103 protein-coding genes and 9 pseudogenes (2 of these 112 only partly in view) are annotated in these 115,343 nt (G+C 39.3%); 83 read left to right on the plus strand and 29 right to left on the minus strand.

Going from position 1 to position 115,343, the window contains the following annotated elements:
- From gyrA to UB51_RS06000, 3 genes are all read left to right on the plus strand, one after another.
- Positions 1-161: the 3' end of a DNA gyrase subunit A gene (gyrA, locus tag UB51_RS05990; protein ID WP_044876525.1), read on the plus strand. Its footprint begins 2,272 nt before the window's first position; only the last 161 of its 2,433 coding nucleotides appear in the window; the start codon falls outside the window, past its left edge; its stop codon occupies positions 159-161.
- A gap of 201 nt (positions 162-362) precedes the next feature.
- Positions 363-773 carry a MarR family winged helix-turn-helix transcriptional regulator gene (locus tag UB51_RS05995; protein WP_044876526.1) on the plus strand — a complete coding sequence of 137 codons (411 nt, stop codon included), beginning with the start codon at positions 363-365 and terminating at the stop codon, positions 771-773.
- A 91-nt stretch (positions 774-864) separates the two neighbouring features.
- Positions 865-2,085, plus strand: coding sequence for an MFS transporter (locus tag UB51_RS06000; RefSeq protein WP_044876527.1), 1,221 nt, complete (start codon positions 865-867; stop codon positions 2,083-2,085).
- Between the two features lie 130 nt (positions 2,086-2,215).
- On the opposite strand, the gene UB51_RS06005 is transcribed toward UB51_RS06000, so the two are convergent.
- Positions 2,216-2,401 (minus strand): hypothetical protein, encoded by a 186-nt coding sequence (locus tag UB51_RS06005; protein WP_044876528.1) that lies wholly within the window; start codon positions 2,399-2,401, stop codon positions 2,216-2,218.
- A gap of 245 nt (positions 2,402-2,646) precedes the next feature.
- Between UB51_RS06005 and UB51_RS06010 the strand changes: the two genes are divergently transcribed.
- The 4 genes from UB51_RS06010 (at position 2,647) to UB51_RS06025 (ending at position 6,363) form a co-directional block, all read left to right on the plus strand.
- Entirely contained in the window at positions 2,647-3,207 is a 561-nt protein-coding gene (locus UB51_RS06010) for an RNA polymerase sigma factor (protein WP_234405553.1), read from the plus strand.
- On the plus strand, positions 3,161-4,828 hold the full coding sequence (locus UB51_RS06015; protein WP_044876529.1) for a DUF4179 domain-containing protein: 1,668 nt from the start codon (positions 3,161-3,163) through the stop codon (positions 4,826-4,828). Before UB51_RS06010 ends, UB51_RS06015 begins: the two co-directional genes overlap by 47 nt.
- A gap of 434 nt (positions 4,829-5,262) precedes the next feature.
- On the plus strand, positions 5,263-6,003 hold the full coding sequence (locus UB51_RS06020) for a hypothetical protein (RefSeq protein ID WP_044876530.1): 741 nt from the start codon (positions 5,263-5,265) through the stop codon (positions 6,001-6,003).
- Between the two features lie 165 nt (positions 6,004-6,168).
- Positions 6,169-6,363 carry a hypothetical protein gene (locus tag UB51_RS06025; RefSeq protein ID WP_044876531.1) on the plus strand — a complete coding sequence of 65 codons (195 nt, stop codon included), beginning with the start codon at positions 6,169-6,171 and terminating at the stop codon, positions 6,361-6,363.
- Positions 6,364-6,497: 134 nt separating this feature from the next.
- Here the strand turns inward: UB51_RS06025 and UB51_RS06030 are convergent, their stop codons facing one another.
- The 3 genes from UB51_RS06030 to UB51_RS06040 form a co-directional block, all read right to left on the minus strand.
- Positions 6,498-7,211 (minus strand): RluA family pseudouridine synthase, encoded by a 714-nt coding sequence (locus UB51_RS06030; RefSeq protein ID WP_044876532.1) that lies wholly within the window; start codon positions 7,209-7,211, stop codon positions 6,498-6,500.
- Positions 7,212-7,216: 5 nt separating this feature from the next.
- A complete protein-coding gene (locus UB51_RS06035) occupies positions 7,217-8,080 on the minus strand; it encodes a class I SAM-dependent methyltransferase (protein WP_044876533.1) in 864 nt (287 codons plus the stop codon).
- 265 nt (positions 8,081-8,345) lie between these two features.
- The gene (locus UB51_RS06040) at positions 8,346-9,206 is read right to left on the minus strand and encodes a GNAT family N-acetyltransferase (RefSeq protein ID WP_044876534.1); all 861 of its coding nucleotides are present in this window, start codon (positions 9,204-9,206) and stop codon (positions 8,346-8,348) included.
- Between the two features lie 564 nt (positions 9,207-9,770).
- Here UB51_RS06040 and UB51_RS06045 point away from each other — a divergent pair.
- The 4 genes and pseudogenes from UB51_RS06045 to UB51_RS06060 all read left to right on the plus strand — a co-directional run bounded on the left by UB51_RS06045 (position 9,771) and on the right by UB51_RS06060 (position 13,144).
- Positions 9,771-10,685, plus strand: coding sequence for an ABC transporter ATP-binding protein (locus UB51_RS06045; RefSeq protein WP_044876535.1), 915 nt, complete (start codon positions 9,771-9,773; stop codon positions 10,683-10,685).
- Positions 10,682-11,395, plus strand: a complete 714-nt coding sequence (locus UB51_RS06050; RefSeq protein WP_044876536.1) for an ABC transporter permease — start codon at positions 10,682-10,684, stop codon at positions 11,393-11,395. The genes UB51_RS06045 and UB51_RS06050 overlap by 4 nt, the downstream gene beginning before the upstream one ends.
- 1 nt (position 11,396) lies before the next feature.
- On the plus strand, positions 11,397-12,134 hold the full coding sequence (locus tag UB51_RS06055) for an ABC transporter permease (protein ID WP_044876537.1): 738 nt from the start codon (positions 11,397-11,399) through the stop codon (positions 12,132-12,134).
- A gap of 22 nt (positions 12,135-12,156) precedes the next feature.
- A pseudogene (locus UB51_RS06060) lies at positions 12,157-13,144 on the plus strand (alpha/beta fold hydrolase).
- Positions 13,145-13,323: 179 nt separating this feature from the next.
- On the opposite strand, the gene UB51_RS26875 reads toward UB51_RS06060, so the two are convergent.
- Positions 13,324-13,476, minus strand: coding sequence for a DUF1540 domain-containing protein (locus tag UB51_RS26875; protein ID WP_082063047.1), 153 nt, complete (start codon positions 13,474-13,476; stop codon positions 13,324-13,326).
- A gap of 395 nt (positions 13,477-13,871) precedes the next feature.
- Here UB51_RS26875 and UB51_RS26880 point away from each other — a divergent pair, with 395 nt between their 5' ends.
- From UB51_RS26880 to UB51_RS06120, 12 genes and pseudogenes are all read left to right on the plus strand, one after another.
- Positions 13,872-15,005: a polysaccharide deacetylase family protein gene (locus UB51_RS26880; protein WP_044876538.1), complete on the plus strand. Its 1,134-nt coding sequence runs from the start codon at positions 13,872-13,874 to the stop codon at positions 15,003-15,005.
- Positions 15,006-15,306: 301 nt separating this feature from the next.
- A complete protein-coding gene (locus UB51_RS06070; protein ID WP_044876539.1) occupies positions 15,307-15,852 on the plus strand; it encodes a 50S ribosomal protein L25 in 546 nt (181 codons plus the stop codon).
- A 468-nt stretch (positions 15,853-16,320) separates the two neighbouring features.
- Entirely contained in the window at positions 16,321-17,259 is a 939-nt protein-coding gene (locus UB51_RS06075) for an SDR family NAD(P)-dependent oxidoreductase (protein WP_044876540.1), read from the plus strand.
- A 373-nt stretch (positions 17,260-17,632) separates the two neighbouring features.
- On the plus strand, positions 17,633-19,480 hold the full coding sequence (locus UB51_RS06080; RefSeq protein WP_044876541.1) for an AAA family ATPase: 1,848 nt from the start codon (positions 17,633-17,635) through the stop codon (positions 19,478-19,480).
- Between the two features lie 4 nt (positions 19,481-19,484).
- Positions 19,485-21,461: a UvrD-helicase domain-containing protein gene (locus tag UB51_RS06085; RefSeq protein WP_044876542.1), complete on the plus strand. Its 1,977-nt coding sequence runs from the start codon at positions 19,485-19,487 to the stop codon at positions 21,459-21,461.
- A gap of 51 nt (positions 21,462-21,512) precedes the next feature.
- Positions 21,513-22,028 (plus strand): hypothetical protein, encoded by a 516-nt coding sequence (locus UB51_RS06090; RefSeq protein WP_044876543.1) that lies wholly within the window; start codon positions 21,513-21,515, stop codon positions 22,026-22,028.
- A gap of 20 nt (positions 22,029-22,048) precedes the next feature.
- On the plus strand, positions 22,049-23,224 hold the full coding sequence (locus UB51_RS06095; protein ID WP_044876544.1) for an AAA family ATPase: 1,176 nt from the start codon (positions 22,049-22,051) through the stop codon (positions 23,222-23,224).
- Complete coding sequence (locus UB51_RS06100; protein ID WP_044876545.1) at positions 23,208-23,960, plus strand: HNH endonuclease family protein; 753 nt, start codon at positions 23,208-23,210, stop codon at positions 23,958-23,960. The genes UB51_RS06095 and UB51_RS06100 overlap by 17 nt, the downstream gene beginning before the upstream one ends.
- Positions 23,961-24,811: 851 nt before the next feature.
- Positions 24,812-25,369, plus strand: coding sequence for a helix-turn-helix transcriptional regulator (locus UB51_RS06105; protein ID WP_144406964.1), 558 nt, complete (start codon positions 24,812-24,814; stop codon positions 25,367-25,369).
- Positions 25,366-26,346 carry a BtrH N-terminal domain-containing protein gene (locus UB51_RS06110; protein ID WP_044876547.1) on the plus strand — a complete coding sequence of 327 codons (981 nt, stop codon included), beginning with the start codon at positions 25,366-25,368 and terminating at the stop codon, positions 26,344-26,346. Before UB51_RS06105 ends, UB51_RS06110 begins: the two co-directional genes overlap by 4 nt.
- A gap of 114 nt (positions 26,347-26,460) precedes the next feature.
- Positions 26,461-26,601, plus strand: a pseudogene (locus tag UB51_RS27595) (DUF4180 domain-containing protein); the annotation flags it as partial.
- Positions 26,602-26,660: 59 nt separating this feature from the next.
- A complete protein-coding gene (locus UB51_RS06120) occupies positions 26,661-27,305 on the plus strand; it encodes a formylglycine-generating enzyme family protein (protein WP_199925023.1) in 645 nt (214 codons plus the stop codon).
- Positions 27,306-27,592: 287 nt separating this feature from the next.
- Here the strand turns inward: UB51_RS06120 and UB51_RS06125 are convergent, their stop codons facing one another.
- Complete coding sequence (locus tag UB51_RS06125; RefSeq protein WP_044876549.1) at positions 27,593-28,480, minus strand: LysR family transcriptional regulator; 888 nt, start codon at positions 28,478-28,480, stop codon at positions 27,593-27,595.
- A gap of 110 nt (positions 28,481-28,590) precedes the next feature.
- On the opposite strand from UB51_RS06125, the gene UB51_RS06130 reads away from it, so the two are divergent.
- The 5 genes from UB51_RS06130 (at position 28,591) to UB51_RS26245 (ending at position 31,228) form a co-directional block, all read left to right on the plus strand.
- Entirely contained in the window at positions 28,591-29,007 is a 417-nt protein-coding gene (locus UB51_RS06130; protein ID WP_044876550.1) for a tautomerase family protein, read from the plus strand.
- The gene (locus UB51_RS06135) at positions 29,004-29,339 is read left to right on the plus strand and encodes a carboxymuconolactone decarboxylase family protein (RefSeq protein WP_044876551.1); all 336 of its coding nucleotides are present in this window, start codon (positions 29,004-29,006) and stop codon (positions 29,337-29,339) included. Before UB51_RS06130 ends, UB51_RS06135 begins: the two co-directional genes overlap by 4 nt.
- Before the next feature lie 260 nt (positions 29,340-29,599).
- Positions 29,600-30,097, plus strand: coding sequence for a VanZ family protein (locus UB51_RS06145; protein ID WP_052675766.1), 498 nt, complete (start codon positions 29,600-29,602; stop codon positions 30,095-30,097).
- Positions 30,094-30,519 carry a hypothetical protein gene (locus UB51_RS26240; RefSeq protein WP_052675767.1) on the plus strand — a complete coding sequence of 142 codons (426 nt, stop codon included), beginning with the start codon at positions 30,094-30,096 and terminating at the stop codon, positions 30,517-30,519. Before UB51_RS06145 ends, UB51_RS26240 begins: the two co-directional genes overlap by 4 nt.
- Positions 30,520-30,787: 268 nt before the next feature.
- A complete protein-coding gene (locus UB51_RS26245) occupies positions 30,788-31,228 on the plus strand; it encodes a hypothetical protein (protein ID WP_052675768.1) in 441 nt (146 codons plus the stop codon).
- Positions 31,229-31,803: 575 nt separating this feature from the next.
- Here UB51_RS26245 and UB51_RS06155 read toward each other — a convergent pair.
- From UB51_RS06155 to UB51_RS06165, 3 genes are all read right to left on the minus strand, one after another.
- Positions 31,804-33,006 carry an MFS transporter gene (locus UB51_RS06155; protein WP_044876552.1) on the minus strand — a complete coding sequence of 401 codons (1,203 nt, stop codon included), beginning with the start codon at positions 33,004-33,006 and terminating at the stop codon, positions 31,804-31,806.
- A gap of 25 nt (positions 33,007-33,031) precedes the next feature.
- Positions 33,032-33,613: a TetR/AcrR family transcriptional regulator gene (locus UB51_RS06160; protein ID WP_044876553.1), complete on the minus strand. Its 582-nt coding sequence runs from the start codon at positions 33,611-33,613 to the stop codon at positions 33,032-33,034.
- Between the two features lie 311 nt (positions 33,614-33,924).
- Complete coding sequence (locus UB51_RS06165) at positions 33,925-34,683, minus strand: MBL fold metallo-hydrolase (RefSeq protein WP_044876554.1); 759 nt, start codon at positions 34,681-34,683, stop codon at positions 33,925-33,927.
- A 117-nt stretch (positions 34,684-34,800) separates the two neighbouring features.
- On the opposite strand from UB51_RS06165, the gene UB51_RS27600 reads away from it, so the two are divergent.
- The 8 genes from UB51_RS27600 to UB51_RS06200 all read left to right on the plus strand — a co-directional run bounded on the left by UB51_RS27600 (position 34,801) and on the right by UB51_RS06200 (position 42,552).
- Positions 34,801-34,938 (plus strand): helix-turn-helix domain-containing protein, encoded by a 138-nt coding sequence (locus UB51_RS27600; protein WP_144406965.1) that lies wholly within the window; start codon positions 34,801-34,803, stop codon positions 34,936-34,938.
- Positions 34,939-35,287: 349 nt separating this feature from the next.
- Positions 35,288-36,256, plus strand: a complete 969-nt coding sequence (locus UB51_RS06170; RefSeq protein ID WP_044876555.1) for a LacI family DNA-binding transcriptional regulator — start codon at positions 35,288-35,290, stop codon at positions 36,254-36,256.
- A 158-nt stretch (positions 36,257-36,414) separates the two neighbouring features.
- A complete protein-coding gene (locus UB51_RS06175) occupies positions 36,415-37,686 on the plus strand; it encodes an extracellular solute-binding protein (RefSeq protein ID WP_044876556.1) in 1,272 nt (423 codons plus the stop codon).
- A gap of 189 nt (positions 37,687-37,875) precedes the next feature.
- Positions 37,876-38,751, plus strand: a complete 876-nt coding sequence (locus UB51_RS06180) for a carbohydrate ABC transporter permease (protein ID WP_044876557.1) — start codon at positions 37,876-37,878, stop codon at positions 38,749-38,751.
- A complete protein-coding gene (locus UB51_RS06185) occupies positions 38,751-39,587 on the plus strand; it encodes a carbohydrate ABC transporter permease (RefSeq protein WP_044876558.1) in 837 nt (278 codons plus the stop codon). Before UB51_RS06180 ends, UB51_RS06185 begins: the two co-directional genes overlap by 1 nt.
- 42 nt (positions 39,588-39,629) lie before the next feature.
- Positions 39,630-39,950: a ChbG/HpnK family deacetylase gene (locus tag UB51_RS06190; protein ID WP_052675769.1), complete on the plus strand. Its 321-nt coding sequence runs from the start codon at positions 39,630-39,632 to the stop codon at positions 39,948-39,950.
- A 61-nt stretch (positions 39,951-40,011) separates the two neighbouring features.
- Positions 40,012-40,239: a hypothetical protein gene (locus tag UB51_RS06195; protein WP_044876559.1), complete on the plus strand. Its 228-nt coding sequence runs from the start codon at positions 40,012-40,014 to the stop codon at positions 40,237-40,239.
- A gap of 24 nt (positions 40,240-40,263) precedes the next feature.
- The gene (locus UB51_RS06200; RefSeq protein ID WP_044876560.1) at positions 40,264-42,552 is read left to right on the plus strand and encodes a glycoside hydrolase family 65 protein; all 2,289 of its coding nucleotides are present in this window, start codon (positions 40,264-40,266) and stop codon (positions 42,550-42,552) included.
- A 364-nt stretch (positions 42,553-42,916) separates the two neighbouring features.
- Here UB51_RS06200 and UB51_RS06205 read toward each other — a convergent pair whose 3' ends face one another.
- Together UB51_RS06205 and UB51_RS06210 are read right to left on the minus strand one after the other, a co-directional pair.
- Positions 42,917-43,927 (minus strand): YeiH family protein, encoded by a 1,011-nt coding sequence (locus UB51_RS06205; protein ID WP_044876561.1) that lies wholly within the window; start codon positions 43,925-43,927, stop codon positions 42,917-42,919.
- Between the two features lie 114 nt (positions 43,928-44,041).
- Positions 44,042-44,245: a hypothetical protein gene (locus UB51_RS06210; RefSeq protein WP_044876562.1), complete on the minus strand. Its 204-nt coding sequence runs from the start codon at positions 44,243-44,245 to the stop codon at positions 44,042-44,044.
- Between the two features lie 167 nt (positions 44,246-44,412).
- Between UB51_RS06210 and UB51_RS06215 the strand changes: the two are divergent.
- Together UB51_RS06215 and UB51_RS06220 are read left to right on the plus strand one after the other, a co-directional pair.
- Positions 44,413-44,790: pseudogene (locus UB51_RS06215) on the plus strand (putative immunity protein); the annotation flags it as partial.
- Between the two features lie 159 nt (positions 44,791-44,949).
- Entirely contained in the window at positions 44,950-46,335 is a 1,386-nt protein-coding gene (locus UB51_RS06220) for a TraB/GumN family protein (RefSeq protein WP_044876564.1), read from the plus strand.
- 156 nt (positions 46,336-46,491) lie between these two features.
- Here the strand turns inward: UB51_RS06220 and mnhG are convergent, their stop codons facing one another.
- The 7 genes from mnhG to UB51_RS06255 are packed head-to-tail and all read right to left on the minus strand — an operon-like array spanning position 46,492 to position 52,266.
- On the minus strand, positions 46,492-46,863 hold the full coding sequence (gene mnhG / locus UB51_RS06225; RefSeq protein ID WP_044876565.1) for a monovalent cation/H(+) antiporter subunit G: 372 nt from the start codon (positions 46,861-46,863) through the stop codon (positions 46,492-46,494).
- A complete protein-coding gene (locus UB51_RS06230; RefSeq protein WP_044876566.1) occupies positions 46,841-47,125 on the minus strand; it encodes a Na(+)/H(+) antiporter subunit F1 in 285 nt (94 codons plus the stop codon). Before UB51_RS06230 ends, mnhG begins: the two co-directional genes overlap by 23 nt.
- The gene (locus UB51_RS06235; RefSeq protein ID WP_234405554.1) at positions 47,125-47,610 is read right to left on the minus strand and encodes a Na+/H+ antiporter subunit E; all 486 of its coding nucleotides are present in this window, start codon (positions 47,608-47,610) and stop codon (positions 47,125-47,127) included. Before UB51_RS06235 ends, UB51_RS06230 begins: the two co-directional genes overlap by 1 nt.
- 25 nt (positions 47,611-47,635) lie before the next feature.
- Positions 47,636-49,120, minus strand: a complete 1,485-nt coding sequence (locus UB51_RS06240; protein WP_044876567.1) for a Na+/H+ antiporter subunit D — start codon at positions 49,118-49,120, stop codon at positions 47,636-47,638.
- A complete protein-coding gene (locus UB51_RS06245) occupies positions 49,113-49,451 on the minus strand; it encodes a Na(+)/H(+) antiporter subunit C (protein ID WP_044876568.1) in 339 nt (112 codons plus the stop codon). Before UB51_RS06245 ends, UB51_RS06240 begins: the two co-directional genes overlap by 8 nt.
- A complete protein-coding gene (locus tag UB51_RS06250; protein WP_044876569.1) occupies positions 49,451-49,876 on the minus strand; it encodes a Na(+)/H(+) antiporter subunit B in 426 nt (141 codons plus the stop codon). Before UB51_RS06250 ends, UB51_RS06245 begins: the two co-directional genes overlap by 1 nt.
- A complete protein-coding gene (locus UB51_RS06255) occupies positions 49,873-52,266 on the minus strand; it encodes a Na+/H+ antiporter subunit A (protein ID WP_044876570.1) in 2,394 nt (797 codons plus the stop codon). Before UB51_RS06255 ends, UB51_RS06250 begins: the two co-directional genes overlap by 4 nt.
- Before the next feature lie 148 nt (positions 52,267-52,414).
- Here UB51_RS06255 and UB51_RS06260 point away from each other — a divergent pair, with 148 nt between their 5' ends.
- The 10 genes from UB51_RS06260 (at position 52,415) to UB51_RS06310 (ending at position 60,131) form a co-directional block, all read left to right on the plus strand.
- On the plus strand, positions 52,415-53,068 hold the full coding sequence (locus tag UB51_RS06260) for a universal stress protein (RefSeq protein ID WP_445322355.1): 654 nt from the start codon (positions 52,415-52,417) through the stop codon (positions 53,066-53,068).
- Positions 53,069-53,343: 275 nt separating this feature from the next.
- On the plus strand, positions 53,344-54,006 hold the full coding sequence (locus UB51_RS06265; RefSeq protein WP_044876572.1) for a TetR/AcrR family transcriptional regulator: 663 nt from the start codon (positions 53,344-53,346) through the stop codon (positions 54,004-54,006).
- A 133-nt stretch (positions 54,007-54,139) separates the two neighbouring features.
- Positions 54,140-54,934: a DUF4097 family beta strand repeat-containing protein gene (locus UB51_RS06270; protein WP_044876573.1), complete on the plus strand. Its 795-nt coding sequence runs from the start codon at positions 54,140-54,142 to the stop codon at positions 54,932-54,934.
- A 50-nt stretch (positions 54,935-54,984) separates the two neighbouring features.
- Positions 54,985-55,656: a polysaccharide deacetylase family protein gene (locus UB51_RS26250; RefSeq protein ID WP_052675771.1), complete on the plus strand. Its 672-nt coding sequence runs from the start codon at positions 54,985-54,987 to the stop codon at positions 55,654-55,656.
- 366 nt (positions 55,657-56,022) lie between these two features.
- Positions 56,023-56,322 carry a hypothetical protein gene (locus UB51_RS06285; protein ID WP_044876575.1) on the plus strand — a complete coding sequence of 100 codons (300 nt, stop codon included), beginning with the start codon at positions 56,023-56,025 and terminating at the stop codon, positions 56,320-56,322.
- 312 nt (positions 56,323-56,634) lie between these two features.
- Complete coding sequence (locus UB51_RS06290; RefSeq protein ID WP_234405555.1) at positions 56,635-57,066, plus strand: GntR family transcriptional regulator; 432 nt, start codon at positions 56,635-56,637, stop codon at positions 57,064-57,066.
- Positions 57,059-57,748, plus strand: coding sequence for an ABC transporter ATP-binding protein (locus tag UB51_RS06295; RefSeq protein ID WP_044876576.1), 690 nt, complete (start codon positions 57,059-57,061; stop codon positions 57,746-57,748). The genes UB51_RS06290 and UB51_RS06295 overlap by 8 nt, the downstream gene beginning before the upstream one ends.
- Positions 57,745-58,572, plus strand: a complete 828-nt coding sequence (locus UB51_RS06300; RefSeq protein ID WP_052675772.1) for a hypothetical protein — start codon at positions 57,745-57,747, stop codon at positions 58,570-58,572. Before UB51_RS06295 ends, UB51_RS06300 begins: the two co-directional genes overlap by 4 nt.
- Before the next feature lie 8 nt (positions 58,573-58,580).
- Positions 58,581-59,810, plus strand: a complete 1,230-nt coding sequence (locus UB51_RS06305; RefSeq protein ID WP_144406966.1) for a hypothetical protein — start codon at positions 58,581-58,583, stop codon at positions 59,808-59,810.
- Positions 59,811-59,873: 63 nt separating this feature from the next.
- Positions 59,874-60,131 carry a hypothetical protein gene (locus tag UB51_RS06310; RefSeq protein WP_044876578.1) on the plus strand — a complete coding sequence of 86 codons (258 nt, stop codon included), beginning with the start codon at positions 59,874-59,876 and terminating at the stop codon, positions 60,129-60,131.
- Positions 60,132-60,372: 241 nt separating this feature from the next.
- On the opposite strand, the gene UB51_RS06315 is transcribed toward UB51_RS06310, so the two are convergent.
- From UB51_RS06315 to UB51_RS06325, 3 genes are all read right to left on the minus strand, one after another.
- The gene (locus tag UB51_RS06315) at positions 60,373-61,296 is read right to left on the minus strand and encodes a DMT family transporter (protein WP_044876579.1); all 924 of its coding nucleotides are present in this window, start codon (positions 61,294-61,296) and stop codon (positions 60,373-60,375) included.
- Positions 61,296-62,147: an AraC family ligand binding domain-containing protein gene (locus tag UB51_RS06320; RefSeq protein ID WP_044876580.1), complete on the minus strand. Its 852-nt coding sequence runs from the start codon at positions 62,145-62,147 to the stop codon at positions 61,296-61,298. The genes UB51_RS06315 and UB51_RS06320 overlap by 1 nt, the downstream gene beginning before the upstream one ends.
- Positions 62,148-62,296: 149 nt before the next feature.
- A complete protein-coding gene (locus UB51_RS06325; RefSeq protein WP_044876581.1) occupies positions 62,297-63,196 on the minus strand; it encodes a LysR family transcriptional regulator in 900 nt (299 codons plus the stop codon).
- A gap of 200 nt (positions 63,197-63,396) precedes the next feature.
- On the opposite strand from UB51_RS06325, the gene UB51_RS06330 reads away from it, so the two are divergent.
- The gene (locus UB51_RS06330) at positions 63,397-64,437 is read left to right on the plus strand and encodes a YeiH family protein (RefSeq protein ID WP_044876582.1); all 1,041 of its coding nucleotides are present in this window, start codon (positions 63,397-63,399) and stop codon (positions 64,435-64,437) included.
- On the opposite strand, the gene UB51_RS06335 is transcribed toward UB51_RS06330, so the two are convergent.
- On the minus strand, positions 64,434-64,832 hold the full coding sequence (locus UB51_RS06335; protein ID WP_044876583.1) for a hypothetical protein: 399 nt from the start codon (positions 64,830-64,832) through the stop codon (positions 64,434-64,436). The two genes, UB51_RS06330 and UB51_RS06335, sit on opposite strands and share 4 nt — an antisense overlap.
- 112 nt (positions 64,833-64,944) lie before the next feature.
- Between UB51_RS06335 and hcp the strand changes: the two genes are divergently transcribed.
- From hcp to UB51_RS28155, 5 genes are all read left to right on the plus strand, one after another.
- Positions 64,945-66,237, plus strand: a complete 1,293-nt coding sequence (gene hcp, locus UB51_RS06340; protein ID WP_044876584.1) for a hydroxylamine reductase — start codon at positions 64,945-64,947, stop codon at positions 66,235-66,237.
- Positions 66,238-66,508: 271 nt separating this feature from the next.
- Positions 66,509-67,426 (plus strand): hypothetical protein, encoded by a 918-nt coding sequence (locus UB51_RS06345; RefSeq protein ID WP_044876585.1) that lies wholly within the window; start codon positions 66,509-66,511, stop codon positions 67,424-67,426.
- A gap of 399 nt (positions 67,427-67,825) precedes the next feature.
- Positions 67,826-68,650, plus strand: a complete 825-nt coding sequence (locus UB51_RS06350; RefSeq protein ID WP_044876586.1) for a MerR family transcriptional regulator — start codon at positions 67,826-67,828, stop codon at positions 68,648-68,650.
- Between the two features lie 65 nt (positions 68,651-68,715).
- The gene (locus UB51_RS06355; RefSeq protein WP_044876587.1) at positions 68,716-69,741 is read left to right on the plus strand and encodes a serine hydrolase domain-containing protein; all 1,026 of its coding nucleotides are present in this window, start codon (positions 68,716-68,718) and stop codon (positions 69,739-69,741) included.
- 86 nt (positions 69,742-69,827) lie between these two features.
- Positions 69,828-69,980, plus strand: coding sequence for a hypothetical protein (locus UB51_RS28155; RefSeq protein ID WP_160297228.1), 153 nt, complete (start codon positions 69,828-69,830; stop codon positions 69,978-69,980).
- Between the two features lie 212 nt (positions 69,981-70,192).
- On the opposite strand, the gene UB51_RS06360 is transcribed toward UB51_RS28155, so the two are convergent.
- Both UB51_RS06360 and UB51_RS06365 read right to left on the minus strand, forming a co-directional pair.
- On the minus strand, positions 70,193-71,584 hold the full coding sequence (locus tag UB51_RS06360; protein WP_044876588.1) for a sensor histidine kinase: 1,392 nt from the start codon (positions 71,582-71,584) through the stop codon (positions 70,193-70,195).
- Between the two features lie 2 nt (positions 71,585-71,586).
- Entirely contained in the window at positions 71,587-72,297 is a 711-nt protein-coding gene (locus UB51_RS06365; RefSeq protein ID WP_044876589.1) for a response regulator transcription factor, read from the minus strand.
- A gap of 175 nt (positions 72,298-72,472) precedes the next feature.
- Here UB51_RS06365 and UB51_RS06370 point away from each other — a divergent pair, with 175 nt between their 5' ends.
- The 4 genes and pseudogenes from UB51_RS06370 to UB51_RS26890 all read left to right on the plus strand — a co-directional run bounded on the left by UB51_RS06370 (position 72,473) and on the right by UB51_RS26890 (position 75,055).
- The gene (locus UB51_RS06370) at positions 72,473-73,384 is read left to right on the plus strand and encodes an ABC transporter ATP-binding protein (RefSeq protein ID WP_044876590.1); all 912 of its coding nucleotides are present in this window, start codon (positions 72,473-72,475) and stop codon (positions 73,382-73,384) included.
- The gene (locus tag UB51_RS06375) at positions 73,384-74,133 is read left to right on the plus strand and encodes an ABC transporter permease (RefSeq protein WP_044876591.1); all 750 of its coding nucleotides are present in this window, start codon (positions 73,384-73,386) and stop codon (positions 74,131-74,133) included. The genes UB51_RS06370 and UB51_RS06375 overlap by 1 nt, the downstream gene beginning before the upstream one ends.
- Positions 74,134-74,182: 49 nt before the next feature.
- Positions 74,183-74,914: an ABC transporter permease gene (locus tag UB51_RS06380; protein ID WP_044876592.1), complete on the plus strand. Its 732-nt coding sequence runs from the start codon at positions 74,183-74,185 to the stop codon at positions 74,912-74,914.
- Between the two features lie 11 nt (positions 74,915-74,925).
- Positions 74,926-75,055 (plus strand): annotated as a pseudogene (locus UB51_RS26890) (DUF255 domain-containing protein).
- A 179-nt stretch (positions 75,056-75,234) separates the two neighbouring features.
- Here the strand turns inward: UB51_RS26890 and UB51_RS28160 are convergent.
- Entirely contained in the window at positions 75,235-75,408 is a 174-nt protein-coding gene (locus tag UB51_RS28160) for a hypothetical protein (protein ID WP_160297229.1), read from the minus strand.
- Between the two features lie 227 nt (positions 75,409-75,635).
- Between UB51_RS28160 and UB51_RS06385 the strand changes: the two genes are divergently transcribed.
- From UB51_RS06385 to UB51_RS06420, 8 genes are all read left to right on the plus strand, one after another.
- Positions 75,636-77,006, plus strand: a complete 1,371-nt coding sequence (locus UB51_RS06385; protein ID WP_044876593.1) for a recombinase family protein — start codon at positions 75,636-75,638, stop codon at positions 77,004-77,006.
- 198 nt (positions 77,007-77,204) lie between these two features.
- Entirely contained in the window at positions 77,205-80,090 is a 2,886-nt protein-coding gene (locus UB51_RS06390; protein ID WP_052675773.1) for a TrlF family AAA-like ATPase, read from the plus strand.
- 332 nt (positions 80,091-80,422) lie between these two features.
- On the plus strand, positions 80,423-81,268 hold the full coding sequence (locus tag UB51_RS06395) for a hypothetical protein (RefSeq protein WP_044876594.1): 846 nt from the start codon (positions 80,423-80,425) through the stop codon (positions 81,266-81,268).
- 166 nt (positions 81,269-81,434) lie between these two features.
- Positions 81,435-81,698 (plus strand): hypothetical protein, encoded by a 264-nt coding sequence (locus tag UB51_RS06400; protein WP_044876595.1) that lies wholly within the window; start codon positions 81,435-81,437, stop codon positions 81,696-81,698.
- A gap of 76 nt (positions 81,699-81,774) precedes the next feature.
- On the plus strand, positions 81,775-82,677 hold the full coding sequence (locus UB51_RS06405) for a cupredoxin domain-containing protein (RefSeq protein ID WP_044876596.1): 903 nt from the start codon (positions 81,775-81,777) through the stop codon (positions 82,675-82,677).
- A gap of 398 nt (positions 82,678-83,075) precedes the next feature.
- Complete coding sequence (locus tag UB51_RS06410) at positions 83,076-84,317, plus strand: HEPN/Toprim-associated domain-containing protein (protein WP_044876597.1); 1,242 nt, start codon at positions 83,076-83,078, stop codon at positions 84,315-84,317.
- Positions 84,318-84,446: 129 nt separating this feature from the next.
- Complete coding sequence (locus UB51_RS06415) at positions 84,447-85,496, plus strand: hypothetical protein (protein WP_044876598.1); 1,050 nt, start codon at positions 84,447-84,449, stop codon at positions 85,494-85,496.
- Between the two features lie 602 nt (positions 85,497-86,098).
- Positions 86,099-89,275 carry a tetratricopeptide repeat protein gene (locus UB51_RS06420; RefSeq protein WP_044876599.1) on the plus strand — a complete coding sequence of 1,059 codons (3,177 nt, stop codon included), beginning with the start codon at positions 86,099-86,101 and terminating at the stop codon, positions 89,273-89,275.
- A 595-nt stretch (positions 89,276-89,870) separates the two neighbouring features.
- Here the strand turns inward: UB51_RS06420 and UB51_RS06425 are convergent.
- The gene (locus UB51_RS06425) at positions 89,871-90,596 is read right to left on the minus strand and encodes a Crp/Fnr family transcriptional regulator (protein ID WP_044876600.1); all 726 of its coding nucleotides are present in this window, start codon (positions 90,594-90,596) and stop codon (positions 89,871-89,873) included.
- 164 nt (positions 90,597-90,760) lie between these two features.
- Here UB51_RS06425 and UB51_RS06430 point away from each other — a divergent pair, with 164 nt between their 5' ends.
- The 8 genes and pseudogenes from UB51_RS06430 (at position 90,761) to UB51_RS06460 (ending at position 100,509) form a co-directional block, all read left to right on the plus strand.
- Complete coding sequence (locus UB51_RS06430; protein ID WP_052676107.1) at positions 90,761-92,563, plus strand: flavocytochrome c; 1,803 nt, start codon at positions 90,761-90,763, stop codon at positions 92,561-92,563.
- 350 nt (positions 92,564-92,913) lie between these two features.
- Entirely contained in the window at positions 92,914-93,768 is an 855-nt protein-coding gene (gene licT, locus UB51_RS06435) for a BglG family transcription antiterminator LicT (RefSeq protein ID WP_044876601.1), read from the plus strand.
- 194 nt (positions 93,769-93,962) lie between these two features.
- A complete protein-coding gene (locus tag UB51_RS06440; RefSeq protein WP_044876602.1) occupies positions 93,963-95,858 on the plus strand; it encodes a beta-glucoside-specific PTS transporter subunit IIABC in 1,896 nt (631 codons plus the stop codon).
- A gap of 26 nt (positions 95,859-95,884) precedes the next feature.
- Positions 95,885-97,294 carry a glycoside hydrolase family 1 protein gene (locus tag UB51_RS06445; RefSeq protein WP_044876603.1) on the plus strand — a complete coding sequence of 470 codons (1,410 nt, stop codon included), beginning with the start codon at positions 95,885-95,887 and terminating at the stop codon, positions 97,292-97,294.
- Positions 97,295-97,958: 664 nt separating this feature from the next.
- Positions 97,959-98,144: pseudogene (locus UB51_RS26895) on the plus strand (hypothetical protein); the annotation flags it as partial.
- Between the two features lie 326 nt (positions 98,145-98,470).
- Positions 98,471-98,695, plus strand: a pseudogene (gene ureC / locus UB51_RS06455) (urease subunit alpha); the annotation flags it as partial.
- Positions 98,696-98,928: 233 nt separating this feature from the next.
- A pseudogene (locus tag UB51_RS29570) lies at positions 98,929-99,069 on the plus strand (DUF255 domain-containing protein); the annotation flags it as partial.
- Positions 99,070-100,050: 981 nt separating this feature from the next.
- Positions 100,051-100,509, plus strand: coding sequence for an OsmC family protein (locus UB51_RS06460; protein WP_044879930.1), 459 nt, complete (start codon positions 100,051-100,053; stop codon positions 100,507-100,509).
- An 88-nt stretch (positions 100,510-100,597) separates the two neighbouring features.
- On the opposite strand, the pseudogene UB51_RS06465 reads toward UB51_RS06460, so the two are convergent.
- A pseudogene (locus tag UB51_RS06465) lies at positions 100,598-101,270 on the minus strand (IS256 family transposase).
- 316 nt (positions 101,271-101,586) lie between these two features.
- Here UB51_RS06465 and UB51_RS06470 point away from each other — a divergent pair.
- Complete coding sequence (locus UB51_RS06470; protein WP_044876606.1) at positions 101,587-102,537, plus strand: helix-turn-helix domain-containing protein; 951 nt, start codon at positions 101,587-101,589, stop codon at positions 102,535-102,537.
- On the plus strand, positions 102,534-103,535 hold the full coding sequence (locus UB51_RS06475) for an ABC transporter substrate-binding protein (RefSeq protein ID WP_044876607.1): 1,002 nt from the start codon (positions 102,534-102,536) through the stop codon (positions 103,533-103,535). The genes UB51_RS06470 and UB51_RS06475 overlap by 4 nt, the downstream gene beginning before the upstream one ends.
- Before the next feature lie 1,095 nt (positions 103,536-104,630).
- On the opposite strand, the pseudogene UB51_RS06485 reads toward UB51_RS06475, so the two are convergent.
- Positions 104,631-105,819: pseudogene (locus UB51_RS06485) on the minus strand (IS256 family transposase).
- 617 nt (positions 105,820-106,436) lie between these two features.
- Between UB51_RS06485 and UB51_RS06495 the strand changes: the two are divergent.
- From UB51_RS06495 to UB51_RS06505, 3 genes are all read left to right on the plus strand, one after another.
- On the plus strand, positions 106,437-107,930 hold the full coding sequence (locus UB51_RS06495) for a serine hydrolase domain-containing protein (RefSeq protein ID WP_044876611.1): 1,494 nt from the start codon (positions 106,437-106,439) through the stop codon (positions 107,928-107,930).
- Positions 107,931-108,412: 482 nt separating this feature from the next.
- Positions 108,413-108,967: a DUF4240 domain-containing protein gene (locus UB51_RS06500; protein ID WP_044876612.1), complete on the plus strand. Its 555-nt coding sequence runs from the start codon at positions 108,413-108,415 to the stop codon at positions 108,965-108,967.
- A gap of 498 nt (positions 108,968-109,465) precedes the next feature.
- Positions 109,466-109,909: a hypothetical protein gene (locus UB51_RS06505; RefSeq protein WP_234405557.1), complete on the plus strand. Its 444-nt coding sequence runs from the start codon at positions 109,466-109,468 to the stop codon at positions 109,907-109,909.
- A 420-nt stretch (positions 109,910-110,329) separates the two neighbouring features.
- On the opposite strand, the gene UB51_RS06510 is transcribed toward UB51_RS06505, so the two are convergent.
- Complete coding sequence (locus UB51_RS06510) at positions 110,330-110,647, minus strand: hypothetical protein (RefSeq protein WP_044876614.1); 318 nt, start codon at positions 110,645-110,647, stop codon at positions 110,330-110,332.
- 300 nt (positions 110,648-110,947) lie between these two features.
- On the opposite strand from UB51_RS06510, the gene UB51_RS29575 reads away from it, so the two are divergent.
- The 4 genes from UB51_RS29575 to UB51_RS06525 all read left to right on the plus strand — a co-directional run.
- On the plus strand, positions 110,948-111,163 hold the full coding sequence (locus tag UB51_RS29575; RefSeq protein ID WP_160297230.1) for an HXXEE domain-containing protein: 216 nt from the start codon (positions 110,948-110,950) through the stop codon (positions 111,161-111,163).
- A gap of 221 nt (positions 111,164-111,384) precedes the next feature.
- The gene (locus UB51_RS06515; RefSeq protein WP_160297231.1) at positions 111,385-112,998 is read left to right on the plus strand and encodes a helix-turn-helix domain-containing protein; all 1,614 of its coding nucleotides are present in this window, start codon (positions 111,385-111,387) and stop codon (positions 112,996-112,998) included.
- 114 nt (positions 112,999-113,112) lie between these two features.
- Entirely contained in the window at positions 113,113-114,168 is a 1,056-nt protein-coding gene (locus tag UB51_RS06520; RefSeq protein ID WP_052675774.1) for an ABC transporter substrate-binding protein, read from the plus strand.
- Positions 114,169-115,314: 1,146 nt separating this feature from the next.
- Positions 115,315-115,343 carry the beginning of a non-ribosomal peptide synthetase gene (locus UB51_RS06525; protein WP_052675775.1) on the plus strand. It continues 5,290 nt past the right edge of the window, so the window shows 29 of its 5,319 coding nt (coding positions 1-29); its start codon is at positions 115,315-115,317; the stop codon falls past the right edge of the window.

Genomic DNA, 115,343 nt, shown 5'->3' on the forward strand with positions numbered 1-115,343 from the left:
TCTATTGTAAGGATGCCCTGCAGATTGTTGCAGTTAGTGTAGTAGGGAATATGTACACTTTCTCTTCCGAACAATCACCGATCTCTGATCGCAAATCAGTAGGTAAACAGTTGATTCAACTGGATAAGAATGATGCGGTTTCAGATTTATTTATAATGTGATCTTAAGTGCAGTTCATTGATATAACAAGGGCATCCGGCTGGTTAACAGTAAGGATGCCTTGTTTGTGAATTGGGATTATTATACTTTAATATAAGTATTTTTATGATCTAGGAAGGAAATGGAACAAAAATCGCGAAAATTTAATGTTATGAACTACTACCGTTAATAATCAAATAAGATGGAGAAAGGTAGGAATACAGTTGCAAACTTCTGATTTCGCGAAATTATGGTCCAAACTAAGCAAAGATTATAAATTGCATATGGAGAGCGAGTTAGCACCTGTACTAACGGAATCTCAACTTATTGTACTCGAAGTTATTGTGGAACATGGGACAATGAAGCCATCAGATCTGATCCCCTATTTAACAACTAGCCCAGCAGCAGTAACGATGCTTATAGATCGGATGGAGAAGAATGGATTGCTGGAGCGAGAGCGGGACAGACACGATCGTCGGATAGTCTGGATAAATATCTCAGACAAAGGCAAGCAGGAAGCAGAACGAGGTAGTCAAATTCGTGACGCTTTTCTTTCAACGGTGTTAAATCGAATTTCATCTCATAATCAACAGTTGCTGATCTATCTTCTTGGCAAAATAACAGCCACCCCTTAAATACGATAAACTTGAATAGCTACAGCGAATGAGTCTATAAACTTAGGGGAAATATAGAAACATAGTGAGGACAGAAAAGGAAGTCATACATATGAACAAAATGGAAATGCTTCGTCATCCCAAACAACGTAAATTACTGTTCGGAGTGGGCCTTAGCTGGCTATTCGACGCGATGGATGTAGGTATCATTTCATTTATCGTTGCGGCTCTTCGAGAGGAATGGACCCTAACGGCTGGTCAGGTTGGATTTCTTACAAGCATAAGCTCCTTGGGTATGGTTCTTGGCGCTGCATTGGCGGGAGTCATGGCGGATCGTTATGGACGTAAAGCTATTTTATTGTGGACGTTATTAATATTCTCAATTGCGAGTGGGTTATCTGCTTTAGCTACAGGCTTTGGTGTGCTGTGTTTACTTCGCTTTATATCAGGCATTGGACTCGGAGGCGAGCTACCCGTAGCTTCGACACTTGTATCTGAATCCATGCCTGCCAAAGATCGTGGACGAGCTGTAGTGCTTCTTGAGAGTTTTTGGGCAGTAGGTTGGATCTGTGCTGCACTTATTGCCTATTTTATTATTCCCAAATATGGTTGGCAAGCGGCTTTCGTCATTGGGGCTCTTCCTGCGATATACGCTCTTTATCTAAGACGTGCGATTGAAGATCCTCCACGTTTTATCAAACAAAAGGGTATACACAAAGCTACTTTTCGGGAAAAAGTAGTACAGGTATGGTCGCATGAGTATCGCAGGTCCACGATCATGCTGTGGATCTTATGGTTCACCGTCGTATTCTCTTATTATGGGATGTTCTTATGGTTACCAACGGTTATGACCATGAAAGGATTTAGTTTGATCAAGAGTTTTGAATATGTGTTGATTATGACGTTAGCTCAATTACCGGGATATTTCACAGCGGCATATTTCATTGAGAAATTTGGACGGAAATTCGTCCTCGTGACGTATTTGGTGATGACGGCTCTAAGTGCAGCATGGTTTGGATACTCAACATCTGTAGGTATGTTGATTACGTCGGGCATTTTCTTATCCTTTTTTAACTTAGGAGCTTGGGGTGGACTGTATGCCTATAGTCCTGAGTTATATCCTACAAAGGTTCGAACGACAGGAGTAGGACTTGCTACGGCAATGGGGCGTGTGGGTGGCGTTATTGCACCACTGCTAGTAGGATTATTAGTTTCTAGAGGGACGGGGATCAATGTTATCTTTATGATGTTCTTCGTGATCATTCTTATCGGAGCTTCTGCTGTGTTCTTCCTAGGTAAAGAGACAAAGGGAATGGAACTGGTGGATGATTAGTCGCTAGAGAAGCGGGAAATCAATTGATACTAAAAACATAGAGAGCAAATGAAAACCTGTTCATAAATGAACAGGTTGGTTTTGTGTCGTATGTCCGTTCAAGGAGAAGGGAGTTATAATACCTTATCGTTTAGAGTGAATCTTCTTCAGAGTCTTCTTCCTCATCTTCATCATCGAGAGCTTCCTCATCCGCTTCATCTTCCTCGTATTCTTCTTCAGCTGCTGCTGTTTCTTCCGTAGCTTCTGCAATCGGATCGTTTAACTCAGATGCTTCTACTTCATCTTCTAGAACGATTTCATTTTCTAATTCGCTCATATTAATCCCTCCGTTTATACACTTAGTTCACCTAAGCGCAGTTCAAATATATCATTCCACTATTGAAAAAAGTTGTCATTTCAAGCAGGGAATTTATAATAATTTTCCGCTAAATTTTGATGATTTATTACTAATATCTATTGATTATTAGCTCATAGTAGTCAGTTTTTGTAGGCTTATAGAATGAACCTTTTTCTGTGGTTATTTGTTTATGATATATATCTAACTTGAAGGGGGGGAGACGTTTGACAGATCAGGAATTGTTTCAAATGTACAACAAAGATGTGTATAAAACCTGTTATTACATGCTACACAATGCCTCTGATGCAGAAGATGTGTGCCACGATGTATTTATCACCGTATTTAGGCAGGATTGGCGGCGAATCGAATATATCAAAACGTGGTTAATGAGAGTAACCGCTAATCAGTGCCTGAATCATTTGAAGAGAAATCGTAGTTTGAAAATGAAGGAGCAAATGAATCAACAGCTCTCGCATGGATCTTTTGGTAAATCTATTGATTCGGTCATAGAAGAACGTGAAACAGCCGAGGAATGGAGCGGGTTTATGAGCCAACTGCCGCATAAGATTCGGGTAGTGATATCCTTAAGATTTGTGAATGATTCGAGCTTATCTGAGATATCGGAAATTTTGCAAATACCCTTAGGTACAGTTAAATCAAGGCTGCACAAGGGCATTAAATTGATGAGAAAAATATTGGATGAGCATGGTTATGAAGAGCCTAGGGAGGAGAAAATGGATGGAAAACGTAGAGAAAATACTCTCGTATCACTTAAACGAGGATAAAGAACTAAGATACCCTGATTTCGATGCCATGTGGGGTAATATACAGAATGATAGATATCATTCGGAAGGTGACGCAGTAAGGGCAACACAACTACGGACTAGGTTTAAATTTCGGAAAGCCGTCATTACCACATCTGTAGCCGTTCTTATTCTAGCAACTCCCGTATATGCTGCATTACATGTAGAATGGAGCGAAATTCTATCAGGTAGAAGTGGCGTTCAGTCAGCATTGAAGCAAGGTTTAGGTCAGGTTCTTGAGAAGTCAGTAACGCATGATGGGGTTATATTGACGCTGCATACGGCCATTGTGGATGATAACCGGACGGTCATTTTGTATAGTTTAGATTTAGGAGATGATCCCAGTAAGCTATGGCAATTCTCTAATATGACTTTACAAGATGAGAAGGGAGTAGTAATCGAAGGGCGTTATAGTAGTCAAAAATGGGATGAACAGAATAAACGATTTACAGGTTATTTTGAAACGGAATGGACGCCTGATGGAGAAGAAGCTAGAGTACAGTTTACAGCCAGCAATTTACAATTTCTTTCAAATGTAGAACGAGACATTTTGTTTAATCCACTTGATGACAGCGTTCAAACGTTTGATATCAAGCAGGATGGAATAGAAAAGGTTAGCGTTCAATCATTCGTCCAAGACAAGAACACAGCGATGATTTCTTCATCCGTTACGTACAATCAATCTGAAGTGAAGGCTTGGGCATATCCATGGATTGAGGTAAAGAAAGGTGATAAAACAATCTATGACCTAGGGGACGGAGTGTACGGTACTCCAGGAGAACAGGGTGAGTATGTAAGTCAGCAGTTTTATCGTCTGAGTGATTTGAAGAAGGAAGCTATAACTTACCAATTGGATTACACTCGCGAGGAAAAACGATTAAATAAACAATGGAATTTCGATCTTGTGCTGAATAAAACTCAAATGTTAACAGGAACTTTCAAACGAAATATCGATATACCCCTTAATTATGGCGTGAAGGGTGCAGTTCTTAAGGAAATGGTGGTCACACCAACCCAAGTCAATATTAAGGTAAGCCACAAGGATAAATACTTACGTCTTCCATATGCGAAATATGCTCTTGATGTAAATGGTACGCTACTTGATGGAGGTGTATGGTTCGATAGTAGTGATGAGGGTACGCAACCGAATGAAACGTCATTCCGCTTTGAATTACCTTCTGAGGTACGAATTACGGAGGATACCCCTGTAACATGGGTACAGAGGTATGAGGTTATTACACATTCTGGTGGGACAGATCCAATCCAGTTGCAGGATATTAAAGAAGAGAAAAAATCCACAGTGACTAAAGTGGACGGATACGCTGTGAAATGGACGTATTATACAAAGGACGGTAATCTTTATGTGGAAAGTGAAAGTTCAGATCGGAACTTCGGAGGAGTTAATCAGACTTATAGATTAGTAGAGGGAAAGAGGAATTATGGTAAGCCATTGACTGCTAATTTCTCGGGAGATGGTAAGAACAAATCCATTGATATATATAAGGACTTTGAGGGAATCGATGCTGAGGTATATATTTGGAAGTATGATATTGAAGATCCAAATAAGGTAGAGAAGATAGAAATTTTGCCGAGATTGAAATAAATATAATGAATAGTTAAACCATATTATGGGCATTTATTCTTAACTTATGAGCTGAAGAAGGCTTAACAAGTTAAGAATGAATAGTCCATGTTTTTTTGAAATATGGTTCAGGTAAAGGTTGTTGTTGATATTTCTATAATAAAGGGACTCTAATGAGAGTCTCTTATTATTTATAATTTGCTATATAACTATTTAGTGAAATATTATTGTTAGCACTCCTTTTTCGGACAAGCAACAGTTATATTAACTCTGGTATATACTTACAATAAAGTAAGTCATATCTGGCATGGGTCTGCGGTACTAACTGAACCATATTTCTATGAGAAACGGTTACCGTCCTTTTAAAGACCGCGAAGTCATTTCTATTTGTAGATGAAACATTTAACCAATAGGAACGTTATATAAGAAAGGGTTAAAAAGGGGGATTTTTCCTTATGTTTAAAAATAGAAGTAATTATACCAATCAAGAACCATTGTATATTAATCCAACAGCTTCTAAATTACCATGGATTTATAGCAGACGTGCACTGATCATTTCAGTTGTTCTTTTTATACTTATCATAACACTTAGCTTTCGATTTCCAGGTTCTTCATCCATTATTGAACGTATTTTTGCAGCAATAGGTCTGCCAGTGACTTCTCAAAGTTACGGTAGTGGCCTTCATTATGCGAACCTAGTCGTTCTTGCTCTATTCATCGTTTTGTTGTTTACGGCTAATTATGCACTTCAACGTGGGCGGACATGGATTGTCATTATTTTATTAATTACATTAGGCACTGTACCCAACTGGCTTACAACGAATTATCAGCGTTACTTGGCATCGGGCATATATGCTGTAGAAGTGGATCAGAATGAATCTAGATGTTTTTATACGATTGACCAAGGGGAATTTACAGGTCATTGTCAATTAACGCTTATTAACAATAATAACTCGACCGTTGAAGTCCAGCCTCTGCTCGAGATTCCGAGGCATCGTACAACATCGAAGAACACTCTACCTGATATTAAGTTGAAGCCAGTAACGCTGCAGGCAGGAGAAACAAAGGTATATAGGACAGAATCTGGGCATGCTTTGATCGAGAATTACATTGATCAGGGCCCCGAGGAAGGTTGGCTTGAGGTTAAGCTAAGCAATGGCAAGTATGATCGGAGATTGAAAACAAAAGTGTATTAAATAGCAAGAAAGAGGGGCCATATTTTTATAGGGAAAATTAAATGTATTAACGAAACAGTTCCCCTATCCGTAGAAGGTTATGCTAATATAAATCCATGGTTCAAGATGTTACATGGGAACAGGGGATCATAGGATATTTTACATGATGAATAGAAGGGTGATACCGTGCAAACGTTAAATGACGTCATTTTTGACATGGATGTATATGATGAGTTGGGTTGGGAGCTAGAGAATGTTAAAATAATGAAACTTAACGGATTAGAGGTCTCACGTAAATTTCTGAATTTTGTTCTGCAAAAGGGTGATCGTGTGGAGATCGAAACGGTGAATGGGAAAGTCTATATGGAGGAAGTTAACTAAGGTATGAAAGAGTATACTTAATCTAATAGAAGAGCGATTTTTGAAAAAAAACGGTAGGCCAAGGTTTGATTATCCTTTGCCTACCGTTTTAATGTTATGATCCAAGGCTGATTTCTTAAACGTAATTTGGATTATTACCGTTTAAATTGCTCCTGCGGCCACAAGTCCCAAGGATATTGGTTGGGTGGAGATGAGATGAGCTTAACCTCTTCTTTGGTGACAGGATGAGAGAACCCTACGAATACAGACCATAGAGCAATTTGCTGGCCTATTTTGTTTACGGCGCTACCGTATTTCTGATCGCCATATAGTGGGCAGCCAATATGACTGAACTGAACTCTAATTTGATGTGATCTGCCTGTCAGCAGTTCAACTTCAATGAGACTTAAGCGGTCTGTCGTCCCTAATACTTTATAATCTAGAATCGCATCTTTACCACCAGCGGTCCCCTTAGGGACAACAGTTACGGTGTTGGTGCTTCCATCTTTTAGCAAAGTATCGGTTAACCTTCCCTGATTGGATGGTAATTTCCCATGTACTACAGCGACATACACTTTGCGAAAATGATGACTACGAACTGCCTCTGATAAGCGGGAAGCGGCTTTGGAAGTTTTGGCAAAGATCATAGCACCACCAACAGGGCGATCGAGTCTATGCACTAATCCCATGTATACATTACCCGGCTTGTTGTATCTGTCTTTAATATCCTGTTTGAGAATACTGAGCATATCTGGATCACCAGAAGAATCTTCTTGAGTCGGTACGTTGACAGGCTTGACCACGCCAAGTAGGTGATTATCTTCATACAGAATAGAAATTCCTGATTCAGCTGTTTCTCCATTATTCATAATCTTTAAGCCTCCCAGCGGCCCAATATACCGCAAGGTAAAGTGAGTTTAGAAGTGGTGATGGGTAACCCAATCTCACCGGATGAGATTTTACCACCGTACTTACGTGATACTGTCATGGATAGCATATTATTCAGCACAGTAGGGGAAATACCCGTTGTATATGAATTAATAAGCATAAAGAGCGGTTTATCAGACATAATTTCCATACAGCTCTCCAAGAAAGGATACAAGCTTGTCTCCAGCTTCCACATTTCTCCACCAGGTCCACGACCATAGGAAGGAGGGTCCATAATTATAGCATCGTATTTATTACCACGGCGTTGCTCACGTTGTACGAACTTAAATACATCGTCAGTTATAAAACGTACAGGCTTATTTGTAAGACCAGAAAGCTGCAAATTGTCTTTCGCCCACTGTACCATACCTTTTGCCGCATCGACATGCACGACTTCTGCGCCTGCATAAGCAGCAGCTACAGTGGCACCGCCTGTGTATGCGAATAGGTTCAATACTTTAATGGGACGTCCAGCATCGGCAATTTTATCCATCATCCAACGCCAGTTGATAGCTTGTTCTGGAAACAGTCCTGTGTGTTTAAAGTTGGTAGGACGTATATGGAATTTTAACTTATCATAAGAGATACTCCAACGTTCTGGAATGGGCTTCTTCATATCCCATTGACCGCCACCGGCAGCGCTACGGGTATAATGTCCATGAATCTTACGCCAAGTATCTGTCTCGTTCTCCAGCGGCCAAATAATTTGTGGATCAGGTCTGCGAAGGATAACGTCGCCCCATCTTTCCAGCTTATCTCCATCTCCTGTATCAATTAACTCATAATCTTGCCAATCTTGTGCTACATACATATCAACAATCCATCCTTCTTATACAGTCTAATTTCGTTTAGCTTATATTGTACATCATTTGCCAGGGTTAATGCATCCTATACAGGCACAGAAGGCTCAAACAATTAAATTTCTCTAATGAATTTAGATATTAATGCGTTATAAATGACTGAAGGAAAATTCAATTATGTTACTAATGAAATCGTTAGAATGTAACAAGTTAACCCTCACTTCTACTATTGTAGTGTTAGTAAGGGTTCTGTACATCATATGGAGTCAAGGTTGGTCAACCCGTATATAAATAGTAATCTTGCTTCTCTTGAATGATAAAGCCACACGACTCATATAAATGGAGAGCATTCGGATTATGTACAGCAACTTCCAGCCAAAGTGAATTGTCATCACTTCTTTGCCGCTCAATCACTTGACGTAGTGCTCTGCGACCAATACCTTGACCGCGAACTGTCGCATCTACGGTAAAAGCATTAATCCATGTGATTGAGTCTATCGGAGATACCCTGATTTTACCTACAGTGAGGCTATTAAACTCAATCATAAAGTCATTCTGGATACTATCTTCTGTCAATGGAAGGTACAGATCTTGCGTATCTTCAAGACTCATGTTAAATCCGTCTAGATCGAGTCTTATGAGTTGTGGAACATCTTGTAAAGTAGCCTTTCTAATAGAGACCTGTACATCTTGAGAAATGCTTTCGTCCGGAAGAAGGGGATTATCCATGCCAACTTGTTCATCCCATTTCATCTGGTATTCAGAGTTTTCATATTTGCACGGGATACTCTTTAAGAACATCTCCCCCGATAATGAATTTGCAGGTGTATTTAGTAATAGTAAAGAGTATCCATCAAGCTGAATTTGGTGTATCGCTTGTGTCCAAAGGGAAGTGAATATCCCTTGGCGGCGATAATTTTGGTGAACCATACCACAGATTTCAACTTGGCTGCCCCATCTGTATACTCCTAAAAATCCGATGAGCATGTTGTCGTGGTTATAATGTAAATAATCCTGCTTTTCATCAGCATTTCGATGACTTAACATCTCCCAGTTCAACTTTAGAGATAACCCATCCGCTTGTTCACAATGTTGCTGTAAAGATTGAATTTGTTGAAGCTGTTGTTCATTAAGCAACCCTATTCCTCCTTAAATTAGTGCCTCTCCCATGAGAAGCAGATTATTGAATTGATGTTGAGTGATCAAATTGTACTATTTCATAGTCGTAAAATCCAGATTGATTTAGATAAATACCAATACATAATCATGTCGAGTGGAGCATATAGATGTTATGGGGAACGTCCGTGACGCTGGGAGAGGGAAACCGTCCGATAGAGCCATCCTTAGATTGATGGAGGCGGACGGATATGACGATTGAACAGCTTATTTCACTGCTCGTACTTATTGTTATGATTATTGAGTTAGCCGTAAGAAAAGGAAAATCGTAAGACAGAAGCACTAGAACAAAGTCGATGACAGCCCATATCACTTCAATTCACTATTGATTTTTAATATGTGAATTGAAGTGATTTTGGTTTTGAGTTTCTATGGAGCTGGAATAGGATGTCATCAGTTGAAGAGGGGACACGGGTGCAGGTATATCTGAGAAATCTAGAAATCTAGAAATTTAAACGAAACTTAAACAAAAGCCATCTTTCTTCTTAACCCTGGGTAGTTATGATAAGTATCGAGGTGATCAGATTGAGTGAATTTATTATAACTACCCACGATTTGTCTAAACGTTACGGATCAAGAAAGGTAGTTGAGAAAGTTAATTTAGAGATTAATAAGGGAGATATTTATGGTTTCTTAGGGCCAAACGGAGCAGGGAAAACGACGACTATTCGGATGTTGCTTGGTCTAATTAAGCCTTCAAGTGGTTCTGTACATATGTTTGAGAAGAATCTTAAACAGGAAAAAATGGCCATTCTTCGTAAAGTAGGCTCACTGGTGGAATACCCTTCGTATTATGGTCATTTAACAGCTTATGAGAATCTTGAAGTTATCAGGCGCATATTGGAGGTTCCTAAATCACGAATTGATGAAGTTCTATCTATCGTTCGGCTTACTAAAGATGCAAGAAGATCTGTTAAAGGTTATTCACTTGGCATGAAACAGCGACTCGGAATAGCAGCTGCTTTGCTTGGGCAGCCAGAGCTGCTTATTCTGGATGAGCCGACCAATGGACTTGATCCTTCAGGAATATTAGAGATTCGGGAACTTATTAAGAAAATGCCACAGGAGGAGGGGATCACGGTGCTTGTATCAAGTCACTTACTGAGTGAAGTCGAGCAGATGGCGAACCGAGTCGGAATTATTCAAGAGGGGAATATGTTATTTCAAAATTCGATAGAAGTCCTTCGTCAACGTGCCAAAAGCAAAATCCGCATGGTCGTGACAGAACCTGAGATTGCATTACGTACTGTAGCGGCAGTCGGTTGTTATGCGAAGTTAAAAGAGTCCGCTCTAATATTTGAAGGTATTTCAGATGAGAAAATAGCAAGAACGATTGAAGCACTCGTTAACAATCAGCATGATATATATAGAGTAGAAGAGATCACAACCTCCTTAGAGGACATTTTCTTAGAACTGATCGGGGAGGGGCAGAGCTTATGATGGCGCAAGTTCTGGCTTCAGATTTTTCAAAGATTCGTAGAACGGCCATTTGGTTCCTCGTTTTCTTGGGGCCTGTGGGGGTGATTGCATTGCAGGCTGTTAATTTTGGGCTACGGTATGATTATTTAACGGACTTGTATGCTGCTGACTTATGGGCTGGCGTATTAATGAATGTACAGTTTTTAGTGACGCCGACCATCATCCTTGGTATTACAATCATTACGTCAATGATCGCGAGTATAGAGCATCAAATGAATTCATGGAAGCAGCTATTGGCACTACCTATTACAAAATCCAGTGTTTTTACAGCTAAATTTGCGTTAAGTGTTATTTTATTATTAATATCTTGCACTTTACTTGCTCTGGGAACTGCTGGACTTGGAGTGGCGTTGAAATGTGGCTCGGATATTCCGGTTCTTGAGCTAATTAAACAAAGTTTTTATCCATTGTTTACATTTTTACCTGTATTAGCGTTACAACTGTGGTTAGCAATTACGCTGCGAAATCAAGCTATTCCACTTACGATTGGAATCATAGGTACGATTCTCTCTTTGTATGCGTTCAGTTTATCTCAATGGATCGTTTCCAAATGGCCCTTACTTGTGAATGAGACTAATGTACGAGAGTACTCTGTACTTGCAGGTATTGTTGTGGGCTTATGTATTTTTAGTATGGGATTATTTGATTTCTTAAGACGGGATGTGAATTAGCATGAAAACCTTGATTAATATATTGGGTTCTGAGTGGTTAAAGGTGCGTAAATCCAATATATGGTTGCTCGTTTTCGTTAGTCCCATTCTGTCATCGCTATTAGGATTTTTTACGATTAAAGAAGAAGGATATGATTATAATTGGATCATGTTACTTTCTACGATGGTACTTTTACATGCGTTGTTATTTTTGCCACTGTTGACAGGGGTGTTTGGGGCTTTTGTATGTCGTTATGAGCATGGGAATGGAGGGTGGAAACAGCTGCTTGCACTGCCAATGCCACGTACAACGCTTTATATGGCTAAGTTCATTATCGTGGTGATCTTACTGGCGGTGACCCAAATTCTATTTATGACTGGAGTGCTTAGCGTTGGTTGTATAAGTGGGATCAAAGAATCCATCCCGTGGAGCGTGATCGTGCGTAGTATTTATGGGGGCTGGATTGCAGCGTTACCTCTAGCAGCACTTCAATTATTGGTTTCAGTTGCTTGGTCAAGCTTTGCGGCACCACTTGCACTCAATGTCATTCTAACACTTCCGAACATGTTAGTTGTTAATTCAGAGAAATTCGGGCCTTTTTATCCGTGGGCGCAGCCCGTACTTTCTATGATTCCAAAGTCACAAGAAAGCTTGGGCGCATATCATGTATCTTTTGACACATTGCTTTACGTCATTCTAGGAAGCTTTATTATCTTCTTAAGTTCAGGGTTGGTTTATTTCCAAAGAAAAGAAATATAAGAAATTAAGGCAGGAGAAGTCTGTGAGAAAAATATGTAAAGTATTAAAGAATATATTTGTTACGTTCATTGCTATTATTTTATTTGTATCAGTATCTGTTTTTATTTACCATAATTATCAATTAAGCAAGGAATCAGCATTAATTAATAGTGAAGGAACATTAGTTGATTTTAATAACAAAAAAAATTAATGTATATAATGAAGGTAACGGTGAGGGTAGGTATGTATTTATGTCTGGCTCTGGGATAGCTGCTCCTGTTTATGAAATGAAAGGACTATATAGCAAGTTTTCAAAAGAAAATAAGGTTGCTGTAATTGAAAGAGCAGGATATGGATACAGTGATGTTTTTAACGATAACAGAGATATTGATAAGATATTAGAACAAACTAGAGAAGCGCTTATTCAAAGTGGGAATAAACCACCATATATATTAGTTCCACACTCATTATCAGGGTTAGAAGCTATTTACTGGGCACAAAAATACCCAAATGAAGTGAAGGCAATCATTGCTTTAGATATTGGTTTACCTCAAGAGTATGTGACTTATAAAATGGACTTAATTGATTCATTAACAATAAGAGGAATGAGTATTTTAACTAAAATTGGTTTTCATCGACTAGTTCCTTCTGCTACTTATGATCCTGAAGTGATTAAGCAATCCTTTTTAACTAAGCATGAAAAAGAAATTTTTAAAGCAATATCGTATAAACAGGTTTTTAATGATGATATGGAGCAAGAGAAGTTACAGAATTATGATAATGCTAAAAAATCAGTTGATCTATCAATACCCAAAGAAACACCAATCTTATTTCTGTCTGCGTATACTGATCAAAATGAAAACTCGGAATTTACAAAAGAAAAAAATATAAAATATGAGAAGTTTTCAGAACAATTATTAATATCAGAAGTGAAAAAAGTTAAAGGGAAGCATTCTATTTATTTATATGCTCCTGATGAGATATATAATCTTGCCATGAATTTTATTAATGAAAAAGTTGAAAATAAATAGTTGGGTACTTTCAACCATAGAGGATACAGGTGTTTTATTGTATAGTTTTTCACTTCAAGAACAGATTTTGCTGTTGAGCATATAAAAACAATCAAAAAATGCTTGATAAAGATTATCATTCTTGGTAGAATATAAAAAGAAAGAAGAAACCAGTTGAGGTTTCTCCTGTTTTACAGCCATTATTTTGTTTCAAAAGTTTTACAGTCCGTTTCAGCAGAAGTGTGAGCTTCTTTTACATTGTTACTAACAATATAAATGGATGTTGCACTGCATCTGTTTTCATTAGCCCAGTGACGGCATGAATTAACTTCGCATAGTACATCTTTTGCCATTATATTTCACCTCCTTTGAGAGTGTGACACAAATAATGTATCTGCTAATACAAGTTGGAGCTTGTATCGGTAGATGGTTTCCCCTTATAAATAAGGGGTTATTTGTATTTTGTTCAGATGAACATATCTAGCTTAACTTAATTGTTCTTTTTTTGCAATATTTGAGCTATCGTTGTCCATATATGACTTTGACGAACATATGCTGAGAATCATTTCATATTATCGATTAAGTGAATTGATTGTTACTAATCGGTTACGTTTTTGTTCTCCGTCTATGAAAAGTATCTAGTATGATTATTGATATAGTTAAGGTGTTCATTTTATTTTATATAGAGAAGGAGGCTCGAGCTTCAAGATTGATAGACAAAATACACAATTCAAGGAGTCTTAAGTAAATGTTATCATACAAAAAAATGTCGGTTCTTATTCTATTTATATGTTGTTTATTCATCTCTAACACCGCTCAGGCAACTGGAAGTCAAGAATATAAGCTAGGTATCAACGATAAAATGTCAAAAGTCACTGTGTATTTAGATAAAGGGGTATCCTATGTTTCTGTTCGTGATTTTGCGGACTCTATGAAACTAACAATGAGAGGTTCGGCAGAACAAATCGTACTGAGCAATGAAAAAACATCTGTAACATTGTTAAAAACTAAAAATAAGGCAGTGACTACGGATGGACGTGGACATTCAATACAGTTCATAGAGAGACAAGATAAGATGATGATTCCTTTGCGGTTCTTAGCAGAGCGTTTCTCATATACGATGTCGTTTCAATCAGAGAGTCACTTGTTCAGAGTAACGGACAAATCTGCTAAATTAAGTAATAAACAATTTATAGATTTGTATAAAGATACTTTGAAGCAACAACAGCCTTCGACAGTAGTGAAGAAGAATGGTAATAAAGGGAACAAGAAGGTTATTTATCTAACTTTTGATGATGGACCTACAGCCACTTCTACTCCATTACTTAATATTTTGTCCAAATATGATGCGAAAGCCACTTTTTTCATGGTGGGTCCTAACATAACGAAGTACCCTCAAGTTGTAAAACGTATGGTTAAGGAAGGTCACGGTCTTGGGTTACATAGTATGACTCATGTTCAAAGTAAATTTTACAAATCGCCATCCAGTGCTTTACAAGAAATGAATCAGACGAACGAGAATCTATTTAAAGTGACTAAACTTAAAACGAGTCTGATCCGAACTCCCTATGGAAGTAAGCCCTATTTTGGAAAAAGCTATAGAGATGTTGTGTTATCTCAAGGCTACCATTTGTGGGATTGGAATGTAGATTCTGAAGACTGGAAATATAAATATGACAGTCAGAAGATTTACAATAGTGTTCTGAAACAAGTGAATAAAGTTCACAAGGAAAAGGTTACACCGATTATTTTGATGCACGATCAAAAAGCAACGCTCAAAGTACTTCCGCAAATATTGGAGAAGCTCAAGAAGGACGGTTATGAGTTTAAAGCGATTACGAAAGATATGACACCTGCGAATTTCTGGAATGATAAGCGTTAAATTGTGGAAGGGGCTGACCCTAGCGATAGCTTCATTGGAGATCTCATGTAGATCTGAAAGGCCCTGTTCGACAAGGTAATGTTTCTATGATATGGTATAAGGAAACCTAAAGGCATTCCACTCTTTCGAGTGGGGTGCCTTACTGTATATGTATAGGTTTTTTACATTAAATGTCTTATAGCTTAGTTGAAAAGACGTGGAGGTAGTGATGCTATGTTTCTCTCAGTATCCCTGGTCGGGGAAATATCCAGCGACTAATAATAGAGCGCAAAGATCATATATGAAGAGGAGCGAATAGATCATGACAACATTATTTCAAGCAGAGGAACGCACACATCTAAATACATCCGGGCTTCGGAACCTACGTAAAGGAGGACGTCTTCCTGGCGTTGTCTTCGGTAGAAATACGAAGAATGAGATGATTCATATTTCAACAATAGAGTTTCAGAAATGGTTAAAGCGTGGTGCAGTTGGTTTTATCGAGTTACAGCTTGAAGGAAAAGAATCTTTATCCGTATTATTGGAGGAACTACAGCATGATCCAGTAACACGGAATTTGTTGCATGTTGATTTCCAACAAGTACAACCCAACGAAATCATACGCACAAAGCTAGCGTTGAAGATCACGGGCACACCAATTGGTACAAAGCAAGGCGGAGTCGTACAAATTCAGAGCGAGTTCGTTGAAGTAGAGGCCTTGCCGAGATATTTGCCGAATGCGATAGAGTTTGATATCGGTGGTATGAACATCGGGGAATCATTGCTTGTAAGTGACTTGGATTTGCCAGCAGAAGTGACGGTCATTTCTGGAGGGAATGAGCTTCTCCTATCCGTCGTAAAGCCTTAACACAACAGATGTGAGCAATTATAAATGAATTTAGAATACACTTAGAGGAATGCCATGGCTGCGACTAACTTGCAGCCATGGCATTTTTGTTCAAATAAGGTATTTTTATTAGAGGGCCTGAACAGGAATACGATAACTGAAGTAATTCTCCCCTTTTCTTTCAAGATAGATATGGGTATAGGGCACTCTTGATATATTGCTAGGTTCCACCATAATCATAGATACAAACGATAGTCGTACGAATGAACGGATATGGCTTAAACTAAGTGATTTTATGCTAAAATAGTATTAAAAATTAAAATTTTCCAGTCCAATAATTTCGCCAATGGAATGCTGTAGGGACGATTTTGACGAGAAAAAGATGATTCTCTTTAAATAGCACGGGCATGGATATTGTTGCTGCTCCTCAAAAACGTAGGGTGGGGAATAGGGAAGAATAAATATAGGATGAAAAACAGGAGGTTCCATATGATTGATAAGATCGTTATTGTTACAGGAGCAAATTCGGGGATAGGTAAAGCAGCAACTCTAAGATTTGCGACCGAAGGATATCGTGTTATCATGGCTTCCCGTAACATGGAAACTAGTAAAGTAGTACAAAAAGAAATCACAGAAGTTTCAAACAACACTAATGTAGATCTGATGGAGCTTGATGTTTCTTCTTTTGATTCTATTCGTACATTCTGCTCAGATGTTAAAGCCAAATACCCTCGTGTGGACATCTTAATACATAATGCCGCTTACTTAAATCATGGCGAAAAAGAATATAAACTTAGCCCGGAACATATCGAATTGTCATTTGCTACGAATACATTTGGCCCTTTTTTAATGACTCATTTATTAGCAGATCATCTTGAAAAATCGCAAGATCCGAGAATCCTTAACGCTTGCACGACAAATATCAAAAATTTCTTCGATCCGAAAAGGAACATCGACTTCGATAATTTGTGTGGTGAATTCCGGAATATACGACGTTATAGCGCATATAAGATGTACGGTGACTCGAAAATGGCGTTATTGATCTTAACCTTCAAGATGGCAGAACAATTTAAAAGCCGGGGGATTAAAGTTAATGCTCTTCAGATAAACCGTGTGAAACTATCAAAAGAAACGATTAATAAACTAAGCTCTGTTTGGAAAGTACTTGCATGGACTCAAAATCTGACTAATCCTTTACCATCTGGCATGGCAGATAACTATTTTAATATTTGCACTTTGGATGAATTCAGCAATGTTACAGGTCAGTTAATTAACCATAAGAGAGAGTTTATTCAGCCATCCACAAGCGAAAAAGGCATTGCACAATTGAAGAACATATTCGGTTCGGGAAGTTATCCCAAATACGCGAGCGATAGTCAAAATGCTGAAAAAATATGGAATTTGAGCACCAAGCTAACTAAACACTAGCTATTTATGCGAATGTGCTTGGAGCAATAAGCATTACATGGGGAGTTAGCTCAGTTGGGAGTACGTAGTGGTTGGTTACACTACCCAAAACAGCAATATTCGTTCATAAAATACTCCCCCTATTTTAAAATTGTAAACACATGCAAACGCCGGACGTGATTAAACGTGTCCGGCGTTTGCATGTGTTAGCCTCTCGCAAGGACTATCTATCATGTATAGGTCTCAGGGATATAATATAGATTTCATTTTTTTGATCTTACGGATATCAATAGGGTGATAGTCTTATCTTTATAGTTCATAAAAAGGAAAATCAAGGAAGGTGTCGAATTTTAAGTAATAACGCACATGAATTTTCTGCTGAGGGGAGTCCATTATGTATCTATCAGAAGTGAGAATTACAAACTTTAGAAAATTTGGTCAAGGAACTGACGGAGAACCTGGATTGGCTCTTAGCCTGAATAAAGGTTTAAATGTTTTTATTGGTGAGAATGATGCTGGTAAAACTACAGTGATTGATGCCATAAAGTTCGTGTTGTTGACTCAAAGTAGAGAGTATTCCAGATTGGAAAAAGAAGATTTTCACGGTACATCAAGTGAAATGAAGATTGAGTGTATTTTTAAAGGTTTTACTATAAATCAGGCAAAGGATTTTTTGGAATGGATCGCAATTGATTTAGATAGAGAATACACTCTTCGCGTTTTTTTAAGCGCCAAAAGAGATGTTAAAGGGAAAATACTAATTGATGATATACGTGCAGGAAATGATAATGAGGGGCAGATTTTACATAGCAAGGCGCGTGACTTACTTAGAGCTATTTATCTTAAGCCTCTAAGAGATGCTGAAAATGAGCTTGCCGCTAGAAGGAATTCAAGATTGTCTCAAATTTTTCTTTCGCATCCAGAATTCTCGGTGGGGGATGAACATAGATTAGTTGGGATTATCAAGGATGCTAATCAGCAAATTAAAGAGTACTTCGATTATGACGATGTGACTAGTGAAGAAAAAAAGATATTGAAATCACTTAACACATTTTTAATGAAATTCTCTGATAATAAAAATTTGTTGAAGTCAAATATAGAGTTAGCCGCAGTTAACCTTAAAATGATACTAGAAAAGATTGATCTTTTACTAGTCAATACGAAATCTGGCTTAGGTTCACTTAATCAATTATATATAGCAGCAGAGTTATTACTATTACAGATCGAAAAGACGGAAGGCATCAACATTGCTTTGATTGAAGAAATAGAAGCACATTTACATCCGCAGGCTCAGATAAGGGTCATTGATTACTTGCAAGAATTAAGCGAGGATAGTAAGTCTCCTATGCAGATACTCCTGACAACACACAGTGTTACATTGGCTTCAAGTATAAAGTTGAATAACTTGATCATTTTTACTGAAGACAAAGCTTACTCTCTAGCTGAGGGTAATACCAAACTACATAGAGGAGACTATAGATTTTTAGAGAGATTCTTAGACTCCACTAAAGCAAATTTGTTTTTTGCAAAGGGTATCATTATTGTCGAAGGAGACGCAGAGAATTTATTACTCCCAACTTTGGCTGATAAACTTGGAAAATCCTTTACTAAAAATGGAGTTTCAATAGTTAATGTAGGAAGTACCGCAATGCTAAGATATTCAAAAATATTTGTGAGAGAATCTGACCCTCAAATGGTTCTACCTGTTGCAATTATTACTGATTGTGATGAGAAGGTCTCTAGGGTCGATAAAGATTCCGATACTATTATTATGCTTTCGGATAGAAATCCGAAAGTAACAAAAAATGTTAGAGAAATAAAATATAGTGATGGCAATGTTAAAGCTTATGTTTCTAATGAGTGGACTCTTGAATTTGACGTAGCTTGTAGTTATTTAAAAAAAGAGTTGTTTGCAGCTATTCTAATGGCAAAAGATTATATCAATCAAGATAAAGCCTTAACAGAAGAAAGAAAAACAAAAAAGATCAAAGATTCAAGTGATTATATTACAGAAGCTGAAAAAAAGATAAGTGAATGGAATTTTGATGATTCGTTTGAACTGGCTTCAAATATTGTTAGAGATGTAGTGCTAAAGAAAAATATTTCAAAAGCTGTAGTAGCTCAATGTTTTTCTGAAATCTTAAAAGAACGTATTTTCACAACTGAGGACATTCGAGTTATTAGAAGTGACATCTATCTAAAGTATTTAATTGATGCTATTGATTACGTGACAGGAGTTTAGGGGAATGTATAAGTTAAGTGTAACAGATGAAGACATTGAATACGCAGCGAGAGTTCTGAATTTACCGAGTGGTTTTGATGTGCCAAGAGTTAATGCTATAAAATGCATGGAGAGTAGAGATATAGTCGCTTGTCCAGGTAGTGGAAAAACAACAGTCTTACTCGCTAAGTTAATTATTTTGGCAAGGCATGTACCCTTACAAAATAATAAAGGGATATGTATTATTACTCATACTAACGTAGCAATTGATGAAATAAAAGAGAGGTTAGGCGACAAAGCCAGTGAACTGCTCTCATATCCTAATTTTGTTGGAACATTGCATTCATTTATCAGCAAGTTTATAGCCAATCCCGCATTTGTTAATTTTTATTCTTCAAGAATATCAAGGGTATTTGAAGGTGAAGATTACAAATCTCGACTATTAAGAAAATTTAAATCTTTGTATCCTCCATTTTCGGGAAGTAAACTGGATAGATTTCTATACGGAAAGTTAAATCAAAAGTTAAAAGATTCAAAGGATAACATTGCTATATTAAAGGCTAAAGAAGATTTACTCCTGTCACTGGAACTTCATTATATTGATAACATTATTTACCAAGTATCATTCAACAAAAAAACTAGCGCAATAAAAAATCCAAATACTGAATCCTACAAAGAGTATGTAAGATTAATAGATGAACTTCTGAATGAAGGAGTATCCTCTTATAATGATCTACAAGGACTCGCACTGAAGTATGCAATTGAATTTGAAAAGGAATTGTCAAGGATCTTTTCGGAACGGTTCTCATTTGTTTTTGTAGATGAAATGCAAGATACTAGTTCTCTTCAATTGGAGATATTAAATAAGGTTTTTGATAAGCAGAAAGTTGTTTTTCAATGTTTTGGCGATCCTCAGCAAACAATTTATGAATCTGAAGACAAGGGATGTTCATGGCAACCAAGGGAGCCTCTGTTCATTAAAAATAGTAATCGAATGAGTAAAAGTATAGCAAAAGTTGCAGATGTCGTAGCTCTGCAACCTTATGATATGCAGGGGAGAGAAGAACAAAGAGCTGACTTGCATTCACCAGTGATTATTACATATAAAGATGATGATGTATCACATGTTCTTGAGACTTTCGCCAAGCTAATCATTAAGTATCAACTGAATGAACGGGATTCTTCAACATTTAAAGCTGTTGGTATGGTTAAAGCGAGGAATGAAGGATTATCAATCACCAGTTATTTCCCTGAATTTGATAAGCAAGATGTTAAAAAGAAAGTTAATAAAGATTTTTCTGAACTTCAAAGTTATTTGGTAAAGCTTGAAAAGGAAGTAGTTAACAGAGAAGGTGTTAAGGCTTACTACCATCGATTTATTCTAGCAATCCTAAGATATCTAAGGATTAGAGATATCAGGACTAATGAAGGTAGATTTTTTTCGAACGTCTCTTTTCTGAAATATTTACGTGAAGAAGATGAGAGGTTGTATAAAGCAATCCACAAATACTTTGCAAGAATAGTGCTGAAAATAGAGGAAGGAAAATCTGTACTAATAAGCTTTAAGTATATTATAGCTTTAATAGTAAATCGATTGTTTAATCATGAGGTTGACCTTCGGAATGATCAATTTATAGAAGGAACTGCTAGCTCCCCAACTTTAGTCGTTGGAGAGACTAAAGAGAACGTATACACCTTTAATAACTTAAGTATTGAGATAGACAGTGTACATGGAGTTAAAGGGCAAACTCATACAGCTACGTTATATTTGGAAACCTTTTATTTCTCAAAAACGAATGAAAGTATCATTGAATATTTAACTGGAGGGCAGAAATCAAACATAGAAGTACATTTAGAAAAACACATACGAGTTGCGTATGTTGCTATGACGAGACCCACTGATTTACTATGCATTGTACTTAATGAAACAGTTTATTTAGAAAACAAAGAACAGTTAAAAAGATTGGGTTGGGAACATCAAATGGATGTGCTACAGGAGTGAAACGAAATAACTAAAGATAGTGGGGGTATAGAGTGACTTATTGGAATCAGAATGGGTATTCCTCATAGAGGTTGGAAATCCATTGAAATGATAGATCTAGGCGAAGGTCTGGAGGGATTAGACGCTGACGAACGAAAAGATTATTATGAAACTTGTCAGATGTGCAGCCAGGAAGGGATACGTTTTGTACACGTAATGGAGCATCCAAATTTTTCTGACCAACTTCGAGTTGGATACAAATGCGCCGAACGAATGGAAGAGGACTATATTAATCCAAAGAAACGCGAATCAGAGCTTCGTAATAAATACAATCGCCGTCATAACTTTTTAAAGAAAGAATGGAGTAGAAATAGCAAAGGAAATTATTGTTTGAAATATAGGGGCTATTATATAACCATTATGCCAAGTAAGTACAAAACAGATGAGTATGGGGTCATATTTCAAAAGAAAGCTATTTGGGATTATAAGGGGCGGAAAACTAAATCACTGTTTGACGCACAGTTAGTTGCATTTAATTTAATTTATGAATGTATCATGGAATGTAGAAATGATATTATTAAGTACTAGCATTACAGAGGAGGTCTACAGTGTTAAAAATCGAAAATCTGTATATACAAAATATTAATAGTCTTGATAGGGTTGATATTAAATTTAATAAAGGGTTTAACATTATATGTGGTCAAAATGGAACGGGAAAAACTACAATTTTGAATTGCATTTTAGCTTCGTTTAGAAGAAAAAAATTAGGGATATTAAATGTGAATACGATGGGAAATCACGGTTTTTGGGAGATCGATTACTATAATAACGATAGATTAAATAGTAGAGTTCATTATATCCATAATGATGACGATTTAAATTATTCTCAACATATTAAGGGTGATAAGTTAATCAGTTCCAACTATATAATTAGTTTCTCAGTAAATAATAGACACATGAATGCTCAGAACTTTGGAGTCAATTCTTTGAAGCAATGGTTGTACAAAAATTACTATCGTTCAGATTTAACAGATTCTAAAGAAAATAATTTTTCTCTCGTAAAAGAATGCTTCAGTATGATCGATCCAAATATAGTATTTCACAAAATTGAAGAAGTTATAGATGAAAGAAAGTTAATGAAGAATCAATACAGAGTAGATGTTAGCCATTCAATTGAATTGTTTGTGCGAAATCACAGAGGAATTATTAAAATTGATCAGATGTCATCAGGCTATCAATCCGTTTTGGTGATACTTCTAAGTTTGGTCAGGAAAATTGAATCCTTGGATCGATTCGGTGTTAGTGTTTACAATTTTGAAGGAATTCTCTTAATTGATGAAATAGATTTATATCTTCATCCTGAATGGCAAAAAAAACTTATTGAGATAATAAGATGGCTACTTCCTAATGCTCAAATAATTACAACAACACATAGTCCCCATGTTATACAATCAGCAAAACCAGGTGAAATTATTCCTTTAGGCATTGATAAGTATGGAGAAGTTTATATCCGAGATTTGCCCGATAGTAGCGAATTTGGGTATCAAGGATGGACTATTGAAGAGATTCTTATGGATGTAATGGGATTGAAGGAAACAAGATCAGACGAGTATAAAAAGGCTATAAAAGAATTTGATAAAGCTATGGATAATGAAGATAGTAACAGAACGGTGAAGTCTTATAGAAGATTAGAAAATATGTTACATCCCAATAATCCATCACTAAAAATACTTAGATTACAGATAGCTTCAATTGGGGGATTAGAAAATGATACGGATAAATAGGCTATCGTGTCCTCCCGAACTTACTGACGACAAAAAGAGAGAACTAACTCAGAAGTTTATAACGGAAAAACATAGCGTATGGGCAATTACTTATATAAAAGATGCATTGTTTAAAATGTCAAATGGTAAGTGCTGTTTTTGTGAATGCAAGCTAGGCGAAGAAGGAAAGTATATGCACGTTGAACATTTTCATCACAAAGATAGTTATCCTACTGAAGTTGTTGAGTGGAAAAATCTTCTTCCTTGTTGTGTGAGATGTAATTCTAATAAAGGCACTCATGATACAGTTATCGAGCCTATAATAAATGTTACATTAACTGATCCAAGGGATCATCTTATAATTGATAACTATCGTTTTAGAGCTAAGAACAACAGTCAGTTAGGGAGGACAACTATTGAAGTGATTTTTCTGAATGATTCTGATCAATTAGTTAATCCACGTTTTGACATTGGGAATAAAGCTAAAGAATCTCTGGAACTAATTCTTGATAAAGCTCAGGAATATAAAAATGGAATTAGTACTTCAACAAGAAGAAAAAATATTATTATAAATGGTCTTAAAAGTTTACTGAAAGAAGCTCATCCTGATTCTCAATTTAGTGCCATTGTAGCGACAGTAGTTTTAAAAGATATTAATTATACTGAATTAAAAGAAATTCTCAATTCATTGAATTTATGGGATGAAGAATTACAACGGATTGAGTTTGAAGTTTTAAATACTAGTTTTTATAGTTAATGCTATCTGGTCACAATATTGGTCACACTTTTTCTTTTCTGAGCGCCACCGAACACTTGAATGTAAACACATAAAACTCCAAAAGGCCTTGTTCCACAAGGATTTCCTTAACGTACAGAACCCTATCGCTTCACTGGCAACGATGAGATCAGGGGTTCGATCCTCCTATTGTCCACCAACACCTTAAGTCCAAACGGCAGTGATGCCGTTTTTTTGTATTTACTTTAGTCGTTACACTCTAGACATGTGGAGTGCTGTGTATTGGCAGTGAGAAAGTAGTGATCTGAAGCCATATTTACCTAAGTCGATAACTAATATGATTATAACAAAGTCCACCTGTGTTCAAACGGTACAATTCATATGTTAGAGGTCAGGAGTCAAATCACTCCCGACCTGCTAGGTTCACCTTAATTAAATCTTTCCATGGAAAGATTTCTTTTTCTGCTGTAGATTCAACATATCAATAAAGCGATGATAATCGATTAGATCATATCTATCGACTAGATTAATTTGCCCCTAATAATTCACGAATTTATGAAACTGGCTCGACTTTATCCGGCTGGGTTCTTCTTTTGACCTGAACAATGATTGGATCATCAGAAATTAAATTTAACCTAATAAAATTATATAATTTAACATTTTGAGGGTGAAAGTATACTATTTCATTGTTTAATCTCTCCGGATTAGTTTCCCCTAGTTTGCTACGAAATGTTTCGCATCGCTGATGAGGGCATGCTCTCTCTCTTTGCCAAGTCAAAATTATTCAAAAAGAAATCCTGCTTTACCCTTTATTACACTACTGTTATATTATATTAGTGAAATATAACGATGAGAATGGAAGGATGGTACTTGTGAAACAACTTTCCAACGTGGAATTGGTGCTACTACAAATCATCGCGGAGTCTAAACAAACGTCTGGGTATGAAATTAATAAGCTGATAGAGAAGAGAGGATACAGGGAATGGGCTAAAATTGGCACTACTTCCATCTACGCTGGCTTGCAGAAGCTGAAGGAGAAGCGGCTGATTCAATCAGAAAGCCCCACCGATAAATTCGGTAAAGGTCCCTTGCCAGTCAAATTTGCGATCACGGAAAACGGAAAACAATTGCTGCGCATTGAAATCATTGATTGCTTATCTTCCACACGGGAGAGGGACAACCGGTTCGATCTCGGAATTGCAGCTTTACCTTTAATTCACAAAGAGGAGGCTATAGAAGCATTAAAGAAACGGGATGAATTTTTGCGAGAAACGTCGCTGCATATCAGAGGGCAATATGAAGCTCAAGGAGGAGAGAAGTTGCCGCTGCACGTTTGGGCTTTGTTTCTTCACCCGATAAGTCTCATTGAAACAGAACTGCAATTTATCGCTGAGTTGATAAGCAAGTTGGAAGGAGGAGCCACTCGATGATCATAGAACGTTTTATTCCATTCACGGGGGAGCATTGTGAGACGACGGCCATGGGCAATCTGCTTTCCCATGCAGACATTCGGTTGTCTGAACCGATTTTGTTCGGAATCGGAGAAGGTTTGGGGTTTATTTACTGGGATATGAAAGGGATGGATTTTCCGTTTATCGGAGGTAGGATTAAGCCGGATGAACTGACAGCCCGGATTGCGTCCCGTCTAAACCTGACCCTCACGATAAAGGAAACCGCCTCTGTGACGAAAGCGTGGAACAATATCAAAGTAAACATTGATCGCGGTGTTCCCATAGGATTAAAATTAGATTGTTATCACTTGGATTATTTCACTAACAAAATTCATTTTGCAGCACATTATGTTGCCATGTACGGATACGATGACGAATACGCTTATATGATGGATACATCCCAACAGGGAGGCGTGGTCAAGACACGCTTGGAGACGTTGGCGCTGGCTAGAAATGAAAAGGGATCCATGAGTTCCAAAAATCTCTCCTTCGCGATCGAAAAAACAACCGATTTCCCGCCACTGGCTTCTGTCATTCGAGCGTCCATTTCAAGCAACGCCTATCATTATTTGAATCCGCCGATCCGCAATATTGGATTAAAAGGGATCGAAAAAATGAGCGCCGAAATACTCAAGTGGCCTTCCCGAAGCCAAAACATGGCCCATGATTTATGTTTGACAGCATTACTCATGGAAAAAGGGGGGACGGGTGGTGCGTTTTTTCGCAATTTATACAGGGACTTTCTCAAGGAAAGCATGGAAATATGCGGCGATTCAAAAATGGAGCGAGCCTACTTATCGTTCATAGAAATTGCTTCACTATGGAACGAAGTTTCTATTTGTATAGACAAAGCGGGAAGGACGGGACATATGGACGATCTAAAACAAGCATCCGAACTTTTGCTGCATATCGCCCGGAAAGAAAAAGAAGCGATGGAACTTTTATTGGGGCTTTGAAGCAGTTGCTTGTTATTGAACCTTCTGGGACCAGCAGACGTTGAACGTGGCAGGCCGATCTATACACACATAAGGGTAGTGAAAGCGACTCATGTGGGAGAGCACATCGCTGGCAAGGTTGAAATTATTGGAAATTTTTCCGCGTATTCAAGTCAAAGCTTTCAAGATTTCATCTATGAATGTAACAGCGGAAACGATATCTTTTTCTTGCCGACCGAACAACAAGCGATGGAAAAATTAAGCATGTTGAAGTAGAAGATGGAATGGGAGGAAGATAGGTGTCAAAAGTACGGCGTAGTCATGCTGAGTATCCAATGGTGAAAATTCCTGCAGGTGAAATTGAATTAAGGGACGATCGAATACAGACTACATGGACGGTTGAGGTGAATTCTTTTGTGCTTGCACCGGTTCCTGTTACGAAGGCGTTATATTACTCGATCGTGCAAAAGACAGTTGGATCTAATGACGAACCTCAGGTTCCGGTTGTGGATGTATCATGGAATGATGCTATTCTCTTTTGTAATTTGCTTTCTCAGCACTCGAGTCTTAAGGAATATTACTTGGTAAGTGATAATGGTGAGAGTGTCGTCTGTAACTGGGAGGCGGATGGTTATCGTCTTCCTACAGAAGCGGAATGGCAGTATGCGTGTAAAGCAGGAACGGTTGGCTATCGGTACGGCGAGCTTGATGAAATAGCTTGGTATCATGAAAACTCTGAGGGCATGGTACATGAGGTAGGTAAAAAGCTGCCGAATGCGTGGGGACTCTATGATATGTTAGGAAATGTTTGGGAGTGGTGTTGGGATTTATACGATGTGAAAGTATATGATTCCTACAGAATTTTCCGCGGTGGTAGCTGGGCGGAAGAGGCTAGGGGCTGTGGGGCGACGTGCCGCCGCCGGAGTCACCCTACGTTTCGAATTGATGATCTCGGCTTTCGTCTTGCTAGGTCCCTGTAAGGTGGCGAAAAAAGGCAAGAGTGGCGAAGATCTTTAGGTTCTAGTACAACTCCGTATTATGTGTATAAACAGGGGATGTATTCTTGGTAATTGGGTAGTGCAATCGATAGGTGTGGGAGAGCGCTTGCATGGCATGCAAGAGGTCAGCGGTTCGATCCCACTAGTCTCCACCAAATAAAACAAATTAACCACGTCCTCTGAACGTGGTTTTCTGTTTTATTTGGTGGTAAGCCCCACACAGAATCAAATATACCCGCTGAGATGCCTGCGTGGATTGCTATCTCCGTTTAGTTTTTTCTTCTATTATGACTGATTTCCTCTTTTATATATTGCATCAAAAGATTTTTGGATGAGGAAACATACTCGTCGTTACGTGATTGCAGCAGGCCGACCGGGATGAAGAAATCCTTCAGTTCAACGCGGATACTCACGACGTTCGGCGGTAACGGCGTAGAATTGAGAACGGCTCCTACAGAAGGAATTCGTTGGACGAACCCGGGAATGGCCGAGATCTGGCTCACCGTATACAGAAAAGGAGTTTCGGTGTAACGGGAGAATTGTTTGGATAAATGCAAATAATATAAGCAGGTATTTCCGCCGATGATCATTGGATAGTCAAACAGCTTCTCGAAGGATATTCCGTCTCTTCCCGCTAAGGGATGATTGTTCGCAACGATAAAGGAGATCTTCTCGCTATATAGCGGTTCGAACCGAAAAAAAGACGAATCGGCAGGTTCTCCGCATATGGCAAAGTCCAATTGATGCTGAAGTACCCCACGAGAGAGGGAGTCTGTGTTCCCGATGGTAAAGTGACACGATACATTAGGTTTATGCTCCCGAAATCGGCGAAGCGCGTTGGGTAGCGCTTGCTCCGTCAATGATTCCAATCCTCCGACACTTAGGGTGCCGATCTCCTCTTTTTGCAGAGCTTTTGCTTGTTCTGAAACATAGTTCCAATGTTGAATGAGTTTGTCAATTTCTGCGGCAAAAATTTGTCCGGAAGCCGTTAGCTCCGAATCCCATCCTCGTTTGAAAAGTTTGATGCCCAACTCCTTCTCCAGACGCTGGACTTGGTTCGTAATCGTAGACTGTGCATAATTCAGTTTTGCGGCGGCTTTTGAGAAGTTTCCTTCTTGGATAATCGTTTGAAACGCGGTTAGTTCCTTTAAGTCCATGTAAGATATCTCCATCGATAAATTTGATATAGTATATGATTTTATTCAATTATACAAATAGTTAAGGGGGAAGTACAATTAGGTCATCCAACTGAAGGAGTGAAGCATGAATGCCATTTGTAAGAGTGAGTTATTTGGAAAACAAATACGATACACAGCAGCTGCCCATCATTAGTGATGTGATCATGAGTGCTCTAATTGAGTATTTCAACGTGCCGGAAGACGATTTTTTTCAAGTGTTTCATGCACACAAAGCAAGCGAGTTTTATTATAGTAAGAATTACTTGAACATAAGACGAACGGATGGATTGCTCTATATTCAAATCACGCTAAAATCCGGAAGAAGCACGGAACAGAAACAAAGCTTTTACAGAGAGTTGGCTGAACGCTTGTCGAACACACTCACCATCAGGAAAGAAGACGTATTTGTCGTGTTGGTTGATACGGAATTCGAGGACTGGACATTCGGCAACGGGGTTGCGCAAATGATCGAACGTCCAGGTAAGGAGAGGGAGGCATTAGAATGAAGCATCATAAAATAGTATCGAACGCCCGTGAATTGTTTGGGGATATTGCCCCTACTTTCGTGCGTTATTCGGAAGAAGTGCTCTTCGAGGACGTTTGGAGGAGAGAACAATTATCGCTTCGGGAACGAAGTCTCCTTACGGTATCCGCGCTAGTCGCAGGAGGACTTACAGAGCAGCTTCATTATCATCTCCATCTGGCCCAAGAGAACGGTCTGACCGAAGAAGAGCTGATTGAAGCGATGACCCATCTCGCATTTTATGCGGGCTGGCCGCGTGCCGCAGCTGCGATACAGGTTGCCAAGGATGTATTCCAAGGGAACACGGAAGGATGAGATAAGGGGCAGTGGAACTAACCACTACGGTAGAGCGCTTGCATGGCATGCAAGAGGTCAGCGGTTCGATCCCGCTAGTCTCCACCAATACCTAACACAAACGGCAGAGATGCCGTTTTTTTTGTTTTTTTAGATAAAGTGAAACTTTTTATATAATTTTATACAAAATAAGGGGGTTTTAAGAATATCTTAAGGTTTTTTTTATAATTTTTTTACATATGAATGATACATTAAAGGAAAATATAAAGAGGGACTTGAGTATGAAAAAAAGAACAAGCAAGTTTTTGTATATCGTTATTAGTATGATATTTATTGTTTATTTACTTGTATTGTTACGAGTCATTTTATTTAAAGATGCCCCATTGTATAATCTTTTTGCAGGTATCGGAATTGGTGCTCGGGCATTAAACTTAATTCCATTTGCCTCAATGATTGACATGATAACAGACTCTATCATAAGTTTAATAAGATTAGCTCAAAATATTATGGGCAATATTGTGTTGTTTATTCCTTTAGGTATCTTCCTTCCACTACTTTATAAAAGGAATAATAAGGCTGTTCTGTTATCTGGGGTTGGACTAAGTTTATTGTTTGAAATTGTTCAATTTATATTTGCTATTGGAAGTAGCGATATTGATGATATTATTTTGAATGTTTTAGGCACGATTGCTGGACTTTATATATACAGGATAATTGAAAGGATTTTACATAATAGAATTCAGATATTAGTAACAGTATTCGTGCTTTTCTTATTATGAGTGTTTTAGGTTTTGGCATATTACTTACCTCAAGCAGTAATCTGTTTAAGTATAAACCTACTGAAAGAATTGTACGCAACGAACAAATAATAAAGGATACAGAGGGACAAAAGGCAGCTATAGCAGGAAAAATAAAAAAACTAGATAATGTAGAATTAACAGTTGAAGGGTTTGTATCATCTGTGAATGAGGAAGCAGAAGTAAAGAAGATAAATGTGATACCTGAAACTAAGGTGATCCTTGCAAATGGCACTGAGGAGTTCTTTTTCAGTACTTTAGTAAAGGAAACGACGGATTACTCTATCCTAAGCTACAAAAAATTTAAGCATAATTTCAATCAGTACGCGGAAAAAGCAGTGAAAATATGGAGCAAGGACGGTATTAATGCCGATTCAATGATTATTTTTATTTGGAATGATTAAGCAAGTAGAGCATCAAGCTTAAACTGAGGGTAAAGGCGTTTGAGTCGCTTATATTCATGGTCGTAGTGCTCGGGCTGAGTGGTCCTCATTTGGGTTGGAGTCCCGTTTCATTCAGCAATGGGTACGGCTTTTCATCCATGCAGATCAGCGGGCATGTCTCGTCATAGGGAAAACGAAAGTACGGTCATTGATTGAATACCAGAAGTAGATTTATCACGGGGGCTTAGCTCAGCTGGGAGCACTGAAATCTGTTTTTAGAGGGATAATTGTGGATAATGAATTATTAGTACAAAGACAACAGAATACTCAATTATCCGATGGATTTAGTGGGTTTGAAGTTTCTTTGAGAGATCTTGGGCTTCCAACTGAAGGAATCATAGCTGAAGCGGATGAACATAAGCGTGTAGGCAGTAATCACAGCTTGACAAGGCAAGAGATGTTTCATATTCCCTTTGAGTTGAAGGGGAGGGCTGCTACACAAAGATATAGTATTCCTGGACTTCCTAGTTTATATTTAGGCAGTTCATGTTATATTTGCTGGGAAGAACTTCATAGGCCAGATTTAAACACAGTAAATCGTGTAAGAGTAAAAAGAAGTGGTGATGATACATATTTAGATTTTGGCTTGACACCAGGCGGTTTTCAGAAATCATTAGTGAAATCGTGGCGGCAGATCAAACTCATACTAAGATGTATGAACGGGTCTTGAAAGCTTATATTATGAGCTCTATTTTTCGGTTAACATTGAGCAAAGTAGATATAATTACAAATTAACTCAGAATTTTGTTTTTCCTGTTAAATCATTTGAGTTGACGGGATTTTGTAAAGAGTTAAAGGAAAGTTCCGAATTAACTAATCTGTACCTTGGCAGGTGTATCAGATACTCCTAGTTTATTTGTTGGTACTCCTTCAAGCAATAAAATAGGAATCTGTGAAGGTGATAATTCCTATGAACTAACACAATTTGGTAAACTGGAACAATATTTAGACGGATTAGCTACTGCTGAAATTATGACACCCTAAAAAAATGATGGTGCAAGCTAGCTTCTTAACAAATCACAGCTAAAGATTCGGGTAGTGTAATCCCCCTAGGCTCCACCAAAACAATAAATCAAACCACTTCTTAGGAAATGGCTTGATTTATTCTAGAGAAACCTGCGTCTTTTTCAAAGACAGTGGCTTTCTCTTTTGTTTTACGGCGTACATAGCGAAGTATACTTATCGATCTTACGAAGCAGATGATCGGCAGGAACAAGTTCTACAGAATTGAGGTCGTTCCTCATATTATTTTACCAAGCTGCTAGCTGATTGGTTTTCTTTCCACATCATTGTAATGACAAGACCAATAAACATAATGACAGCAGCAAAGAGATATGGATAGTTGATGTTTACATCAAATAATATACCGGCTAACGCGGGCCCGACGATATTGCCCAAGCTTGTATAGGTTGAGTTCATTCCAGCGATAAATCCTTGTTCTTTTTCGGCCGTTTTTGATAAATAAGTCGTTAATGCTGGTCGTAGCAAGTCAAATGCGAGAAAGATGAAGCAAGTTATTAGCAAAATGGCTAAATAGCTTGAGATCATGGTGGATGCTACCGCTAATACTACGCCAGTGATTAAGCAAATCTGGATGAGTTTCTTTTCACCGAGTTTATCTACCATTTTACCAAACATAAAGACCTGAACAACAACCCCGAATATTGAGCTTAGTGTAATAATGGTAGCAATATCTCGTGGAGTGAAGCCAAATTTATGATCAGAATACAGACTAAATACAGTTTCATATTCTGATAAACCAAAGGCCAGTACAAACACAATAATAAAGGCAATAAAATATTGTGGATGAAATGATCGTTTGATATCACTTACAAAGTTTGTATCTTTTTTAAGCTGTGTAGTTTCCAAAAGCTGCTGTTTGGTTAGTGGCTCTTTTAGAATAAATAGGGATGAAATACATGTTATTAATGCGAAGCCACCAGCAAAGTAGAAGGGGGCACGCACACCCAGCTCAGCAATAAAACCTCCAATACCTGGGCCAATAATAAAACCGAAACTAATGGCGGCAGAAATATAGCCCATCGCTTTTGGCCTTTCCTCTATTGAGGTAATATCTGCAACATAGGCAGTAACGGCTGGCATAATAAATGCACCACTAATGCCTCCTAATATTCTGGAGAAATACAGAACGAATACATTTGTACTTAAACCGAATATCACCTCTGATAGACTGAAGATGAATAAGCCAATTATGATCATTTTCTTTCTACCATAAGTGTCAATCCATCGTCCTGCCAAGGGAGACATGAGTAATTGTGCGAATGCAAAGGCCGCCATAAGATAACCCATCGATTGGCCTGATAAATGCATCATATTCATAAAGGATGGCATAACAGGGATGATAAGTCCGACTCCTAGAAAAACAATGAATATATTACTTAATAGAATGAGTAAGACTGTTTTTTGTTCTTTCAATGGTTTCTTCATGAAGTAATACCTCTCTTTTGTAAAATCATAGCTGTGAAATACCTCTCCAAAATACGGTCCATGAGGCATTTAGTTTATCGTTTAAACGTTTTTCATTATTCCCATATGCAAGCTCTAACATAATCGAATCAACAACACCTAAGAAGGCAAGAGTAGGGACGGAGGCGGTATCTTTCATGATGGATTTTGTATCGATCCAATCTTGAAATTTGCTTTCTAGTACGGTTTGAATCTTTATTTCCGTATCAATGACTTCCTCATTAATCGCTGTTGCCAGATGGAGAGGTGGGAAAAAAGACATACGTAGCCAAAACTTTAACTGCTCGCTCTTTTGAAACAAATCAATGACCAATTGCAAATATCCAAATAAATCTGCTTTGGGATTTTGGGTATCCACTTTACTCAAATATTGTAGTTTCGATGAGATTTCTGCCTCTTTGGCATCTTGTAAAACTTGTAGAAATAGATCATCTTTCCCTTTGAAATGAGCATAGAGAGACTGTTTTCTCATACCGACATTCTCGGCAATTTGAGACAGAGATGCTCCCTCATACCCATGAATTGTGAAAAATTTTAAAGCGACGTCTTTAATTTTTTTACTTTTCAATAGAATCACCTCGACATTAACGAACGTTCGTCAGTTATATTATCAAATTTAATTTTTTAATGCAAATGTAAATTGTTTTCAGTGATTAAGGTCGAGAGGTTATTCTATACTCATGGCCCCCTTTTAATGCACAGAACAGAAGCTCTCTTTTTCTTGCCAAGGGAGCTTTTGTGTTTATAAAAAGAACATTCTGTTATTGGAGGATGAAAATTGAACCTTGAATAAGCCGCCATCAATGGAATATTCCATGATAGCGGCTTATATTTTGTTTGATTAGATGTACACACAGCCACGAGATTCTATTTAATATTTTAAGAAGAGATTGATTCACCATCATTAGGCACTAATATGTTGTTGGAAAGACCCTTTTCATCGATAAAAACTTTTAATTCTTGTCTTGTTAATAAGCAGTGGTTGACAGTCTCCATATGTGAAACAATAATAGTCGATTGTTGAGCTTCCAAATAGGTTTGATAGATGTCTTCTTTCGTCATAGTAATAGGATCACCTTGAAGAAATTGTGCGGCGCCTCCGTTTACAATAATCACTTCGGGATTATGATGCTTGATGGCATCCTGAACATCACTGCACCATACTGTATCTCCTGCAATATATAGCGTCTTTTCATCCGGATGGTTAAAGACAACACCTGAAACTTCACCCATTAAATGTCCTATTTCGCCTGTTCCATGTTTTCCATTTGTTCTAGTTAAGCTAATGCTTCCAATACTCGAAACATTAGTTAAAGATTCTACATTTAGAAAACCTTCTTTCTTAATTACTTCTACATCTTTTTCAGATTGTGCAAAAATTCTAATATTTTTAGGCAATGCTTCTATCGCAGCGGAATCAAAATGATCTGGATGTAAGTGAGTGACAATAACGATATCAACCTCAATTATTTCTTCAACAGGGATTGGTAAATCTATTGTTGGATTAAACTTGTCCTGATTCGGAGTGTTTGGAAATGGTGGATAAGCTCCCTTTTTTGCTAAGAAGGGATCAATTAAAAATTTCTTGTCTCCATAGTTCAAAATGATTGTTGCATTACGTATTTGTCTAATATTCATGCTGTATTCCTCCTTTAATAATCCTCTTCTATAGGATAATATTTAAGGGGAAATGCGTACATAAATAAAATCAAGAGTATTTAAATATTACTTGAATTATGAAAGAGGTTGTCACTTATGTTAGATAACACGGATAGAAAAATCCCTGAAGAGTTATTAACTGATGGTCGTATCATAATAAAAGAATTAGGTGAGGGACTTAGTAAGGCTTATATAGTAAAGTGCGTAACTAGTGTCAAAATGCTTATCACTTAGTTTATGGTAAGGTGTTTTTGCGTAATGAAACCAACCTGCCCCCTGACCTCTTCGCTAGCAGCGATGAGGTCAGGGGGCAGGTCCCCCAAGGCTCCATACTAAAAAATCCGTTAAACACAAGGGTTTCCGAGTGTTTGGTGGATTTTTTGCATGGGGGAAATAACACTGAGATTGATTGGTGGTCACACGTTTGGTCACAATGAGTATTTTTTTTGATACTTTTTTGATGGCAACCTAATTCCCCGAATTTCCAATCGGGGTGAATTGTATCTTTGTAAATTTTACATAAAATATATATGTGTTATATTAGTTTTATTAAATATAAAGGCTATCAAAGGAGAGCAATGTAATGGTTGAGATGAAGGAGATTGCAAGAATTGCAGGCGTTTCAGTTTCTACTGTGTCTAATGTTCTGAACGGACGTAAGAATGTAGGGCAAGCGACAAGGGAACGAGTTCTGCAAATTTGCAAAGAAAATGGATATATTCCGAATACTATGCGTAAAAAGGTTAAAATAGATAAAAATAAAACGATTTTATTTATTTTTAGTGACTTTGACCGAGACTTTTATTTAAAAATATTTGAAGGTGTTAGCGATTTTCTTGCGAAAAATGGATACGATTTGATTATCTGTACCAACAAATCCAGTGCCAAATTTATGCGGGGTAAATTTGCCGACGGTGCGATTAGTCTTGATGGAAGCCTGACGGATGATTTTCTAATTTCAGTTGCGAAGCCTGGCTTTCCTATTGTTTTAATGGACAGAATCTTAATGGATGAACATGGAAATACCAAAAGCGTTGTTGTCGATAATTATCCCGTGATGTGCGAAATGATGCAGGTTCTGGTTGATAAAGGATATAAGCACTTTGGCTATATCGGTGGACATGAATATACGTTAGATAATACAGAACGTTTTGCAGGGTTTATTGATACGTTATCGAAGAATAAAATTACGTTCGACCACAAAAAATATTTTTATGGGGATTATCGCGAAAAAAGTGGCTATCAGGCAGCGAAAATCATGATCCTGAGCAACGAATTGCCTGAGGTACTTATATGTGCAAACGACAATATGGCAATAGGGGCTATAAGAGCATTCGAAGAAAATAATATCAAAGTGCCAGAAGACATTGCTGTTACAGGGTTTGATGATTCTGTGAGAGCGGTTATAGCGGGGTTAACGACCATAACGATTCCACGGTACGAGAGTGGTTATTTGGCAGCCAAGGAGCTACTGGATTTAATGGATGGATCGGCAAATAAGGAACCATTAAAATTAACTGCTACGATAAACTGGAGGATGACAGTGAAGTAAAACTGAATTACATAATATAGTTAGTAAATAAAATTCGTAATCATTTAATAAAATTATATATTTTACTAAGTAAATTATTTATTTTTTCTTGATTATTGTTAGCGCTTTCAATATAATAACGTTAGGTAATTCACCATAAATATTGGGGGTCGAGAAATTTGAAAAAGGTAAAAAAGGTATTTAGTTTACTAACGATGGCGGCGTTGATCACAGTACTAGCGGCGTGTGGTAACTCAGCAGGGAATAGCTCAAGCTCAGACCCTACAAATAAGGGTTCGGAGTCGGAAAGTCCAGAAAAGCTGGCAAAAATCTCGATCTTTCAATCCAAGGTTGAAATTGCAGAAGCGTTGGAAGGGTTGGCGGAGAAGTACTCGAAGGAAACTGGCAATGAGCTTGAAGTATGGGGTTCGGCAGGGGACGGTTATATGACGCAATTACAGGGCAAGCTTGCGGCTAATCAGGGTCCGACGATTTTCAGTGTTCAAGCTGGCGCGGAGACAGAGAAGTTTAAATCCTACTACTACGACATGAGTAATGAAGCGTATGTCAAGAACATTGCTCCTAAGATGGCATTAGAAGTGGATGGCAAAGTTGTAGGCGTTCCGACAGGTGTTGAGGGCTTCGGTTTAGTCTACAACAAGAACTTGGTTGATCCAAAGAATGTAACAGATCTTGCCTCCTTTACAAAAACGTTAGAGAGTTTGAAAGCGGCTGGTAATAACGGACTGAGTCTTTCTCAAGAGGCTTACTTCCTGATTGGTCATATCATCAATACTCCTTTTGCTTTACAAGCGGATCCGAAGGCCTTTATCGAACAATTGAACAAAGGTGAAGTTAAGATGGCGGAGACGAAAGAATTCCAAGAGTTTGCGAAATTCATGGAAGTGATTAAAGCGAATTCAATTAATCCGATGGAAGTGACGTACGACACTCAGATGGGTGATCTAGCAACAGGTAAAACGGCCATTGTTCATCAAGGCAACTGGAGTAATGGCATGTTGACGGATTATGATGCATTGGAAGTCGGCATGATGCCATTGCCGTTGGCGGGCAATACCAAACTATCAGTAGATATTCCGGGCGGCTGGGTTATTAATAAAGAAGCAAGTGTGGCTGAGATTGAAGCGGCTAATTTTTTCATTAATTGGCTGTATACTAGTGAAACTGGTCAAAACACGATCATCAATGAATTCAAATTTATTCCGGCAATGACGAATATAGAGGCGACCGATTTGGATCCGTTATCTCAAGCGGTGTTCGAAGCAACGAAGAGTGGGCAAACCATTCCTTGGGCGCTTAACTACTTTCCACAAGGTATCATAGTTAATGATTTGGCTCCAGCTACAGCAAACTTTTTTCTGGAGAAAGATATGACTGGTGAACAATATTTACAAAAACTAGATAATGGGTGGGCAAAAGCAGTAAAGTAATAAAATACAACAACATTATTTTGGATAAGAAATGACTGACTAGTAATGAAAAGCTAAATGATGCCTGTGCGTAATAGGAATAAATTATCATACTAAATGAAAACAAGAAAGCTTAATCTCTTACGATGTGGTTAGGCTTTCTTGTTTATTATCTCCTGTTCCATAAAAACTAACTGTGGGTGAATAACTATGAATAAAACCAAGAACAAAGCCTGGTTCGCTTTGTTTACAATGCCTTTATTCCTTATATTTACAATTGTTGTAATCATACCGTTTATTATCGGAATTGCATACTCCTTCGTAAATTGGGATGGAATTTCCGCCAATCCTAAGGTATTTGTTGGCTTCGAAAATTATGTCCAACTGTTCCAAGATGAGCGATTTTACGCGTCCGCATGGCATACAATTAAGTTTACCGTTTTGGCGCTCATCTTTGTTAATTTGTTCGGGCTTTGTTTTTCACTACTTGTTACGAGTGGTCTTCGTGGAAGTAATTTGGCGCGCACCTTGTTCTTCATGCCGAATCTCATCGGCGGTCTGATACTAGGATATATATGGAAGTTTATTTTTACGGATGCCTTCAAACTTATTGGAGAAAAAACGGGGATGGATGGTATTTTCTTTAATTGGATGCTTAATCCGCAATTTTCTTTATATGCCTTGGTCATTGTGTTTACCTGGCAAATGGCTGGGTACACGATGATTATCTATATCGCTGGCATGCAAGGAATCCCAGACGAAATGATGGAGGCCGCCAAGGTAGATGGGGCTAATTTATGGCATAGACTCACGAAAATCACATTCCCGTTGCTAATGCCTGCGTTCACCATTTGCTTCTTTATGACGCTTTCCGGTGCCTTCAAAATTTTCGACGTTAACTTGTCTTTAACGAATGGTGGTCCAGTTAACTCAACGGAATTATTCGCGATGAATATTTTTAATGAAATATTTGGCTACGGACATTATGGACTTGGTCAGGCTAAAGGTATTGTGTTCTTCTTAATCGTTGCAATTGTTACATTGACGCAAGTAATCATTACGAAAAAGAAGGAGGTACAAATGTAATGAAACGAACAGGCAAACTAATATCTGCAGTACTGCTTGTCGTCTTTGCGCTTATTTTCTTGTCACCTATCTACATTATGCTAGTAAATTCATTTAAAGATCGAGCAGAGTTATATGAAAATGCATTAGCATTGCCAAATTCCTTTAGTTTTCAGTACTATGCAAAGGCTATGAGTAAGATGAATTTTTTTACTGTCTTAGGCAACTCGTTATATGTGACCGTTATTACGGCTGTCATCGTTGTTATTTTGGCCTCTATGACAGCGTGGATGCTGGTAAGGACAGAAAATAAGTTAAGTAAAATCATATTCATGATATTTGTTTCCACGATGCTGATTCCTTTTCAAACCTTGATGATGCCTCTGATGCAAGTCATGGACTGGATTCGGACTTATCTCCATATCCCAATGCTAAATACACATGAAGGTTTGATTTTTATGAACGTAGGCTTTCATGCAAGTATAGCTGTATTCCTTTATCACGGATTCATTAAGTCTATTCCGATCGCATTGGAGGAGGCAGCGACTTTGGACGGGTGCAGTAAATTCGGTGTATTTTGGAGAATTGTGTTTCCTATGCTGAAAACGATTACAATCACCGTTGCGATATTGGACATTATCGCTACGTGGAACGACTATCTGCTTCCGTCATTAGCGCTTTCCGATAAAGGCTTGCGCACGATCCCATTATCTACATTCTACTTCTTCGGAGAGTTTACAATTGTGTGGAACCAGGCGATGGCTGGCTTGACATTGACAATTATTCCTATTGTGATTTTCTACGCTTTTGCACAGAAATATATTATTAAGGGCATAGCAGCAGGAGCGGTTAAGTAATAGGAATGACCAGATTCATGTAAAGGTTCATGGAGGTATATTATGCGCAAAGAAATATCCATTATCACACGAGCTGACGATTGCGGCAGCAATCATTCAGCCAATATAGGCATTCAGAAGGCGATTGAAGGTGGTGTGCTTAAGAATATTTCTATTATGGCGACATGTCCTTCCGTGGAAGAGGCTGCGAGGTTGTTTATTCAAAGAACCGACATTTGTTTTGGATTACACTTTGTACTAAACGCGGAATGGGACAACGTCAAGTGGGGGCCCGTGTCAAATCCCTTTGAGGTACCCACCTTGACAGAGTCAAACGGATTGTTCAACCAGCATCCTCGATATTTCAAAGGTCATCAGTGTTAGAGAGGATCCTTTCGCTGAGCATATCTATTGTCTTGAATCCCTTGATGCGGGGCAATATCTGATGATCACACACCCTGCTATCGATTCGGAAGAGATGAGAGCACTGGGTAATTCTTATGAAACGGGAATCCAAATCGCGATGAATCGATCCAAGGACATTTTACTTTGGTCCCATCCTAATATGTTGGCCGAATACAATCGAAGAGGAATTCGACCCATTCGATATGACGAAGCTGTTATTACAATTCCAAGACTATCTTTGAATAAGTTTTGGGATACTTACACGTAAATAGATGAAAGGGAAGTGGCGGACATGTCTTGGGTAATCCGTTCCAATCAGCTTGCGATTGGAAACTTACTAAACGAAGAAAGTCTTTTTTTTACCGGAAATGGGTATATCGGCGTACGCGGAAACTTTGAAGAACAATACGGTGATGGTGTTTCGTCCATACGGGGCACGTATATCAATGCCTTCCATGATATTACGAATATAGAATATGGCGAGAAGTTGTTTGCATTCCCTGACACGCAGCAAAAATTAGTGAATGTTATCGATGCGCAAACCGTTCATATTTATTTCGGAGAGGGAAAAGAAGAAGAACAGTTTTCGCTTTTCGAAGGGGAAGTGCTTCATTATGAGAGACAGTTTCATATGGACAAGGGCTATTCCGAACGGGTCGTTCATTGGCGTTCTCCGAAGGGGAAAGTGGTAAAACTCCAGTTTAAGAGACTGAGCTCGTTCGTCAATAAGGAATTGTTTTTACAAGAAATTGTGATAGAGCCCGTTACCTTCTTCGGAAAGATGAAGGTGGTTTCTTGCTTGAATGGAGATGTCTCGAACTTTGAGGACCCAAACGATCCACGGATTGGATCGGGCCATGTGAAGCTATTATCGGTGACGAATACGGCAAAAGAAGGTAATGTCGTTAGCGTAGAAGCTCGAACGAAACGATCTAACCTTCGGGTCGCTTGTGCCTCCGCTTGTAAAATCGACTTGGATTACCAGGAAGAGATCGTGAAGCGGGAGAATGCGATGGAAACGGTGCTCGTTTGCGAATTGAAAAGTAAAGCGATTGTGACTAAAACCAATGTCTATACGGATACGCTTCGACATGGAGTAAACCCGATGGAAACGGGGTTTACTATATTCCGCCAACATTCGAACTTGACCTTCCAAGAAGCTGCAGAACAGCAACGAGGCTATTTAGATCGGTTTTGGCTTTATGCAGATGTCGAAATCGCTGGAGATCAGGCAATCAAGGAAGGGATTCGCTTTAACTTATTCCAACTGTTGCAGTCAGCGGGACGCGATAACTACTCCAATATCGCCGCAAAAGGGTTGTCGGGAGAAGGATATGAAGGTCATTATTTTTGGGACACCGAAATCTATATGATTCCGGTCTTCTTGATGACGAATCCCGAACTTGCAAAGCAGCTTCTTAAATATCGATATTCGATCCTTGATCATGCGCGGAAGCGGGCAAGAGACATGGGGCATAGGAAGGGAGCTTTATTTCCGTGGAGAACCATCTCCGGCGAAGAATGCTCCTCATTTTTTCCGGCTGGCACAGCCCAGTATCATATCAGCGCGGACATTGCTTATAGCTATATCCAGTATTATTTAGTCACACAAGATATGGAGTTTCTTAAAGAATGCGGCGTGGAGCTACTCGTCGAAACCGCGCGTCTGTGGATCGATACTGGACATTATCATGAAGGGAAATTTAAAATCGATACAGTCACGGGTCCTGACGAATACACTGCGATCGTGAATAATAATTATTACACAAACGTGATGGCTAAAGAAAATATGCGATGGGCCGCTAAATCGGTTGCTTTGTTGCAGGAGCATGCGCCTGATACACTAGCGGCATTACAAATGAAGCTGGATTTGGAGGAAGCAGAGATTGTTGAGTGGGTTCGGGCATCGGAAGCAATGTATTTGCCTTATGATTCGAAGCTCGGGATTAACCCACAAGATGATTCGTTTCTACAGAAGCAAGTTTGGGATTTCGAGAATACGCCGGATGAGCATTATCCATTGTTGCTGAATTATCATCCTTTGACGTTGTATCGTTACCAAGTGTGTAAGCAGGCCGATACTGTGTTGGCGCATTTTTTGCTTGAGGACGAGCAAGAGCTCTCCGTCATCCGCGACTCGTATCATTATTATGAGAAGATCACGACACACGATTCTTCGCTCTCTTCCTGCGTGTTTAGTATTATGGCCGCTAAGATCGGCGAAGTAAATAAGGCGTATGATTACTTTATCGAGACGGCTCGGTTAGATTTAGACAACACGCACGGCAACACGAAGGACGGTCTCCATTTGGCAAATATGGGGGGGACGTGGATGGCGATCGTTTACGGATTTGCTGGTCTTCGGATCAAAGAAAGCGGGTTGTCACTAGAACCGGCGCTACCGAAGCAATGGCAGTCTTTACGGTTCTCGATTGGGTATTTAGGAAGATATCTCTCCGTTAGTATTAGCAGCAACGGAACGGAAGTTAAGCTCTTGCAAGGAGAGCCCCTCACGATCTTGCTGGCTGGGCAGGAGTATCTGGTATCAAAATCTGAAATTCCTTTGCAGCAGTGTTATTAACTACTGCGAGAGAGCGCTCCACTGGCAGCGAAGAGGTCAGTGGTTCGATCCCCTAGGCTCCACCATAAACAAAATAGGGCTGTCCCATAAGTCGTGAAAATGGCTAGGGACACCTCATTTTTTTGTAGGCGAAAGTTAGAGGCTCAAAGAGACATGTGATCCACTGGGAGAGTTGAAGTCATGGATCCGTCTCAGTTTTTCCCTCGCGAATGAGGTCTTGCTACGTGAAGGGATACAATGTTTGACGTCATTGTCGCGGACTTTGTAATCAAAATGAAATTTAATAAACTGGGAAATATACGAAAAAGGGAGTTGGATACGTCCAACTCCCTTTTTGGATTGCTATATCGTGCTACTCGTGCTTCTACAACTGTGCGCTTATCCACTGCACGGATAAGCTTACTGCAGCGACAAAGAACCATACGATGAGTCCGAATAGGACGGGACGAACCCCGGTTTTGAGCATCGATCTAAAGTTTGCACTGAGACCGATCGCCGTTAAGGCCATGACAATCATGAACTTCGAGGCATGTCCGGTGAAGGCTAAGAATCCATCCCCGAATAGTCCAATCGTGTTTAATAGAGAGGCAACTAAGAAATAAACGATAAACCATGGAAAAACCTTAAGAGCATTATAGGTTTCTGCCCCGCCTTCCATCTGTTGTTGCTGCTTTTTCTTTCTCGCAAAGAACATGGCAAGGCAGAACGTAACTGGAATAATAAATGTCGTTCGTACGAGTTTGACAATGGTAGCATAATCGCCTGCGGCATTACTGTACATATAACCTGCGGCGACGACCGATGAAGTGTCGTTAATCGCGGTCCCAGCCCATAAACCGAATCCCGTATCCGATAATCCGATCCAATGTCCGATCCACGGAAACAGCAGGACAGCTGCGATATTGAACATAAAAATGGTAGAGATAGAATAAGCAATCTCGGTTTCTTCTGCTTCAATAATTGGTGAAGTGGCCGCTATAGCCGATCCGCCGCATATTGCTGTACCTACACCAATGAGTATTTTCAAGCGAGTGGGGATTTTAAGCAGCTTTCCAAAAAAATAAGCAGCCAAAAAAGCCGCAAGTAAGCTAGATAATAATACCGCTAACGATTCCACGCCCGTGCTCCAAACGCTGGCCAAACTCAAATTACAACCAATGACGATAATCGACCATTGCAATACTTTTTTAGAGCTAAATTGGACACCGCTTAGGGTATCTTTGGGTTTACCTACGGTATTATTCAGTAAGATACCAATCAAAAGACCGAAAACCGGGCCACCGATTAAGGGAAGATAGGAACCTAGTAGAGTAGAAATGATAGATATGATGGTAACGAGGATCAGTCCGGGGACTAACTTTTTTAACGTAATCATGTTGTTTGTTCCTCTCACGGAAGATGTATAGTTGGATGAATGATCAATCTACATCGTAAGAGAAGAATGATAGAAAGGCAAATATAAATAACTAATAGTAATCATTAGGAATCATTATGAAAGGAACTTAGTGAGGAATCCGATAATAGCAACGACGATCAATGCCCCAATGGTGAGCATAATCTTAAGCTTGGCTGGTTTGCTGTTAAGATCAAGGGCACTAAGGAGTTCCCCGTTATCGATGAGAGGGGCTCCGCAATGGGAGCAAACGAAGTCGTGCAATGAGGAGGATTGCTGACACTTCGAGCAAATACGCATGGAATACATCTCCTTTAATTCCGATAATATATAGTGATCTTATCGGAATTAAAGGAGAAGGTCAACGGGAACATTTAAAAATAACATAATAACCAGAATGACGGGTGTAAATTTTCGATTTTGAGGATTATAAGGAGTAAAAAGATACGGATCTCGTTAGTCAGGTTGACTTGGCTAAGTGGGCTATTCGTGTCGCAAGACACGTACTTCCATATCTTGAAAAGGAATTTCCGGACGACGAAAAAATAGCAAACGGAATTAGAGTTAACGAATTGTGGCAAAAAGGTGAAGCGACCGTCCATCAAGTTAGACAGGCTGGCTTTAAAGTCCATGAAGTAGCCAGAGAATGTAAAAGTGAAACCGCAAAAGCAGCGGCAAGAGCTATAGGACAAGCTGTTGGTATGGGGCATATGAGAGGGCATGCGATGGTAGCTATAGATTACGCCATTAAAGTGGTCGGTCTTGACTCACAAGAAGATATGAATCGAATTACTGAAGAAAGAGAATGGCAATTACAAGAACTGAAAAAATACAAAATGTATTAGACAAGTTTGGAATCTGGTTAGGGATTTTAATATTATAGAAATCAGATCTGATCGTGATAAATTGAGAAAAATATCCTGCGAATCTTTTACATAGTATAATATACTAATGTATTAACAAGATTTAACACATCATTATAGATTCGAGAGGAGAAAAATTTCATGCAAGTAAAAAATCATTGGGGTAAGCTAAGTCGTTGGGCAGCCGTAGGTTCGCTGAGCTTGACGATCCTGTTAGGTAATGTTTTCCCTGTTCACGCCGAAGAACCTGCTGTAACTCCCGCTGTTAGCTCTTGGTCCGTAAATACCTTGAGCGAAGGTGAGAAATACGGGATTTATCCGCTGAACTGGTATTATGACGGGACTTTTCAAAAGCCTATTAATGTCGACAAATTCAATTCCATAATGAATGCTACAGCAACAAAGCTGGATCTGCTCGGTTTCAAGAAGAAAGAGGCTTCTCTGTCCTTCGCAACGAATAAAGTGATCACGAGAGAAACCGTGATTACTTCGTTACACAAGCTATTATCGAATTACGAGTTGCCGGAGGCGTTCGGGATGACTGCTGCTGCGCCGATTGACTATATGCAACAAAAAGGTCTCGTTCTAGGTACTAAAATTGGTCTTGAGCTGGAGAATCCTGCTACGGTTGAACAAGCAACTGTGCTGGCGAGCAGAATGGTTGAGTTTACATACGATACGGCCGATAGCGGAGCCGAAGGTCTCATGTGGAAAGTGACAAATGGAAAAAACACACTGTATTTGCTAGGCTCAGTTCACTTGGGGATCACCGACATGTACCCGATGCATAAAAGCATACGGGAAGCCTTCCAAGCGTCGGACGACCTGTGGGTCGAAGTGGATATTGTAAACGGGGATATGGGTTACTTTACTGAGAAGATGGTATACAGTGATGGCACTACGCTGAAGGATCATGTATCTGTAGGGACGTATGAGAAGTTGCAAAAAGTGCTTACAAAATCGCAGTTACCAGTGGATATTTTTGACAGCCTCAAGCCGTTTGCCGTTTCCAGCAATCTGTCGATGTTAGGTTACTTCGATAATCCAACCGAAAGCGAAATTGCAAAGGTTACGGGTATCGACAGTTACTTCCTCGTTAAGGCACTGCTTACGGGTAAGCCGATCTACGAGCTGGAAGGTATTAAACTGCAGGCAGACCTGTTCGCCAATGTACCTGCAGAGCAACAGGAAAAAGAACTAAATGTCATGCTTGATGATGTACTGTCCGAAACTGGGGGCAAGGAAGCAGTAAAATATTTAAAAGAAATGCAGCTTGCTTGGGTTGAAGGTGATCTGGAAGGTCTGACAAAAACATTGACAACAACAGGACAACTCTCAGAAGGTGAAGCGAATCAGCGTCTGATCGGGGAACGGGACAAAAATATGGCAGGTAAGCTAGCTGAATTATTGGAGCGAGAAGGGGAGAATACCTCCTTTGTTGTAGTAGGCTCGGCACATTATGCGATGAAAGGTATGGTTGTCGACCTACTGAAAGAAAAAGGCTATAACGTTCAATTTATGCAATAATCGAGAGCAGCCAGTGCACGGGGCAGATGCCTTTATGCCCTGGCTGTTTTTTGTTCAATTTCGACGATGCGGTATGAATTTCTTTGCCGCTGCCCGATCTCGGCTGTTTGAACTTGTCTGAAACTATAGCAGAATGTGCTTCACAATCGGCTTATATCATTTAGATTCTACATTCTTCTGACTATCCAAATAATCCTGGAGATCGTCCTGAACGCTAATATCGGCAAGAGCGACCTTCGAACGGTGGGCGGAACGAATAATGATATGTCCAGCGACAGGGGCGGTCAAGAAGACGAATATGATACCGAGTAATAAGCGGATACTGGATACTCCGTGCGTAAAGAAAAAATAGAAGAACGCGCCTAATAAAATACAAAGTATACCAAGCGTTGCGCTTTTGGTTGAAGCGTGCGCACGATTATACACATCGGGAAGGCGGATAATACCTAGTGAGCTAATTAGACTCATTACGGTGCCTGTAATGACTAAGATCCCGACCACAATTTCAATTATCGCGTTTGCGTCCATTCACAACCCTCCCTTCCATATACTTGCTTAAAGCAATCGTGCTAAGAAAAGCCAATATACCAATCAGCAGTATCGTTTCAAGATAGGCATGAGAATCCAGCATAATGGAGTGTACTGCAACAATCCCAATAATGATGTATCCGATTGAATCGAGTGCCAGTATGCGGTCATGAATAGAAGGTCCTTTGATCACGCGGTACAGCGCGATCATAACTGAGATCGAGAGAAGGAACATGGCCAGAAGCATAATTTTATCGAACATTATCGCATCACCTCAATAATTGCCTTTTCAAACTTATGCTTTGTTTTTGTAATACTATTCTGGAATTCTGTTACATCCATAGCATGGATGAACATGACCCCTGCTTCAGGATCAATTTCCATGACAACGGAGCCCGGTGTTAAGGTTAATAATGTAGACAGCAGCGTAATTTCCAAGTCGGTTTTCAGTATGGTTTCGGAACGGAAAATACCTGGCTGAATGTTTAGCTTTGGTCGCGTAACTTGCATAGTGACCACGACGCTAGATTTAAGCAGCTCAATGATGAAGAGCGAGAATAATTTAATAATGAAAATGACTTTCCTGCCATAGAAATATCCAGGAAAAAAACGACGCATCAAAAATATAATGAAAAATCCGATTACGTAACCTATTCCAAAGATGATGATGTTCCACGATTCATTGAGAAGCATCCACACGAAGGCAATCAACAAATTCAATAAGATTTGAGTTGTTATTTCCGCCACATCCTTTAATTCTTAGGTTGGATCATTAACTGATTCGTTTGAAGACAGCATCGATGTAGATTGATGGGTTGGTCATAACCTCAGCGGCTTGCTCAACATAGGTGAGCACCCACTCCGCTCCTAATCCCATTGCAATAATTAATGTGACTAGAATGGAGCCTGGCAATAAGGCGCTGGTACCGGCCGCTTTCTGATCCCCTTCACTTAGTAGCGTCTCTCCCCAGAAGCTGTGAATAAAGATTTTCATAACGGAGTAGAGCACCAAGAGGCTCGTTATAATTCCGATCACTGACATGATCAAATGGCCTTCGGTAATGCCCCCCTTGAGAATGATGACTTTGCCCACGAAACCACTGAGCGGGGGGACCCCGGCAAGGGCGAGCGCAGCTATGAAAAACAACCAACCAAGCGACGGTCGGAATAGAAGCAAGCCGCTAAAGTGCCGAAGCTTGTCCGATCCAAAGATGGAGATAATCGCTCCGCCTAGAATGAAAATAAGCGCCTTTGCCAGCATATCATGAAGCAAATAAAACAGGGCGCCTGTCAATGAATCGAAGGTCGCCATCCCAACGCCGAAGAGGATAAAGCCAACTGCAACGATTACGTTGTAGGCTAGAATTTTTTTGATTTCCCAATGAGAGATAGCACCTAGCGCGCCTAGTACCATTGTGATGGACGCCATACAGAGGATGACAGTGTGCGTAATTCCCGGCTGATGATAGAAGATCAATGTAAATGTACGCATTATCGCATAAATTCCGACTTTGGTAAGTAGAGCTGCGAACAATGCGGCGATCGCAGGAGGGGGCGCACTGTAGGAGCTAGGCAACCAGAAGAACAGGAATAACCCTGACTTAAGAGCAAACACAGTCAAGAATAAGAGGCTAACTGTCGTAAGCAGGCCGTCTTGACCGATTGTTGCAATGCGCTCGGAAAGATGAGCCATATTGAGGGTTCCGGTAATCGAATACAAGTAGGCAATCGCGATAACGAACAATGTCGATGAAATGACGTTAATAATGACATATTTAATGGATTCACGGAGCTGAATCTTTTTTCCGCCGAGAGCCAGTAACACATAGGAGGAGATCAGCATAACTTCAAAAAAGACGAACAGGTTGAAAATATCACCTGTCAGGAAGGAGCCGTTCACACCGCAAAGCAACAATAGAATGTAGGGATAAACGAAGTGAACCTTATGATCGTTGTTCATGGAACCGAAAGCGAACAGGGTGCACATTAGGCAAATGAACGTTGCGACCAGTACGAGCAAGGCCGAGAGCATATCCCCGACTAACGAGATGCCGTAAGGAGCCTGCCAGCCGCCGACATCGAGAACAATGATACCCTGACGTGAAATTCGATGAATGATAAAAATGGAAATCCCAACGGTAAGCAGCATGCTTATGACGGTTAGCCACTGTTGTAAACGTATGTGTCGACGAAAGAAGATCATCACCATTCCAGTTAGAAGGGGAATGATGATTGGTAAAATCAAAACATTACTCATGCGAGTTACCTCTCAAATGCTTCATATTGTCGGTACCTAACTCCACGTAAGTACGATAACCAAGCACAAGAAGAAATGCGGTTAGTGCGAAACTAATGACGATCGAGGTAAGAATTAATGCCTGTGGTACGGGATCGGTATAGCTGGCGGCATTTTCCCCGAGAAGAGGCGCAGCTCCTTTTTTCAACCCATTAATGGCAAGTAGCATCAGATGAGTAGCATGAGAGAATATGGTTATACCCAGAATGATCCGCAACAGGTTTTTGTTCAGGATGAGATAGGTTCCGACTGTAAATAGTATACCGGCGATAATTGTTATGAATGTCTCCATTATTTTTCGTCCTCACTTATACTCGTAATTATCGTCATTGTCGTTCCGATAACGGTCATGTATACGCCTAAATCAAAGATGACGGCTGAAGCAAGCTCCGTTTTCCCGAGCAGGGGCAGATCTACATAGGTAAACGTCTGTGTCAGGAATGGAACATCGAATAAGAAGGAAGCTGTTCCCGTAAGTACAGAAACAATAACGCCTGCAGCCGCCAGTTGGTTGAAATCGACAGGAATGATATCGCGCACCGTTTGAAGATCGAATGTAATGTAGAGGAGGACAAGGGCAGAAGCTGTAATTAGTCCACCGATAAAACCGCCTCCAGGATTGTGATGTCCTGCGAACAGAACATAAATCGAGAAGGTCATAATAATGAACACTAATATTTTTGTTGAGGTTTGCAAAAATACATCGGTGAACTTCATTGATTTTTCCTCCCTGCATGGCGAAGATTAATTAAAGTATAAATACCTACTCCTGCAGCGAAGAGAACGACAATTTCCAGCATCGTATCGAAGGCTCGGAAGTCGACTAAAATCGCATTCACCATATTTTTTGCTCCAGCTAGTGTATATGAATCTTTATAATATTCCGCAATCGAATCGAATAAATGATGTCCTTGCGTCGTTAGACCGATTAAAGTCAGCGTCAATCCGACTCCAATGGCAATGATCGCATTACTAATGCGAAATTTCACGGGTGTCACATACCTGCTAACCTTCGGTAAGAAGTAGAAGCAAAGCAGGAAAAGTGCAGTTGAAATCGTTTCAACGACAAGTTGCGTTAGTGCCAAATCTGGTGCACGGAAGATAACGAAAAACAATGAAACGATATAGCCAATTACGCTTACGGCAATAATCGAGATCAATCTGGATTTCGTGAATACCATGTATATGGCTGCCGCGACCATGGTGAAGCCTAACATATATTCATAAAGCTCAATGGGGGCATTGTTCGAAAGATCAAGGATGAAAGCATCCTGAAGAAATAGAGAACCCCCGACAATGACAATCAAAAATACGAAGAGATAGGACAAGTAACGGGGAGATGAACCGGTCATGTAGAATCTCGTGATCTTCCCGGAAATACGTTCCATGGCTACAAGTCCAATATCATAGGCTTGATTCAAGCTGAATCTTAACGGCATGATTTCATAAATATTGCGAAATTTGTTGAAATATTTATAAAGCAGCGTTCCTAGAATGACAATTCCTAAGGTCATCAGGAGCTCTGTATTGAAGCCGTGCCATGCGGATATATGAACATGCCACTCTTCGCCGTTCGCGAATGCTTGTGGCAAAATAGCTTTTACAGCTGGTTCTAACAGAGAAGACGCAATCCAATTCGGGAAGAAGAACAAGATGACGACAAGAGCAGCTAAGATCATCGGCGAGATGAGCATGCCTATTGGTGCCTCATGCGGTTTACGGTCCAGTCGCTTAGGCTGGTAAGGGCCTATGAATACCTTGAATATGAGAATCATGCAGTAAACAAAGGTAAATATGCTTGCGACCCAAGCGATGATCGGAATAATGATGAACCAACTATCCATGTTACGAGAAGTCATTAGCACACCACTAAAGAACATTTCCTTGCTTAAGAAGCCACTGAATGGAGGAAGACCTGCCATGGAAAATGCACCGATCAGGGTTAAAGTGAATGAGACGGGCATGACATGTATCAGACCGCCCAAACGCCGAATATCCCGTGTACCCGTTTCATGATCGAGAATTCCAATCATCATAAAGAGACAGCCTTTGAAGATCGAATGGTTAATTAAATGAAAGATCGCGGCTAGCGTAGCACCTGCAAATAGCAAAGAACTGCCGCTATATTGGCTATTGAGCGCCACTGAACCAATACCTAGCAAACTCATAATTAAGCCGATTTGGCTGATGGTCGAGAATGCGAGCAAAGCCTTAAGGTCACTCTGACGAACCGCCGACAATGAACCGATTAACAAAGTAATGAGTCCGGTGATGGTGATAGTCCAGAACCATTCCTGATGACCACCGAATATTGGGGTTAAACGGGCGACGAGATATACGCCTGCTTTGACCATCGTAGCGGAGTGCAGATAAGCACTGATTGGCGTAGGGGCTTCCATCGCGTCTGGTAGCCAGATATGGAAAGGGAATTGCGCCGACTTCGTAAATGCGCCGAGAAGTATTAAAAACATTGCCGGAATAAAAAGCGAGTGCTGCGAAACTAGGTCTCCAAATGCGATTAACTCCCGGATGCTAAATGTCCCTGATGCGACATATAGGATGATGAAGCCGAGCAGCATCGAGAATCCACCACTCATCGTAATGAACATCGATTTCTGAGCTCCGTAACGAGATCTTTTGCGATGATACCAGAATGCGATAAGTAAGAAGGAGGATACACTAGTGAGTTCCCAAAATGCATATAGCACAAGGAGGTTGTCTGAAAGAACGGATCCGAGCATCGCTCCCATGAAAAGCATTAAGTAAGCATAAAAGAGGTGCAGCTTTTCCCGATTTTTAGACATATAGAAGATGGAGTAAAACACGACCAAAGCGCCTATGCCTGTAATAAGCAAAACAAATAGCAATGAGAGGCTGTCCAAATAGATCGTAAAATGGATATTAAGTGATGGAATCCATGGCACGGAATGAATGACAGGCTCTAACGGTTGCTGAACGGAATAATAGCGTGCGAAAAAGATGAGCAGTAGAACGGGAATAACCATCACGAACCAACCCGTATGTATTCGATGTACATATTTATACAAAAGAGGGATGAGAGGGACGGAGAAAAATGGTATCAGGATAGCAATGTGTAGTAGGGTCAAAGTCTCTCCTCCTTTTTCTTATGTATATCATCTGAATAATCAGCATTATATTATTGTCCAAATATGACAATAATACTCTATGTAATTAACAACATCTAATTTTGTATGTACTTTAAGCCTATCATTGGGCAGAGGTGGAATGGAAACAATGAAGACTGAAAGCATGGATGAATGTATACTCGTCTGTGTTTATTATGGACCGAACGGTGAACGACTTATTCGCAGAGGCGGAAAAATTGCTAAAATGCTTAATTGTCCTCTGTATGTATTAACAGTCGACTCGCAACCGGAAGACGAGTGGGATATCGAAAAAAATCATTTTATTTCAGCATGGAAAAAAATTGCAGAAGAGCTCGGGGCTGAGCAGATGATTGTGAAATACAATGAGAAGCGTCCTCTTGTAAAAGTCATATGTGATGTAACGAAGCAAAAAAATGTGACGCAAATCGTTTTGGGACAAACAGCACAGAGTCGCTGGGAAGAAATAACGAAGGGCTCCATTATTAATGAGCTTCTGAATGAAATTTCATTCGTCGACTTACACATTGTTTCAGTGTCTCGTGAATTGAAAGTTCAGGAGGGCTTTTATGAAAAGGGGATCCGTGCATACTTACTGGAGGTAGCCGGAGGTTACATGCTTTGCTTCAATCACACGCACTTAGATAAATACGAGGGAATTTTCTATAAAGAAGTGGGCACAGACTTCAACAATGGTGTCTTCAAGTTCATGAAGGGCAATGAAATAATCGAAGTCCTCGTCATTGATGATCATGTTAAAGATATTAATGATCGGATCAATTAACGAATTCTGCCGTTTAGGGCTACGGCTCATGTTAACCGTCAAGGATCGAATCTTAATCATCTGGCAGAGGGTTTAAACCCTCTGCCGAATACGCCATATCTTTATGGTAGTGTAATAAACCACCGCGCAAGGAAGGATAGCGGAAAAGAACGGTATTAGAAACTACCAGCTAAGTTTTCGTCGATGCTAAGCTACAGGGGATTCCGTATATTGACAATAGTTGATGTAGACGATATTATACATACCAACGGTCGGTATTTAAAAGGAGAGACAATATGGCGAGAAATAAATATCCAGAGCAGACGATAGAGCAAATACTATCCGTCTCAGCCAAGCTTTTTACAGACAAAGGTTATGAGAAGACAAGTGTGCAGGACATTATTGATTCATTAGGCATGTCAAAGGGCGCGATTTATCATCACTTCAAATCCAAAGAGGAAATTCTGGATGCTGTGATGGATCGGCAATTTAGTTACAATGCCCAAATGCTGAATAATTTGATTGATCATACGCAAGCAGCTAATGCCAGAGATAAACTTGTGAGTATATTAGAGAATATCGTGACAGATCAAGATGCACATTCGCTTGACAGTGTCTTAACCACGCAAATGAACAACCCACAATTTGTTGTGACCGGGATTAAGGTAGGTGTAACAAAGGATGCCCCTATTATTGCAAATATTATTTTAGAGGGGAAAGCGGATGGATCCATTAGCACAGATTACCCTATTGAATGTGCGGAAGTATTTATGATGCTTGTGAACATATGGATCAATCCGCGTCTATTTAAACGCAATCTTGCTGAAACGGTCAATCGGTTGAAATTTTTACAACACATGATGAAGTTATTGGGTGTTGATATAGTAAGTGATCAATTGATCAATAAAATTACCGAGCTTCATTCTGATATAGGAGGCTATAGACAAGATGAACAATAAAATCATAGCTGTAAGAGAAACTCTGGTGAGAGTATTAGCTAGAGTAGAGTTCAACGGAAGCTGGTAATGCGTAATTTTATTCTCTGAAAGGGAGCATGGGCTACGTAATCAATAAATCGGTGGAGGTGTGATCATGTTCGGTCAGAATAGATTAGTTGTTCGTAAAAAACAGTGTATTCAAGAAACCATATCTGATGTTTCACTGGATTGGATCACGGGTGATATCCACATTCTGCAAAGTGAGAATGATGAAATAGAGATTATTCAGACAGCGGATCCAAGATTTCCTGAAAGTAAACTTTTTCGTTATCAGGTGAATAACGGTGTATTATCCATTGCAGATGGAAGAAAACAGAAGGTGAACATTGGATTCAATTTCAAACAAACAGCCTTGGAAATATATATCCCAAACAAGAGATTTAATTCTTTGACTATTGTTAGTGTGGGTAGCCACTTGTTCACTAATAATCTAGATGTAACTAAATGTCGGTATAACACAACATCCGGTAAGGCAAATCTTTCGGGGAAAATGATAGAGTTGGATATCCATGCCATCGCATCTCACATAGTAGGTGATCATTTGGAAATCGAGAAACTTGATCTACATGCAACCTCATCCAAGATTAATCTTTCTGGTAAGTTCGCAGTACTAGATGCTCATTCCATCGGCAGGAGTCTGTTTGTACGCTCATCAACCATGTTACAGCAGATGAAGTCAATTTCAACAGCAGCGAATGTAACGATATCTATTCCTGACAACGAGGGTTTTACATTTAAATGTAAAAAGGTCTCAGGTAGCTTTAAAAGTGACTTCTCTCTGAACTCGGATGGTGACAGAAGCACTTATAAGAATGGAATAAACCAATTCAGCGCTGAGGTTAGGGGCGGATATTTCACACTATGTAAAGACTCTTCGGGGAAGGTATAATACATAGATAATGTGTTTTGGTAGCAAAAGATAAACGGAGGTTTCTTGTGATGCTAGGGGTAGAGAAAACGGCGTATCTCACGATTGATGAAGGTCCAGCCGGAGATTTTATTGAAAAAGTCGATTGTTTAAATGTAAATGGCATTCAGGCGATTTGGTTTTGTCTTGGAGAGGCATTGGAGAACTTCTCTGAGGAAGCGATCTATGCGATCAGTCATGGACAAATCATCGGAAATCGCAGTTATAATCATGCCGATTTATCAGAAATTAGTTTAGATCAAGTAAGAGAGCAGTTGGAGCGCACAGACCGAATCATAGACAAGCTTTATGCAAGAGCGGATGTTGCGAGGCCATTCAAGGTATTTCGTTTTCCTTATTTGAGTAATGAGACGAGTAATGAGCATTTTGTCGCTATTCAAGGGGTGTTAGAGGAGCTGGGATATCAGCATCCATTGTTTGAAAACATTCGCTATGGTGAGCAAAACCATACCGGTTTGAGGCAAGGTTTGCATGTGGGAAGCACTTGGGATACTTTCGATCTGGGGCTGAATACGCTTTGTAGTGAAGAGCGAGATCGCCACCTGCTACAATCTAATGAAATTGTTATGATCCATGATTGGATCTCGATAGATCCATTCAAAGCTCTAATGGCAAAGTTGATCGCTAGCGGAATTTCCTTTACGCTTCCTCAGGGAATGAGCTTGAACAGCATGTCTGTCTAACGTATAAGAAGAATAGAATAGTCGGGTGCAGTGCGCAGTGGAGTCATAGCTGTGTCTGCACCCGATTTTTTTGTGGGGTTACTATCGTATAAATAAACAAACCTACGCTGTGCCCAATAGTGAACAGAAATAGTGTGGATTCTGAAAATAGGGAGCACGAAGACGAGCCAAAGAATAATTTTTTTCTTTCTGGTTCGTTTTATCACGAGGACCCACTCCTAAAAGTTATTTTGAAAGCATAAGTTAAATACTGCGAATGTCGCATTCGCAACTCGCAACGTTAAATCTATATGAGGTGGGACTGAGCATTTACCAAAAGTTGGCCTCAGATGTGAGGTATCTAGGAGTAGAGGAGGGATAATGCCCATGAACCTACGGATGGAACAACTCGAGCGCCGATTATCTAATCAACATCATAGAGATTTATTTCTTCAGACGAAGCATACCCTTAAAGCGATCGACGATCTTGCTGATCAGCACCGAAGGTTTCAGGCCATGCAAGCGATTAGTGGCGTCAAAATTGTAGGCTCGGAAGAAGCCTTGTTTTATGAAACGCTCACGGAGATAAAGGAACAGATCGTTACAACACTCGAAAAGACACTTAACGATCTTGAGCATAAGGGCGATAAGAACTACGATAAAAACTTCAAGGATGGTGTGGAATAATCGCCGCTTTGTCATATTAAGAAGGGCCTGTCCTACAAGTTCAATTTTGGTTTTTTTAGCCCACTCTACACGATATATCGATCTAAAAGCGAACCTCTAATCCCACGTTTCTTGTGGTTTTTGAGGTTTTTTCGTTAAAATAATAGGAATAAAACATATACTGAACTAAACGAGTGACGCCGTAATAAGTAATGAAGTAACTTAGAATGACGAAATAATGTTTATTGACAAAGAACTGTATTATGCACATAATACAGTTAAAGTGTATGAACTACTTGGTACACACACTGGAGAAGAATGTGAGGTAGCAGGATGAAAATGAATGAAGGCTGGGAAGAAGTCGCTTTCAATGGCCGGGATCCGGTGTATTTGCAGGTAGTCCGTCATTTCAAAGAACAACTTGCAACCGGTCGGCTGGAGGCTGGGCAGATCATTCCTTCGCGGAGGGAATTGGGAGCTATGCTGAAGATAAATCCTAACACTGCACAGAAGGCTTATAAGGAAATGGAGGAACAGCAGTTGATTATAACAGAAGGAAATTCACCAAGTCGAATCACGCTTGATGATAGCGTGCTACGAACGATCCGTTCAGAATTAATTAGCGATGCTGTTGATGCCTTTGTGGTATCGGTCCTTAAAATTGATGTCCCCGTGGAAGAACTATTGGATATCGTAGAACGGAAATACGTTGATAGAAAGACAATTGAGAAGCAAATACAGGAAGGAGGAAACCAGCATGATTGAGGTTGTAAACATTCATAAGCGATATCGCGCTCGCCATGTGCTGGACGGCGTCTCCTTCACAGCCGAGAAGGGGCAAATTACTTGTCTCATAGGCAACAATGGAGCGGGTAAATCAACCATTCTAAAGGCGATTATGGGCTTAACACCACTTAAAGAAGGTACGATCCGAATAGACGGACAGTCCATTAGCAAGAACATGTATGAAAAGGTGGCGTTTATCCCTGACCATCTAACGATGCCGCCTGGAATGAAGCTGTCAGAGGCGCTTCAGTTCATGGAGGATTTCTATCAGAACTGGAATATGAATAGAGCCGAGGAGCTTATGAAATTTTTCAGCTTGGATAGGAAAGAGAGAATTGGTAACCTCTCTAAGGGGACAGCCGCCAAACTCAATTTGACGATTGGTCTTGCGCAGGATACACAATACGTGCTGATGGATGAACCGTTCTCCGGCATTGATATGTTCAGCCGAGGGTTGATTGCCGAGGTATTCTCTAGCCATTTGATTGAAGATCGGGGTGTGCTTCTGACCACACACGAAATTGGAGAGATAGAGCATTTGATGGATAAAGCTGTGCTGATGCAGAATGGAGTCATATGTCGAGATTTCGATTGTGAACAAATGCGCAGCGAGGAAGGTAAATCCATTGTTGACGTCATGAGGGAGGTGTACCAGGCGTGAGTAGATATTTAAAGCTAGTACATATGGAAGTAAATCGTTTCAAATTCATACTGGTGGGGCTAATGAGTCTAACGATACTATGTCAGTTGGGAGCTATGATCGTGTGGACTGCGAATGAGCTATCCCTAAGAAAAACAGGAATTTGGAAGAATGGCAGTTCAGTGATGTTTAGTAGCCTTAGGTTTGCGGATATGATCTCTAGCACACAATTGCTGTTTTTCATTCCGATACTGCTCAGTATTGGGGTCCTTGCTATATATGTATTTCTTATTTGGTACCGAGATTGGTTCGGTAAAAACACATTTATATATCGGTTACTGATGTTGCCAACCGCTAGACGGCATATTTATTTGGCAAAAGGTACAGCTATTCTTATATTCGTATTCGGGCTTGTTTCTTTTCAGCTGGTACTGCTACCCGTTGAAAGTTTCATTTTCAATCTTATCGTACCCTCCGACATGAGAGAACCTTCCCATTTCTCGGAGATTATTTCTTCGAATCGAGCGCTGGCAATGCTCGTACCTGCAAACTTTGATCAGTTTTTGGTCATTTACGGATTAGGTATTATAGCCGTTCTGGCTATTTTTACGGCAATTCTGATCGAAAGAAGCTATCGCCGCGTGGGCATTCTATATGCCATCCTTTATCTAGCGATATGCTTAGTGGCTATCCAATTTCCTATGATTGGTTTGGGACTGAACCAACGGGATAGTTATCTGTATCCCAATGAAATTTTTGTGATCGAGCTGGCCATGTGTATAGGGGTTGCTTCTGTATCGGTATGGCTTGGTTTTCGACTTCTTTCCAAAAAGATAACAGTGTAAGGAGGAGCATGATGAGACGTTATTGGTTTTCTATACTATTAAGTTTGTTCATTATTGTTGGAATCGGTACGTATTATGTATATGGTGCGACAGATCGTCTACCGGAATATAAGCTCTCGACAATTGAGGGTGATGTTAATGAAGGAGCAAAAATTCAACTTGAAGGCTCTTATGTAGGCGGAAGAGGATCAAAAGTCGTAAGCGTTACTGCTGATGGCAGCGATTATCAGAACAGGCACTCTGTTTATCGTGATAATTTCTCGAATGCAGCACGATCATGGCTAAACGCGGAGTCTGATATCCGTCAGATCATCAAGGATCATCGGTCTTTCATGCGGGGCAAAAGTTACGTGGGAAGCCTATATAAGGATGAGGAATGGATTATTTATGCGGATATATATAACGATGATGTTGCCAATTCAAAGGTTGTACTAAATATAGAAATACTTAATCTGAATTCAGGTAAAGTTAACCACTTTGAGCCCATCGTGGATGGAGACAGCGCCAATTCTTATGTGGAAGATGTGCAGTTGGTTGATGATCAGATTCATATATTGATCGTGACCTATTCTGTAGGGGAAGTAGATAAGTCTGATCAACATAATGAATATCATGATTATGTTGTGGATATGAACAGTGGAGCATTAACGAACAACGAAATCCTTGCCTTGGGGTCTAAATCTAAGGATAACGCTAAACTTTATTATAGTAGTATTACGAATGCTACTCTTTCTGCACCTAGTGATTATGCACTATTACTAGTCCGTGAGGAGGAAAAAGAGGGAAACGCTAACCAAGGGAGAGTATTATATGATAAGTATCTTTACTCTTATGCATATAAGACGGGCAAAATAACTGCTCTACCGGATACACTGAAGACAGCAGGAACGGTTGAGAATGGATCTTATCATTTAGAGGGTAGCGTTCTATCTATCCTGGGCTATAAGAACGATTTTATTAACATGTTACGTTTCAATCTGGATACAGGGAAGGCAGATAAAGACGTAATTTCGATAACAGGGCAGCAGCTAGGTGCCGATAATATAATAAGGGGGATTGCGAAAGAAGACAGATTATTCATTCTATTTCACAAGAATGGTATTCCCATGACTGCCGTAGTAGATGTGACGAATGGAGACATTGTATATAAAGGTGAAGTCGTCTCTGATGATGAAGCATCGGAAAGTAAGGAAGATATGGAGAATGTACAATTGTTAAGTATGAAAATTGCTGAATAGTGGGTAATGTTAAGCATTTAATAGCGTAATTCAACGTCATAATATATATGTGAGGTAAGCAAAATGCAGTCAACTGTTTACTTTAATAGAACAATAGAAGCATTGAGAAGACTAGAAACGTATGGCTACCAAGTGGCATATTATATCCTACAAGATGAGGATCTTGCTATGGATGCAACAAAGATGACACTGTTAGCATTAGCTCAGGAAGATAGATTCTATAATATGCCACTAGTGGTCCAGCGTGCTAAGATGAGAAAAATGATTATAAGAGAATCTATAGTGATCAAAAGAAAGAGTAAGACGTTGATATATTTCTAGTCGTTTAGGCATGTTTATCCTGACGATCTTCGTGTTAACTGAGTTTGTTGTATTCTTATGTATCTTACTTATATGAGGAGTCGTGTTGTTGCACGGCTTCTTACTTGTACTTACCGTTGTAAAACCGATTTGGTAAACAAATGAAAAATAATGTTCGCGTGAATCAATAATTATAGAAACTCCAGCAGAATAGTGCTGCAGGAGCTTCTTTCTTATCAAATGTAAGAGAATGGAGAGGTGATCATTCAAGACTTTTTACAGCGTTCTTCTCCTTGGGGATTGTTTTAACTTTACGTTCGGAAATATACGAACCTGTTAAAGTCAGAATGGTTCCTGCTAAGGTGGCCCAAGTGATCTTTTCATGCAAAATAAGTGCAGCGGCCGCCACTGTAACTACAGGCACAATGTAAATATACACGCTAGTTTTGACCGCTCCCAAGATTCCTACCGCCCGATTCCAGGTCACAAAACACAATGCGGAGGCTCCCAGGCCTAAGTAAAGAAGGTTTGTTAAATTTGAAATTTTACCCAATCTGTCTAGTCCAAGATGGATTTCAAACAGAAACAAAGTAGGCAGCATACCTATCAGTCCATAAAAAAATACTCTGCGGGTAGCCCCAACGGTATGATGCTGTAGTCCGCTTATTTTGCGCATTAACACAGAATAGATGGCCCAAACAGCGGGGGCCAAGAATGCCAGCAGGTCTCCGATCGGGTTCAGGTGTAAGAGAAAACTCCCGTTCAGCCCGATTAACACAATTCCGCTCAGAGCGATCAAAAATCCTGTAATAAATTGAGTATTTAATTTTTCTCCCTCTAAGAAGAAGTGAGCTAGAACCGCCGTGAAAAATGGAGCGATCGAGACAATTACGCCTACATTGGAAGCGAGCGTATAAACAAGGGCTATATTCTCTATAAGAAAATATAAAGTGACCCCGCAAAGTCCTGCCGAGATAAACAGTAATTCTTCTTTAAACGATTTCGTCCGGATTGGACGCGAATAGATAAGAAACAATACCAAGTACCCCACTAGAAAGCGGAAAAGCAAAATTTCAACGGGAGTAAAGTCAATTAACAGGATTTTGGTGGAGATAAAGGTTGTCCCCCATATCAAAATCGTAACTAACGCGAGCAGGTGTCCAGTGGTGACCTTGCGTTGATCCATCACGGCGTGAGTTCCGAGCTTCGCTTCGGTCTCGCTTCATGAATAAAGATGCGCATATATTGCTTGGGAGTTAAGCCAATCAATTTTTTGAAGAAGTTTGTAAAATGGCTCTGATCACTAAACCCGGTCTGAAAGGCTACCTCTATAGGACGCAGTCCTTGTTCTAAAAGCCTTTTAGCATGGTTGATCCGAATAGTTTCCAGGTAGCAATAGGGTGATATTCCTTTTTGTCTGGTAAATAAACGCAGTAAGTGATATTTGCTTAAGCCTGTCAATTCACTTAACTGATGAAGAGTAATGCTGTCCGCATAATGGGACTCTATGTATTCGCATACGATTTTGATCTCGGTAGTGAGCTCCTGAGAGGGATCAGGCGGTTCGGTGTCTGAATATTCTCTCAGGAGTTGCTCCAGGAGAAACAGAAACAATTCTTCTTTTTGAAAATCGGATTGACCCTCTAAAATCATCAGGTGCAGCTCATGCAGGGACCATGCCAGCTCAGTTTGGTAGAGAACGGCCCGTGTGAACCGGGGCAAATAGTCCAGTCCCGTAATCTCCAGCACATACTCTCGCATGACCTCCGGTTGAATGTTGATGCAGCGATAGTCAAGGGTTCTCCCGTCGATCTGTTCACAGGCGTGGGGATCCTGCGGATTAAAGATGATCACATCTCCGCTGTTAAGGATGTACTCTTCATTGTTACAAACCAGATATCTCTTGCCTTGTTCAATAAAACCAATGACGTAATAGTCATGAAAATGGTTGGGAAACTTCTGCATAATCCCTTCAAATCGATAAGCCTCAAGTTTTAAGTCTTCATCGAAGACTACCGTTCGAACTTCACGAGTCACCGTCTACACCTTCTTTTCCAGTAATATATGGTCATTATAATATGAGAATTCGGAACATTCTTGCACAATGTTGCTAAATGGGCTGGGTCTAATGCAATCCTCTTGTTCCGAAATCCCCTGGGGATTGTGTATCCCGTTAAAAGGGAGGACTAATCCGTCGTTAGATAAGCATTTGCCGCAAGTAGTGATTTCATAAAAATGTCGACTGCCATCGTGGCTGATCTGTCTTTATGGAGAATGATGGTAAACTCTCTCTCTAACTTATTGTGTTTGATTCGCAGTTCTACAATCTCGCCGAGTTTAAGCTCCTTACGTACAATCCACCGTGATAGAATCGCGATACCCAAGCCTGACGCTACCGCTTCTTTGACACCCTGACTGCTGTTAAAAATATAAGAGCGTTTAACGTCTAGCGCGTTATCTTTAATAAAATGATCGCTAAATGCCCGGGTTCCAGAACCTCCTTCTCTCAGAACCCAAACTTGATTATTCAGATTGCTGGGTTCAATAACACGGATCGAGGAGAGCGGATGATCGGGTGGAGCGATGATGATCATCGTATCCTTCATATATGGGGTGATGTCTAAGTCGGTTGCATTGGACTCGCCCTCAATGATGCCAATATCCAGTGTACCTGATCTAACAGCTTGAATGATTTCCTCCGTATTTCCAATGGTAACTTGCATGTCGACTTGCGGGTACTGATGAGCAAATTCGGCCAATCTCTTCGGTAAAATATATTCTCCGATCGTAAAGCTAGCTCCAATCTGCAAAGAACCTGTTACCTCATCCTGAAGCAAATGAATGGCTTCTTTGGTTTCTTCATAGAGAAGTAACATTTGCTTGGCACGTTTATATAGAATCTCACCGGCTTCCGTTAACCTGACCTGCTTGGATGAACGATGTAAAAGCCTAGTGCCTAACTCGTTCTCTAGATTTCGAATATGCAGACTAACCCCTGGTTGAGAGAGGTTTAGCAGTTTGGCTGCTTTGGAAAAATGACTTTGTTCCGTAACTGTAACAAAGACACGTAGTGCATCTACAATCATAATAATCCCTCATGACGAATTGTATTTTATACTTAATGAAGTCATTTTATCGTCGAATAAGGTTAAAAACAAGCTTAATCATAAGTATTCGTAATGATTGGAATAGCAAATCGGTATTTCTCATTCTTTTCGCTATGCGATATAGTGAACGCTATAGAGCATCATGTTTAAAGACATCAGGATGGGAAGTGAGTGTAACGATGCAGGCAAAAATACTGGAGTTTAAGTATCACAAAGGTATGGGGTTTACGCAAGGAGTTGGCATTACCTTAATGCTGGCCATGGCTGCGAAATATTTGGCGATGTTACCTTTTTTGAGTATTATGGGACAGCTTGTAATCGCCATTGTACTTGGGATTGCATATAGAGGATTTATAGGAGTACCGGAGTTTGCGGCTGCTGGAATCTCATTTACGAGTAAGAAGCTTCTGAGATACGGTATTATTCTTCTAGGTATGAGGCTTAATTTAACAGATATTATCCATGCAGGACCTAAAGTATTGGCAATAGCAGTAATTAATATTACTTTTACGATTGTTGTTGTATATGGGATAGCAAAATGGCTAAAGGTGAATACAAAGCTTGGGCTCTTAACAGCATGTGGTACCGCCATTTGTGGAGCGGCCGCAGTGGTAGCCATTTCGCCGCAATTGAAGGCAAGCGATGATGAAACGGCGATTGCCGCTGCCAATGTTGCGATTCTCGGTACGATCTTCACCCTAATCTATACCGTAAGCTATCCATTGTTAAATTTAAGTCCGACAGGTTATGGCATTTTTGCGGGAGCTACGCTCCATGAGATTGCTCACGTCATTGCTGCTGCTGCGCCAGGAGGGCAAGAGGCTGTTGATCTGGCTGTAATTGTTAAGCTGACACGTGTTGCCATGCTGGTTCCGGTAGCTATGGCCATCGGTATTTGGACAGGACGTCAACAAAAGCGTAATGAGAAAGGCAATGAAAATAAGCGCAGTTGGAGAGAAATCCCTATTCCCTGGTTCATTCTTGGATTTTTACTGATGAGCGGAGTGAACACGTTAGGTATTATTCCTGAGGGGATTACGGATCAGGTGATTGTCGCGGCTTATCTGCTTATTGCAATGGCGATGGCGGGTCTAGGGCTGGGTGTAGAAATCGCTACTTTCCGTCGACTGGGCATAAAATCATTTGTTGCAGGAGCGATAGGTTCAGTACTGCTGTCGGTTCTTGGGTTCTTGCTCATTCACTTATTCGGATTGGCTTAGTTCTTCAATTCGATCCCTGATAACAGATTCGGAATTCGTTCCCTTCCAAGTCCTATAACTGTGTTATGAAGATAATCGCTCACATTCCCAACGGGTCGATAAGAATTTCCATTGATTTCAAAAGTACTAAGCATCGTAATCCATTTTTCTTGGTCATATATATGTAATGAATACAGATAACCTGCCCCTGTGCTTTCACTTAGTTTCTGTAATTGAACAGATTTTAAAGTCGATACGATATTCTGAATTGAATTCAAATCTGAGACTGTCATGGTATGTCCATCACTGAATTTCATTTCGATTTTCTCTACATTTAGTAATTCGCTTTCAACAACTTGTGTTAAAGGAATAACATCTTCATTAATCTTGTTCTCATTTCCATCATTGTGGTTCAACTAACTACATTTCAATCAACTCGATATAAAAATGTGTGTGTAATCACAACTGGAGGTTTGGAGCTCTGTTACGCTGTGGATAACGAATGATTATATATATGGAGGTTACGATATGTTTTGTTACCAGTGTGAACAGACACCGAATGGCGGATGTACTGTGGTTGGGGTGTGCGGTAAGAATGAGACCATAGCGAGTTTACAGGATACGATGATTTTTGCATTAAAAGGTATTGCAGCCTATGCGACACATGCCCGGCAGCTAGGATATAGCGATCCCGAGGTGGATCGTATCACCCACGAAGCCCTGTACATGACCTTGACCAATTCCAATTTTAATACGCAAGAGCATCTGGAGATGGCGATGAAGGTCGGAGATGCGGCGGTGCGGATCATGGATGTGCTGGATCGCGCACATACGGATCGCTTTGGTATTCCGCAGCCGATCACAGTCAGCCAGAATAAAATTGAAGGTCAGTGCATTGTGGTGACAGGACATAATTTGTATGCGCTGGAGGAACTGCTGCGGCAGACGGAGGGAAAGGGCATCAACATCTATACCCACTCGGAAATGCTGCCTGCCCACGGTTATCCGGCATTGAAGAAGTACGGGCATTTGAAAGGCAACATCGGCAAAGCCTGGTACGATCAGCGCAGACTGTTCGAGAAGTTTCCTGGTGCGATTCTCGCTACGACGAACTGCGTTATGCCAATTAAAGGTACGTATGCAGATCGCTTTTTCTCTTATGAAGTAGCGGGGCTAGAAGGAGTCGCGAAGATTATGGATGACGATTTCTCCCCACTGATTGAGCGTGCTTTATCGCTGCCTGCGGCAGATGTAGAGTCAGAGCAGGTGCTCACGACGGGGTACCACCATGAGACAGTGATTGGACTCGCTCCTGAGATCATTCAGGCCGTCAAAGACGGGCATATCCGCCGGTTTTTCGTCATTGCAGGCTGCGACGCGCCGGGTCCAGGCGGCAATTATTACCGTGAGTTGGCGACTTCCTTGCCGAATGATACGGTCATTTTAACCACTTCTTGCGGAAAGTTCCGCTTTAATGACGTAGATTATGGCACTGTGGGAGACACCGGCATTCCGCGTTATATTGACCTTGGACAATGCAATAATTCCGGTTCTACTGTGAAAATTGCCATGGCCTTGGCTGATGCTTTTGAATGCACCGTGAACGAGCTCCCGGTCAGCATCGTGCTGTCTTGGTTTGAGCAAAAAGCGGTCGCCATCCTGTTGGGCTTGTTCAGCCTCGGCATTCAGGATATCCGCATCGGACCGAAGCCGCCTGAGTTTATCTCGTCCGGCGTGCTGGATGTTCTGGTAGAGCTTTTTGGATTGAAGTTGATTACCACTGCCGAAGAGGATATGAACGCGATGTTGGCGCTGTCGTAGGTGTACAGAAGTTAGCGTGAATAAGAATGTCAAGATTAACGTAATGGCTTTTTTTTAATTTATTTGAGGACTGTATGAGGAGTCGTGTTATTGCACGGCTTCTTACTTGTGCTTACCGTTGTAAAACCGATTATGTTGTTGATTCTATTGTATATATGTTTGTATGATATTGAAATGTTTGATTTGGTGTTAATATTGAGTTAATTTCCAATATATGATAATTTAAAGACCTAAATAGTTGTTTCAGTTCGTCTCTGAAAGGAGCTTTCCCATGAAACAAACAAATCTTTTAAAAACCATAGCCGCGGTTCTCGGCTCAATCCTGTTCTTGACGAGTGCCGGGCTTGCCGTTTTCGGTGCCTTCCCGCAGCGGACAGAAGCAGCGGCGGCGAAGTCTTCTGCCGCGTTCAGCTTGTTTGAGCAGAGAGTGAAGAAGCCTTCCTCCCTCAGTCTGGCCCAAGCCACCTTAGTTAATCGTATTGGTGAAATGACGCCAGCAGAGGCCAATCTGGCGGTCTTGCATCTGGAAAATGCGCTGAAAGCCTATCTGCCCGCAGCAACCAAACGCATGAATACTCCGGCCATTCAAAAAGATATTAAGAGTATTTATACATCAGGCATGTCCATGGTGCTGGCTCGCTCCAAGGTGAAGCAGTTCCAGACTCGCATTGTCCTGCAGGACTTGTCTGCTATGGACTATAAGCTTGAATCCGGTGGAGGCCGCTTTTATCCGGTCATCCAATACAAAAGCTTTAAAGTGTTCAAACCTTACGTCACCAGGGATCTGCAAGCCTATATCGAGCTGATGGCTGCCGAGTCGGAGCAACCGTCTGCGGTGAACGGAACTTTACTGATCGACTGGTACAAGGTCGCGGAACGGGCCTTGCAATATGAAGAATTTTTAAAAACCTATAAGACCTCCAACCGTACAGCGGCTGTAAAAGAAGCTTTCGAGGTAGCCAAAATGTATTTATTCCACGGTACCAAAAACACGCTGCTGTTCGACAATAAAACACAGGTGATGAGTGAGAAAGCGGCAATTGCTTATGAGAATACACTGTCGGAAGCAGGGCCCGAGCAGATCGAGGCCAGCACGCTGCTGACACAGCTTGAAGAATTCCTTGTGCTTCTGGAGAAGAACGGAGATAAAAAAACTCAGGCCGTCAATAATTTTTTGAAATCCATTTGATAAAAGTTGAACTTAACCGCAGTATCCGGCGTCTGGAATCATCACAATTCGTGATTGTGTATGCGGCGGGGAGCTCTCTTGAGACATTTGTAATGAAACAGCACAAGAGGTAGACCGTTTCTGACAAGGGGCGGTCTATTTCGATGTGTCACGCATGGTGATTAACTGAGTGCTGAAAGTCCACTAGCAGAGACAACATGAAGCAAGCGTTCAAAAGGGTCAAAGCGAACAAAGGCGCTCACGGGAGGGTATGATACGTGAACTAATGGAACCGCCGTTTACCGAATGGTACGGTTCAGTTGACTTTGCCCTTGGGGCAAGGTGTACAGTGAAGTTGAACAAAGGTGCCATATTTAAAGCATGTAGTCCGTATAAAAATATGAAGATGGAGGTGACCTCTTGCTATCGATTGGAGAATTTTCGAAGATATGCGAAGTATCTACAAAAACGCTTCGATATTATGATGAAATTGGATTAATTCATCCTGATGAGATTAATCCTGAAAACGGGTATCGATATTATTCCATCAGGCAACTAAAAAAGATGCTCTTGATCAACCGTTTGAAATCTTATCATTTTTCTCTGGAAGAAATCAAAGCCATTCTGGAATTGGAAGAGGATCAATCAGATGAGAAGCTTTGTTCTGCCCTTAATCGCAAGAGAAGGGAAATACAGGAAAAACTAAATGCTTTTGAATATACCCTAAAACAAATGAGTAATGATATTTTAAATTCAGAGAAGGGCATACCCATTATGTCATACCTTGACAATATAGAAGTGCAACTTGTTGAAACCCAGCCAATGAATATCTTTTATATGCGTCAGATGATGAGTAGTGATGACTATATTGCAGGATATGGAAAATATTTCAGCAGGCTATATGATAAAATTGCTACTGAAAAACTTACCATGCTTGGTACACCAATGACGATTTATCACAGCCCTGAATACAATCCTGCCGGCAATGATACAGAGTTTGCCATCTGGGTAGAGGAGACTGTAAAGGGAACGAGAGATTTGCCTGGAGGCCTTTGTGCAAAGTCTGTTGTACAGGGTTCATATTCAGAATTGACATCGGTATATGCGAAGCTGAGGGAATGGGTAGAAAATGAAGGATATGAATTGGTGAAATCACCCTATGAAGTATATGTAACCGACCCCAAACAATCCACTGTTCCTGAGGATATGGTTACAGAGGTGTATTTTCCTGTAAAGAAAAAATAGTAGCAGGACCTGACATTTTCCTTAACGATCGCTAAACAAAACACGTCTTATAGGAGGTATCTATCATGCAAAGAAACTACTGGCCATCTACAGAATGGCAAGCCGTAGACCCCGCAACCTTAAGAATGGACGCTGAAAAGCTTTCAGAGCTTGAACCTATCATAAAATCCGAGTACAGCAATATAAACGGTATTGTTGTTGTGAGAGATGGATCTATTGCTTATGAAAGTTATTACAATGGCTATGGACCGGATGATACGCACCATGTGGCATCTGTAACGAAAAGTATACTATCTGCCCTCATTGGTATTGCCATAGATGCAAGATATATTAAAAATGTAGACCAGAAGGTGCTGGGTTTTTTTCCTGAATATGTTCCTGATGCTGCGGATAGACAGAAACGAGAAATCACCATCCGCCATCTTCTCACGATGACGGCTCCCTATCCCTTTGAGGACTGGCACGAACCGCTGGACAAGATGTGCATGCAACCTGACTGGGTAAAATATACGTTGGATATGCTGGGCCAACAAGGAAATATTGGAACTTTTAAATATTCCACCGCAGGGGCGCACCTGCTTTCAGCCATCGTCACTCGTAGCACAGGAACAAGTGCCCGTGAGTTTGCCAACGAACGCTTATTTAAACCCATCGGCATGAAAGAAATCCCGGATCATGGCATGAAATCATTTGGGTTTGAAGATTTATTCGGGAAAAATGTGAAAGGGTGGGTTAATGACCCAAACAGCAACTCCACAGGAGGATGGGGGCTTACGCTAACTCCCCGTGATATGGCACGTTTTGGTGTTCTATATCTCAACCGTGGTATTTGGGACGATAATCAGATAATTTCGGGAACATGGATTGAAGAATCAACAGCGATGAACTCCAATAATTACGGTTATCTATGGTGGTTACGCGAAGAGGACGGAGTTTTTGCATACTCAGCACTAGGCGATGGCGGTAATGTCATTTGTTGCATTCCAGAAAAAGACCTAGTCGTAGCCATTGCATCCGAATTCATCATTCATCCTCGTGATCGATGGACACTGATTAAGGAATGTATTATTCCGGCTGCTATGGAAACATAACAGATGGATATAGCCGACACACAAAGGTTTAAAAATATGGCTGATTTGCCGCTACCCTAGCAATGGAAACGGTAAAGGATATTTCTGTGCCAATTGTCAAAGTGCCCGCTTGGATTGAGTCAGCCGGAGATTCTATTGACAGCAAGTATAATGTCGTTTTGTCGAAGGATAGCATCTATTACAGAGTAATCGGTGAATCTCAGGAAATTGCGATTAAAATCGCGAATTTGGTGAATTAGAACTAATATCGTAAGCCTGTAATCGTAGACATGGAAAGAAAAAAGCCCTAGACAACAAGCTGTCGTCGGAATTCCACCGCGTCAGCTTGTTTAATTTTCTTTATGCTCTTTCCTCATTATAGAAGCAAATGAATTCCTAGATTAGTCTTTGTGCTTCTTCGATGCTTCGTAGATCATAGGGGTAGAGAGCTTCCATGGTCAATGTTGATTTTTCATGAACTAACCCCCACAGTTGGAAGTTCAATAGTTGCTTTCATGCCTATTCCTGTATCGCTCTTTAAAGTAAGTTGACCATGATGCGCCTTAACGATTCTTGCGACCATCGGCAACCCAAGCCCATGTCCGTTATGAATAGGGTGTTTTCTTGTTGATGAGTACGGCAATTCTAGCAAATCGGGCAACTCGCTTGACGTAACCCCTTTACCGTTGTCAGATACAATAAAGTGACAAACCTTTTTGTCAGGAAAAGTTATCGTTTGCAATAATATTTGACATCCTTTCTTGTTATGAGTAATGCTGTTTTGCACGAGGTTGGTAATGGCGCGAAGTAATAGCTTTTCATCACCATTCACTTTCAGATGCTCATTTGTGAAGTCGAGTTCCAAGGAGAATCGTTCATCCAAACCATTGTTCAGAAAATCTGCTGCAACTTGCCGTGCGAGTGCCGATAGCCTTATAATCTTTGTATTTAATGGTTGCATTTCGTACTCTAGCATGGAGACAAGGTTTAAGTCACTAATAAGTGAGCGGAGTTTTTCTCCCTGCTGTCGGATAATACTAGCCTTTTGTTGTTGTTCTAAAGGGACGACTTCGCTTTCTTCTAGTTCACTTGCATATCCAAGCACCATGGACAGTGGTGTACGAATATCGTGGGATATGCCGGAAATCCAGTTAGAACGTGCTTCATCTCTTGCTTTAAGCGCAACGTTTTGTTGTTGTAATAATGCGGATGTATGGTTGATGCTTGTAGCAAGACTGCTTAGTACTCCTTTTGGCTCGACATGGGCACTTTGTTCCTCCGCCAAAGCATGAATTCCTCGAATAAGCGGCGTTATAGATTTAATGAGACGAGAACCGATTAAGAGTGATAAAAGTAAGGCCAAAGCAATATTTCCAATGACTAAAGCAAAGGAACGAAAAGGTATATCGCGTATCCATTTAACCGGAAAACCAAATTGGTATTTGCCGACACTGTCTTTGGGAAAACCGATGACAACAAGTCCATCATCATGCTCCCATACATACACAGGATAATCCAATAAATAATTGCGAGAAAACTTCGCTACATCGGTAAGGGAATAGGAACGGGGCAGCTCATCTGGCAGGACATAGCTCCATTTTACAATTCCATTGTTGTTAAGCAGCATGGCCCAAGCATCGTTTTGCTGTAATAGCTTTTCAGCTTCCGTATCTAAATAATAACTTTCGTTATTCAGATGAAGATTTTTCGTTATGCCTTGAGTAATGCTATTCGGAGACGGCCCGTCATTCATTCCTTTGAGTACCCATGTTCCAAGTGTAATCAGATTGAGGACGAGCAGGAAAACAGAAATGATCATTGTCGATCCTACAAAGCGTCGTAAAATGCGGACAGCTCCGTCCATGGTTACTCCTCCTTCATGATCAGTTTATAGCCAAGTCCTCTTACAGTAAGCAAGTGTTCGGGGCTAGAAGGGGTTGTCTCGATTTTTTCCCGAATACGCCTGATATGCACCATTAAGGTATTCTCATAACCGTAGTAGTCGTCGCCCCACACCGATTGACATAAAGCATCGCTCGTGACAATACGCCCCCGGTTTTCATAAAGTTTAGTAAGTAGCGCATGCTCTTTGGCTGTTAATGGTTGCTCACCTGCTCTACATTGCACCACGGCGCCTTCAAGATCGACAGTATGTTCTCCCAGTTTGAATATGGGTTGTGGCTCATGCCTTGGTGGAGCATATACACGTCGTAATATGACTAAAAGACGAAGAACGAGTTCACGTGGTAAAAATGGCTTGACCATATAATCATCCGCGCCAAGTCCAAGCCCGAGTAATCGGTGTTCATCCTCACCTCTTGCGGAGAGAAAAAGAATCGGCATTTGTGAAAAACGACGTATTGAAGAGAGTAGGGTAAAACCATCGCCATCCGGTAACATGATATCCAAAATTGCGATAGCTGGCTTGTCCGCCAGGCAGATCGCGATAGCTTCTTGGCAATTCCCCGCATGATATACACGAGTAAAGCCTTCCTTGCGTAGAAACCCATCAATCATATTGCGGATTTCATGCTCATCATCAACGATGAGTATTTTTTTGTGTTTTAAATCTTCCATGTTAATCACCCATTTTAATTATACAAAGTACTGTCTGTGATTCCACTAAATTCACTCGTATGTTGATGATTTAAGGTTGTCGTAAGGTTATCGTCAGGTTGAAGAAGGGTTGCACCATTACACTGTGATTACGAATAAGAACTGAGTACAAAATCAAATTGGAGTGAAAAAGACGATGAATACGATTATTTCAACGCACAATCTCTCAAAACGCTATGGTGACGCATATCGGGTAAGTAAGGTGGATCTAGCTGTATACGAAGGTGATGTGTATGGCTTTCTCGGCCCGAATGGAGCGGGGAAATCGACCACCCTTAAAATGCTTCTGGGACTTGCTAAGCCTACCGATGGTCAAGTTGTTGTCTTTGGCAAGGAGTTCGATAAAAACCGTCAGTTTATTCTGAGTCAAACAGGATCACTTATCGAATCCCCTTCTTATTACGGTCATCTTACCGGATTAGAGAACATGCGTATTATGCAGCGCCTGCGAGATGTGCCGGACAAAAATGTGTTTGATGCTCTGAAAATTGTCCGTTTGGAAAATCAAAAGGATAAAAAAGTGGGGCAATATTCTCTTGGGATGAAGCAGCGCCTTGGAATCGCGATGGCATTGGTTGCTTTTCCGAAACTTCTAATACTCGATGAGCCGACAAATGGACTTGACCCGGCTGGAATAGGTGAAATCCGGGAACTTATTCAATCATTGCCGCAGCGTTACGGTATTACCGTCTTAATTTCAAGCCATTTGTTATCAGAGATTGAGCAAATTGCCACTTCGGTTGGCATTATAAGCGATGGAAAACTGCTGTTTCAAGGTAGTATGGATTTGCTGCAACGCAAAAGTCAGTCTTCTATTGCTATCAAAACAACAGATAACGAAACAGCGAAAAAGTTGCTTCACAGCCAGGGACTTTTGCCGATCATCAACGAAAATTACCTAACTTTTAAAGGTATGAACGATGCACAGGTGGCGCAAACGAACAGAACGCTCATAGATGCAGGGCTGGACGTAATCCGTATTGAAGAACACAAGAAAAGTTTAGAGAGCATATTCCTTGAACTTACGGGAAAGGAGAGAAGTCTTTAATGAAAATGATCGGTCTTGAATTTTTTAAACTGCGCCGTAAGCATCTGTTTCTCATGATTAGCCTGTTTTTGTGCGTGGAATTAGCATGGGCTTTCATGGCATCCAGCATGTCTATATCCCGTAATCCGAACAGCGTCGGATGGGATGGGGTACTCGTAATGATTGCATCTATGAATGGTCTATTTCTCCCCATTATTTCGGCGGTAGTTGCTTCACGGATTTGCGATATGGAGTACAAAGGCAGTACATGGAAGCTCTTGATGGCAGCATCCGTCAAGCGAAGTCATATTTATGCGGCTAAATATATATGCGCCTGTATATTGATGTTATTTGCTATCATCTTGCAAATCTTTGCTATTGTAGGCTTTGGTATTGTGCAGGGATTTGAGCAGTCTGTACCGTTATTTCTGTTAATTAAATTTTGGGCTGGCACTATGTTGACCACTATGGTTGTTATCGCATTGCAGCAATGGATCTCGCTTTCAGTCAAAAATCAAGCCTTTGGGCTTTGTCTAGGGATGCTCGGAGGCTTCATCGGCATAACGGGGGATCTCTTTCCAGCAGTGGTGCGCCGTATCTTTGTTTGGTCCTACTATACAGGTCTATGTCCTGTAGCATATAACTACGTGAACAATTCAATGGAGTTTGTTGCCCGAGACATTGGAGCGTATTTGCCCATTGCGCTCTTATTCATGGGAGCAGTGGCTTATATCGCGGGAAGCATTCATGTATCCCGACAGGAAGTATAGGTAAGTGTAGTGTAGTAATGCTCCACAAAACTTTTAAGAGGAGATAATTATGTTAAAAAGATGTATTCAGGCTGAATGGCTTAAACTTCGTCATTCTCGTATGTGGCTTATACTTTTGGTGCTTCCCGTTTTTAGTGTTCTGATTGGCTGCGCTAATTATTATTTTAACCAAGCCGCATTACAAAATGGTTGGTACAGCCTGTGGACACAGGTTAGTTTGTTTTATGGGGAATTTTTCTTGCCTGTACTTATTGCGATCTGCAGTGCATATGTGTGCAGGCTTGAGCATATGAACAAAAATTGGAATTCGGTTATGACAGCTCCAGTTTCAGTTGCACATATTTTCATTTCAAAACTGGTTATCGTCGGAGCGCTCATTTTAATAGTCCAGTTTTTCTTTATAACACTTTATTTTTGTGCAGGGAAGCTATTCGGATTGCCGCTGCAATTTCCTGTAGAAACCTTCGGCTGGATTATTCGTGGCTGGTTCGCATCTATTACAATCGGTGCTATACAACTTTGGCTTTCTATGCAAATCCGTAGCTTTGCCATTCCTATTGGCATTAGCGTTTGTGCTGTTTTTATCGGCTTGGGCATGTATGTGATGAATCTAGGCATGTTTTTTCCGTATTCACTTCTGACCATCGGCATGGGCGTAATAAGCCAAGAGAGTCTGACAAATAGCGATATTATTCAATTCTTGGCTATGAACATCATATTTATTGTCATCATCTCCGTATTGACTATTCGTCGGCTGAAGAAAGTCGATGTGATGGCTTGAGGTAATGCCCCGTGACAACGAATCAAATACCCAATAGATTAATCGCCTTATCTGCTCCAACATGAACATAATCCAGTCAACTGGTTCCTTTGGAGCGAAAGAGAAGCGTTTGACAAAGTGAAAAGAGATTCCGGCCATTAAGCTAGTGATTGTTGATGGGTCAGTCGAAAATCTGAGGTGCTTCGCTCCATGTACCTGTATTCCTTCGAAAATACACTAAGGTATCTGAAGAAGTCGGAGCAGGAATTCATTCAAAATAACCTGAAATAGAACAAGTCGGAGCGTGGAATGGTCATGCACTCCGGCTTGTTTTTATTTTGTTAAGTTTCATGCCTATCTTGCGTAGAATGATGCACTTTGGGGAGAGGTATGTCTATCTCGGCCTCGGCTTGGACAGTTTGGCTCAGCATTTCAACTACATGCTCATGAAATTGCCGTAACGCTTTGCCGGATGGTTGATTGCTTTCCTTGATTACATATTCACATTTTTTCATGAATTACTCCTCCAAAATTTCACAGTTGTCATATTCCATGAGTCATCAAAATGCTCAACATTCTATTTGGAAGGCGGGAGAATATTAACACGTAAGCAAAACAATTAAACACGTAGCCGTCTATTTAAGAAAATCACGGGACGATGGTGAATCTGAAGACATTCTCTCAAAGCATAGGGATACCCTTCTGGCCTTAGTAGAGAATCGAAATTGGACCTATAGGTTATATGAAGGAAGTGGCCTCTGGTGAAAAGATAGAATCCCGGAAAGAAATGCAGAAGTTACTTCGGCATGTTGAAGACCAGCTCTATGATGGGGTAGTGGTCATGGATATTGATCGTTTAGGGCGTGGAGAAAACAAGGATTGGGCACTCATTAAAGATACATTCTTAAACTCAGAAACGGTCATTATCACACCAAACAAGATATACGATCTAGAAATAGACAATGACGATGTATCATTTGATTTCATGTCTATTTTTGCCCGAATAGAGTACAAAACGATTAAGCGAAGAATGAAGCAGGGGAAAGAGGCAGGAGCCAAGAAAAGCATGTGGACAAACGGAAAGCCACCGTTTCCTTACTACTACGATAAGAACACAAGGTCGGTATTGGTGGATGAAACAAAGCGTCCGATTTATCGAGCGATTGTTGAAAAGTATTTGAATGGAACAAACCTTGGTCATATCGCCATTTGGTTGACGGATAACAAGATACCCACGCCATACAACATTGAGCCGGATGGAAAGAACAAGGGCTCGTCAAATATTACGGTTCAACGGTTGCTGGCAAGCGAAATCCATTTGGGTTACATCACTTATGGGAAAACTCGTTCCAAGCGTGGTCAGGTGGAACTTGTACCTGAAGAAGAGCGGATTAAAGTCATGGGAGCACATGAAAAGCTGAAAACGCCGGAAGAACATGAAGTCATTATGGAGCGGTTGCTTAAGAATAGAATGTTGAACCCAAATTCAAGGCGTAACATTTTTCCTTTGTCAGGCTTGCTGTATTGTGAAAAATGCGGTTCGCGGATGAGGTTCCGAGTAGGTGAGAATAAGAAGCAAGGGCAGTACTGGAGTGCATTGTGCTATCACCAGTATAAAGATGGCAGCAAATGTGAGCAGCACGGCAAGGTAATGGATGCTGACTTCTTCAATGCTTTGTATGACCGGATTATTCATGTAGACCCGGATATATTACGGGAAATTGAACTGCATGGAAGTCGTTATAGTGATACACAGACGATCATTGAGGTCAAAGAGCAGGAATTGAAGAAGCAGAAGCGGGCGTTGGACAAGCTGCATGGATCGTATGAAGAGGATATGATAACGAAGCAAGTATTTTTGGAGAGGAAGGCTGTAAGGACAAGGCAGATTCAGAAGTTGGAAGAAGAGTTGAAGGATTTGCGGAAGGTTGTAGTAGATGAGGGGAATTATCCGACTGTTGAGCAGATATACGGACGGATAGGTGAGTTTAGGGAGTTGTGGGACGCTGCGGTGACGAGTGAAGAGAAGAATCGGGCGTTGAAGAAGCTAGTGGAGCGAATTGTGTATGATCGGGAAGGGAATCGGGTGGAGTTGGCTGTGTGTTATAGGTGAAATAAAGCATTACATTATCTCTTAACATGTGGAGTAGGTCATATTGATGGTTAGAAAATGAGATTATCAGATTCACTGCAATTTACGAGAGATAGGAATTACAAAATGATGTCATCTGTCAAAAGCTGATAGAGGACATCATTTTCGCTGCTCTTTTTCTTTACGAGTGGTATAATATGCCATAAGGGAGTGGTGAAATTGAATGATGTTCGGGGATCTAAGTGGAGAAAATGGGATTTGCATTTCCATACTCCATCTTCATTTGACTATCAAAACAAGTCAATTACTAATTCTGAGATAATAGAAATGCTTGAGGCAAAAGAAATTAAAGCTGTTGCGATAACAGATCACCACGTAATGGACATACATAGAATAGAAGAACTTCAACGATTGGGAAAAGAAAAAGGAATTACCGTATTTCCAGGAATCGAATTAAGGTCTGAACTCGGTGGAAGTGAATCGATACATTTTATTGGTATTTTTCCGGAAGATTCAGATGTTGGGGATATCTCAGTAAAAATACAGGGGAAGCTTGAAATTACTTCTGCAGATATTAAGAGGAAAGGTGACGATTTTGTATATTGTGATTTTAAAGAATCGTCCAAAGTAATACATGAACTAGGTGGAATTGTAACAGTACACGCGGGTAAAAAAACAAATGGTATTGAAAGTATTAGAAATAATCATAAATACAAGCAAGCAATAAAGAAAGATTTAGTAGAAGGTGGATATATTGACGTATTCGAGGTTGGTCAATTAGACGATGTAACTAGTTATCAAGAAATGGTATTCCCTCATCTTGGTAAGAGCTTTCCTTTAATAATTTGTTCAGACAACCATTTGATAAGAGAGTATCACACAAAAGCAAGTCTATGGATTAAAGCTGATTTAACATATAAAGGCTTGAAACAGGCAATTACTGAGTCCAAAGATAGAATAAAATTAGGGATAAAACCAGAACAAATAGTAAACTATGAAACAAAAAAAACCAAAATTATAGATTCAATTAGTGTTAAGGAAATAAACGATAAATTAACAGGCACTTGGTTTGATAAATGTGAGGTGAAGTTTAATTCAGGGCTTGTTTCCATTATCGGTAACAAAGGAAATGGAAAAAGTGCTTTAGTTGATATACTTGGACTTCTAGGGGGCAGTTCACATAATTCGTTTGAATTCTTAAATGATAAAAAATTTAGGAATTCAAAGAACAATATCTCACAGCACTTCGAAGCAACTTTAAGATGGGCTAGTGAAGATACTTCTACAAAAAAACTATCGGAAAATGTGCTTGATACTGAAATGGAAAGAGTAAAATACATCCCTCAGCAATATTTGGAGAAATTATGTAATGAAATGAATATTGCTAGTGGCAACAGTTTTGATGCCGAAATTAAAAAAGTTATTTTTTCTCATATTAGTATAGAAAATAGACTTGGTTGTGAAACTTTTGACCAATTACTGAATTTAAAGACTAAAGAGTTGTCTGAGGAAATGAACATTTATAGAAGACAAGTTAGTGAAGTTAATTCATCGATATGTGAAATAGAATTTAAACTTACAAGTAATTACCGAGAACAAATAAATGAACAACTAAAAGCAAAACAAATAGAGTATGATCAACATCTAAAGATGATGCCAGAGAAGGTAGAAAAGCCATTAAGTGATAATCAAGCCGAGAGCGGTTATACTGAACTGACTAAAGAAGTAAGCTTGTTGAATAACCAAAAAGCTCAACTTCAAGATGACAGATATAAAAAAATAGAAGAAAGAAAGTTTCTTGTTAAGAAACAAGAAGCAGTGAAAAGTACGCTTGGGAAAATTGATAACTTTATGTTGCAATTTGATAAATTATCAAAAGATTTAGGTGAACATCTAGAGTTATTGGGGATAAGTCAAGAACAAGTAATTTCATTCAAAGTAAATAAATTTACACTTTTATCAAATCAAGAAGAAATTAATGAGAAGCTTGATGTGCTTGCTAAATATTTAGACGGAAACTCTGGTGGATCATATAATATTGTTTATGGATTGCTTGACGAAAAATTAAGTCAACTGGAAGATAAACTTGATAGACCAAATAAACTCTACCAAGAATACTTGGGCAAGATTGAAGAGTGGAATAAAGTGGAAAAGGAATTAATGGGAGATACATTTACACCAAATTCTCTAAGCTACATACAGAACCAACTTAATGAACTTGATTCAGCGTTACCAAATAAACTGGTTGAGGCTAAAGAGTTCAGAAAGCAACTTTCGAACCAAATATTTGATTTAATTCAAAATCTAATATCAACTTATCAAGATCTTTATAATCCTGTTCAAAATGCAATAAGTGCCCATCATTTGATCAGGGAAAAATATCAACTTAATTTTGAAGTATCAATAGTACTAAGCTCTTTCGTGGAAGATTTTTTCCAGAGGGTTGGGAACTCTAGAGGATCCTTTTATGGAGCTGAAGACGGTACCAGAAGGTTAAAAGAAATTATTGATAGATATGAGTTTCTTGACTTTAAATCCATTATATCTTTTATCGATGAAGTTTTACTAAACCTAGAGACTGATCAAAGAGATTCTTCTAAAGCTAGCATACCTGTTGAATTGCAGCTTCGAAAAGGAATGACCAAACAAGAGCTTTATGATTTTTTATTTAATTTGAGCTATTTATCACCAATTTATGCTTTAAAGCTTGGAGATAAAGAAATTGACAAACTTTCTCCGGGGGAAAAGGGTGCATTGTTATTAATGTTTTATCTCTTGGTTGATCGTGATGACAGACCTTTAATAATAGACCAACCTGAGGAAAATTTGGATAATCAATCGGTTTTTGAACTGTTGGTTCCTTGCATTAAAGAAGCAAAAAATAGAAGACAAATATTTATTGTTACACACAACCCGAATTTAGCAGTTGTTTGTGATGCGGAACAAGTGATTTATAGTTCTATTGATAAAAAAAATGCAAACAAAGTAAATTATCTGACAGGATCAATTGAAAATATTGAGGTTAATAATAAAATTGTAGACATTCTTGAAGGAACATGGCCTGCTTTCGATAATAGAACAAGTAAGTATATTATGGTGGTTTAATAAATTATATTTTATTGACTTATTATTTGTGCCCCTCTCAAATATCTCCAAGATCAATTATGGGAGGGGGGCCTCACCTGCCTCTACCGGTTGAAATTAATTTTAACTGAGAATTGAACATTTCTATAAACCATAAGTAGATCCGAATAACAATTAAAAAAGACTTAAAAGATTATCCAAGGAAAAGGTTGAATTCCTTAGGCCAGAATAAGCAATTGATAAAGCATGGTTTTACGTACTTATGATGAGATCTTGTGCAATTAACTTAGTTATAAGAGGGAATAAATCAAGAAATCATAAAATCTAATTTTTTTTATTATAAGGATGGAAAAATGTCAGATATTCATTATAGAATCAAAGAATTCTACAGGTTGATTCAAATAGGAAAAAGTATATCCAAACAAAATAGAAGACAAATTCATACTTCATCAATACGGTCATTTTTCTCAGAAACTATTTATGAAAAATCATTGTTAAATGCAAATAGTATCATTAATTTAATTCCGAATTCAAATGAGGATAATTATAAAGAGTCACAAAAATACTTGGACATTAGTTCAGTAGCGAGTTTATCTAGAAACTTAATTGAAATTCATAATGTTTATAACTACATGTGTGAACGTGGAATTTCAGATGATGAATTTAACTTCAGGTTTTATCTGTCTTCTTATCACCAAAATTTCTCGTCAGAAAGAATTATTTTGACTCTTGGTATTCCAAAGTCTTCAGGTTATTTAGCAGGTTATGGATTATTTTATAGTGAAAGTATGCTCACTAACAATAATGTCTTTTTGTCCTTAAGTGAAGGTTTGAAAAGGGAACTAATTAAAGGTAAGAAACCATTTTTATTTGATAGAATACGGAAGAGATACTCTCCAATTAATAAAGAGGTTGAGTCTGGAATCTATAATTTATTATCTAATAGTGTTCATACCCTACCTATTGGATTATTTAATAATTCTGCTTATCCTGGAGATTCACATCTTGACAGGAATAATCTAGCTTTTATTGCTTTAGAAACTTCGATATTATTTTTCTCAACAATACTTTTGGATTATGTAAAACGAAGAAATAAGCTATCTAAAATGTTAACTTCAGAAGACTTAATATTCATTACTGAAATGACTAAGAGTGATAATTTAATGAACTGGATAAAGCATCGAAGTGCAGTAGAATAATAAATTCTATAATTAAAATTTACAGTATTCGCAAATGTTTGTTTATAATTGATACTCTTGAGAAATATTGTAAAAATGAGGAGTAATATCATTTATTCCTCGGCAAGATGGTTGACTGTATCACTGCGTATCAATAATTCACATATTTCAGTGAGGTGTGGGTGAAATGATGGAAGATAAGCCTCATTGGCTGTTAAGGATGGAAAATGGGGGATTAGCTGAAGCTAGAACAAAGGCATTTTTAATGGATAGATTCTGGATTTTAGAACGTTCCGTAGATATTCAAGGTGCAGATTTTATTATTCAAAGACGTCTAACTTCTCAGAATATATTGGATGCAACCCCTCCAAGATTTGGAGTTATTCAAGTTAAATATTATCAAAATAAATATAAACACATCTCAATATGTACACCAAGAATACATTTGTGACACTGACGGACAGCCCCGTAATGAATTTTTCTTAGTTGCACATACAGGGGTTGGCGACCACTCTAAATGCTTTCTTTTGTCATCAAAAGATATTTTATCAGATTTTCAAAGTGTTGATAATTCAAAAACACAGGGGAATAAGTATTATTTACCCGGAAGACAGGTTTTAAGTAATAAATATAAAATAACTTCGTTTTCTCGTGCGTTAGATAGAATTGAACGAGCCTTGCTTCTTTCTGACTTTCAAAGAAACCGTAGTTTTATGTCGTGGATTCTTCCATCTTTTTCAGAAATTTCTATTGATCATATTGAAAATGAGTATACACTACCGCTAGAAAACTGGTATGCAGATATTCCCCAGGGAATTTTTGAGCTTAAGAAGAACATTGAAATGATTACATATGATTTAAATGAACTAGCCACTTCTTTTAATACTGTTCTAAATGAAACAGATCCATTGAAAATACTTCGTATTTTAGAGGGAGTCTATTCTAATTTCGCTCAGAGTTTTCCTTTGGGAGATATTTATTATGATAGTGAACTTCATGATGTAGTTTTGTATCATAAAAAAATATATGATAGTTTGAGAACTGACGGATTGTTAGAAAACTTCTTGGACCTTCAAAACGCACTAGGGAACTTTATTTGTTGTGACTTAGCTCTTTATACAAAGCTAGATTCAAGTTTATCTTATGTTATTAATGTTTCATATAATAAGAACGATCTTGCTAACTATAGCTTTAGTTCTAAAATAATGCAACTCGGAGATATAACGGAAGATAAAAAGAGAGTATTTGGTTTTATAAGTAATTTACAAGGAAATATCGAGGCTTATGTTATTCCAGGTAGACTAGGATTTGGGACATGGAAAAATGGAGAATATTTAGAAGAAGAATTTACCGATTGGTATGAAGCTATTAAAGAAAAACTATGGATAATTCGTAGACCCATTATGGAAAAAATATATGAGATAAGTTAAATATATTCAAAGAATAAAAGATGTATAGCTAGTTATTGATCCACATGTACATTTAAATGAACGATCGAATCGGATGTATACAAGCCGGTCTTCTTATCATTGGGTACAGTTATTTTTTGACCCACACGTACCTGTCATTGGTGAGAGGCTCGTGTGAATCACTTTTATATAGAAGCTTCTGCCAAAGGAATTGGCGGAGGCTTTTTGTTATAACTCAGTCAGCAGTCATCACTTTCTTCCATTTTGAAGTATAATAAGACTATAATACATTGAAACTATTTCAACTGAATAAATCAAAAGAGCAAAGTTGATTTGACCGTTAATAAGATGTTAGATTACACGGGAGATTAAATACCAAATACCTCTTTGTTCCTCCAAAGAAAGCAGGTGTACTTTGAATGGGATCGTATTGCGGACTTACAATAAATGGAGTGGGATTGTTTTCAGTTAAAAATACATTTAGTGAAACTCACTTAAAACTCTTTTCACCTCTTGAATTTATTAAATATAAAGAGGATTTGGATGGAGAAGATTATGAACGATACGTATTTAGAACTACAGTGAAAAAGGCAATGACTCGACTGGAGATTCTTGGATGCAGTAATAAAAAGTTGATAACTTATTTCAATAATGGTTTAGAATATCAGAAATCATATTATGCTAAACCTGATGATGAGTATGACAAGCGTTATGAATATTATGAAAGACTAACCTTTGATAATTATTCTAATGCTTTGAGATCGATTCTGGAAAGTGAAAGTATAGATATTTATGATGATAACATAAAGAATAAACATCCCAAGATATCAACGGATATTATTTCAAGATTGATTGTCGAAAAACTATCGTCTGGCAACTTATTAAATCCCTTTTTTTATGACGATATATATGAAAATGAAGAGCACCTTATTGACCATATGCTTGATATTTATATGTGCATTATTAATTGCAATGAAGACTCTGTTGTCGAGTATGATTTGAGTTCAGTTGTTGATGGCGGTTGGGTTGATGAATCAGATGCATTAGAGTTTTTTGATAATTTTATGGATACTACCATAATTGTGACTGAAGGGAAAACAGATATCAAAGTTTTGTCTAGAAGTTTGGAAATACTATACCCTGAATACAATCATTTATATACATTTTTTGATTTCTATAACTACAGAGCAGATGGTGGGACATCGTACTTAGCAAAGTTGCTTAAGTCTTTTTCGGCAGCCAAAATAAAAAATCGAATTATCGCAATATTTGACAATGATGCGGCAGCCGAGCTAGAAATACAGAGTCTCTCAACTATTCCTATACTTGAGAGTATAAAGATAATGAAATTGCCAATACTTGATTTTTGTACTTCATACCCTACAATTGGACCAACAGGAAGAAATAATATAAATATTAATGGATTGGCGGTTAGTATTGAACTGTTCTTTGGTGAAGATATATTAAAAAGTAACAACGAGTTCTCCCCAATTCAATGGACAAACTATGTTGAAAAATTGGACATGTATCAAGGTTCTATTATTAATAAAAGTGAAATTAATGTGAAGTTGGATGATAAGTTGAAAAATCCTGATTTGATAAATCAAGATTGGAGTAAACTTACATTTCTATGGGATACTATCTTTAAGCAAAGTTTCTAGTTAAATCTTATAAATATGTTGAATCCAATTTGCTAGCATTATGCCAATTATTAGGTTGAGATTACACCATCGACTCTGATTGATATATACTAAATCGATAATAGGTTCTTTTTTTGAGGGGGAATGAGATTGAACCAAAATACTAATAAATTCAAAAGTAAATTTTGCCAATGGGCTCAATCTAACATACCTAACGATAGCATGAGGAAATTCACTTATTCACTTAATCAGGTATTAAACAAGCATATTTTCGATAGTGACAATAGAGTCCAAATTATGATTAGAAGTCTAGCGGATTCTGGAAATTTGAACTTTAGTTATATCTCAAATGAAGTTATTATTGCACCTAATAAAGAACGTGAAAGTTTATATGTAGGGGTGTTAATGCCTTCTTGGGATAAGGGTCTTCGAGATTTTTGTAAAGATGAATACGTCTATGATTCTATCTCGTGGTTTTTTCATTATGCATCTCAATATGTTGCAAGAAGCCGTATTGTTGATGTGATATCTTCTCTCAGTATTATTTATGATCGTTCATGCGATTTTAGAGGCGATAAAATGCTCAATTTCACAACTCCTAAAAGTGCAAAAAATAAAGATGAATTTATTCTAGCATTTTGGAGAGAAACACATGCAAGATTTCATCATGAGTATAGAGCAAGAGAAAGAAATTTAGTTTCTTTGGTAAACAAAATAAATGCTTTAGACCCTTTTATTCACAGGATTTTCTTTAACTACTTACATGCTTACAAACTCTATGAAGGTCATTTTGATGAAGAAGCTATTACATCTCTTGATAAGACAGTTGATGTTATACAGCAATATGCAAGAGAACGTATGAATATCAACGGAACAAATAATCAAAGGGAAATAACTTTGAACGCGTTTGGAATGGACGAGAGGGAAAAGTATTTACTTTCACGGTTATATGATATAAGGAATTTTTTCGGAGGACATCCTAGTATAAGTAAATGGTGGGATTTTTCGGAGATGTTTGAGGGTGATATTAAAGATTTTTTTGATGTGATAAGAAGATTATTGTATAAAGTTGTATTACATGAAAATGAGAATAGGAAAGTAGAGAAAAATCCTTCTTCATGGTCGCAATGGTTTGAGGAAAATGCGATGTTACTGTGGGAATCAGTATGGTTTGAAAAGATACATAAACAAATTAGATAAGAAATTATTTCACACTGTAACGTGCATAAAATATTCAGTAATATCCTTTGGAAATCCAGTATAGATCTTATTAAATCCTGCACTGGATTTTTATGCTTACCAGTCATTATGTTCACACTAAATCTGAACAAAATCAAACGAAACTAAGTAATATATCATCTGAACAACGTGACTTAATTGAATTAAAGGAAGTACTGATAAGAGAAGGTTCTCATATTAGCAAAATTATATTTTCTCATAATACACTGCATCTTTTTTCTCCATACCACTGCCATTGTTGCTCACTTGAAGGTATAAAAGATAAACTAATTGATGAGTAGTGTGATATATATGAGCAAACGAGTAGAAAACGTTAGGGTCTCCCAAACCTTGACCAAAAATTTAAATCTGCATAATTTCTTTCACTTAATCAGCGAAAATAGATAGACGGAGTTTTAGAAAAGCTTGAACAGAGTTTGAGCTTGAATATCCAATTAACCTCGTTAATTCTGATGGAGTAAGATTATTGGATTTTAATGGACTAAGAGATTACTATTTGAGCTGGACAATGAAGGAGTAGATATCAAGAGAATTTAGAAATTAACATAAAGGGTGGTATTAGAATGAATAATAGTTCTAATAGAATGATCATCAGAAAATTATTTCAGAATAAAGTATACTCTTCTGATGGACAAAGCTATGAGGATTTATTTTCAAAAGTTATGATCTATTCAAATGAAAATTTTAGACCTGTCAAGCCCCAAGGGTCTAAAGGTGATAAAAAAAACGATGGCTATATTGATTTGGAAGGCATTTATTATCAAGTGTATGCCCCTGAAAATCTAGGTAATAAAATAAAAGCGAGTATCAAGAAGCTCTATGAAGATTTCGAAGGTTTACATAAGTCTTGGAGTAATATTAGGAAGTTCTATTATGTATTAAATGATAAATATAAAGCAACTTATGCAGACATTGAGCTTGCATTAAAAGACATTGAGGATACATATAAGATTGAATGTAAGCCATTTCTTGCTAAGGATTTAGAAGAAGTATTTATTAATTTAAAAGAAGATCAAATTAAAATGATTATTGGAGATTATTTTAATGAGAATTCTATGGTTTACGAGATGGGCTTTAAATATATTAAATTACATAGGAATATAAATTTTATTGGTAGATCCAACTATATTAATGGTATAAGAAGCTATTTATTGAAAAAAAATAAAATAAATATAGTTGCTATTAAAGGCTTAGCTGGAACAGGAAAGACACAAACGGCTTTAGAGTACACCTTTCAATATCAAGATGAGTATTCTATGATAATGTGGATTAATGCAGAGAGTAAAGAAACAATCGTTGCTGACTATTTAGAAATCTATTATGATTTAGGTTTCACATCAGAGGGGATTAACATAAAAGATAAAGTTAAAAAAATTAAACAAATCCTTGAAGGGAAAGCTTCGTATGAGCATAGATGGTTATTAGTTTTTGATAATGCTACAAATGAAGATGATATTGTTGAGTTTATTCCTAGAAATGGAAATGGAGATGTGGTTATAACCTCTCAAAGTGATCATTGGTTTAATGTGGATCTACCTTTGGATCTAGGCGAATTGCCTAAGGAAGAGTCGTTAATCTTGTTGAAAAACTATTCACTAATTAACGATGAAGATGAGACTATATTAGAACTTTGTCGTGAACTAGGTTATTTAGCACTTGCATTAGTTCAAGCAGGTTCATATATAAGAATGGCTAAAACAACGATAAGTAAATATTTGGAGGATTTTAGGACTGAAAAGAAAAGACAGTATTTATTAGCTACATCAAGTCCGCTTGGAATTAGAGAACATATATCTAGTGACTATAATTTTGTTATATCCACTGTTTGGAAAAAGACATTCAATACTATAAATGGAAGTTATCCATTTGCGGTTAAGGTACTGCAAGGGCTCTCATTTATATCAACAACTGTGTTTCCTCTCGAACAACTAAGGTCATTAATAGAATTCCTGGACGACGATTCAGAAGATGGGAGTAACGCGGATAAGGTTATTGCTTGGTTAACAAATTTTTCGCTAATAACATTACATGGTAAGGGCATAACTATCCATACTCTTGTTCAGGTGGTAACACGCGATGATTTAAACAGTGAAGAGAGACACTATACGTTAGGAAAAATCTCAAAAGGTTTACTTTCAGGTTCTCGATATACTAATGATAATGAAATGAAGGACTTGGAAGAAACGAATTTAATGATTCCGCATTATTATAAAGTGACGAGTTTTCTAGAGACTAGTAGAATCTTCTTTAACCTCTACATTGAAATATTGTATTTATGTGGTAAGTTTCGTTCTCGAGAGAGTTTAATGTTTGATGAAGCAATTTTAACATTAAATAAACCTATACTTTTGTTGGAGCAAATATACGAAAATAAGATTATTTCTGAACCGGATTCTACATTTTATAGCAATTTGTCAAAATTTTATAACGAACTTGCTTTTGTATATGAACAACAAGGTTATTTAGAAAAGTCTATTCAACTATATCAAAAGTGTGTAGACCTAGATAAGATAAGTTACGGAGATACTTCAATTTATTTAATAAATAGATATAATAACTTAGCTGTTAACTATAATCATCTAGGAAAACATAATCAGGCATACCATTACTTTCAAAAATGCCTAGAATTAAATAAAGAAAATAATATGCCTGAAAAGAGTATGATATCAATTTACAATAATATTGGTTCAACGTTAACTGCTTTAGGGAGATTTGAAGAAGCAATCAAAGTGATTTATCAAACTATCAAATTAACTGAGGTTGCATATGGAAAAGACTATTTTGGACTTGCAAATTTGTATAATAATTACGCGGAGATTTTAGGGAAATTTGATCGTTTTGATGAGGCTAATAATTACTATATGGAATCTCTTAGGGTTTCTGAAAATAGATATTTAGATAAAAATCCATACAAAGAGATAGTTCTGAATAATATTGGTTTAAATTTTATTAAGATGTATAAAATTGATCAAGCAAGGGCTGCATTTGATGAGGCATTAGAAAGTATATTCAGTATATATGGTGAGACCCATTTAAGAACAGCAAAGACATATAGCAATATTGGACTAGCTTATATGGAGATTGATGATTTCGCAACTGCAAAAGACTTTTTTATTAAATCTGTGTTTATTGGAGAAAAAATTTATTTGAAACCTCACCCTGAAATGGCGAAATTTCTAAATAATTTAGGATGGGCTTATCAAGAACTGGATAAGTTGGATAAAGCAGAAGAATTTTTGGGAAAGTCAAAGGATATGTTTTTGAAAGTATTTGATTCAGAAGAGTATCCTGAATTCGCCACGACATACATTAATTTGGGTACAGTATTCTTGAAAAAAGGGTTGACAGTAAATCCTAAGTATTTTGAAGAAGCTAAGGCTTATTATAAAAAAGGTCTTAAAATTGATAAAGCTATATATGGAGAATCGAGCTTAGAGGTAGCAAATGATAATATTAGCTATGCACAATTATTAACACAAATTAAGAAATATAAATTGGCCATAGAACATTGTTCAAAGGGATTGGAAATTTATCGGGATAAATTCGGAGAAATTCATCCTCGTATAGGAGAGTTATACGTATATATAGGTATCAATTATTATATTCTTAAGGATTATGATCAATCAAAAGCAAGTTTTAAAAGCGGAGTTTTTGTATTAAAGAATTATTTGGAAAATGAAAAGTTACGTCAATTATACAATTATGCATTTTTATATTTAAAATTAGTGATAAAAAATTGATCTGATAGAAACTTACTTTATGCTCCTTGCCACAGAGTGGATACTGAAAAAGTTTAATTCGCGATATTTAATATTGTTGTAAAACAGCGACTCAAAATTGTCCTTAAATTTAAAAAAATCTTTCCTGAGTTATCTTTTCATTCGCTGCCCCTTCTCCCACCTTTTGGGTAAACTAACCCTTAGCAATACTTTACCCAAATCCAACACGAAACGAGTTGATGCCCTATGATAAAGTCGCAGTATCTACTGCAGCATGCGTATAAGCTGGCGAACTGGTTTCCCTGGTCGGAAGCTTTGAAATCGCTAAGTGTGACAATAAGCTGCTCTTCTTATCTATTGGGTATAGCTAGTTATTGATTTACACGTACCTGTCACTGATGAGATGTCACAGCACGTTGCAATTGTAAGGGCTCCTGCTTTGAGATCCAGAAAAATGGGTCCTTGATGAGCCATTTGAAGTGCTTGAGCTTTTACAAAACAGCAATACTATCCACTTAGGCATGTAGATTAAACAGCAATCAACATCAAATTTAAGATCAAAAAGACTTGCTCGAAGTCATCCTTACTTCGAATAAGTCTTTTGCTATTCCTAGCCTTATCCTGAACCTACAATGCATATGTGATCCAAGCATGCTTGCTCACATAATTCAACAAGTGCATCTAAATCGCTTACAATCCAGGGCTTTGGATTCGTGCTTAAGATGTTACCTGCAGAAAGTCGGCTCAGTACACGAGTGACTGTAACTCTTGTTGTCCCAGCATATTTGGCTAACAGTTCGTGGGTGAGAGGGATCGTGATTACAATACCTTCCGTAGTCGAAGTACCGAATTGGTTAAGCAGTCGGAGAAGATATTTAAGCACACGTGTCTCCGCACTATAATAGGAATCTCCCATATGTATAGCTAGATTACGGTGAGTCATTTCGAGAACGCGATATAGATGAATAAGGAGTTTAGGTTCAGATTCGACCTGTTGGAGAAATTGAGTTTTATCGATGACAATTACTTTGCTAGGTTGTATGGCTTGTGCATCGGCAATATAACCACCATGGAACAATGTGTTATGACCAAGAATATCACCTGCGGAAAAGAAACGCCGAATCCGTTCTCGCCCGTCTTGATCGGCCAGGTAAGTAATCACAACACCTTTTTGAATAATATAGATAAGTTCCGCTGGATCGTTATTATGAAAGATATGTTCATTTTTACGATAACGTCGCATGCTACCCAGGTTGTGTTTGTGGATTAACGCTAAAAGCTCATTTATGTAGTGTGGTAGTTCTTTATTTTCATACGAGTTATCGATTTTACTTTTATTCATGGCTGTACCTCATCATGATATGTATTTACTTTGGTATACACCGATACAGAAATATTTTCCTGATCATGGATAATAAGTGTAGGCGTTAGGTTAGGAATTGAGATCGAATGCCAAGTTTTGTGAATCATATCACAAAATACATGGAGATGAAACAGGGAGGCAACATGAATTATTTTAAGAAGGGTTTATCTGGGGTTGTAGTCGCAGCATTGATGTTAACATCCATTGTGGGGTGTTCAAGTGGAAATTCTGATTCGCCTAATGCTACAAATGTTGATGGTACGTTAAAAACAGGTCTGTATGCAGCAGAAGCTGATGGTTTTCATGGCAAAATTAAAATTGAACTAACGGTTGACGATGCTGGTAAAGTTGGAGCCATTAATGTCCTTGAGCATGGCGAGACAGCGGGTGTCGGTGATGTTGCGATCAAACAAATTCCCGCCGATGTTGTTGAATATCAAAGCTTGAACGTTGACAGTGTATCTGGCGCAACATTTAGTAGTAACGGAGTTAAAGAAGCGATTGCAATTGCACTTAAAGATGCAGGAGCAAATGTAGATGAATGGAAAAAGAAAGAAGTTGTTAAAGCGGCAAAAGATGCTATCGAGATGTCCGCTGACGTCATCGTCATTGGAGCGGGTGGTGCTGGTTTAGCAGCTGCACAATCGGCGAAGGAAAACGGTGCTTCTGTCATCGTTATTGATAAAATGGATCGTATTGGGGGTAACACAGCATTAGCTGGTGGCGCGTACAATGCAGTAGATCCAGAGCGTCAATCCAAGCAAGATATCGAAGATTCCTTGGATAAGCATTTCACGCAAACATTCAAAGGTGGCGATGAAAAAGCGAATCCTGAACTGGTACATTATCTTGTAGATAACGCACTTGATGGTATTCACTGGCTTGAAGGGCTAGGACTGGAATTCTCCGATGAAGTATTTACGGTTGCTGGTGCATTATGGCCTCGTAGCCATCGTCCGGTGAATGAGCATGGTGGTTTTGTTACAGCTCTTCAAGCATCCCTAGAGAAGAATGATGTTGAAGTCTTGACGAAGACAGAAGCGAAAGAACTAATTATTGAAAATGGTACGGTTGTTGGTTTGAAAGGAACCTCTGATGGCGCAGATATTACAATTCGCGCAAATAAAGGTGTTATCTTAGCAACAGGCGGTTACGCTGCAAGCTTAGATATGCGGCATAAATATAATCCTGAAATTCCGGATAGTGTGCAAACAACGAATCATCCGGGCGCAACGGGGGATGGTCTAGTACTTGGTGAGCAAGCAGGAGCTAACTTGGTAGGAATGGAATATCTTCAATCTTTGCCACTGGGTGATCCAGAAACAGGAAGCTTGACAGGATGGTTGGCTAAGGGTGTTGAATCCTATATGTTCGTGAATAAAGCGGGGGAACGTTTTATTCGTGAAGATGCACGTCGTGATGAAATGACGCAAGCATTAATGCAACAAGAAGATTCTTTAATGTATGTAATTGCGGACAGCAACACATTTACACCTGGAACAAAGAACAATTTCGATGAAACCATTGAACAACTTGTTGAAACAGGAAAAGTAGTTCAATCGGATAGTCTAGAGGAATTAGCGAAGAAAATTAACGTTGACCCTGAGACTTTCACAGCAACAATTGAGTACTATAACCAAACGGTAGATAGCCAGAAAGATGAGAAATATGGACGTGAAATTCTCGCGAAGAAAATGGACAAAGCACCTTACTTTGCAAGTCCACGTGTACCTACAGCGCATCATACGATGGGTGGATTGGAAATCAACACGAATACCGAAGTGATCAATACCGCTGGTAAAGTAATTCCTGGTCTTTATGCAGCTGGCGAAGTAACAGGTGGAATCCATGGATCTAACCGTCTTGGCGGGAATGCAATTGCGGACACGATTGTATTCGGAAGAACAGCAGGAGCGCAAGCAGCAAAATTCACACCAGCATCATAAAAAAATCTATGCAGTCAGCGCGTGCCGGTCCATCGGCGCGCGCTATTTAAGTTTATCCAGAAATCGTTGGTTGTTAGAAAAGTGCTTCACTCTTCTGTCTTTTCAACTGGTGAGCATCATGGTGAAGAAGCTTTTAAAAAAGGGTTATACATCATAATCTGCGGAGATTTAACCAAACTTATCATATGAACGAATTTGGGACGTCTGTTGCTGAACAGACTGCGTATTCTTAGAACCCATCTATTGTGTTCCCACATATAGCTATGTTATTTTATTATGGTGATTGACAATCAATTTTTAAATTTTTGGTTTTATGGAATTAGCCTGTAAAAGAGGAGAATAAATACACCATGATCATTCGGCAAATATTCAATAACAACGTCATTCGTGCCGAGGACCAGGTTGGTCACGAATTCGTGGTGATTGGCAATGGTCTGGGCTTCAAGAAGAAGATGGGGCAGAGAGTTGACGAGGATAAAATCGAAAAGACCTTTATGTTGAAACCCGATAATGTACCGCAGAAATTGATTGATCTGATCGGGGAGACATCTGCCGACTATTTCTCATTGGCTGATGAAATTGTAGGCTTCGCAAAGATGGAAATGGGAGACGTTTTTAACGAGAATATCTATATCACTTTGATTGACCACATCCACTTTGCCATTGCCCGCTACCGGAATTCCATGAATATCAAGAATGCGTTGTTCTGGCAGATCAAGAAATTCTATCCGAAGGAATTTGCGGTCGGTCAGAAAGCGCTGATCTTGATTAAGAAATATTTTGATCTCGAAATGGACCAAGATGAGGCGAGCTTCATCGCTATGCATTTTGTCAATGCGCGCCAAGACAGCCAAGGAATGCAGAAGACGGTTGAAGTGACCAAGGCCATGAGTGATATTATGAACCTCATATCGGATTATTATCAGCTGAAACTTGATGAGAATTCATTCAGTTATTCTCGCTTTATTACCCATCTGCAGTACTTCCTGCAGCGGATGCTAAACGGAGAACAGGAGAAATCTGCATCTGGAGACAATTTTCTGTACGATCAGATTAAGGACAAGTTCCCGGTAGCGTTCCAGTGCATGAATCAGATAAACAATTACTTGGAGAACGAATATGAAAGCGCTATGACTATTGATGAAAAAGTATATCTGACGATTCATATTCAGCGGGTGACTTCAAGGGGAGGATCGGGATTGTGAATAAATGGAAAGCGAAAAAGTCTTGCATACGCTTTCCTAATCTATTATAGTAAAGGCACAACCTAAACAAAAGGATTGTTACTGGTAATGCAGGCGATACCTAAACGAGTGTGTACGATCACATCTGTGATCCTACTCTTTCGTTTAGGTATTTTTTTTACCCAAAATCACTTTCATCAAGAGGGGGAATCAACATGGATAACAAAAAGATGGCTGAAGACATCGTAGATCTTGTCGGTGGGGAAGAGAATATCAATGATTTGGTTCATTGTGCTACCAGACTTAGATTCAGTTTAAAAGACAACAAAGAAGCGCAAAGAGAGCAGCTTGAGAAGCATGAAGGGGTTATTACCGTCGTAGAAAGCGGGGGCCAGTTCCAAGTTGTAGTTGGGAGCAGTGTCGCCCATATATATAGCGAGATTGTTAAGAACACAAATTTTGCTTCCAATACTTCTACGAAACAAGATAACCCAGACCAAAAAGTATCGACGATATCTAAAGTGTTTGAAGTTATCTCGGGGAGCTTCTCGCCGCTCATTCCAGTTATGGCTGGATCAGGGATGCTCAAGGCACTTCTTACTGTACTGACCATGCTGGGCTGGATGTCCGATACATCCGACACTTACATGATTCTGTCGGCAGCTAGTAATGCCGTCTTCTATTTCCTGCCGATATTCCTTGGTATTACACTCGGTTTGAAGTTGAAAGCGAATCCTTACGTAGCAGGGGCTATCGGTGCCGCCCTAATGGAGCCTAGTTTCACGTCATTGATGGACAGTAATACTGCACATTCGTTCCTTGGTATACCACTGGTAATCGTCAGCTATGCATCTAGTGTGTTCCCGATCTTCATTGCGATTAGTATTTATGTGCTATTGGACAAACTGTTGAAGAAGATTATTTTGAAAGATCTACAGATTTTCATGGTCCCGATGATCGCACTTATGATTATGGTTCCGCTTACTATTATTGTTCTAGGGCCCTTCGGGACCAACATTGGCGATTGGATTGCAGCAGGTGTGACCTGGTTAATTGGAGTCAGTGGTATTTTATCAGGTATTGTACTTGGCGGGGGCATGACATTCATGGTGGTGTTTGGATTACACTGGGGCTTTACACCAATCACGCTGCAAAATATTGCGAACGGAGGCGATCCGATCGAAGCAATGGCTTCTGCAGCAGTGTTTGCTCAAATTGGTATCGCACTTGGTATTTTCATCAAAGCTAAAAATGATAAGTCACTGAGAACAATCGCTGGTTCCACCGGAATCACCGGACTGCTAGCAGGGGTAACAGAGCCTATCGTGTATGGATTGATTCTCAGATACAAAAGAGTAATTCCTATTGCTATTATAGCAGGAGCTCTGGGTGGAGCGATAAATGGTCACTTCGGTGTTAAATATACAGCATACGTGTTCCATAATATTTTCTCGATTCCTGTAGAGAAACCAACCGGTATATTTGTAATTTCCATGATTGTTTCTCTTGGCTCGGCTTTCTTGCTGACACTGTTGTTCGGCTACGAAAGCAAACCGAAGATGGTAGAAACGGTAGATGGTGTAGAAACTTTAGAACCAACACCAACACCAACACCAGCGCCTGTCTCTCCTTCGGTTAGTCCAATTGTGGATTTGAAAAAAGAGTACATTTACAGCCCGTTGACCGGTGCGGCATTACCACTTAGTCAGGTTAACGATGAAGCATTCTCGTCCGGGGCAATGGGTAGAGGACTGGCAGTGGCCCCAACGGTAGGAGAAGTAGTCGCTCCCATGGATGGAACTGTGACTTCTCTATTCCCGACCGGACATGCGATCGGCATCACTTCTGAGGCAGGGACAGATGTCTTGATGCATATAGGTGTTAATACCGTTAAACTTAAAGGTAAGCACTTTACTCCTATGGTGAAAGAAGGAGACAAAGTGAAGCAGGGAGATTTGTTGATTCGCTTCGATCTGGAACAAATTAAGGCAGCCGGTTATGAAACGGTCACTCCAGTAATTGTTACACTGACGCAAAATGAGGTCGAAGTTTTTGAAACGACTCAATCTGAAATTGAGAAGAACGATATTCTTTTGACACTAGTTGTCTAACTACGATATTTAAGGAGGAATTGAATATGTTACACAAAAAATTAAGCGCATTCCCTGAGGATTTCTTATGGGGAGGTTCAACATCGGCCTATCAACTCGAAGGTGCTTGGGACGAAGATGGCAAAGGCCCATCCGTCATTGATTTTGCCAATCATGTAGAAGGAGTTACCGATTTCAAGGTTTGCAGTGACCATTACCACAAATATAAAGAAGATGTGGTATTGATGGCAGAAATGGGTTTTAAAGCTTACCGTTTCTCTATTGCTTGGACGCGGATTTATCCGAATGGCGACGGAGAAGTGAATCCGAAGGGACTAGCTTTCTACAGCTCGCTCATTGATGAACTATTGAAATACGGTATAGAACCAATTGTGACGATGTATCATTTTGACCTACCGTATGCGCTGGAAGAACGGGGTGGATGGTCCAAACGAATTACCATTGATGCATTTGAACAGTATGCCAAGACGTTATTCGAACATTACGGTGATCGTGTTAAATGGTGGTTGACCATTAATGAGCAGAACATGCTTATCCTGCATCCTGGATCTATTGGAACACTCAATGAAAATATGGTCGATCCTCAAAAAGAGCTTTATCAGCAGAACCATCATATGCTGGTAGCTCAGGCCAAAGCTATGGCATTATGTCATGAAATGCTTCCGAACGCGAAGATTGGACCTGCCCCAAATATCGGTGTCATCTACCCAGCTAGTTCCAGTCCTGAAGATATGCTGGCTGCCGACAATTATGCAGCAATCCGCAATTGGCTGTATCTGGATATGGCGGTGTATGGTCGTTACAATCATATTGCCTGGAGCTATATGGTGGAGAAAGGTTATGAACCTGAGATTAAGGAAGGCGATATGGATATTCTCAAGGCAGGAAAGCCAGATTTCATCGCTTTCAATTACTACACTTCCCAGACGGTGGGTGAGAGTAAGAATGATGGTAATGACTTCTCCCATACAGGCGATCAGCATGAGATTGTTGGCGAGCCAGGAGCATACCGCGGTTCAGTCAACCCGAATCTGCAAAAAACTGAATTCGGTTGGGAAATTGATCCGGTTGGATTCCGTACTACATTGCGCCAGATTTATTCCCGCTATAACTTGCCATTGATTGTCACTGAGAACGGATTGGGTGCATTCGATAAATTAGAAGAAGACAGCACTGTAAATGACGATTACCGCATTGATTTCTTCCGTAAACATATTGAGCAGATCCAACTGGCTCTTACGGACGGCGTTGAGGTCTTTGGTTTCTGTCCATGGTCTGCAATCGACTTGGTCAGCACGCACCAAGGATCCAGTAAGAGATATGGCTTCATCTATGTGGATCGCGACGAGTTTGACTTGAAGGAAATGAGACGGGTGCGTAAGAATAGCTTCTACTGGTATAAACAGCTGATCGCCTCGCGCGGAGAGAAGCGCTGATTAGGCCGAGGGGGCAGAGGTGTAAAGCGTTCATATGTATTTGAATAAAAAGGCGGTTTACCAGGTGTGGGGCGCTAGAACCGATAGAAGAGTTAGTGTTGATCAGGAATTTTGTCGTCATATGACAACATGTGTAAGAAGACAAGAACATATACCTAATAGAATCCGCGCTGGCGCGGATTTTTTATTTAAATATAAGAAAGTATAAGTTTCACTTGATACTCTATTCCTTATATTTCCGCTGAAATGGGTACCGTCTTTGAAAAGGACGGCATAGCCGTTTCTACTTGTATGGGTACAAAAATGTTTGTTATTCAAGCAGCGGAAATTCAGAAAGGCAGTTCCTAAGGGGAGTCCACTGAAAAAGTCCCTACTAATTTTTGAGACTATATATCTAAGGAGTCAGTTGTAATTACGGAGAATATTTGGACTTCCGGCCGCTGTTGTCTCCAAATTTCCTGAATGGTACCGCTGTTAGCGGATGAAATACGGAGACAAAGGCGGTCGCTATCGCTTCTACAGTTCCAAATTTCCCATTCGCTACGCTCCTCTGATGTTATTTTTTAGTTCAAGTTATATAAGAAAAAATCAGGCATCTTTGGAGTTCAATGAAAACTCCATTTTCTATTAACAAGGCCTCTTCCTCGATCTTTCCGAGGATAATGAAGGAGCAAAAGCAAAAACGAATTCAGTCAGCATCAAATCCACGGAGCATTATGAGCAGTAAGCTTTCCAAGCATACACATCAGGTCTCGTTAGCATGTACATGCAAGGGGCAATGGCTATATTTGCAGTAAATCTCAAAAGAATATTGATTCTATTAAAGGCGAATTCTCACTCACTAGAATAGAGTGGAATTCGGCTTAATCAATTTAGGCTCATTTAACAGATTCTTAAAACACACGTTATTCAGTGGCCTCCCTAAGGGGGCTGTTTTTTTGTTTTCCTTATCTAAATGCATTGTATGGGAAATAATAATAAAAAGAACAATATTTCCAAACTTATGTTGTTGAAATGAGGGGTCTTTATTCACGGAAGTAGAAAAAAACGAAGCGACTGTTCGTTCATTCCTAGTTGCTTCGCTTAAAGGGGTCCCTAGAGTCATCTTGATCGAGAATGCAATATCGGGATTTATCATCCTTGTGGCGATCGCGATAAACAATATTTGGTTAGGGATTAACAAGAAAACAATATACGGATTTATTCGGACCGACAACAGGCGATGTCATTCGGATGGCAGATAGCGAACTATTCATTCGAATTGAGAAGGACTATACGCTGTATGGCGATGAATGCAAGTTCGGCGGCGGCAAATCAATTCGTGATGGTATGGGACAGTGTCAGTATCCGCTGGCAATTCGTGCAGATGGAGCGCTGGACGTAGTGATTACGAATGCGGTTAGATGCCACCACTATGAAAATGTCTTGGCCTGTGAATCTGTACGTTCCATAATGGAAGTGCAGGTTACAGGCTGAAACTTTTTTTGGTAGGGTACACTCTATATCCCAAACCGGCCGATTGTAGCCCACGAGCACCACCAATTGTTGCCATGAGATGTATATAAAAAAAATTTTCACTTGAGGGTACATGACCTATATCAAATCTAATATGCCCATGACAGTCCGCAACAAACGCTAATAGGTTAGTCAAGAGAAAGTCGCCGTATTTGGTGCAACACGTACATAATCAGCTGAACTGGTTCCCTTGGTCAGAAGAAGATTTTGGAATCGCCAAGCGCGACAACAAGCCTATCTTCCTTTCTATTGGGTATAGCTACTTATTGACCCACACGTACTTGTCATTGATGAGATGTTCGCGTGAATCAATTATTGTACAAACTTCTGCCATTGAATAAGACAACAGTTCATTGGGCTATTCCAACACAATTATGAATGTGCTGCATTTTCAAGTGCATATGTTTTAAGACATCTTGGTATAGAGGCAGATGGTAAGGAACTCTATAAAAATTATCCCAGAAAGTTAGCGGATGGAACTGTTAGTCCCAAGGGCATACCGGTTATTGTGTTTATAAGGGTATTTCCTGACAAGAGATATCTACACTTTGTACCAGTGATTGGTTATGATAAAGAATACTTTTACTTGGCAGACTCATTGGAACACACGATTAACTACAACGATACATACTATAACCGGAAAATATTAATTAGTGATTTTGAGGCAGTATGGAAAACATGGGTACCTTTTTGTAAAAATACCTATATAGTAATAAGCCAAACAGTTAGAGCGGTGTTGAAGGATCAAGGACAGGGGAATTGGAAATAAACATAATGTGCAGGATTATTCAAAAAGAGCATGAACATCGTATACAGCATTCACGCTGCAACCTCACGCCTTAGTCTGTCCGGGGAATTTCGGGGAAGCTGGATCAGGCAGATAACCCTGCGAGGCTAAGTCTGCGATCCGCGCTACACAACTTCCGGGAGTGTTGTGGTATGATGGAATGAACAGCAATCTCTTGGATCATCAACGGTTTGGAGTGAATGGATATGCTAGTGAATCGAATGAATTGCAGGCATTGATGAAGCAAAAGTTGATAGCATCGCGGATGCAGTGATTTTGCTGGCGCATTCGAGAAAATTCAATATACAGTCTTTACAAGGGTAGCAGAACTCAGTAGTGTTGCAAAAGTCATTACCGATCTGGGCGTAAACGAGTAGCAGGTCAGCACTCTGAATGAACAATCTATAGAATGTATCCGGGTCAGAATCGGAGATCATTGAAAGGAATGAGTGAGATGAAACATCCTTTTCATCTGAAAGCGGTATGGAATGGTGGACGTAATAGTGAAGGACATATCGATGCAGGCGGGTTAAAAACGATAATTTCGATTCCGCAGGAGATGGGTGGTCCGGGAACAGGTACCAACCCTGACGAAATGCTTCTGGGGGCAGCGTCGACCTGTTATCTGATTACCCTGGTAGCGATGCTTGAGCGTTCGGATATTACACCACAGGATATGACACTGGAGTCTGAGGCGATTGTAGATGTAACGAATAACGTATTTTCGTACGAACGGATCGTGCACAAACCACGGATTGTGCTTAAAGCGGATGCAACAGAGGCTGAACTGACGAAGGCAGAGCGGCTGGCACATATGGCAGAAGAGTCCTGTATGATCTCCAGAGCAGTAGCGGGCAATGTCTCCATAGAGACGCAGCCTATTATTGTAACAGCTGGGGGCAACGCGGTGTGATGTAGTGAATATTGGGCGGCTGGACAATTGTTAGGGATTGGGGAAACCTGTCGTAAAGTATTCAGGATAACTTCATTTTAATAATGCTTTATGAGCCTGTAGTGTAGAAATTCACTATGGGCTTGGTTTTGCTCTTTAAATGAAGATACATAGCAAGATAGTTACTATTTAAGCAGAAGAAACAGTTTTGGACACGGCCTGTCCATTTTCGAGTCACGTCCATGGTTACCAAGTAGAGCATTTTGAGCAAGGCATCTTCACTTGGAAAGATACTCTTTCCTTTGGTTACTTTTCGAAGTTGACGATGGTAACTTTCAATAATATTAGTCGTATAAATAAGTTTACGAATCTCAGGTGGGTACTTGAAGAAGGTCGCGAGTTCTTCCCAATTGTTGCGCCAAGAGCGTACAATGAATGGGTATTTACTGCCCCAGATCTCTTCGAAGCGATCAAGCTCTAGCAGAGCCATTTCTTCTGTCGTTGCTTTGTAAATGGGCTTGAGGTCTGCAGTCACTTTCTTTAAATCCTTGTAGGATACAAAACGTGTAGAATTACGTATCTGGTGGACAATACATTTCTGGATTTCGGTCTGTGGATAACATGCTGTAATAGCCTGTGAGGTTATCAACACAGGTAATCAGAATGTTCTGTACGCCTCGATTTTTCAGATCCGTTAAGACACTAAGCCAGAATTTAGAGGACTCATTCTCTCCAATCCTTATGGGGGTTCCTGGAGAATAAAAACAAAACAAACTCTCCAATTTAACCAGTTAGGTTGGAGAATTTTTCATGTGTATTTACGTTTGAATTTGTCATTGGTAAAACTTCCATTTGAGAGGAATCATGATTTGATCATGTACTGAAAGGCTAGACGATAGAATCATGATATCAAATTGAAAATAAAAATAGTTCATGCTTTAAAGTATGAACTATATTTACTATTTTCTCTACATGTTTTCATCGGTTTAATTTGGGACTTTGCGTTTAAACGATATAGTAAATGAAAACAAGTAATGTATAAGGGTGGCTAATGAAGCGCATAAATAAAGGATTATAGGAAGGAGCATTCATCATACGATGAAACAGCAAGAAGAGTACAAAGTCTGGAATCAATTACATATTGAGCTGGCCGACATCCGTCTGTATACACTTGCTGCGGGAGAATCAAGCAACGGCTACCATTTGCCTGCAAGTGCTTTTCTATTCCTGTACAGGGGTAAAGCGAAGATACGGATGGATGGGCTTATTCATCCAGCTGAACATTTTTATTGTTTACATGGCTGCAAGGGTATGAGGCTGGATATTGAAGCAACGGAATATCTGGAATATTATTTGGTGCTTTATCGTGGCGAATTTTCGCTCCGCCGAAGATATTTTCTGAACAAGGGAGAAATTCCCCCGTCTCAGCAAATATTTGCATTTGCTCCCGCACAGCCTGTAGGGCTCTATCAGATAATGCTGCGAATGGAAGAGGCATGGAGCGAATCGACGGAGAAGGATAAATTTGTGGTGAAAACACTGTTCTATCAATTTATTCTGGAAATGCTTCAGCAAAAACAGCAGTTAGGAGTTGATCTCCTTCCTACAGAAGTTGTTAAGCAAGTAGTCCAGTATATGCATAAGCACCTAGACGAACCGTTGACGCTGGAGCTTCTAGGACAGAGGTTCGGCTACAATCCTCAGTATCTGGCCCGTAGATTCAAGGAATTAACGACGCGCAGCCCGATCGATTATCTAATAATTGGACTTCGTATTGGCAAAGCGTGTCATATGTTGCAATACACGGATGCTTCGATTGGTGAGATTTCCCAGAGTGTAGGCTATGAGGATGTGTTTTATTTTAACCGTATATTCAAAAAGAACGTCGGTCTCTCTCCCAGCCATTTCAAAAAAGAGCTGTCTGGTGAAGAGGATGTTCGGTTTAATCCATATAAAAGGTGGGGATTGTCCATGTCAGAGTCCACTTCTCAATGTTATGTTGATAATGATAATTATTATCACTATAAAAAAGAGGAGAGTATCACATGAACAGAACATCTAGAAAAAATATGATGGCAACACTTCTACTCTGTATGGCCTTATTGGTTACAGCTTGCGGAGGGGGGAACTCTAGTCTACAGTCTCCATCGGAAACATCTGCTCCCGGCTCAAATTCTTCTGAATCAACTCAGAAAACAACGCCTGTGGCAGCCACCAAGATCGTGAATACCATATTCGGAGAGGTGGAAGTTTCGAAAAAACCCGAACGCATCGTGGCGATTCAATATTTGAGCAGTCTTCTGGCAGTGAAGGCTAATGCAATCGGCTCTACGACGCGCATCATGGACAACCCGTATTTCAGTGGTTTAACGGACAATATTGAGATTGTCGGTTCTTCCGGCAGTGATGTTTCCTTTGAAAAGCTGATTGATCTTAATCCCGATCTGATTGTCGTAATGACCTCGGATGAGGAAGAATATAAAAAGTACAATAAAATTGCACCAACGGTTGCCATTCCCTATGGGAACTTTTCATCCATTGAAGAGGAAGTGAAGTTCTTTGGAGACCTGCTGGGGCGGGAGGAGGAGGCCACCACATGGATATCCGATTATACTGCGCGAATCGCTGCTGCCAATGCGAAGGTCCAAGCAGTGATACCCTCAGATGCAACCTTTAGTATTATGCAAGAAACAGACAAGACATTAAGTATATATGGCAGTGAGTTTGGCCGTGGCGGACAAGTTATTTACGAGAATCTAGGACGGATATCACCTCCATCCTATGATGAAGCTTTTTTGAAAGAGAAATATAAGGATATCTCAATGGAATTATTGGAGCAATATGCCGGAGACTATATTATCTTGACTACCGAGAGATCACTGGAGAAACTTCGCAAGGATTCAATCTGGGGACAGCTGGAAGCAGTCAAAAATGACAGACTATATGCCTGGTCCAACAGCCGCTCCTATTTCATTGATCCGTTGTCGGTGTTGATGCAGACAGAAGAATTGGCTGAGTGGTTGACGAATGCTCCACAGAAAAATTGACATAGGACCTGTATTATTCAGCGGTAATTAATCTTTCATTATGAATCCATTGATAAGCCGCTCTATATATCTCCAGCTTAAGAAGGCTGCAGCACTTCTTGTTGATTGTCCTTTTTTGCGTTCTGACTCCGATAAGAAGCGAAAGGAATGTGGTCTTCTAGCTGACGTTATTGACCCACACGACCTGTCATTGATGGGATGTTCGCGTGAATCAATTTCTATAGAAGCTTCAGCTAATAGTATTAGTGGAAGTTATTCATTTGGATACAGGAACAACGTTCGTCATATTCATCCATTTTGTGGTATGATAAGACAGTTAATCTTGTGGCTTATGTTTAGAAAAGAATGCTGTTATTCGGGGTGACCATCACTAAAAATGAGCAATTCATTTTTTATATCCAATACTTCAACTAAATTTAAAATAAGTTTTTCTATTGCTGGCATGATAATATTGTGGGGCTCTATTTTTGCACTAAAAAAGTACAGGCCTGATCTGAACCTTCATGAGGAACCCAGAATTCTTTACTATGCGATCCTTGTCACTCTTATTTCGGCTATGGGTTCTTTATTAGGAGTAATAATGATTTTGAGTCATTTAAATTACAAAAATAAAATCAATCAGTTTATATTGTTCTTGTTAATGGGCATCTTAATAGGCGTTAGTGTGTATAACAGCCTTACAAGAATTTTACTTATTACATTAATTGTAGATGCAATTATATTTTTTATAGTAGTTATATTGTTTAAAGTATACTCGACAATTACCACTATGATTGTTACCTCTTTCATATATTTGTTACTTATTCTGGGTAGTAGTGCATTGCTGTTTTTATTTGTCCCCAATTTCACAATTAATCTTAATAGTATACTCTATACTCTGATTACATTATTTCTAATTTTATATCGCTTAGTAGGAGTATGGGTTAATCAGTTTTTTATTTCTGTTGTTATGAGTCAGAAAAAAATTAAACACGAATACACTTCTGAGGTTTTAGTATCACATATCAACTTAATCTATATAGTAATTTTCATATTAATAAGGGAGCGTCAAGATTTATGTGTAAATAAAAATAACCTTGTCTTGAAGAACTAGGATTAGTCTTTGGTCAAGAACATAGCTAGCAGTTCTGAGCGAGCTTGATCAAAACCAATATGACAACGTGTAGCAAAGCGTTGGTTATAGCTTTCAAACTGTGAAACCAAGAACTTTTCAAGTGCTTCTTCATTGGGGAATTGCTCTTTACGATTTGTGTATTTCTTAATCTGTTTGTTAAACGATTCGATTAAATTCTTCGAATAAATGCTTCTCCAAATAGGCTTTGGAAAGCTATAAAACGTAAAGATGTAGGGATTTTCTTGTAGGGATTTAACGACCTTAGGATAAGCAGCCCTCCACTTGTCACAGAAGGTTGCTAGAGCTGCTTTACCAGCTTCTTCATCATCGGATCGATAGACGGATTTGAAGTCTTCGCAGATCTCTGCTCGATCTGAGACGCGAACTTTATGGGCTATATTACGAGCTAAATGAACACAGCATGTTTGGTACTTTGCCTGCGGATAGATCTCCTGAATCGCATTCACAATACCTGTGAGTCCATCGGAGATAAAGAGAAGGATTTGTTCAGTACCACGCTGTTTCACGTCATGGAGCAGTTCTTTCCAGATGTACGCTGATTCGGTTGGTGCAATGGCGTACGTGAGTACTTCCTTGGTGCCATCCTCACGAATTCCTACGGCAATATAGACCGCTTCCTTAGATACGGTTTTACGCTTAACCGCGATATAGGTAGCATCGATATAGACGCACACATAGCGCTTCTCAAGTGGTCGTTTCATAAAAGCATCGACATGTTCGACCATTACTTTGGTCATGTTCGATACGGTTTGCGGCGTGTAGTGGTGACCATACATTTTCTCGATTAGGTCGGCAATCTCCGTCATCGTTACGCCCTTTTGAAACATGTGAATGACGAAGGATTCTAGCGTGTCATTTGAGCGTTTATACGGTGCTACGGTCTGTTGCTTAAACTCTCCATTACGATCTCGAGGAATGTTTAACTAACTGCAGGTCCCCATACTCGGTATGAAGCGTTCGACAGTAGCCACCGTTTCGAGAATTACCTGAATTTACGCCTATACGGTCATATTTTTCATAGTCTAGAAATGCAGTAAGCTCCGTCTCTAGCAGATGATTCATGGCAGCTTCTAAGTGATTACGAAAAACCTCCGTCACATCTTTTTTTGTGACTAGAGCTTGAACTAAATCTGTTGTAAAATGATTCATAGGGAAGACCTCTCTCTGTGAATTTTGTGTGGTAACTCAATTCTACAAGAAAAGGTCTTCCTTTTTCTATTTACACAAAATATTTTACGCTCTCATTAATAAATTCTACTGGATTAATTTATAAGCAGGGAGATTACAATTTTTACAATGTACTTAATAATTGCTTTATTACTGCTATTGCGATTAATCAAGTTAATTGGCGAAGTTTTAAATTTTGATTTCATTAACTGTGTACACAGCCACATAACTGGGATGTTCGCGTGAATCAATTGTTAAGAAGCTTCTGCCAAAGGAACTGGCGGAGGCTTTTTGTTTGAAAGTATAAGATTAGTGATCGTCATGTTCTTCCATTTAATAGTATAATAAAAACATGCTTCAAAAAGGCTATTTAAACACGATGATTTCGTTTAATCAATTGTATTCCTTATATTTACGAACTTCGTGAATAATACGTTAGACGAAACCACCAGAAGAATAGAAAGGAATCAGCATAGACTCAAAAAATATTTAAAATTAATTGGCTTCAGGAACTTCGCTTTTCTATGTCATAAAGGCACCAAGCAGGTAATTATGGATGGTGTATCGTATTTTGAAGACTTACAATAGGGAGAATTACAATGAAGAAAATACTAAGTAAAACAGGTACATCAACAGTATGTGTCATCCTACTTATCGTGATCATTACTACTATAGTTTGTTGGGATGAACTTGGTAGTTTGGTAAGGACAGGAAATTATGATAATACGGATAGTATGGTGAAAACCATAATGTCCAAATCGGCCACTCCAGGAGTAGCAGTGGTATTGTTAAACCAGGGCAAGACAGAATATAAGAATTACGGATATGCAGATGTTAATAATAAGAAGAGGGTAACTGAAGAGTCATTATTTGAATTGGGATCGACTACAAAGGCATTTACGGCTTTGGCCGTTATTTTATTAGAAAATGAGGGATACTTATCTCGCTCAGATTCTATTACAGATTATATTCCTTCGTTTGAGCCAACCATTAAGGGTGAGAAAGTTAATATTACTATTAATCAGTTGTTAGCTCATACAAGTGGAATTCCACCGTGGAGTATTCGGTTAGTTCCTGAAGGTACTACTGAGGATATGCTTGAAAAAACGATACATAATGTTTCAGACATTGCATTAGATACGTATCCTGGGACAGCATATAATTATGCTACCGTTAATTATGATATTTTAGCGATGATTATTGAAAAAGCTACAGGTAAACGTTATCAGGATTACGTAACTGAAAACATACTGGTTCCTTTAGGGATGACTGATAGTTATTTTACAACAGGTCAGGAAAAGGAATCTGATAAACTTACCAAAGGATATCGTGTATTATTTGGTAAGGACTTAGAATATGATGCCCCTAGATATTATGGGAATATCGCTGCAGGATATTTGGTAACGAATTCAAAAGATTTAGAACGCTGGATTAATGCCCAAATGGGGATAGGCGATAGACCAGATCTATTGAATGCTATACAACAGTCTCATCAAGTCGACATCAAAACGGCTGGATATGAAGATGAAAATCAATACTATTCATTCGGATGGAGTATTGATACTAAAAATAGAGTTGTTAGTCATAGTGGAGTTAATCCTAATTATTCCTCACAGGTTATTATTAATTTAGAAAAGCAGCAGGCCATTTTTGTACTGGCTAATATGAATTCAACTGCACCATCGCAAATTGCTAATAATATATATGAAAGTATGAATGGCAATCCTATGAATAAATTTAATTATGATGACGTTTATGTATTAATTGATATGATATTTTCATTCTTAGTAATAGTAGCAGTCGTTAACATATGTCTTAAGGCAATTAAACTAGTTAGAGGAATAAAACTAAACATTAAAGATGAAAAGACAGGAGTCAGGAAGTTAATTGGAAGTAGTGTCAGACTTATCTTAAGCATTATGTTTTTGGCATTGGTATTCATTTGGCCTTATCTATTCAATAATAATTATTATATGATAAGGGTGTGGATGTCGTATTCAATATTTATTTGGATGGGTCTTGCTGCTATCAATTGCATTCTATCGATTATTATTAATATTAAAAAAATAGTAATAATAAGAGGAAGCTTATAAAAAAAATCAGGGTCGTTTCGTGAATAACTGAACGTTATCGGAAATCAGGGTTTTTATTTTTAAATGAATTAAACCAGAAATTCATACTTTCTCTAGCTATGTAAAATTCTCCGAATTTCCGTATAATCAGGCATAGCAACAAAAAATATAAGATAGCTGTCCACAAAATGCATGCACATATTATTGGTAATATTAATAAGGGCGCTGGCATGATAGCAAGTAAATTAGATGAATTAATTCGTAAAGAACTATGAGAGTATCGCTAGGTGGTATCGTCTAACACCGTATCTACGTTTCGGGCTGTTCGGCCCTTGGTTCGCAAGATGAGGTATGCAGAGAAGCGAATTCAGCTCACAACCCTACGAGGCTAAGTCCCGGCGGACCCGGCGCGTATGCGCCTTAAACCTCTCGGGTTCGTAGATACAGAAACGTTATAAGAAATCCCCGCAAAGAGAAAATAATATAAAAGGTGGTTAATTCTAATGAATAATAACTTTTGGGAATTGATAAATCGTTCCAAAGAACATGGTGAAGGACAAGTAGAATGGTTAACCAATGAATTAGTTAAACAAAAAACTGATGAGATTTTTAATTTTGAAAATGAGTTCAAGAACAAGATGGATCAGTCTTATACACCTTCATTATGGGGAGCAGCTTTCGTAATAATGGGGGGATGTTCCGATGATGGATTTGACTACTTTAGAGGTTGGTTAATTTCTAGAGGAGAAGAACTATATAATAAGGCATTAAAGAATCCTGAATATTTGGCTGAATATTTGACAGAAGATAATTTACAAGAAGATGTATTTGCACCTCAATTGGAAGAGATCTTATCAGTGGCATCAGATGCATACACATATCAAAAAAACGGTGAATTTGAGTATGATGACGAAATTAATACAGAGTTTTTTGATGAATTAGAAGTCAGAGGATATAAATTTGAACCAATAGAAATCGAATTTGATTGGGAAGAAGAAGACCTAGAGGAAAGATATCCATTATTGTGGGAAAAATTTGGAGAGAACCCACTTACATAGGTAACGCTTCGAAGGCGGGTACATCTGATAACACAGCATTCCTACTGCGGGCATTCGCCCTGGATCGCTTAGAAGGATTTCAAGGAGGTTAATCAGGCGATACATTCAACCAGCTAAGTTTGACGACCCGGACCTACGGTCCTTAAGCTGCTTGAACGTCAGGAATGCCAAACGTTATCGGAAAGATAAGGGAAAGACCAACAAATTCTAAGCGGATTTTGAAAGAATTATAATAAAAGAATATGCCATATAATATCTGTAAAATGCAGCTAAACTGGAATTTGTGGGGGGATTAAAATAGAAGAATTAAAACCAAACGAAAAAGAGAAAGAAGTATTATCATTACTTTATAATAGATTCTATGATTTATATGAAGAAGTTGTAAATGATGATTTTATTAATAAGGATGCTAAAATAAGATTTTATAAACTAAGAGAATCATTTTCGATATATAAAGAATTATTGAGTTATGAGCCGATTAAAGAATATATTAATTGGATGAAAAAAGGTGGACGACCTCATTTTGAAGGGATAATTGCGGATGATTTGTTTAGTTTTATAAGAAATTTATTATTACATTTTCCTATTTTTGATACATGGGATGAAGTTTATATAAATAAAAACTTAGCCACGTGGAGTAAAGTGGGACAAATAGATAAATTTCTAACTAAAGGTATTGAAGGGAAAATTGATGGTAAAGGCACGGTGAAATATAGAATATGGGAAGAAAAAAAGAAAAAAATGACATATTTTTGTATTGATTTTCCCGAGAAATATGATAATACAAATATTTACTTAAAGGATATAATATCTGAAGAAGTTGGAATGAAATTTTGTATGGCATTAATGAGAGCGATATTAGATACTCAGGTAGAGGATTCAGAAGTACCAGATATAAAAATAATGTCTCAAGTATATTTACCAATAAAAACAAATATTTGAAACTGCATAAATTCTAATTTATTAGTGAGATTATTAGTGCAATAGGTATTTTGAAAAATGATAATTCAAGCTCGTATTATCCATGTTATGCAAATAGATTATAGGTATGTAGATAGGTGAACTGCCAGGGGGGAAATCCTTGGTTTGAGGATTCTATCCGCTACTCAGGATTATCTCAATGGTACAAATATCATCAAAACCTTAGGGATATTAGCTACAAAGAATGCAAGAAAATAATTGAAATATGTATCCAGTATGAACTTATCTCACAACTTTCAAAAGATGATTTCGATGCACTTGTAACTGCCGACATTTTATGTGGTCCAGGTAACTATAACCTTCGAAAGAGATGGTGAGTGGAACTTAAAACAATCCCATGGCTATTATAGCCATGGGATTGTTTATGTGAGGTTGTTGCATCTAACTGCTCTGTTTCTCTAGATCTTTCTGTTCCAACTGGCTATAACTCAAATACAAGTCCCCAATCTGCTTCAGAACTTCTTCATTCTCGGGCTGGAAATGAATCGCCCATTCCAAGTACTTAATGGCTTCAACTATTTCCCCTGACTCTAAGCAACGCTCAGACATGAACTGACTAAGCGTAAAAAGTTTTTCTTCCCATTTATCACGTTCTCTCAATATCCAATCATCGGACAATATTCTAAATGAGTTCTTATGAAGCTGCTCAAACAATTGCGTACAAAGTTGCTGTTTATGTATGGAATCCTGTTCAGTCAAAGCCTCATCCAGGAGTTTATAAATACGGTTAAGTCACATTCAATATTTCCGCTTAAGTATAGATATGTTCTTTGTCCAAAATAAGAAATTGGTACTCATCGTTCCTAATGAGCTTTCGCAAATCTTAGATGAAGAAACATTATTCGAGAATAAGCAGGTTAGTTCCCGATGCTATAGGTAGCTGGTTGAAGAAAATGTCAACGGTTAAATCGTCTCAATTTGCAGTGGCTGTATTTTTGGAGTTTATTGTGTTCATACCAGTGATCTATTATGCTGTAGAGCATCAATGTTACTTGTTTTTTGTTCGGTTTCAATTTCTTGTTATTGATCCATGTTTTTACTCATCTGACGCAGTCAATTTATCTGAAATGTTATACCCCTGAAGTCGTTACTGGGTTATTAATTACACTGCCGTATTCAATTTATTTATTTTATAGAATGATTATTGAAGAACTTGTATCTTTAAAAGGAGTTTTTTTTTATATGCGCCATCAGGTTTGCTACTTATTCCTTTAGTCATGATAGGGCACAAATTAGGTAAAATAATAATAAGAGACTAAACAAGTAAGGCTTGATTACCTTTATCAATAGGTCTGTCAAGTTTTTTTGTGTATACTCATACAAAGGGAAGACCCCTAGGGAACTTACCCTCTTAGCGCCAATGCTGACCGATTAGATCGGGGAAAAAACAGAGAACTGCTACATAGAGAAAATGAGGGGCAAGGATGTGGGTACATATGCATTTACTGAAACTAACAGAAGTCATTAGATGGCAAGCAGGAGTGGAGAAGATTGTGGTGTCAGATGAGTTTCCTTCGCTGCTAAGCTGTGATCATACAATAAAAATCCGATGGGACAGCGAGTGGAGGCTTCTCCAGAAGGGGCAAATGCTACTGCTGCGAGCTGGCAAGATGGTGGAACTGGATATAGCAGCAGCGCCTAATTCCGTGCAACTATTCAGGGTTTGTTTTCAGAGTTATGCTCTTATTGAGGATAACGGGGACAAGCTTACATATAGCTTGGATCCTACGCAGCTGCCTGCTCACGGTTCTGTTGCCGATACAGGGACATTGACTTATCGAGCTGTAACCGTACTGAAAGAACTTGCGAAGGAATCTATGACGGATGGGCATGCTGTACAAGCCAGACAACATTACCTGTTAAGCGAGCTGCTGGACTTGTTTATTCAGGCGTTGAAGCCAGTCGAAGAAAAGGTGGATTCTGTTATATGGGAAGCTCTAGAATATATGAATCGTCATTACGATCGACAATTGACTCGCTCTCAGATGGCGAAGATGGTCGGGTTTAATACGAGTTATTTCTCTCGTTTGTTCCATAAACGGGTGGGCCGCAGCTTCTCCGATCATCTGAGCCGGGTCAGAGTGGATAAAGCGAAGCAATATTTGCTCACTAGTGATGCAACGTTGGGCGCGATCGCGGCAAAGGTTGGGTACGCAGACGGACTGTATCTGAGCCGCAAGTTCAAGCAGATTGTCGGAATGTCACCAACTGAATACCGGAATCTGCCTAAGCCCAAGCGTATTGTGGCGATGCAGTATACAGGTGACCTATTAGCTCTTGGGATTAAGCCGATTGCGGCGCCGTTTACGCCGTGGGAAGTGTCTCCGTTCTTGATCGAGGAACTGGAGGGAATGCTTGATATGGAGCAGGATGAAACGATGAGGCGTTTACAAACGATTGAAGTGGATATGATTGTGGCTCCGGAGTATCTTTATTACTGGCCGGGCAAATTAGAGCAGTTGGAGCAGCTTGCAAGCGTGATTGTGCTACCGTGGAACCGGTTGGATCGGATGGAGGCGGTTCGTCTTATGGGGCGGGTCGTTGGTCGAGAAGACGCAGCAGAACAGTGGATTCATCGTTATATGTCGCGGGCAGCTTCAATAGCCTCCAAGCTGAAAGAGCTGATCCGTCCAGGTGACACGGTCGGGCTATACGAGGTCAGGGAAGACTATACGATTTGTATCTGGAATTCGACCGCCAGAGGTTCCTTTAATTTATACCATGGATTAAAGTTGACGCCGCATCCCCGAATTCAGCAAGAGGTACTTGCACTGGACACTCATCTGTTTATTGATGAGTCGCTTCTGCCCGAGTACGCGGCAGATCATATGTTTGTAGTGCTCCCTTCCGGGTCATCTGACTTGTATCACAGCTTTCCGGATAAGCTTAACGATCGGCAAGTATGGCGAAAACTGTTGGCCCAAGGCAGACGACGTATTTATCCGCTTAAGCTGGAGGAGTTCTGGTGTAATGATGCTGCAGCCTTGGAGAAGCAACTTGGTATTATGGCAGATCTGCTGCTTGGTGGTACAGTTGTCCACACGAAGTAACGATTGTCCATGCTCAAGTGGTCACATTTTGAAATAGACGATTGGTGAATGGGAGGTTACGATGATGAAGTATTAATTGAGAAAGATAATCATTATTGATTGGAGAGGGAGAAGTTGATAAGGCTTAATCAGAGAGAATGGGGTGCAATCCTAATAGCGTTATTCGTAGTTGTACTTAGCGGATGTGGTGGATCTGGGAACGGCGAACCTGTTCATTCCGTGTCCGCCACGAATACGGCTGCATCAACTGGCAGTGGGGACACTGAATCAGTTGCACAGGGTACATCTCCTCGTACAGAAGAGAAATCCGCTCCGAATGCAAAACAGGATACCCAAATCGTATCAACAAAACATGGAGATGTTGAAATACCTGCACATCCACAGCGAATTATTACACAAGGTTATTTAGCCAATTTTCTGGCATTCGGAATTAAGCCCGTGGGTGCGCCTTATTGGGAAATCGACAGCCCGTACATGAAACATTTATCGGAAGGTATCGAGGATATCGGCCAAATTGATGGCGGCTCAGTTGAGAAAATGTTATCGCTTAATTCTGACTTGATTGTGACAGTTGGGGGAGATGAGAAGCTGAATGAGCAGTATCGAAAAATTGCGCCAACGCTAGTGATTCCTTATGGTACTTATCACGAGGTGCATGTCGAAATGAGAGCGTTCGGCGAGATTCTCGGTAAGGAGAAGGAAGCTGAGGAATGGCTTGCTGTGTTTGACGATAAGGTAAAGAAGGCTAAAGCTTCAATACAAGGGCTGGTTAAGGAAGGATCGACTTATTCGATTATGGGGCCCTTCGGAAAAGAGTTTTATATTTACGGAGATGGCGTTAACCGCGGCGGACAAGCCATCTACCAACAGCTTGGTCTGACCCCGCCTGACAAGGTGAGGAAGGATCTGATTGAAGCTAAGATAGACGCGCTTAGCATATCCGAGGAGAAGATGGCTGATTATGCGGGCGATTATATCTTTCTCGATATATCTGGCGGTGCCGAGTTCGACGAGAATTCACCGATATGGGCTTCGCTTGATGCGGTAAAGAACAACCGGGTGTTCAAGCTGGATGGAGACCGGTTCTGGCCGTATGATCCCATTGCCGTTCAAGCTCAGGTGGAAGAAGTAGCAGCAATGATTCAGGAGCGTCAAGGTACAACAAAGTAATAAGAATCTATACAATTGGACTATTATTCCCCGCAGACCTGCAGAAACTGAAAATCGACACAGGCTGAACCAGCCAAACCGGATTAGGGCTTTCTCATCAGCCAGAATCGAATTTATGACGAAATACGGGTAAGAATCTAACCTACCCAAATGAAGCTGTCAACCCGCTGTAACAGTGGAGTTGGGGGCTTCTTCGCAATCCTATAGAGGTGAAGAAAAGCGATCAGATAAAAGCCATGTCTGAAGAAAAGACACAGGATTATTAGAGGGCAATGAATTGCGATAAGCAAAAACTGACAGGACAAATTGAAACGGTAGAAGGAGAGTTAAGAAACATCCATTTAAATTTCATCGGTTAAAACCAGAGGCTTTACCAATGTCCATTCTAAGAGGTATCGTTTTGCCGTCAAATCGCAATCACTTCAGGGCTGACTCTTTGCCGTACGGTGTCGACCCATTCTTCACGGACTTTTCCTAACCTTTCCATGTCCTCATACGTATTGCGGTCGCTTATAATCGCCAGGATCGCGTTTACATAATAGCTTTCAGCTTATGTCGAATTCCATTTCCTTTTCTATCTCCGGAATATATTGAAATACGTCCAGCAAACTTTCCCTCTTCACAAGCTCAGCTCCTTTTCTATCGGTTGAACTTGTTATTCGTTATGACCGGGTCTACGTTCCTATTTCCTAACTTTCGCAAGTCATTTTCATATAAAATTTGTAGTTTTTAATTGTAATTAACTAATAATAGAATATAATGGATAAATCGGATGTGATAAGTAGATATTTCGCTTGAAAACCAGATGACAGATCAAGCAGAAAGGCAGTGCTGTCCATGTATAGGCTACTTTTAAGAGGGAGAGGATATTGACCTAATTTAAAAAGATTGTCTGAATTTTCCGATATCTTATAGCCGTGATTTTTATGCAACGATAGTGAGTTAGGTAGATAGAAATATGTCGGATAGTTGATCTCAAAAATATTGCATTCACACCTACTAGTAATCCAATTATTCTATTATGAGAAAAAATTGAAAAAATGACATTTTGCGTTTCCGACACTTTTTTTGTCCGATCAGGCTAGATTTCCATGTGGGGCATCGGTCTGAAACATTAAAAATGACACGTCTGAGGAGGTTGCAATATTGCCAGTAACAACAAAGGAGTTTATAAA

It is taken from the genome of Paenibacillus sp. IHBB 10380, assembly GCF_000949425.1.
Taxonomy (GTDB): domain Bacteria; phylum Bacillota; class Bacilli; order Paenibacillales; family Paenibacillaceae; genus Paenibacillus_AQ.

What these genes read in the sequence shown, in the direction of transcription:
- UB51_RS06000 (WP_044876527.1), top strand. Translation starts at nt 865, where the DNA reads ATGAACAAAATGGAAATGCTTCGTCATCCCAAACAACGTAAATTACTG.
- UB51_RS06005 (WP_044876528.1), bottom strand. Translation starts at nt 2,401, where the DNA reads ATGAGCGAATTAGAAAATGAAATCGTTCTAGAAGATGAAGTAGAAGCA.
- UB51_RS06015 (WP_044876529.1), top strand. Translation starts at nt 3,161, where the DNA reads ATGGAAAACGTAGAGAAAATACTCTCGTATCACTTAAACGAGGATAAA.
- UB51_RS06020 (WP_044876530.1), top strand. Translation starts at nt 5,263, where the DNA reads ATGTTTAAAAATAGAAGTAATTATACCAATCAAGAACCATTGTATATT.
- UB51_RS06030 (WP_044876532.1), bottom strand. Translation starts at nt 7,211, where the DNA reads ATGAATAATGGAGAAACAGCTGAATCAGGAATTTCTATTCTGTATGAA.
- UB51_RS06035 (WP_044876533.1), bottom strand. Translation starts at nt 8,080, where the DNA reads ATGTATGTAGCACAAGATTGGCAAGATTATGAGTTAATTGATACAGGA.
- UB51_RS06050 (WP_044876536.1), top strand. Translation starts at nt 10,682, where the DNA reads ATGATGGCGCAAGTTCTGGCTTCAGATTTTTCAAAGATTCGTAGAACG.
- UB51_RS06055 (WP_044876537.1), top strand. Translation starts at nt 11,397, where the DNA reads ATGAAAACCTTGATTAATATATTGGGTTCTGAGTGGTTAAAGGTGCGT.
- UB51_RS26875 (WP_082063047.1), bottom strand. Translation starts at nt 13,476, where the DNA reads ATGGCAAAAGATGTACTATGCGAAGTTAATTCATGCCGTCACTGGGCT.
- UB51_RS26880 (WP_044876538.1), top strand. Translation starts at nt 13,872, where the DNA reads ATGTTATCATACAAAAAAATGTCGGTTCTTATTCTATTTATATGTTGT.
- UB51_RS06070 (WP_044876539.1), top strand. Translation starts at nt 15,307, where the DNA reads ATGACAACATTATTTCAAGCAGAGGAACGCACACATCTAAATACATCC.
- UB51_RS06075 (WP_044876540.1), top strand. Translation starts at nt 16,321, where the DNA reads ATGATTGATAAGATCGTTATTGTTACAGGAGCAAATTCGGGGATAGGT.
- UB51_RS06080 (WP_044876541.1), top strand. Translation starts at nt 17,633, where the DNA reads ATGTATCTATCAGAAGTGAGAATTACAAACTTTAGAAAATTTGGTCAA.
- UB51_RS06085 (WP_044876542.1), top strand. Translation starts at nt 19,485, where the DNA reads ATGTATAAGTTAAGTGTAACAGATGAAGACATTGAATACGCAGCGAGA.
- UB51_RS06090 (WP_044876543.1), top strand. Translation starts at nt 21,513, where the DNA reads ATGGGTATTCCTCATAGAGGTTGGAAATCCATTGAAATGATAGATCTA.
- UB51_RS06100 (WP_044876545.1), top strand. Translation starts at nt 23,208, where the DNA reads ATGATACGGATAAATAGGCTATCGTGTCCTCCCGAACTTACTGACGAC.
- UB51_RS06110 (WP_044876547.1), top strand. Translation starts at nt 25,366, where the DNA reads ATGATCATAGAACGTTTTATTCCATTCACGGGGGAGCATTGTGAGACG.
- UB51_RS06120 (WP_199925023.1), top strand. Translation starts at nt 26,661, where the DNA reads ATGGTGAAAATTCCTGCAGGTGAAATTGAATTAAGGGACGATCGAATA.
- UB51_RS06125 (WP_044876549.1), bottom strand. Translation starts at nt 28,480, where the DNA reads ATGGACTTAAAGGAACTAACCGCGTTTCAAACGATTATCCAAGAAGGA.
- UB51_RS06130 (WP_044876550.1), top strand. Translation starts at nt 28,591, where the DNA reads ATGCCATTTGTAAGAGTGAGTTATTTGGAAAACAAATACGATACACAG.
- UB51_RS06135 (WP_044876551.1), top strand. Translation starts at nt 29,004, where the DNA reads ATGAAGCATCATAAAATAGTATCGAACGCCCGTGAATTGTTTGGGGAT.
- UB51_RS06145 (WP_052675766.1), top strand. Translation starts at nt 29,600, where the DNA reads ATGAAAAAAAGAACAAGCAAGTTTTTGTATATCGTTATTAGTATGATA.
- UB51_RS26240 (WP_052675767.1), top strand. Translation starts at nt 30,094, where the DNA reads ATGAGTGTTTTAGGTTTTGGCATATTACTTACCTCAAGCAGTAATCTG.
- UB51_RS06155 (WP_044876552.1), bottom strand. Translation starts at nt 33,006, where the DNA reads ATGAAGAAACCATTGAAAGAACAAAAAACAGTCTTACTCATTCTATTA.
- UB51_RS06165 (WP_044876554.1), bottom strand. Translation starts at nt 34,683, where the DNA reads ATGAATATTAGACAAATACGTAATGCAACAATCATTTTGAACTATGGA.
- UB51_RS27600 (WP_144406965.1), top strand. Translation starts at nt 34,801, where the DNA reads ATGTTAGATAACACGGATAGAAAAATCCCTGAAGAGTTATTAACTGAT.
- UB51_RS06170 (WP_044876555.1), top strand. Translation starts at nt 35,288, where the DNA reads ATGGTTGAGATGAAGGAGATTGCAAGAATTGCAGGCGTTTCAGTTTCT.
- UB51_RS06180 (WP_044876557.1), top strand. Translation starts at nt 37,876, where the DNA reads ATGAATAAAACCAAGAACAAAGCCTGGTTCGCTTTGTTTACAATGCCT.
- UB51_RS06185 (WP_044876558.1), top strand. Translation starts at nt 38,751, where the DNA reads ATGAAACGAACAGGCAAACTAATATCTGCAGTACTGCTTGTCGTCTTT.
- UB51_RS06190 (WP_052675769.1), top strand. Translation starts at nt 39,630, where the DNA reads ATGCGCAAAGAAATATCCATTATCACACGAGCTGACGATTGCGGCAGC.
- UB51_RS06195 (WP_044876559.1), top strand. Translation starts at nt 40,012, where the DNA reads ATGATCACACACCCTGCTATCGATTCGGAAGAGATGAGAGCACTGGGT.
- UB51_RS06200 (WP_044876560.1), top strand. Translation starts at nt 40,264, where the DNA reads ATGTCTTGGGTAATCCGTTCCAATCAGCTTGCGATTGGAAACTTACTA.
- UB51_RS06205 (WP_044876561.1), bottom strand. Translation starts at nt 43,927, where the DNA reads ATGATTACGTTAAAAAAGTTAGTCCCCGGACTGATCCTCGTTACCATC.
- UB51_RS06210 (WP_044876562.1), bottom strand. Translation starts at nt 44,245, where the DNA reads ATGCGTATTTGCTCGAAGTGTCAGCAATCCTCCTCATTGCACGACTTC.
- UB51_RS06220 (WP_044876564.1), top strand. Translation starts at nt 44,950, where the DNA reads ATGCAAGTAAAAAATCATTGGGGTAAGCTAAGTCGTTGGGCAGCCGTA.
- mnhG (WP_044876565.1), bottom strand. Translation starts at nt 46,863, where the DNA reads ATGGACGCAAACGCGATAATTGAAATTGTGGTCGGGATCTTAGTCATT.
- UB51_RS06230 (WP_044876566.1), bottom strand. Translation starts at nt 47,125, where the DNA reads ATGTTCGATAAAATTATGCTTCTGGCCATGTTCCTTCTCTCGATCTCA.
- UB51_RS06240 (WP_044876567.1), bottom strand. Translation starts at nt 49,120, where the DNA reads ATGAGTAATGTTTTGATTTTACCAATCATCATTCCCCTTCTAACTGGA.
- UB51_RS06245 (WP_044876568.1), bottom strand. Translation starts at nt 49,451, where the DNA reads ATGGAGACATTCATAACAATTATCGCCGGTATACTATTTACAGTCGGA.
- UB51_RS06250 (WP_044876569.1), bottom strand. Translation starts at nt 49,876, where the DNA reads ATGAAGTTCACCGATGTATTTTTGCAAACCTCAACAAAAATATTAGTG.
- UB51_RS06260 (WP_445322355.1), top strand. Translation starts at nt 52,415, where the DNA reads ATGAAGACTGAAAGCATGGATGAATGTATACTCGTCTGTGTTTATTAT.
- UB51_RS06265 (WP_044876572.1), top strand. Translation starts at nt 53,344, where the DNA reads ATGGCGAGAAATAAATATCCAGAGCAGACGATAGAGCAAATACTATCC.
- UB51_RS06270 (WP_044876573.1), top strand. Translation starts at nt 54,140, where the DNA reads ATGTTCGGTCAGAATAGATTAGTTGTTCGTAAAAAACAGTGTATTCAA.
- UB51_RS26250 (WP_052675771.1), top strand. Translation starts at nt 54,985, where the DNA reads ATGCTAGGGGTAGAGAAAACGGCGTATCTCACGATTGATGAAGGTCCA.
- UB51_RS06285 (WP_044876575.1), top strand. Translation starts at nt 56,023, where the DNA reads ATGAACCTACGGATGGAACAACTCGAGCGCCGATTATCTAATCAACAT.
- UB51_RS06290 (WP_234405555.1), top strand. Translation starts at nt 56,635, where the DNA reads ATGAAAATGAATGAAGGCTGGGAAGAAGTCGCTTTCAATGGCCGGGAT.
- UB51_RS06295 (WP_044876576.1), top strand. Translation starts at nt 57,059, where the DNA reads ATGATTGAGGTTGTAAACATTCATAAGCGATATCGCGCTCGCCATGTG.
- UB51_RS06305 (WP_144406966.1), top strand. Translation starts at nt 58,581, where the DNA reads ATGATGAGACGTTATTGGTTTTCTATACTATTAAGTTTGTTCATTATT.
- UB51_RS06310 (WP_044876578.1), top strand. Translation starts at nt 59,874, where the DNA reads ATGCAGTCAACTGTTTACTTTAATAGAACAATAGAAGCATTGAGAAGA.
- UB51_RS06315 (WP_044876579.1), bottom strand. Translation starts at nt 61,296, where the DNA reads ATGGATCAACGCAAGGTCACCACTGGACACCTGCTCGCGTTAGTTACG.
- UB51_RS06325 (WP_044876581.1), bottom strand. Translation starts at nt 63,196, where the DNA reads ATGATTGTAGATGCACTACGTGTCTTTGTTACAGTTACGGAACAAAGT.
- UB51_RS06330 (WP_044876582.1), top strand. Translation starts at nt 63,397, where the DNA reads ATGCAGGCAAAAATACTGGAGTTTAAGTATCACAAAGGTATGGGGTTT.
- hcp (WP_044876584.1), top strand. Translation starts at nt 64,945, where the DNA reads ATGTTTTGTTACCAGTGTGAACAGACACCGAATGGCGGATGTACTGTG.
- UB51_RS06345 (WP_044876585.1), top strand. Translation starts at nt 66,509, where the DNA reads ATGAAACAAACAAATCTTTTAAAAACCATAGCCGCGGTTCTCGGCTCA.
- UB51_RS06355 (WP_044876587.1), top strand. Translation starts at nt 68,716, where the DNA reads ATGCAAAGAAACTACTGGCCATCTACAGAATGGCAAGCCGTAGACCCC.
- UB51_RS06360 (WP_044876588.1), bottom strand. Translation starts at nt 71,584, where the DNA reads ATGGACGGAGCTGTCCGCATTTTACGACGCTTTGTAGGATCGACAATG.
- UB51_RS06365 (WP_044876589.1), bottom strand. Translation starts at nt 72,297, where the DNA reads ATGGAAGATTTAAAACACAAAAAAATACTCATCGTTGATGATGAGCAT.
- UB51_RS06370 (WP_044876590.1), top strand. Translation starts at nt 72,473, where the DNA reads ATGAATACGATTATTTCAACGCACAATCTCTCAAAACGCTATGGTGAC.
- UB51_RS06375 (WP_044876591.1), top strand. Translation starts at nt 73,384, where the DNA reads ATGAAAATGATCGGTCTTGAATTTTTTAAACTGCGCCGTAAGCATCTG.
- UB51_RS06380 (WP_044876592.1), top strand. Translation starts at nt 74,183, where the DNA reads ATGTTAAAAAGATGTATTCAGGCTGAATGGCTTAAACTTCGTCATTCT.
- UB51_RS28160 (WP_160297229.1), bottom strand. Translation starts at nt 75,408, where the DNA reads ATGAAAAAATGTGAATATGTAATCAAGGAAAGCAATCAACCATCCGGC.
- UB51_RS06385 (WP_044876593.1), top strand. Translation starts at nt 75,636, where the DNA reads ATGAAGGAAGTGGCCTCTGGTGAAAAGATAGAATCCCGGAAAGAAATG.
- UB51_RS06395 (WP_044876594.1), top strand. Translation starts at nt 80,423, where the DNA reads ATGTCAGATATTCATTATAGAATCAAAGAATTCTACAGGTTGATTCAA.
- UB51_RS06400 (WP_044876595.1), top strand. Translation starts at nt 81,435, where the DNA reads ATGATGGAAGATAAGCCTCATTGGCTGTTAAGGATGGAAAATGGGGGA.
- UB51_RS06410 (WP_044876597.1), top strand. Translation starts at nt 83,076, where the DNA reads ATGGGATCGTATTGCGGACTTACAATAAATGGAGTGGGATTGTTTTCA.
- UB51_RS06420 (WP_044876599.1), top strand. Translation starts at nt 86,099, where the DNA reads ATGAATAATAGTTCTAATAGAATGATCATCAGAAAATTATTTCAGAAT.
- UB51_RS06425 (WP_044876600.1), bottom strand. Translation starts at nt 90,596, where the DNA reads ATGAATAAAAGTAAAATCGATAACTCGTATGAAAATAAAGAACTACCA.
- UB51_RS06430 (WP_052676107.1), top strand. Translation starts at nt 90,761, where the DNA reads ATGAATTATTTTAAGAAGGGTTTATCTGGGGTTGTAGTCGCAGCATTG.
- licT (WP_044876601.1), top strand. Translation starts at nt 92,914, where the DNA reads ATGATCATTCGGCAAATATTCAATAACAACGTCATTCGTGCCGAGGAC.
- UB51_RS06440 (WP_044876602.1), top strand. Translation starts at nt 93,963, where the DNA reads ATGGATAACAAAAAGATGGCTGAAGACATCGTAGATCTTGTCGGTGGG.
- UB51_RS06445 (WP_044876603.1), top strand. Translation starts at nt 95,885, where the DNA reads ATGTTACACAAAAAATTAAGCGCATTCCCTGAGGATTTCTTATGGGGA.
- UB51_RS06460 (WP_044879930.1), top strand. Translation starts at nt 100,051, where the DNA reads ATGAAACATCCTTTTCATCTGAAAGCGGTATGGAATGGTGGACGTAAT.
- UB51_RS06470 (WP_044876606.1), top strand. Translation starts at nt 101,587, where the DNA reads ATGAAACAGCAAGAAGAGTACAAAGTCTGGAATCAATTACATATTGAG.
- UB51_RS06475 (WP_044876607.1), top strand. Translation starts at nt 102,534, where the DNA reads ATGAACAGAACATCTAGAAAAAATATGATGGCAACACTTCTACTCTGT.
- UB51_RS06495 (WP_044876611.1), top strand. Translation starts at nt 106,437, where the DNA reads ATGAAGAAAATACTAAGTAAAACAGGTACATCAACAGTATGTGTCATC.
- UB51_RS06500 (WP_044876612.1), top strand. Translation starts at nt 108,413, where the DNA reads ATGAATAATAACTTTTGGGAATTGATAAATCGTTCCAAAGAACATGGT.
- UB51_RS06505 (WP_234405557.1), top strand. Translation starts at nt 109,466, where the DNA reads ATGAAAAAAGGTGGACGACCTCATTTTGAAGGGATAATTGCGGATGAT.
- UB51_RS06515 (WP_160297231.1), top strand. Translation starts at nt 111,385, where the DNA reads ATGCATTTACTGAAACTAACAGAAGTCATTAGATGGCAAGCAGGAGTG.